General features: G+C 42.0%; 109 protein-coding genes, 1 pseudogene, 1 riboswitch and 2 other annotated features (1 of these 113 running past the window's edge). Of the genes and pseudogenes, 26 read left to right on the top strand and 84 right to left on the bottom strand.

The genetic code is table 11. The features are described 5' to 3' along the window. Nucleotides 1-56, bottom strand: the 5' end (the start) of a protein-coding gene (locus tag C6347_RS14810; RefSeq protein ID WP_047945318.1) for a succinate dehydrogenase cytochrome b558 subunit. The gene continues 553 nt to the left of window position 1, outside the view; only the first 56 of its 609 coding nucleotides appear in the window; its start codon is at nucleotides 54-56; the stop codon falls past the left edge of the window. 280 nt (nucleotides 57-336) lie between these two features. Between C6347_RS14810 and C6347_RS14805 the strand changes: the two genes are divergently transcribed. Then, a complete protein-coding gene (locus tag C6347_RS14805; protein WP_034661763.1) occupies nucleotides 337-780 on the top strand; it encodes a YslB family protein in 444 nt (147 codons plus the stop codon). A gap of 163 nt (nucleotides 781-943) precedes the next feature. Here C6347_RS14805 and C6347_RS14800 read toward each other — a convergent pair whose 3' ends face one another. The 15 genes from C6347_RS14800 to zapA all read right to left on the bottom strand — a co-directional run bounded on the left by C6347_RS14800 (nucleotide 944) and on the right by zapA (nucleotide 17,837). Further along, entirely contained in the window at nucleotides 944-2,179 is a 1,236-nt protein-coding gene (locus tag C6347_RS14800) for an aspartate kinase (protein ID WP_106071769.1), read from the bottom strand. 140 nt (nucleotides 2,180-2,319) lie between these two features. Beyond that, nucleotides 2,320-2,497, bottom strand: a riboswitch (Lysine riboswitch). 63 nt (nucleotides 2,498-2,560) lie between these two features. Further along, nucleotides 2,561-4,333 carry an excinuclease ABC subunit UvrC gene (uvrC, locus tag C6347_RS14795; RefSeq protein WP_106036942.1) on the bottom strand — a complete coding sequence of 591 codons (1,773 nt, stop codon included), beginning with the start codon at nucleotides 4,331-4,333 and terminating at the stop codon, nucleotides 2,561-2,563. Between the two features lie 139 nt (nucleotides 4,334-4,472). Then, complete coding sequence (gene trxA / locus C6347_RS14790; RefSeq protein ID WP_007501629.1) at nucleotides 4,473-4,787, bottom strand: thioredoxin; 315 nt, start codon at nucleotides 4,785-4,787, stop codon at nucleotides 4,473-4,475. 245 nt (nucleotides 4,788-5,032) lie between these two features. Continuing rightward, nucleotides 5,033-6,511, bottom strand: coding sequence for an alpha-N-arabinofuranosidase (locus tag C6347_RS14785; RefSeq protein WP_066030577.1), 1,479 nt, complete (start codon nucleotides 6,509-6,511; stop codon nucleotides 5,033-5,035). Nucleotides 6,512-6,586: 75 nt separating this feature from the next. Then, nucleotides 6,587-7,564, bottom strand: a complete 978-nt coding sequence (locus C6347_RS14780; protein ID WP_106036944.1) for an electron transfer flavoprotein subunit alpha/FixB family protein — start codon at nucleotides 7,562-7,564, stop codon at nucleotides 6,587-6,589. Nucleotides 7,565-7,608: 44 nt separating this feature from the next. Further along, nucleotides 7,609-8,382: an electron transfer flavoprotein subunit beta/FixA family protein gene (locus C6347_RS14775; protein ID WP_060596961.1), complete on the bottom strand. Its 774-nt coding sequence runs from the start codon at nucleotides 8,380-8,382 to the stop codon at nucleotides 7,609-7,611. A 31-nt stretch (nucleotides 8,383-8,413) separates the two neighbouring features. Beyond that, nucleotides 8,414-9,193: an enoyl-CoA hydratase gene (locus C6347_RS14770; protein ID WP_060596962.1), complete on the bottom strand. Its 780-nt coding sequence runs from the start codon at nucleotides 9,191-9,193 to the stop codon at nucleotides 8,414-8,416. A gap of 26 nt (nucleotides 9,194-9,219) precedes the next feature. After that, entirely contained in the window at nucleotides 9,220-9,804 is a 585-nt protein-coding gene (locus tag C6347_RS14765; RefSeq protein WP_003216590.1) for a fatty acid metabolism transcriptional regulator FadR, read from the bottom strand. 168 nt (nucleotides 9,805-9,972) lie between these two features. Beyond that, a complete protein-coding gene (locus C6347_RS14760; protein ID WP_060596963.1) occupies nucleotides 9,973-11,694 on the bottom strand; it encodes an AMP-binding protein in 1,722 nt (573 codons plus the stop codon). Between the two features lie 101 nt (nucleotides 11,695-11,795). Then, a complete protein-coding gene (locus C6347_RS14755) occupies nucleotides 11,796-12,251 on the bottom strand; it encodes an immunity 63 family protein (RefSeq protein ID WP_066030575.1) in 456 nt (151 codons plus the stop codon). Nucleotides 12,252-12,413: 162 nt separating this feature from the next. Further along, nucleotides 12,414-12,818: a DUF350 domain-containing protein gene (locus tag C6347_RS14750; protein ID WP_007501637.1), complete on the bottom strand. Its 405-nt coding sequence runs from the start codon at nucleotides 12,816-12,818 to the stop codon at nucleotides 12,414-12,416. 14 nt (nucleotides 12,819-12,832) lie between these two features. Continuing rightward, complete coding sequence (locus tag C6347_RS14745) at nucleotides 12,833-15,190, bottom strand: endonuclease MutS2 (RefSeq protein ID WP_034662047.1); 2,358 nt, start codon at nucleotides 15,188-15,190, stop codon at nucleotides 12,833-12,835. A gap of 21 nt (nucleotides 15,191-15,211) precedes the next feature. Then, nucleotides 15,212-16,924 carry a DNA polymerase/3'-5' exonuclease PolX gene (polX, locus tag C6347_RS14740; RefSeq protein ID WP_066030574.1) on the bottom strand — a complete coding sequence of 571 codons (1,713 nt, stop codon included), beginning with the start codon at nucleotides 16,922-16,924 and terminating at the stop codon, nucleotides 15,212-15,214. 114 nt (nucleotides 16,925-17,038) lie between these two features. Beyond that, a complete protein-coding gene (locus tag C6347_RS14735) occupies nucleotides 17,039-17,572 on the bottom strand; it encodes a CvpA family protein (protein ID WP_034661786.1) in 534 nt (177 codons plus the stop codon). Nucleotides 17,573-17,579: 7 nt separating this feature from the next. Next, nucleotides 17,580-17,837: a cell division protein ZapA gene (gene zapA / locus C6347_RS14730; RefSeq protein WP_012010831.1), complete on the bottom strand. Its 258-nt coding sequence runs from the start codon at nucleotides 17,835-17,837 to the stop codon at nucleotides 17,580-17,582. 179 nt (nucleotides 17,838-18,016) lie between these two features. Here zapA and rnhC point away from each other — a divergent pair, with 179 nt between their 5' ends. Then, on the top strand, nucleotides 18,017-18,895 hold the full coding sequence (rnhC, locus tag C6347_RS14725) for a ribonuclease HIII (RefSeq protein WP_045210067.1): 879 nt from the start codon (nucleotides 18,017-18,019) through the stop codon (nucleotides 18,893-18,895). 40 nt (nucleotides 18,896-18,935) lie between these two features. Here rnhC and pheT read toward each other — a convergent pair whose 3' ends face one another. From pheT to C6347_RS14710, 3 genes are all read right to left on the bottom strand, one after another. Beyond that, complete coding sequence (gene pheT / locus C6347_RS14720) at nucleotides 18,936-21,350, bottom strand: phenylalanine--tRNA ligase subunit beta (RefSeq protein WP_066030573.1); 2,415 nt, start codon at nucleotides 21,348-21,350, stop codon at nucleotides 18,936-18,938. A 15-nt stretch (nucleotides 21,351-21,365) separates the two neighbouring features. Then, on the bottom strand, nucleotides 21,366-22,400 hold the full coding sequence (gene pheS, locus C6347_RS14715; protein WP_034661794.1) for a phenylalanine--tRNA ligase subunit alpha: 1,035 nt from the start codon (nucleotides 22,398-22,400) through the stop codon (nucleotides 21,366-21,368). Between the two features lie 376 nt (nucleotides 22,401-22,776). Continuing rightward, on the bottom strand, nucleotides 22,777-23,520 hold the full coding sequence (locus tag C6347_RS14710) for a TrmH family RNA methyltransferase (RefSeq protein WP_066030572.1): 744 nt from the start codon (nucleotides 23,518-23,520) through the stop codon (nucleotides 22,777-22,779). 113 nt (nucleotides 23,521-23,633) lie between these two features. Between C6347_RS14710 and sspI the strand changes: the two genes are divergently transcribed. Next, nucleotides 23,634-23,855 (top strand): small acid-soluble spore protein SspI, encoded by a 222-nt coding sequence (gene sspI / locus C6347_RS14705; protein ID WP_003216243.1) that lies wholly within the window; start codon nucleotides 23,634-23,636, stop codon nucleotides 23,853-23,855. A gap of 41 nt (nucleotides 23,856-23,896) precedes the next feature. On the opposite strand, the gene cstA is transcribed toward sspI, so the two are convergent. Then, the gene (gene cstA, locus C6347_RS14700; RefSeq protein ID WP_060596967.1) at nucleotides 23,897-25,693 is read right to left on the bottom strand and encodes a carbon starvation protein CstA; all 1,797 of its coding nucleotides are present in this window, start codon (nucleotides 25,691-25,693) and stop codon (nucleotides 23,897-23,899) included. A gap of 350 nt (nucleotides 25,694-26,043) precedes the next feature. Beyond that, nucleotides 26,044-27,132, bottom strand: a complete 1,089-nt coding sequence (locus C6347_RS14695; protein ID WP_060596968.1) for a M42 family metallopeptidase — start codon at nucleotides 27,130-27,132, stop codon at nucleotides 26,044-26,046. Between the two features lie 181 nt (nucleotides 27,133-27,313). On the opposite strand from C6347_RS14695, the gene C6347_RS14690 reads away from it, so the two are divergent. After that, nucleotides 27,314-27,718 carry a hypothetical protein gene (locus tag C6347_RS14690; protein ID WP_003216690.1) on the top strand — a complete coding sequence of 135 codons (405 nt, stop codon included), beginning with the start codon at nucleotides 27,314-27,316 and terminating at the stop codon, nucleotides 27,716-27,718. 17 nt (nucleotides 27,719-27,735) lie between these two features. On the opposite strand, the gene C6347_RS14685 is transcribed toward C6347_RS14690, so the two are convergent. The 8 genes from C6347_RS14685 to C6347_RS14650 all read right to left on the bottom strand — a co-directional run bounded on the left by C6347_RS14685 (nucleotide 27,736) and on the right by C6347_RS14650 (nucleotide 33,312). After that, nucleotides 27,736-28,002 (bottom strand): DUF1294 domain-containing protein, encoded by a 267-nt coding sequence (locus tag C6347_RS14685; RefSeq protein WP_106036950.1) that lies wholly within the window; start codon nucleotides 28,000-28,002, stop codon nucleotides 27,736-27,738. A 63-nt stretch (nucleotides 28,003-28,065) separates the two neighbouring features. Next, a complete protein-coding gene (gene rplT / locus C6347_RS14680) occupies nucleotides 28,066-28,425 on the bottom strand; it encodes a 50S ribosomal protein L20 (RefSeq protein ID WP_003216409.1) in 360 nt (119 codons plus the stop codon). A 31-nt stretch (nucleotides 28,426-28,456) separates the two neighbouring features. Further along, entirely contained in the window at nucleotides 28,457-28,657 is a 201-nt protein-coding gene (gene rpmI, locus C6347_RS14675; protein WP_003216324.1) for a 50S ribosomal protein L35, read from the bottom strand. 24 nt (nucleotides 28,658-28,681) lie between these two features. Beyond that, nucleotides 28,682-29,197 (bottom strand): translation initiation factor IF-3, encoded by a 516-nt coding sequence (gene infC, locus C6347_RS14670; RefSeq protein WP_024718649.1) that lies wholly within the window; start codon nucleotides 29,195-29,197, stop codon nucleotides 28,682-28,684. Between the two features lie 71 nt (nucleotides 29,198-29,268). Next, nucleotides 29,269-29,400, bottom strand: a sequence feature (ribosomal protein L20 leader region). A 129-nt stretch (nucleotides 29,401-29,529) separates the two neighbouring features. Further along, nucleotides 29,530-30,225, bottom strand: a complete 696-nt coding sequence (gene lrgB, locus C6347_RS14665; RefSeq protein ID WP_170966027.1) for an antiholin-like protein LrgB — start codon at nucleotides 30,223-30,225, stop codon at nucleotides 29,530-29,532. A 14-nt stretch (nucleotides 30,226-30,239) separates the two neighbouring features. After that, nucleotides 30,240-30,683: an antiholin-like murein hydrolase modulator LrgA gene (gene lrgA, locus C6347_RS14660; RefSeq protein WP_060596969.1), complete on the bottom strand. Its 444-nt coding sequence runs from the start codon at nucleotides 30,681-30,683 to the stop codon at nucleotides 30,240-30,242. A 137-nt stretch (nucleotides 30,684-30,820) separates the two neighbouring features. Next, on the bottom strand, nucleotides 30,821-31,558 hold the full coding sequence (locus tag C6347_RS14655; RefSeq protein ID WP_106048504.1) for a LytR/AlgR family response regulator transcription factor: 738 nt from the start codon (nucleotides 31,556-31,558) through the stop codon (nucleotides 30,821-30,823). Continuing rightward, nucleotides 31,555-33,312: a sensor histidine kinase gene (locus C6347_RS14650; protein ID WP_060596970.1), complete on the bottom strand. Its 1,758-nt coding sequence runs from the start codon at nucleotides 33,310-33,312 to the stop codon at nucleotides 31,555-31,557. The genes C6347_RS14655 and C6347_RS14650 overlap by 4 nt, the downstream gene beginning before the upstream one ends. A gap of 175 nt (nucleotides 33,313-33,487) precedes the next feature. Here C6347_RS14650 and C6347_RS14645 point away from each other — a divergent pair, with 175 nt between their 5' ends. Next, nucleotides 33,488-34,267: an HAD family hydrolase gene (locus C6347_RS14645; RefSeq protein WP_060596971.1), complete on the top strand. Its 780-nt coding sequence runs from the start codon at nucleotides 33,488-33,490 to the stop codon at nucleotides 34,265-34,267. A 54-nt stretch (nucleotides 34,268-34,321) separates the two neighbouring features. Here the strand turns inward: C6347_RS14645 and C6347_RS14640 are convergent, their stop codons facing one another. The 20 genes from C6347_RS14640 to C6347_RS14535 all read right to left on the bottom strand — a co-directional run bounded on the left by C6347_RS14640 (nucleotide 34,322) and on the right by C6347_RS14535 (nucleotide 56,791). Next, nucleotides 34,322-35,242, bottom strand: a complete 921-nt coding sequence (locus tag C6347_RS14640) for a methyl-accepting chemotaxis protein (RefSeq protein WP_060596972.1) — start codon at nucleotides 35,240-35,242, stop codon at nucleotides 34,322-34,324. Between the two features lie 168 nt (nucleotides 35,243-35,410). Further along, on the bottom strand, nucleotides 35,411-37,351 hold the full coding sequence (thrS, locus tag C6347_RS14635; protein ID WP_034661816.1) for a threonine--tRNA ligase: 1,941 nt from the start codon (nucleotides 37,349-37,351) through the stop codon (nucleotides 35,411-35,413). 45 nt (nucleotides 37,352-37,396) lie between these two features. Then, nucleotides 37,397-37,644: a binding site (T-box leader), on the bottom strand. 43 nt (nucleotides 37,645-37,687) lie between these two features. Then, the gene (gene ytxC / locus C6347_RS14625; protein WP_066030568.1) at nucleotides 37,688-38,557 is read right to left on the bottom strand and encodes a putative sporulation protein YtxC; all 870 of its coding nucleotides are present in this window, start codon (nucleotides 38,555-38,557) and stop codon (nucleotides 37,688-37,690) included. Between the two features lie 60 nt (nucleotides 38,558-38,617). After that, nucleotides 38,618-39,256, bottom strand: coding sequence for a TVP38/TMEM64 family protein (locus tag C6347_RS14620; RefSeq protein WP_106071768.1), 639 nt, complete (start codon nucleotides 39,254-39,256; stop codon nucleotides 38,618-38,620). Nucleotides 39,257-39,289: 33 nt separating this feature from the next. Further along, a complete protein-coding gene (gene dnaI / locus C6347_RS14615) occupies nucleotides 39,290-40,219 on the bottom strand; it encodes a primosomal protein DnaI (RefSeq protein ID WP_034662053.1) in 930 nt (309 codons plus the stop codon). Between the two features lie 17 nt (nucleotides 40,220-40,236). Continuing rightward, the gene (gene dnaB / locus C6347_RS14610) at nucleotides 40,237-41,658 is read right to left on the bottom strand and encodes a replicative helicase loading/DNA remodeling protein DnaB (RefSeq protein WP_106031196.1); all 1,422 of its coding nucleotides are present in this window, start codon (nucleotides 41,656-41,658) and stop codon (nucleotides 40,237-40,239) included. Nucleotides 41,659-41,760: 102 nt separating this feature from the next. Then, complete coding sequence (gene nrdR / locus C6347_RS14605) at nucleotides 41,761-42,219, bottom strand: transcriptional regulator NrdR (protein ID WP_003216720.1); 459 nt, start codon at nucleotides 42,217-42,219, stop codon at nucleotides 41,761-41,763. A 4-nt stretch (nucleotides 42,220-42,223) separates the two neighbouring features. Further along, nucleotides 42,224-42,610 (bottom strand): cytosolic protein, encoded by a 387-nt coding sequence (locus tag C6347_RS14600; RefSeq protein ID WP_106071767.1) that lies wholly within the window; start codon nucleotides 42,608-42,610, stop codon nucleotides 42,224-42,226. Between the two features lie 185 nt (nucleotides 42,611-42,795). Next, nucleotides 42,796-43,176, bottom strand: coding sequence for an adenosylmethionine decarboxylase (speD, locus tag C6347_RS14595; RefSeq protein WP_003216492.1), 381 nt, complete (start codon nucleotides 43,174-43,176; stop codon nucleotides 42,796-42,798). A 234-nt stretch (nucleotides 43,177-43,410) separates the two neighbouring features. Beyond that, a complete protein-coding gene (locus tag C6347_RS14590; RefSeq protein WP_060596977.1) occupies nucleotides 43,411-44,433 on the bottom strand; it encodes a glyceraldehyde-3-phosphate dehydrogenase in 1,023 nt (340 codons plus the stop codon). Nucleotides 44,434-44,605: 172 nt separating this feature from the next. Then, on the bottom strand, nucleotides 44,606-45,211 hold the full coding sequence (gene coaE, locus C6347_RS14585; RefSeq protein ID WP_034661832.1) for a dephospho-CoA kinase: 606 nt from the start codon (nucleotides 45,209-45,211) through the stop codon (nucleotides 44,606-44,608). Between the two features lie 14 nt (nucleotides 45,212-45,225). Beyond that, a complete protein-coding gene (gene ytaF / locus C6347_RS14580) occupies nucleotides 45,226-45,858 on the bottom strand; it encodes a sporulation membrane protein YtaF (RefSeq protein ID WP_066030566.1) in 633 nt (210 codons plus the stop codon). A 174-nt stretch (nucleotides 45,859-46,032) separates the two neighbouring features. Further along, nucleotides 46,033-46,866 carry a DNA-formamidopyrimidine glycosylase gene (gene mutM, locus C6347_RS14575; RefSeq protein WP_060596978.1) on the bottom strand — a complete coding sequence of 278 codons (834 nt, stop codon included), beginning with the start codon at nucleotides 46,864-46,866 and terminating at the stop codon, nucleotides 46,033-46,035. Between the two features lie 28 nt (nucleotides 46,867-46,894). Next, nucleotides 46,895-49,534 (bottom strand): DNA polymerase I, encoded by a 2,640-nt coding sequence (gene polA / locus C6347_RS14570; protein WP_060596979.1) that lies wholly within the window; start codon nucleotides 49,532-49,534, stop codon nucleotides 46,895-46,897. A 255-nt stretch (nucleotides 49,535-49,789) separates the two neighbouring features. Further along, nucleotides 49,790-51,532, bottom strand: coding sequence for a two-component system histidine kinase PnpS (gene pnpS, locus C6347_RS14560; RefSeq protein WP_106031192.1), 1,743 nt, complete (start codon nucleotides 51,530-51,532; stop codon nucleotides 49,790-49,792). Continuing rightward, nucleotides 51,525-52,253, bottom strand: a complete 729-nt coding sequence (locus tag C6347_RS14555) for a response regulator transcription factor (RefSeq protein ID WP_012010858.1) — start codon at nucleotides 52,251-52,253, stop codon at nucleotides 51,525-51,527. Before C6347_RS14555 ends, pnpS begins: the two co-directional genes overlap by 8 nt. Before the next feature lie 186 nt (nucleotides 52,254-52,439). Beyond that, nucleotides 52,440-53,378 (bottom strand): malate dehydrogenase, encoded by a 939-nt coding sequence (mdh, locus tag C6347_RS14550; RefSeq protein WP_034661844.1) that lies wholly within the window; start codon nucleotides 53,376-53,378, stop codon nucleotides 52,440-52,442. A 34-nt stretch (nucleotides 53,379-53,412) separates the two neighbouring features. Next, the gene (gene icd, locus C6347_RS14545; protein WP_008346060.1) at nucleotides 53,413-54,684 is read right to left on the bottom strand and encodes an NADP-dependent isocitrate dehydrogenase; all 1,272 of its coding nucleotides are present in this window, start codon (nucleotides 54,682-54,684) and stop codon (nucleotides 53,413-53,415) included. A gap of 148 nt (nucleotides 54,685-54,832) precedes the next feature. Continuing rightward, entirely contained in the window at nucleotides 54,833-55,951 is a 1,119-nt protein-coding gene (gene citZ / locus C6347_RS14540) for a citrate synthase (RefSeq protein ID WP_034661848.1), read from the bottom strand. Nucleotides 55,952-56,326: 375 nt separating this feature from the next. Then, nucleotides 56,327-56,791: a DUF441 domain-containing protein gene (locus tag C6347_RS14535; protein WP_007501699.1), complete on the bottom strand. Its 465-nt coding sequence runs from the start codon at nucleotides 56,789-56,791 to the stop codon at nucleotides 56,327-56,329. Between the two features lie 100 nt (nucleotides 56,792-56,891). Between C6347_RS14535 and ytvI the strand changes: the two genes are divergently transcribed. Beyond that, nucleotides 56,892-58,010, top strand: coding sequence for a sporulation integral membrane protein YtvI (gene ytvI, locus C6347_RS14530; RefSeq protein ID WP_106071766.1), 1,119 nt, complete (start codon nucleotides 56,892-56,894; stop codon nucleotides 58,008-58,010). Between the two features lie 25 nt (nucleotides 58,011-58,035). On the opposite strand, the gene C6347_RS14525 is transcribed toward ytvI, so the two are convergent. The 7 genes from C6347_RS14525 to dnaE all read right to left on the bottom strand — a co-directional run bounded on the left by C6347_RS14525 (nucleotide 58,036) and on the right by dnaE (nucleotide 68,468). Beyond that, nucleotides 58,036-58,425 (bottom strand): FxsA family protein, encoded by a 390-nt coding sequence (locus C6347_RS14525; RefSeq protein WP_060596983.1) that lies wholly within the window; start codon nucleotides 58,423-58,425, stop codon nucleotides 58,036-58,038. Nucleotides 58,426-58,527: 102 nt separating this feature from the next. Then, nucleotides 58,528-60,288 (bottom strand): pyruvate kinase, encoded by a 1,761-nt coding sequence (pyk, locus tag C6347_RS14520; RefSeq protein WP_066030563.1) that lies wholly within the window; start codon nucleotides 60,286-60,288, stop codon nucleotides 58,528-58,530. 27 nt (nucleotides 60,289-60,315) lie between these two features. Then, a complete protein-coding gene (gene pfkA, locus C6347_RS14515) occupies nucleotides 60,316-61,275 on the bottom strand; it encodes a 6-phosphofructokinase (protein WP_012010865.1) in 960 nt (319 codons plus the stop codon). A gap of 341 nt (nucleotides 61,276-61,616) precedes the next feature. Next, on the bottom strand, nucleotides 61,617-62,594 hold the full coding sequence (gene accA / locus C6347_RS14510) for an acetyl-CoA carboxylase carboxyl transferase subunit alpha (RefSeq protein ID WP_106036955.1): 978 nt from the start codon (nucleotides 62,592-62,594) through the stop codon (nucleotides 61,617-61,619). Beyond that, entirely contained in the window at nucleotides 62,579-63,454 is an 876-nt protein-coding gene (gene accD / locus C6347_RS14505) for an acetyl-CoA carboxylase, carboxyltransferase subunit beta (protein WP_060596984.1), read from the bottom strand. The genes accA and accD overlap by 16 nt, the downstream gene beginning before the upstream one ends. A 304-nt stretch (nucleotides 63,455-63,758) precedes the next feature. Continuing rightward, a complete protein-coding gene (gene ystJ / locus C6347_RS14500) occupies nucleotides 63,759-64,991 on the bottom strand; it encodes an NADP-dependent malic enzyme (protein WP_034661854.1) in 1,233 nt (410 codons plus the stop codon). A gap of 141 nt (nucleotides 64,992-65,132) precedes the next feature. Next, complete coding sequence (dnaE, locus tag C6347_RS14495; RefSeq protein ID WP_106071765.1) at nucleotides 65,133-68,468, bottom strand: DNA polymerase III subunit alpha; 3,336 nt, start codon at nucleotides 68,466-68,468, stop codon at nucleotides 65,133-65,135. 137 nt (nucleotides 68,469-68,605) lie between these two features. On the opposite strand from dnaE, the gene ytrH reads away from it, so the two are divergent. From ytrH to C6347_RS14480, 3 genes are all read left to right on the top strand, one after another. Beyond that, nucleotides 68,606-68,947 carry a sporulation membrane protein YtrH gene (ytrH, locus tag C6347_RS14490; RefSeq protein ID WP_034661856.1) on the top strand — a complete coding sequence of 114 codons (342 nt, stop codon included), beginning with the start codon at nucleotides 68,606-68,608 and terminating at the stop codon, nucleotides 68,945-68,947. Beyond that, nucleotides 68,944-69,447, top strand: a complete 504-nt coding sequence (gene ytrI, locus C6347_RS14485; protein ID WP_060596986.1) for a sporulation membrane protein YtrI — start codon at nucleotides 68,944-68,946, stop codon at nucleotides 69,445-69,447. The genes ytrH and ytrI overlap by 4 nt, the downstream gene beginning before the upstream one ends. 109 nt (nucleotides 69,448-69,556) lie before the next feature. Continuing rightward, on the top strand, nucleotides 69,557-69,742 hold the full coding sequence (locus C6347_RS14480; RefSeq protein ID WP_003216400.1) for a YtzJ family protein: 186 nt from the start codon (nucleotides 69,557-69,559) through the stop codon (nucleotides 69,740-69,742). A gap of 51 nt (nucleotides 69,743-69,793) precedes the next feature. On the opposite strand, the gene C6347_RS14475 is transcribed toward C6347_RS14480, so the two are convergent. Next, nucleotides 69,794-70,735, bottom strand: coding sequence for a DHH family phosphoesterase (locus C6347_RS14475; RefSeq protein ID WP_003216520.1), 942 nt, complete (start codon nucleotides 70,733-70,735; stop codon nucleotides 69,794-69,796). Nucleotides 70,736-70,882: 147 nt separating this feature from the next. Here C6347_RS14475 and C6347_RS14470 point away from each other — a divergent pair, with 147 nt between their 5' ends. Beyond that, a complete protein-coding gene (locus C6347_RS14470) occupies nucleotides 70,883-71,185 on the top strand; it encodes a YtpI family protein (protein WP_003216665.1) in 303 nt (100 codons plus the stop codon). Between the two features lie 67 nt (nucleotides 71,186-71,252). Here the strand turns inward: C6347_RS14470 and C6347_RS14465 are convergent, their stop codons facing one another. The 13 genes from C6347_RS14465 to sppA form a co-directional block, all read right to left on the bottom strand. Then, nucleotides 71,253-72,575, bottom strand: coding sequence for a CBS domain-containing protein (locus C6347_RS14465; protein ID WP_106031188.1), 1,323 nt, complete (start codon nucleotides 72,573-72,575; stop codon nucleotides 71,253-71,255). Between the two features lie 145 nt (nucleotides 72,576-72,720). After that, on the bottom strand, nucleotides 72,721-73,404 hold the full coding sequence (locus tag C6347_RS14460; protein WP_060596988.1) for a metal-dependent hydrolase: 684 nt from the start codon (nucleotides 73,402-73,404) through the stop codon (nucleotides 72,721-72,723). Between the two features lie 66 nt (nucleotides 73,405-73,470). Beyond that, complete coding sequence (locus C6347_RS14455; protein WP_066030562.1) at nucleotides 73,471-74,226, bottom strand: SDR family oxidoreductase; 756 nt, start codon at nucleotides 74,224-74,226, stop codon at nucleotides 73,471-73,473. A gap of 177 nt (nucleotides 74,227-74,403) precedes the next feature. Then, the gene (gene argH / locus C6347_RS14450; protein WP_106071764.1) at nucleotides 74,404-75,777 is read right to left on the bottom strand and encodes an argininosuccinate lyase; all 1,374 of its coding nucleotides are present in this window, start codon (nucleotides 75,775-75,777) and stop codon (nucleotides 74,404-74,406) included. Then, nucleotides 75,774-76,985, bottom strand: a complete 1,212-nt coding sequence (locus C6347_RS14445) for an argininosuccinate synthase (RefSeq protein ID WP_106036958.1) — start codon at nucleotides 76,983-76,985, stop codon at nucleotides 75,774-75,776. The genes argH and C6347_RS14445 overlap by 4 nt, the downstream gene beginning before the upstream one ends. Before the next feature lie 173 nt (nucleotides 76,986-77,158). Further along, nucleotides 77,159-77,674 carry a MogA/MoaB family molybdenum cofactor biosynthesis protein gene (locus tag C6347_RS14440; protein WP_106071763.1) on the bottom strand — a complete coding sequence of 172 codons (516 nt, stop codon included), beginning with the start codon at nucleotides 77,672-77,674 and terminating at the stop codon, nucleotides 77,159-77,161. Nucleotides 77,675-77,780: 106 nt separating this feature from the next. Then, nucleotides 77,781-78,965 carry an acetate kinase gene (locus C6347_RS14435; RefSeq protein WP_034661872.1) on the bottom strand — a complete coding sequence of 395 codons (1,185 nt, stop codon included), beginning with the start codon at nucleotides 78,963-78,965 and terminating at the stop codon, nucleotides 77,781-77,783. A 229-nt stretch (nucleotides 78,966-79,194) separates the two neighbouring features. Further along, nucleotides 79,195-80,169, bottom strand: coding sequence for a class I SAM-dependent methyltransferase (locus tag C6347_RS14430; protein WP_060596992.1), 975 nt, complete (start codon nucleotides 80,167-80,169; stop codon nucleotides 79,195-79,197). 88 nt (nucleotides 80,170-80,257) lie between these two features. Further along, entirely contained in the window at nucleotides 80,258-80,758 is a 501-nt protein-coding gene (gene tpx, locus C6347_RS14425; protein ID WP_034321005.1) for a thiol peroxidase, read from the bottom strand. Between the two features lie 112 nt (nucleotides 80,759-80,870). Continuing rightward, a complete protein-coding gene (gene ytfJ / locus C6347_RS14420) occupies nucleotides 80,871-81,323 on the bottom strand; it encodes a GerW family sporulation protein (RefSeq protein WP_003216488.1) in 453 nt (150 codons plus the stop codon). Nucleotides 81,324-81,337: 14 nt separating this feature from the next. Beyond that, nucleotides 81,338-82,027, bottom strand: coding sequence for a DUF2953 domain-containing protein (locus C6347_RS14415; protein ID WP_223249898.1), 690 nt, complete (start codon nucleotides 82,025-82,027; stop codon nucleotides 81,338-81,340). Between the two features lie 115 nt (nucleotides 82,028-82,142). Then, nucleotides 82,143-82,664: an RDD family protein gene (locus tag C6347_RS14410; protein ID WP_034661878.1), complete on the bottom strand. Its 522-nt coding sequence runs from the start codon at nucleotides 82,662-82,664 to the stop codon at nucleotides 82,143-82,145. A gap of 14 nt (nucleotides 82,665-82,678) precedes the next feature. Next, a complete protein-coding gene (sppA, locus tag C6347_RS14405; RefSeq protein WP_060596993.1) occupies nucleotides 82,679-83,680 on the bottom strand; it encodes a signal peptide peptidase SppA in 1,002 nt (333 codons plus the stop codon). A gap of 445 nt (nucleotides 83,681-84,125) precedes the next feature. On the opposite strand from sppA, the gene C6347_RS14400 reads away from it, so the two are divergent. From C6347_RS14400 to C6347_RS14365, 8 genes are all read left to right on the top strand, one after another. Further along, a complete protein-coding gene (locus C6347_RS14400; protein ID WP_003216672.1) occupies nucleotides 84,126-84,929 on the top strand; it encodes an NAD kinase in 804 nt (267 codons plus the stop codon). A gap of 99 nt (nucleotides 84,930-85,028) precedes the next feature. After that, nucleotides 85,029-86,471 carry a DEAD/DEAH box helicase gene (locus C6347_RS14395; RefSeq protein ID WP_060596994.1) on the top strand — a complete coding sequence of 481 codons (1,443 nt, stop codon included), beginning with the start codon at nucleotides 85,029-85,031 and terminating at the stop codon, nucleotides 86,469-86,471. Nucleotides 86,472-86,660: 189 nt separating this feature from the next. Further along, entirely contained in the window at nucleotides 86,661-87,716 is a 1,056-nt protein-coding gene (gene desA / locus C6347_RS14390) for a Delta(5) desaturase DesA (RefSeq protein WP_066030558.1), read from the top strand. A 116-nt stretch (nucleotides 87,717-87,832) separates the two neighbouring features. After that, nucleotides 87,833-88,969 (top strand): sensor histidine kinase, encoded by a 1,137-nt coding sequence (locus C6347_RS14385; protein WP_060596996.1) that lies wholly within the window; start codon nucleotides 87,833-87,835, stop codon nucleotides 88,967-88,969. After that, on the top strand, nucleotides 88,966-89,565 hold the full coding sequence (locus C6347_RS14380; protein WP_060596997.1) for a response regulator transcription factor: 600 nt from the start codon (nucleotides 88,966-88,968) through the stop codon (nucleotides 89,563-89,565). The genes C6347_RS14385 and C6347_RS14380 overlap by 4 nt, the downstream gene beginning before the upstream one ends. Nucleotides 89,566-89,763: 198 nt before the next feature. Beyond that, entirely contained in the window at nucleotides 89,764-90,684 is a 921-nt protein-coding gene (locus tag C6347_RS14375) for an iron-hydroxamate ABC transporter substrate-binding protein (RefSeq protein WP_106039682.1), read from the top strand. A gap of 110 nt (nucleotides 90,685-90,794) precedes the next feature. Beyond that, on the top strand, nucleotides 90,795-91,484 hold the full coding sequence (locus C6347_RS14370; RefSeq protein ID WP_148660152.1) for a response regulator transcription factor: 690 nt from the start codon (nucleotides 90,795-90,797) through the stop codon (nucleotides 91,482-91,484). After that, nucleotides 91,484-92,488, top strand: a complete 1,005-nt coding sequence (locus C6347_RS14365; protein WP_060596999.1) for a sensor histidine kinase — start codon at nucleotides 91,484-91,486, stop codon at nucleotides 92,486-92,488. The genes C6347_RS14370 and C6347_RS14365 overlap by 1 nt, the downstream gene beginning before the upstream one ends. Before the next feature lie 70 nt (nucleotides 92,489-92,558). Here C6347_RS14365 and C6347_RS14360 read toward each other — a convergent pair whose 3' ends face one another. Beyond that, the gene (locus C6347_RS14360) at nucleotides 92,559-93,812 is read right to left on the bottom strand and encodes an FtsW/RodA/SpoVE family cell cycle protein (protein ID WP_060597000.1); all 1,254 of its coding nucleotides are present in this window, start codon (nucleotides 93,810-93,812) and stop codon (nucleotides 92,559-92,561) included. Beyond that, nucleotides 93,803-94,147 (bottom strand): PadR family transcriptional regulator, encoded by a 345-nt coding sequence (locus C6347_RS14355; protein WP_060597001.1) that lies wholly within the window; start codon nucleotides 94,145-94,147, stop codon nucleotides 93,803-93,805. Before C6347_RS14355 ends, C6347_RS14360 begins: the two co-directional genes overlap by 10 nt. A 323-nt stretch (nucleotides 94,148-94,470) precedes the next feature. On the opposite strand from C6347_RS14355, the gene C6347_RS14350 reads away from it, so the two are divergent. Continuing rightward, on the top strand, nucleotides 94,471-95,232 hold the full coding sequence (locus C6347_RS14350; protein WP_012010889.1) for an ABC transporter ATP-binding protein: 762 nt from the start codon (nucleotides 94,471-94,473) through the stop codon (nucleotides 95,230-95,232). Continuing rightward, nucleotides 95,222-97,159 carry an ABC transporter permease gene (locus C6347_RS14345; protein ID WP_060597002.1) on the top strand — a complete coding sequence of 646 codons (1,938 nt, stop codon included), beginning with the start codon at nucleotides 95,222-95,224 and terminating at the stop codon, nucleotides 97,157-97,159. The genes C6347_RS14350 and C6347_RS14345 overlap by 11 nt, the downstream gene beginning before the upstream one ends. 40 nt (nucleotides 97,160-97,199) lie before the next feature. Here C6347_RS14345 and C6347_RS14340 read toward each other — a convergent pair whose 3' ends face one another. Together C6347_RS14340 and C6347_RS14335 are read right to left on the bottom strand one after the other, a co-directional pair. Beyond that, nucleotides 97,200-98,552, bottom strand: a complete 1,353-nt coding sequence (locus tag C6347_RS14340; protein ID WP_060597003.1) for an amidohydrolase family protein — start codon at nucleotides 98,550-98,552, stop codon at nucleotides 97,200-97,202. A 104-nt stretch (nucleotides 98,553-98,656) separates the two neighbouring features. Next, a complete protein-coding gene (locus C6347_RS14335; protein ID WP_060597004.1) occupies nucleotides 98,657-99,244 on the bottom strand; it encodes an NAD(P)H-dependent oxidoreductase in 588 nt (195 codons plus the stop codon). A 117-nt stretch (nucleotides 99,245-99,361) separates the two neighbouring features. On the opposite strand from C6347_RS14335, the gene C6347_RS14330 reads away from it, so the two are divergent. Continuing rightward, nucleotides 99,362-99,808 carry a MarR family winged helix-turn-helix transcriptional regulator gene (locus C6347_RS14330; RefSeq protein ID WP_106036962.1) on the top strand — a complete coding sequence of 149 codons (447 nt, stop codon included), beginning with the start codon at nucleotides 99,362-99,364 and terminating at the stop codon, nucleotides 99,806-99,808. A 33-nt stretch (nucleotides 99,809-99,841) separates the two neighbouring features. On the opposite strand, the gene C6347_RS19265 is transcribed toward C6347_RS14330, so the two are convergent. From C6347_RS19265 to C6347_RS14300, 7 genes and pseudogenes are all read right to left on the bottom strand, one after another. Then, nucleotides 99,842-100,018 (bottom strand): hypothetical protein, encoded by a 177-nt coding sequence (locus C6347_RS19265; protein WP_162839365.1) that lies wholly within the window; start codon nucleotides 100,016-100,018, stop codon nucleotides 99,842-99,844. Nucleotides 100,019-100,033: 15 nt separating this feature from the next. Next, on the bottom strand, nucleotides 100,034-100,786 hold the full coding sequence (locus tag C6347_RS14325) for a hypothetical protein (RefSeq protein WP_095285575.1): 753 nt from the start codon (nucleotides 100,784-100,786) through the stop codon (nucleotides 100,034-100,036). Nucleotides 100,787-101,038: 252 nt separating this feature from the next. Further along, a pseudogene (locus tag C6347_RS14320) lies at nucleotides 101,039-101,654 on the bottom strand (LysE/ArgO family amino acid transporter). Between the two features lie 131 nt (nucleotides 101,655-101,785). Beyond that, nucleotides 101,786-103,366: an acyl-CoA synthetase MbcS gene (mbcS, locus tag C6347_RS14315; protein ID WP_060597007.1), complete on the bottom strand. Its 1,581-nt coding sequence runs from the start codon at nucleotides 103,364-103,366 to the stop codon at nucleotides 101,786-101,788. 225 nt (nucleotides 103,367-103,591) lie between these two features. Then, nucleotides 103,592-103,804, bottom strand: coding sequence for an alpha/beta-type small acid-soluble spore protein (locus C6347_RS14310; RefSeq protein ID WP_024424829.1), 213 nt, complete (start codon nucleotides 103,802-103,804; stop codon nucleotides 103,592-103,594). An 89-nt stretch (nucleotides 103,805-103,893) separates the two neighbouring features. Beyond that, nucleotides 103,894-105,099, bottom strand: a complete 1,206-nt coding sequence (gene thiI / locus C6347_RS14305; RefSeq protein ID WP_106071762.1) for a tRNA uracil 4-sulfurtransferase ThiI — start codon at nucleotides 105,097-105,099, stop codon at nucleotides 103,894-103,896. A gap of 4 nt (nucleotides 105,100-105,103) precedes the next feature. Then, entirely contained in the window at nucleotides 105,104-106,246 is a 1,143-nt protein-coding gene (locus tag C6347_RS14300) for a cysteine desulfurase family protein (RefSeq protein ID WP_106071761.1), read from the bottom strand. A gap of 200 nt (nucleotides 106,247-106,446) precedes the next feature. Between C6347_RS14300 and brnQ (C6347_RS14295) the strand changes: the two genes are divergently transcribed. Next, nucleotides 106,447-107,790 carry a branched-chain amino acid transport system II carrier protein gene (brnQ, locus tag C6347_RS14295; RefSeq protein ID WP_060597010.1) on the top strand — a complete coding sequence of 448 codons (1,344 nt, stop codon included), beginning with the start codon at nucleotides 106,447-106,449 and terminating at the stop codon, nucleotides 107,788-107,790. A gap of 210 nt (nucleotides 107,791-108,000) precedes the next feature. Then, entirely contained in the window at nucleotides 108,001-109,344 is a 1,344-nt protein-coding gene (brnQ, locus tag C6347_RS14290; RefSeq protein WP_060597011.1) for a branched-chain amino acid transport system II carrier protein, read from the top strand. 41 nt (nucleotides 109,345-109,385) lie between these two features. Here the strand turns inward: brnQ (C6347_RS14290) and ezrA are convergent, their stop codons facing one another. Beyond that, complete coding sequence (ezrA, locus tag C6347_RS14285) at nucleotides 109,386-111,089, bottom strand: septation ring formation regulator EzrA (protein ID WP_106071760.1); 1,704 nt, start codon at nucleotides 111,087-111,089, stop codon at nucleotides 109,386-109,388. A gap of 340 nt (nucleotides 111,090-111,429) precedes the next feature. On the opposite strand from ezrA, the gene hisJ reads away from it, so the two are divergent. Continuing rightward, complete coding sequence (hisJ, locus tag C6347_RS14280) at nucleotides 111,430-112,245, top strand: histidinol-phosphatase HisJ (protein WP_060597013.1); 816 nt, start codon at nucleotides 111,430-111,432, stop codon at nucleotides 112,243-112,245. Here the strand turns inward: hisJ and refZ are convergent. Next, a complete protein-coding gene (gene refZ, locus C6347_RS14275) occupies nucleotides 112,215-112,880 on the bottom strand; it encodes a forespore capture DNA-binding protein RefZ (RefSeq protein WP_060597014.1) in 666 nt (221 codons plus the stop codon). The genes hisJ and refZ overlap by 31 nt on opposite strands. Before the next feature lie 126 nt (nucleotides 112,881-113,006). On the opposite strand from refZ, the gene C6347_RS14270 reads away from it, so the two are divergent. Then, complete coding sequence (locus C6347_RS14270; protein ID WP_095285580.1) at nucleotides 113,007-113,504, top strand: GAF domain-containing protein; 498 nt, start codon at nucleotides 113,007-113,009, stop codon at nucleotides 113,502-113,504. Nucleotides 113,505-113,804: 300 nt separating this feature from the next. After that, nucleotides 113,805-114,407: a 30S ribosomal protein S4 gene (rpsD, locus tag C6347_RS14265; RefSeq protein ID WP_034661940.1), complete on the top strand. Its 603-nt coding sequence runs from the start codon at nucleotides 113,805-113,807 to the stop codon at nucleotides 114,405-114,407. 235 nt (nucleotides 114,408-114,642) lie between these two features. On the opposite strand, the gene C6347_RS14260 is transcribed toward rpsD, so the two are convergent. Further along, nucleotides 114,643-115,343 (bottom strand): collagen-like triple helix repeat-containing protein (locus C6347_RS14260; protein WP_106071759.1); only part of this gene is annotated, 701 nt, incomplete at its 5' end.

Raw genomic sequence — 115,343 nt, 5'->3', positions numbered from 1 at the left:
ATGACGCCAAGCAAAGAATGCAATCTCCGATAAAAAAATTCTTTGTTCCCCGACATTACTTTACCCCCTAGTAAAAAGTGCAATTGCTGAAAATTGTCTTACCCCCGCTTCTTTCAATTGTAAGCACTTTATTCAAATTTATTGACAATTTCATTTTACTCCTATGTCAAAAAAGCGTCAAGAAACCGCGTACATAAATTAAAATTTTCCGAAATTTAAAAGTTTTAAATCAAAATTCGTTTTACTACAATAAGAATTTCTTAGACTTCAGGGAAAACTCTGTCATCATATGCTTACATAAGCTATAATAAATTGTTGAAAGAGGGGAGCCGTACAATGAATAAATTCGAATCTAACTTAGAACAGCTAAAAGAAATTGAAGTCAATGGATTTGCCTACGAGCTGATACGCGAAGTTCTGCTGCCTGATATTTTGGGTCAGGATCATTCATCTATGATGTATTTTGCGGGTAAACTGCTTGCTCGTAAATTTCCTCAAGAGTCATGGGAGAAGATCCCCGAATTTTTCCATGATGCCGGATGGGGAACGCTCACGATGGTCCATTCGAAAAAACAGGAAATTGAGTTTGAGCTCGAAGGTCCACTTGTATCAAATCGAATCACCTATCAAAAGGAGCCATGCTTTCAGATGGAAGCGGGTTTTATTGCTGAACAAATTCAGCTTCTCAACGAGCACGTGGCTGAATCTTATGAACAAGTGAAAAAGCGTGCTGATAAAGTCATTTTAACCGTTAAATGGGATTTAAGAGACCCTAGCTAACACTCTTTATGAAAGGCGCGGACTTCAGGTCACGCCTTTTTGTAGTCTTCTTCTATCATAGCATACTTAGTGAATGGGTTTACGCACGTTTTCCTTTCTGGTATGCGGCGCTTTCCATTAAAAAAGAGGTGCACTCTTTCATGAGATACACCTCCCTGCCTTTTTAAGAGTGAGCAGTTGCACTCACCTTTGATAAATCAAACGCATCATGCAGCGCTTCAACTGCTTTGACCATATCATCTCGTCCAACCACTGTTGAGACTTTGATTTCAGACGTACTGACCATTTTCACTTGTATGTCTTTTTCCGCTAACACAGCGAACATTTCAGCGGCTACTCCTGGATTTGAGACCATACCAGATCCAACGATAGATACTTTGGCTAATTTACTTTCTGTCTCGATCTGCTCGTAGCCAAGCGCTCCTTTATACTCTTCTAATACTTCAACTGTTTTGGACAAATCATCCGTTTTCACAGAGAAAGAGATGGACGTCTGATTGGTGCTTGTGACGGACTGAATGATGATATCGACATTGATATTTTGCTTCGCAAGCGTCGTAAAGATGGTCGACAATGTGGTGAGACCGCTTGAAAGACCGCACACCGTCACGCGTGTAATCTGATCCTCAAATGCAATGCCTCTGACGACTAAATTTTGTTCCATGGATGATTCCTCCTCAATTAACGTACCCGATTCATTTTCAATACTAGAACGGACTTCTAGTGGGACTTGATAATTTTTTGCAAATTCAACAGCTCTCGGATGCAAGACGCCAGCTCCTAAATTAGCCAGTTCGAGCATCTCATCGTATGAAATACCTGCAAGTTTCCGCGCGGATGGTACATAACGCGGATCTGTCGTAAACACTCCTGGTACATCTGTGTAAATATCACATTTATCAGCCTTTAATGCGGCAGCAAGTGCCACAGCCGTTGTATCTGATCCACCGCGTCCAAGTGTTGTGATATGTAAGTCATCTGCAATTCCTTGGAAGCCAGCTACAACAACGACTTTTCCCGCACTTAATTCCTCTTTTATTCTTGATTCATCAATATCCACGATTCTTGCGTTACCATGTACTTGCTCTGTTTTCATACCAGCCTGCCAGCCTGTAAAGGAAATGGCATCATAGCCTTTTGCTTGCAGCGCCATCGTTAATAAGGAAATGGTCACTTGCTCTCCAGTTGCGAGCAGCATATCCATTTCTCTTTTGCTTGGATGATCTGTGAGTTCTTTCGCTAGGTCTACTAGAACATCCGTAGATTTGCCCATTGCCGACACAACCACAACCACATCATGTCCGGCCTCGCGTTCAGCGATGACTCTCTCTGCGGCATTGCGAATTTTTTCTGTTGATCCAACGGACGTTCCGCCAAATTTTTGTACAATTAGTCCCATGTCTACCACCCTTTTTCAAAAGATCACGTGTGAGAGAAGAGGCAAGAAGCGGCTTTGGAGACTGTCTGCTCACTGCAAATAAAAAAGCAATGAGAGAACAGATCTCCCATTGCTTTAAAATCATCATTAAACGATGCAAACAATGAGATAGCCCTCCAAGAAATACATTCTTGACAGCCCTACATTTCTTCAATGTACAGCCAGCGAATAAAATGAGTGGATTTTATTCACTTCGGCGACGCTCCCCTTTCAGCCCTCTTCCTAGATCCCATCGATCTCTGAAGGCTTACTCTTGAAGTTCGCACCTCTATCTTCAACAAACAACACGTTCATTTATTAAATTTAGTCACAAGCTTAACAGACTTTTGGAAAAAGTACAATCTATTTTTTTAATGCTTCCCTTAAAAGTTCGGCCGTCTGTTTCGGGATGCCAGCCTCCTGAAAGTCTTGGATAGAGGCTTCTTTCATCTTTTTCACAGAGCCAAAATGTTTAAGAAGCTGTTTTTTACGCTTTTCTCCGATACCTGGCACATCGTCTAAAATAGATTGAAATGCATTTTTTCCTCGCAGCTGCCTGTGAAAGCTAATAGCGAACCGGTGCACTTCATCTTGAATGCGCTGCAATAAATAGAAGGCCTGGCTATTCCGCTCCAGCGCAACAATTTCCAGTGTATCTCCTATCATCAGATTCGAAGTCCGGTGCTTTTCATCTTTCACTAGACCTGCCACTGGGACAGACAGATTCAATTCATTTTCAAGCACATCTATCGCTGCATTGATCTGTCCCTTTCCTCCGTCAATTAAAATTAAATCTGGCAGCGGCAGCTCATCCTTTAACACGCGGGTATATCGCCTTCTAATGACTTCACGCATCGATGCATAATCATCTGGCCCTGTGACGGTTTTAATTTTGTATTTTCGGTATTCCTTTTTATACGGCTTCCCGTCCTGAAAGACGACCATGGCAGAAACCGGGTCTGCACCTTGAATATTCGAGTTATCAAATGCTTCAATCCGGTACGGCATATAAATATTTAGTGCATCCCCAAGCTGCTTCACCGCACCAATGGACCGCTCTTCATCACGCTCAATGAGCGAAAATTTTTCTTTTAAGGCGATTTTGGCATTTTGATGGGCAAGTAAAAGCAAATCCTTTTTCTTTCCTTTTTTCGGCTGATGAACGTTCGTCTCGAGCAATTGTTCAATCATCTCTTGATCTACGCTGTCTGGCACCAAAATTTCCTTCGGCAGAAAGTGATTGTTCTTTGCATAAAATTGCCCCATAAACGTGAGGAACTCTTCCTCAGGGTCTTGATACATAGGAAATAGGCTGACATCGCGTTCAATCAATTTCCCCTGCCTGATGAAGAAGACCTGGACACACATCCAGCCCTTGTCATAGGCATATGCAAAGACATCTCGATCTGATAAATCGCTCATCGTCATTTTCTGCTTTTCCATCGTTGAGTCGATGTAAGCGATTTGGTCTCTCAGTTCTTTTGCCCGTTCAAACTCTAATTGTTCGGCGGCTTCCTGCATCTTTTCGTTTAGTTCTTTTTTGATTTGCTGATGCCCTCCGTTTAGAAACCTTGTGATTTCGTCCACGAGCTGCTTATTCGTTTCTTGAGAAATGTCATATACGCACGGCGCGAGACATTGTCCAAGATGATAATATAGACAGACGCGATCAGGAAGGGTTGCACATTTTCTCAGTGGATATAAACGGTCGAGCAGCTTCTTCGTTTCTCTGGCTGCTTGTACGTTCGGGTATGGTCCGAAATATTTCCCTTTGTCCTTTTTCACATTGCGGGTGACGATCAGCTTAGGATGCCGTTCATTCGTAATTTTAATAAAAGGATACGTTTTGTCATCCTTAAGCATGACGTTGTATTTTGGGTCGTATTTTTTGATTAAATTTAGCTCTAAAATGAGTGCCTCGATATTAGAAGAGGTGACAATGTATTCAAAGTCCTCAATTTCACTGACAAGCCGCTGCGTTTTGGCGTCATGAGATCCCGTGAAATAAGAGCGCACTCTATTTTTTAAGACCTTTGCCTTTCCCACATAAATGACTGTATTTTGTCGATCTTTCATTAAGTAGCAGCCTGGTTGATCTGGCAAGACCGATAGCTTTTCTTTGATCAGTTTGTTCATATTTTCATCCGTCCTTGTTTTCCTCTTTCACTCCTTCTAGTGTATCACGAACATTTGTTTTATACCATGTTGAAAGAAAAGCGGCTCTCGTCTTTACGAGAACCGCTTCATTGAGTATGCCGCTCGGGCATAGACAGGTTTATAGATGTTTGTTGACAAGTTCAGCAAGTGCTTCTTTTGGTTTGAAACCAACAGATGTTTCTACCACTTCACCGTCTTTTAAAACAAGAAGTGTTGGGATACTCATCACGCCGTATTTACCAGCAGTTTCTTGGTTATCGTCTACATCAATTTTTACAATTTTCATTTTGTCGCCCATTTCTTGATCAAGTTCTTCAAGAACTGGAGCAATCATTTTACATGGTCCGCACCATGGTGCCCAAAAGTCCGCAAGAACAACACCTTCTGCAGTTTCTTGTGAAAATGTTGCGTCAGTCGCTTTTACGATTGCCATTATTCATTCCTCCAATGTAAATTATGCTTTTTAGTATAGCATCTACCAATGTGACTTGCGAATGAAATGCTTACGAATCATTTTTTATGAAATGAATTAAAAAACAAACCGTACAATCGCACCAATGACAACAATTGCACCGATAATCATGAGAATCGTTCTAAGCATATAAATAACTCCCTTTCCGCTTCATTTACAATGTATGATGCCCCAACATCCTGCTCATCAAACATCTAAATATGCGATCAAGCCAGATCGACCGTGATCATCACCACCGACATTGGCGGCAGATCTATGGTCAATTCACCGGGTTTTACAGCAAATTGCTGAAACTCTGCTGGCTGGACAGCATGAGGATCGTCAAATGTGTTGTGCGCATTCATGCGGTCCGCTGTCAGCACGCGGCCCGTGACTTTCGTTTGAGCATCCAAACCTTCAATGGCAAGGGATACTTCGTTTTGTTCATGCGGATTCAGGTGACAGAAGCTAATATGCATCTTATCTGACGAACGCGAAGCTGACACACTAACCTGAGGTATTTTTTCTCCTCTGCGTTCATAAGGCGTTGACACAAACTCCACTTCAAGTGCTTCTTCCTCTTGATGCACTTGAAACATGTGAAACACATGATACGTAGGCGTTAGGAGCATCTTTTCGTCTTCCGTTAACACCATTGCTTGCAGAACATTGACCGTCTGGGCAATATTCGCCATATGAATCCGCTGGCAATGACGATGAAATATATGAAAATGCAGAGCACAAACAAGGGCGTCTCTTAGTGTGTTCTGCTGATACAAAAACCCAGGATTTGTCCCTGGCTCTGGGTCATACCATGTTCCCCATTCATCAATAATCATCCCGATTCGCTTGTCTGGATCATAACGATCCATGATCTCTCCATGATCCACGACAAGCCGTTCCATCTCATAGGCTTTTTTCAACGTGATAAACCATTCATCCTCATCAAATTCAGTCGCTGACCCTTTTTTCTCCCATGTACCGGGTACAGTGTAGTAATGCAAACTGAGTCCATCCATCCAAGGTGCGGCCCGCTCCATTAATACTTTTGTCCAATTCACGTCATTTGAATTTGCGCCGCACGCGATTTTGTATATCGTCTGACCCGCAAACTCTCTCACATACGTTTGATAACGTTTATATAAATCAGCATAGTATTCAGGCGTCATATTCCCGCCGCAGCCCCAGCTTTCATTGCCTACACCAACATAGGTCAGCTTCCAAGGTTCTTGTTTTCCATTTTGAATACGCCAATCAGACATAGGTGTTCCCTTTGGAAATGTAATATACTCGACCCATTCTGCTAATTCTTGAACAGACCCGCTTCCCACATTCCCGCAAATATAAGGCTCACATTCAAGCAGCTCACACAATTTCATAAATTCATGCGTACCAAATGCATTGGATTCAACCGTGCCGCCCCAATGAGTGTTCACCATCGGTTTTCGTTCACTGAGATCACCTACACCATTTGCCCAATGATACTCGTCTGCGAAGCAACCGCCTGGCCACCTAAGCACCGGAATATGTAATGCTTGAAGAGCCTTTAGCACATCCGTACGAATCCCCTCAATATGATCAATCGCTGAATCTTTTCCTACCCAAATCCCGTCATAAATCCCTCTTCCTAAATGCTCTTGAAAGTGTCCATAGATGTGTTTAGAAATACGTCCGATCACGTCATTGACTTTTACTGTCCCCTTCACTTGTCAACCGCTCCTTTGTTTATTGATTACATACAAAAAAACCCAGAATACCTAGGCATTCTGAGTGTATGAGCGTTACGAGTGGATATTCATCTTTTTTAACTCTTCATTCAAAAGCGGTACCACTTCAAACAAATCACCGACGATTCCATAATCGGCAATTTTGAAGATCTCGGCTTCTGGGTCTTTGTTAATCGCCACAATGACTTTACTGTTAGACATTCCGGCTAAATGCTGAATCGCCCCTGATATCCCGCACGCAATATAGAGATCAGGTGTGACGACCTTACCTGTTTGCCCAATTTGCAGGGCATAATCACAGTAGTCTGCATCACAGGCGCCACGCGAGGCACCGACTGCTGCGCCCAGCGTTTCGGCGAGTTCATTCAGTGGTTCAAACCCTTCCTTGCTCTTGACCCCGCGTCCCCCGGCGACGATGACCTTTGCTTCAGATAAATCTACACCTTCTGACGTTTTTTTAATGACTTCCTTCACAATCGTTCGCAGGTTCTGAATATCGACAGAAACCGGTGTAATTTCTCCGCTTCGTGAGGCATCCCGCTCAAGAGGTGCCACGTTGTTTGGCCGTATGGTCGCCAAAAGCAGACGATCTGTTGAAATCACTTTTTCGAAGGCTTTACCAGAGTAAATCGGTCTAGTGAAAACGAGGTGTTCTCCGGTAACGCTTACATCAATCGCATCTGAAATTAGGCCAGTCTGCAAGCGTGCAGCTATTTTCGGCGACAAGTCTTTTCCGATAGACGTATGGCCAAAGAGTACGGCATCTGGGTCAACCTGATCTAATATCGCTTGAAGCGCCTGCGCAAAACCATCTGATGTATAGTATGAAAGGTGCGGATGCTCCACAATCATGACATGATCCGCTCCATAGTAAAGCAGTTCATTCGCTAGGTCTTTGACGTCTTCCCCTATTAACACGCCAATGACTTCACCGCCATCTGCCACTTGATGAGCGGCAGCAATGGCTTCAAATGTCACATTTCTTAATTTACCGTCACGACTTTCTCCAAGTACAACAACTTTTTTACTCATCTTTCAAGTTCCCCCTTGTTCTCGTGATATCGTAAAGCGGATGTTTAGATGACCTTTGCTTCGTTTCTTAGTAGATCTGTCAGTTCTTTGACTTGATCCTGAAGCTCACCGCTGAGCACCTTGCCACCCTCTTTTTTCTCCGGTAAGAAACGTTCAATTGTTTTGATTTTATATGGCACATCGTCTTCATCAAGATCTAAATCATCAAGTTCCACTTCTTCTAAAGGCTTTTTCTTTGCCTTCATAATGCCTGGTAATGATGGATAGCGAGGCTCATTGAGTCCTTGCTGGGCAGTGACGACAAGCGGGAGCTCGGCAGAAATGACTTCCACGTCACCTTCCGCATCTCGTTCAATCGAAGCAGAGCCTCCGTCAATTTGAATACTTGTAATCGTTGTGACATATGAAAAGCCAAGTAATTCAGCAAGACGCGGGGCAACCTGTCCAGAGCCCCCGTCAATTGCCACATTCCCTGCTAAAATTAAGGAAGCCTCTTTGTCTTTTAAATAGTGGTAAAGAATCGTAGAAGCTGAATATTGATCCCACTCTTCTAAGTCGTCTTCCACATTTAATAAAACGGCTTGATCGCAGCCCATAGCGAGCGCTGTTCTCAGCTGCTTCTCCGCATCCTCACTGCCAACTGTCACAACGGTCACTTCTCCCCCGTGCTCGTCACGAAGCTGGATGGCTTCTTCTATGGCGTACTCGTCATAAGGATTAATAATGAACTCTGCTCCATCTTCTTGAATTGCACCAGACTGAATGGAAATCTTCTCTTCCGTGTCAAACGTACGCTTCATCAAAACAAATATATTCATCCATTTCTCCCCCTTGTGTCGTTCTAATCCCTTATTCCCCTTTAAAATTCGGTTTGCGCTTTTCGATAAAGGCTTGGATACCTTCTTTAGCATCATTCGATTGGAAAATCTCACCGAACTTTTTGGCTTCCAGTTTCATTCCGCCATCATATGAATACAATTTTGTTGCGTTCAATAAATCCAGCACATACTCGAGTGATTTTGGGCTTTTCGTTGCAAATTTTGCCGCAAGTGTTTTGGCTTCTTCAAGCGCCTCTTCCTCTGTTTCTGCCAGCTTTGAAACAAGTCCGCAGGCGAATGCTTCTTCACCTGTAATCGGTTCAGCTGTACCCATCATTTCCAGAGCTTTAGCCGAACCAACATAGCGCGGCAGGCGCTGCGTGCCGCCGAATCCTGGAATGATGCCGAGGTTTAGTTCCGGCAGTCCAAGCTTCGCATCTTTTGTTGCGATTCGGATATCACAAGACATTGCAAGCTCAAGGCCCCCGCCTAATGCAGCTCCGTGAATCGAGGCAATGACTGGTTTTGGACATTGCTCAATCCGTTCAAAGACCTGCTGCCCTCTGTCTGCAAGGCTTGAATAGTCAGACTCTTCCTGTAACGTCGTAAATTCCTTAATATCAGCACCTGCTGAGAAAAATCTACCTTCTCCGTGGATCACAATGGCTCTTACTTCTTCATTTTGTTCGAGCTGGTCAAACATGTCATTTAGCTCGGTGAGCAGCTGAGAAGATAAGGCGTTTGCTGGTGGATGCTGAATCGTAATAAGTGCTGTCTGTCCTTCATGATGTAAGGTGAGTATCTTTTCCATGTCAATCATCCTTTTTCAAAATGTCTTTAAGATTGATGTATTCCGTTTAAGAGTAGATCACGTACGTTTTCTGCGAGTGCAGGAAGATCATATTTTTGATCATTCATGACCCATGTTGTAGCGGTCTCATCAATCGTCCCAAATACCATTTGTCTCGCTAAGCGGACATCTAGATTTTGTCTAAATTCTCCTGTTTTCTTTCCTTCTGCTAAAATCGACTCGAGCATATTTAAATACCCTTTCAGCACCTCATTGATTTTTTGCCGCAGCTCAAGGTTTGACTGCCTGAGTTCGAGCTGTGTCACAAGAGCCAAATGATGATTTTGCGCAAGCATACGAAAATGCTCCTCAATGAGCAGTAAAAGCTTTTCTTTCGCCGACGGTTTCTTTTGAATATCTGTTTCCATCCGTTCGATGAATTGTCCCATTTTTTCTTTGAACAATGAGATCAAAATATCCTCTTTATTTTTGAAATAAAGATAAATGGTTCCGTCTGCTACCCCTGCTTGTTTCGCAATCTTTGAAACTTGTGATTGATGATAGCCGTTCTCTGCAATCACCACAACTGCTGCATCAATAATTTGCATGTACTTCGGTCTTTTCTGCTTCAATGTGCTTCGTCCCTTTCTAAATTGAATGAGTATTCATTCATAACTTCATGTTAAAAAGAAACGGGCGATTTGTCAAGTGATCTTCTTGTTTCTTTTCCACCTTTAGCATAACAGAGCAGGCGGTCAACATTCAAATCATCCGGCCGGTGGACCGGATGATGCAGATCGTTATGTTTTCGGTTGATCGGCAGGCGTTTCAGATGAAGAAGCGTGCTTTCTTTTTTCTTCTTCAATTAATACTCTGCGCAAAATCTTCCCGACGGCTGTTTTAGGCAGTGATTCTTTAAATTCATACACGCGTGGTACTTTAAATGAGGCAATTCTCGTCCTGACAAAGCGATCAAGTTCGTCCTCTGTTAAGTAGGCATCCTTTTTCGGCACAATAAATGCTTTCACTGTTTCTCCTCTGTACGGATCTGGAATACCAGCGACGACGACTTCTTGTACAAGCTCATGCTCATAAAGGGCTTCTTCGACCTCTCTTGGGTAAATATTATAGCCGCTCGCTATGATGACATCTTTTTTCCGGTCGACGATATAGAAAAAACCGTCCTCATCCATATACCCTATATCTCCGGTGAAAAACCAGCCATCTCGTAATACAGCCGCTGTCTCCTCTGGCTGATTCCAGTATCCCTTCATGATCTGCGGCCCTTTGACAATGATTTCTCCATGCTCATATGGTTCTTTTAGGCCTCCAGTTTCCTCGCAATAAATACCGGCATCTGTATTAGGCCACGGACAGCCAATGCTGCCTGTTTTGTTCGCTCCCCATAAAAAGTTAGCATGGGTGACGGGTGAGGTTTCTGAAAGTCCATACCCTTCCACTAAGCGTCCTCCTGTTAATTTTTCAAAGCTTTGTTTGACTTCTACAGGAAGTGCCGCTGAGCCGCTTAGACATGCAGTGATGGACGACAGGTCATACTTTTCAATGTTCGGATGATGCAGCAAGGCGATATACATTGTTGGTGCGCCTGGAAATAGCGTCGGTTTCTGTTTTTCAATGGTTTTGAGGGTATCTGCGACATCAAAGCGTGGAAGAAGAATCAATTGATGCCCTTCTTTGACAGCAAGGTTTAAGACGGTCGTCATTCCGTAGACATGAAAAAACGGAATGATGCCGAGGATGCGTTCTTTCCCCCTGGTCGTTTTGTACATCCAGGAAGCGCACATTTCAGTATTCGCTAAAATATTTTCATGTGTGAGCATGACCCCTTTTGGTAAACCGGTCGTTCCGCCGGTATATTGCAAAACAGCGACATCCTCTTTCGGCTCAAAGGCAAGTGCGGGAATTTGCTGTTCACCTGCCGATTCTTTCGTGATCTGCGAGAAGTGATGAATGGTGTCATTTTTCTCCACTTGGATGACCATTTTATTTTTTCTTCTTTGCACAATAGGAAACAGTATGTTTTTCGGGAATGGTAAATAATCTTGTAGTTTGGTAATGATTAAGTGTTCCATACTTGTCAGCGCTTTCATTTTATAAGCCTTTGGATACAACAGATCTAGCGTGATCAGCACTTTGGCGCCGCTGTCCTCCATTTGATATTCCAGTTCTTTCTCCGTATAAAGCGGGTTTGTTTGAACAACGATGCCGCCTGCTATTAAAACAGCATAATAAGAAATGACCGATTGAGGGCAGTTCGGCAGCATGATCGCTACTCTGTCGCCTTTTTTTACGCCAATTTTCATCAGATGACTGGCTAGTTTCAATACGTCTTTTTGCAGCTGTTCATAGGTGATGTTCTTTCCTAGAAAATGAATGGCTGTATGCTCAGGTGCAGCCTCTGCGGAGCTGAATAAGTAAGATTGTAATGTTTCATTTGGGATGGTGAGTTCGTGGGGAATTTGATTCGGGTAATGCAGAAGCCAACGTTTATCTGACTGCATAAAAACCCTCCTTCCTGAACTTTCGTACTATTTTATTATAGCAAACTTTTCCTTAGGACAGTTTGCTTTTTTCTAATAGAGCTTGGTTCAATTGCACACTTTTACTTTTTCGCCGGTGTTTCTATAGAGGCTCTTTTTCCTTCATGATGCCACTGTTCATATAAACCGCCGATTGCACGAAATGACTCGTTGACTCTTTCCACGATCTGTTGATGGATACTAGGGTCATTCGGTAAATGCGTCTGGATGTTGTCGACTTGATGCTTCCTCATCATGTCAATGTAAACCGTGAGAAAAATGGTGTCTTCTAAAATCCAGTAAATAACTTCATCCGCCACTTTTGTTCTTTTATGCAGCATTTTCATCCCTCGTTCATATTGAATGAGGATATAACCACTCGAATCGATCTGAATATAGGGACTCAAATCATCAAAAAATCCTGACGTTTGAAATGGACGTGCAATATACGGTTCGTATATGTCTCTTGGAAGGGATGTCATTTGAAGACAAGTATCAATGCGCTTGATCAGTTCGTCTTTTTGCAGAATGTGCTTCATGTCATTCGCCGCCTTTGATGAGATAAAAGCTGCCAAGGGGTTCCCTGACAGCTTTCTAACGTTGTTTTTTTCATTTCACAGGAACAGATAAACGGCACCAATGACCGCAAAAGTGCAGGCAACTACGATTAATACTTTTGCTAGCTTTTCCATGTCGTCTCCTTAAATGCCGGCTGCTACTACGTAAGACAGCCCAACTGAAATGATGAGTGAAATAAACCCGACCGCTCTATTATCATTTTCAATCTCTTTGTCTACTTTAAATCGCGGTGTTAAAAATTCAAAAATGAAATAGCTGACAAGCAGCATCACAAAGCCGTATACGCCCCATCCAACCATTTGAAGAAGGGAATTGTGCTGTGCGATGGAATGCTGAAACACATTCGCAATCCCAAAGATCTTCCCGCCTGTTGCCATAGCAACAGCTAAGTTCCCCCGCTGGATCTCTTCCCAGTTTTTATAGGAGGTGACGAGTTCAAAAATGGTTAGAAATAAGACGAGACATAGGACGGCCACGCTGTAATAGGCGGCAATTTCCACAAGTTCATTTTCCCAAAAGGCTTTCATGCGTTTTCTCCTTTTTACTTTAATTCGACGATGGTGACGCCTGATCCTCCCTCACCTTGTTCGCCAAAACGAGCATTTTTCACACTTCGGTGCTGTTTCAGTAATTCCTGAACCCCTTTTCTGAGGGCGCCAGTTCCTTTTCCGTGAATAATCGACACGCGCGGATAACCAGCTAATACAGCATCATCTAAATATTTTTCGACTCTGCTTAAGGCATTTTCATAACGCTCTCCTCTTAAATCGAGCTCAAGCGAGACATGATAGTCTTTCCCTTTGACTGCCGTGATGGCTTTTTCTTGCTTAAATTCAGGTGCTGATTTGATAAATTCCATGTCTTTTTCTTTTACTTTCATTTTCAGAATGCCCATTTGGACACTCCATTCTTTGTCACCTGTTTGTTCAAGCAGCGTTCCTTTTTGCCCGAAGGTGAGCACTTTGACTTCGTCGCCTGACTTCAGCTGTCTTACTGCTTTTTTCGCTGGCTCTGGCTTTTTCTTCCGGTCAAACTCAGGGACCGCTTCTTCAAGACGCTTTCTCGCATCGATGAGTTCATGCTCTTTGAATGAGCGGTGCTCACTTTTTATCGAACGCAGCTCTTGAATGATATCTTCTGCTTCTTTTGATGCTTGTTCAATTTTCTCTTTCGCTTTATGTTCAGCTTCTTCGAGCAGTTTGTCCTTTTGCTCATTCCATTCAAGAATTTGTCTTTGCAATTCTTTATGAAGCTTTTCTGCTTCTTTTCTATAGACTTCTGTCTCATGCAGTTCTTCTTCTGCTTGTTTCTTGCTATCTTCTAATGACGCAATCATTTGGTCTACTTCATTATGCTCTGCATGCATATCTGCTTTTGCCCGGTCTATGAGGTGGTCAGGCAAACCAAGACGTTTGGAAATTTCAAATGCGTTACTTCGTCCAGGCACACCGATGAGCAGGCGGTACGTTGGTGATAAAGTTTCAATGTCAAACTCCACGCTTGCATTCGTGACGCCTTCCCGGTTATACCCATATGCCTTCAGCTCGGGATAATGAGTCGTTGCGATGACGCGTGCATTCGTTTGATGCACTTCATCTAAAATGCTCATCGCAAGTGCCGCACCTTCAGCTGGGTCTGTTCCTGCCCCTAATTCATCAAATAACACGAGTGAGTTAGATGTCAAATGCTTTAAGATATCTACAATATTGACCATATGAGATGAGAACGTACTCAAGCTTTGTTCAATGGACTGTTCGTCTCCAATATCAGCAAAGACTTGGTCGAACACAGCCACTTCAGAGCCTTCTTCAACTGGAATATGGAGGCCCGCCTGTGTCATCAGCGTCAGAAGACCCAGCGTTTTTAAAGTAACTGTCTTCCCCCCTGTATTTGGTCCAGTGATCACGATCGTTGAAAAATCTTTGCCGAGCTCAATATCATTTGCGACAACTTGATCCCGAGGCAATAGAGGATGTCTTGCTCGTTTTAAATAGATCTCTCCTTGATCATTCACAGCAGGCTTTGTGGCTTTTTCTGCCTTTGCATATTTAGCTTTAGCAAAAATAAAATCTAGCGTCTGCAGCTCCTTTACATTGTGAAGCAGTTCCCCAATGTGCTCTGACACGCTCTCTGTCAGCATTTGGAGGATCTTTTCAACCTCTTGCTTCTCTTTTAAACGGGTTTGCTGCAAGGTGTTATTTACATCCACGACCACTTGCGGCTCAATAAAAAGTGTTGCCCCAGATGATGATTGGTCATGAACAATTCCGCCGTAATTCGAGCGGTACTCTTGTTTCACCGGAATAACAAACCGATCATTACGAATGGTGACAATTGTGTCTGACAGCATTTTCGAAGCCGATTGTGAACGAATCATCGATTCTAATTTATCACGAACCTTTGATTCTAGTGAGCGTAATTGAATGCGCAATGAACGAAGTGCAGGGGTTGCATGATCAAGCACTTCTCCATTATCACCAATACAGCTTTCGATTTCTTTTCTGATTTCAGGCAGTAATATCAGCGTCTCAGCATATGTATGAAGGCGCGGTATGTCTACTCCATCTTCATACATGGACGTGAGAAAGTGCTTCATATTTTTCACCGCATATAATAGTCCTGCGATTTCCATCAGCTCAGATGGGCTTAATGTACTGCCGATTTCTGCCCGTTTAACTGCGCGTCTAATATCCGTTAACCCGCCAAATGGCGCAGACCCCTTTAAGCGAATCACATCTTGTGCTTCTGCTACCTCTTCCAGCAAATGCTGAATGGTTTCTATATCCGTCAGAGGTGTTAAATCCTGCGCTCTTTCTTTTCCTAATGTGGATGCGGTATAGGACATCACTTTTTCTTTTACTTTATGAAATTCTAATGATGCTAACACTTTTTGTTGCAGCATGGTCCAGCCTCCTAACGACTACCTGTCACGCGTTAAAAACTTTTTGATCTCGTTTAGAGTAAAAGTATTCACGACATTTGCTTTTGGTGTCCAGCCTTTTCTTGCAGCTGTTACACCGACTTCCATATGTTCCAGCATGGCGATGTTGTGCGCATCTGTATTGATCATGATGTTCACACCCGCTTCATTTGCTTTCATTAAATGCTCTGTTTTCAAATCAAGTCTTGACGGATTACTGTTGAGCTCAAGTGCAGTGCCCGTTTTCTTCGCAAGCTCTATGAGCTGATCTATATTTAGGGCATAGCCATCCCGTCTGCCGATCAAACGGCCTGTTGGATGTGCAATTAAATCGACATGCTGATTTCGCAAGGCATTTTCAAGGCGTTCCATAATGACTTCCTCCGGCTGAGAGAAGCTAGAATGAATAGACGCAATGACAAAATCCATGTCTTTTAAAAAGTCATCATCATAATCTAACGATCCATCCGGCAGGATATCCATTTCGACCCCTTTGAAAATGTGAAAATGCTCGAATTCCTGATTAAGCTTGTCAATTTCTTTAGCTTGCAGACGCAAACGTTCTTTTGTTAAACCGTTGGCTACTTTTAAATATTGCGAGTGGTCTGTAATGGCCATGTATTCATAGCCTTTTGCGATACATGCTTCCGCCATTTCACGAATAGAGAATGCTCCGTCACTCCATGTCGAGTGCATATGAAGGTCGCCTTTGATATCTTTCAGTTCTACAAACTGCATACTTTCTTTATACGTATCAATCTCCGCTCCGGTTTCACGAATTTCTGGCGGAATGAGCGGAAGTTGAAAATGCGCATAAAAAGCGCTCTCGTCTTCAAAAGTTTTCACTTCTCCAGTTTCAATCGTTTCCACACCATATTCGCTAATGCGCTCTCCGCGTTCCTTCGCAAGCTGACGCATTCGAATATTGTGATCTTTTGATCCAGTGAAATGGTGCAGCGTAGTCGCGAATTGGTCTGATGTCACAAGCCGGAAGTCCACACTGATCTCAAAATCAAGGGCAAGAATGACAGATACCTTCGTATCACCGCTTGCGATGACATCTTTCACATCATCAAGTGCAACGAGCTGCTCTCTGACTTGCTCAGGATCATCTGTCGCAATGATATAATCTAAATCTTTCACGGTTTCACGTGCACGTCTTAAACTGCCAGCTCTTGAAAAACGGATGATACCTTTCGTCTCTTCAAGCGCATGATCAATCCGCTCTGCCACATCTAATGCAAAGCCAATTGGCAGTCGTTCCGGCTGCTTTCCCGCTTCCTCAAGAGCCGCGAGAATCTTTTCTTCTGTTTTTTTGCCAAAGCCAGCAAGTGCTTGTACCTTTTCCGCTTCGCATGCTTCTCTTAGCGACTGTGCATCGTGGACGCCAAGCTCTTGGTAAAGCTTAGCGATCTTCTTCCCGCCAAGTCCTGGTAATTTTAAGAGCGGGACAAGTCCTTCAGGCACTTCCTTTTTTAATTGTTCGAGTGTTTCTGATTGTCCTTTTTCAATATACTCAGTGATCACAGCAAAGGTTCCTTTTCCAATGCCGGGTAATGCTAATAGATCATCTATTTGAGAAAGGCTGCGGTCATCTTGTTCCAGTGCCGCTGCTGCTTTACGAAAGGCAGAAATCTTAAAAGGATTATCTCCTTTCAGCTCCATATATACTGCAATTGTTTCAAGAAGTTTGATAATATCTTTTTTATTCATCTCTCATCCTCCAGCCGCTTTGGCATCTTCCTTTATAAATATACAAACTTTTCCTTCATCCTACAACTTTCTGTCATGGAATGAGAAAAAACTTCTCCAAGAAAGGAGAAGTTTTTAAACTCCATACGTCGTCCATAAGTCTTTGACAAGACTGGACAGATAAGGGGTGTTGCCTACGATCACATCTGCTAATATGGATTTGCTCATCATTGTTTGCAGTGCATCGACTGGAAGTAATGCAGCGACAAACAAGAGAATAAACACAAATAGATAGGTTTCAAGAAATCCTAAAACACCGCCAAGCAGTTTGTTGACCTGCTTAATCACAGGTATACTTGCAATGGTTGTGAGCAATCCGCCAATGATGGCGAGCAGGATTTTGGTCAAGATAAACAGAATGATAAACGCAATGGTATTATAATAAGCTGTTTCTAGATTCCCACTAAAGAAAGCGAGCTGCGCTTGACCGCCGCTAAAATTAGGCGCTGGAATCCACGTAAGCTGTGGTGCAAGTGACTGATAAAACATGGAAGCCACTAAGATAGAAACAACAAAGCTGATCAATTTAATCAATTGAAGAATAAACCCACGTTTTAGACCGACAAGCGTTCCCATAAGAAGCAAAAACAAAATGATGATATCGATCACGGTAATTTCATTCCTTTTCTTTAAGCTGAATCTCTAGTTTTTCGTATTGCTCTTTTAATTTCAAGTAGTCGTGGACGACATTGACTGCTGTCAGTACAGCTAATTTGTTTATATCAAGGTATGGATTTTTTTCATTTATTTCTCTCATTTTATCATCAACAATTGAAGCAACGTGTCGCATATGCATCTTCGTTTCTTGACCGATGATCGTATAGGACTGTCCGTAAATCTCAACTGTTGTTTTCGTTTTACCGCCGTCAGACAACGTTTCTCCTCCATTCCACGAGAATCCTAGTCTCTATCATAACATGTTTAGACATTGAATGGAAAGACGAGCCCTTCCCTGTTATGGTACACTTTAGAAATCAATGATATCAAGGTAAAAAGGAGTTATCCACTGTGCCCCAATCCGTCTTAAAAGCAACATCAGAAGACCTTAAAAAGATGAAGAGCGCGTATGCGCACCACTTAACTGATACTTTACCACCAGGCGCCCTTTTTCAAGCAAAGGTTCCTGGCTGTACGATTACAGCCTATCGATCTGGAAAAGTGCTGTTTCAAGGACAAAAGGCAGAAGCTGAAGCCAGTCAATTCAGCCATTTAAAAGCAGCTGATACGAAAAGTCAAAAAGCACCTGCTGTCACAAAATACAGTCCGCCGTCAGGAATTGCTTCTATGTCCGTCATCGGTTCAGATGAAGTAGGAACAGGTGATTATTTTGGACCAATGACGGTCTGTGCCGCCTATGTTGATGCAAGCCAGCTTGCTCTCATGAAAGAGCTTGGCGTAAAAGACTCAAAAGGTCTAAAGGACCCGCAGATTATCAATATTGCCAAAGATCTCATCAAAACCATTCCGTTCAGCCTTCTCGTGCTCCGAAATGAAAAGTACAATGCGATGCAGGAAAAGGGCATGAGTCAAGGAAAAATGAAGGCGCTGCTTCATAACCAAGTCATTACCTCTGTGCTAGAAAAACTAGACGGGAAGCAGCCCGAAGCTATTTTGATTGACCAATTTGCAGAACCGGGCATTTATTTCAAGCATCTTGCAGGGAAAAAAATCATTCGGGAGCGGACGTACTTTAGCACAAAAGCAGAAGGCATTCATTTGTCAGTTGCTGCGGCTTCCATTATTGCAAGGTACGCCTTTTTAATTGAAATGGATAAGTTGTCAAAAGCAGCAGGCTTTGACATTCCAAAAGGAGCCGGTCCTCATGTGGACAAGGCGGCAGCGAAGCTCATCAAGCTGCACGGCGAAGATGCTTTACGTCAATTTACAAAGCTGCATTTTGCCAACACACAAAAAGCGAAGAAATGGTTATAAAAAAGAGCTAAGGCCCACAAGGCCATAGCTCTTTTTTTCTTTAACCGCGCAAGACGGCTTGATACGTATCTTCTAATGCTTTCAATACTTTTGTATGAACAGCCGTCACTTCTTCCTCTGTCAATGTTTGCTCCGGATTTAAATATTGGAGAGAGAATGCAACGGATTTTTTGCCTTCTTCCATATGTTCACCCTCATACACATCAAAGACGGATAGGTCTGTCAATAAATCCCCGCCTGCCTCATAGATGACCCGCTCCAGCTGTCCGCTTGAGATATGCTGATCTACAACAAGTGCAATATCTCTTGTCACAGCAGGGAATCTCGGAATCGCTGTATATTTCATATCCTTCGATTCAGACGTCATCACATCTGTTAAATCAAACTCGAAGACATATGTTTCTTTTAAATCTAATTCCTTTTCAATGACTGGATGGAGAGCAGCAACAAACCCAATCACTTTTCCATTTAAATGAACATCTGCTGTACGGCCTGGGTGAAGACCCTCACGTTCTGCTTGAACATATGTGATTTGGTCTGATACACCAAGCTTTTCGAACAGACCTTCAGCAATTCCTTTTGCTACATAAAAATCGACGGCTTTTTTCTCGCCCTGCCAAAGATTTTTGTGCCATAAGCCTGTCAGCGCACCAGCCACATGCTCTTTTTCCACTGGTTTTTCTCCTTCAGCTTCTGCTAAGAACACAGAACCCGTTTCATAAAAACCAAAGGAATCAGCTTGTCTTGCCAAGTTATATGCAACAGAATCCAGTAAGTTTGGCAGTAGACTTTGTCTGAGCACACTTCGTTCTTCACTCATTGGCAGGGAAAGTCTCGTTTTATAAGCTGGATTCAGTGCAAAAGCTGTAGACTTATGCTGATTTGTCAATGAATACGTGATCGCTTGAGAAAGACCTGCGCCTTCTAAGAAACGTCTGACCTTCCTGCGCTTCACTTGGTACGGCGTGAGACCGCCAACTGTACCAGCTGTCGCAGGCAGTGTAGACGGAATATTATCATAGCCGTATAATCTGGCAACTTCTTCAATGAGGTCTTCTTCAATCGTGATATCCATTCTACGAGAAGGAACCGTTACGACAAGAACGTCATTTGATTCGCCCACTGTAAAACCAAGTTTGTTGAAAATTTGCATCATATCTTTTTTTGAAATGCTCATGCCAAGCACCTTATTCACACGCTCAGTTGATACGTGGATGACATTCATACTTGCTTCAAGGTGGTTTTCCTCCACAGTCCCGCTTAGCACTTCACCACCTGCATAGAGACTGATCAATTGCGCTGCTCTTTCGGCTGCAGGTTTTGTACGCTGCGGGTCAAGTCCTTTTTCAAATCGTGTGCTTGATTCACTGCGAAGCCCTAAGTCTCTAGATGCTTGACGGACCGTTTGACCGTTGAAATATGCCGCTTCTAAAAGAATCGTTGTCGTCTCATCACGCACCTCAGATTCAAGACCGCCCATGACGCCTGCTACAGCGTGCGCTTTCGTCCCATTAGTGATCACTAGATGCTTTGATGACAATGTACGTTCTTGTTCATCCAGTGTTTGAATGATTTCGCTATCAGACGCTTTACGTACGACCACCTGCTTTGAACCAAAGCGGTCATAATCAAATGCATGAAGCGGCTGACCGTATTCAAGCAGTACAAAGTTTGTAATATCGACGACGTTGTTAATTGGTCGAATGCCTGCATTCATCAATCTTGTTTGAATCCAAAGCGGTGCTGGGCCAACCTTTACATTTTTAATGATCTTCGCTGCATAAAGTGGATTTGCTTCTTGATCCTCAATTTTCACAGAGATATAGTCTGCTGCTTTTTCTGAAGAGGTGTCATGTGCTGTATCAGGAAGTTTGATGTCTCTCCCTAAAATGGCTGCAACCTCATAAGCCACACCGAGCATATTCAGGGCATCCGCACGGTTTGGTGTTAAACCAAGCTCAAGTACCGCATCGTCTAATTGAAGTGCCTGAAGGGCATCATCTCCGGGTTTGACGTCATTTGGGAAAACAAAAATGCCTTCTGCATATTCCTTTGGTACGAGTTTGCTTTCTACGCCTAATTCTTGCAGAGAACAAATCATGCCATGAGACTCTTCGCCACGCAGCTTTGCTTTTTTAATTTTAAAGTTCCCTGGAAGGACTGCGCCAACCGTTGCGACGGCCACATATTGTCCTTTATCCACATTCGGAGCCCCGCAAATAATTTGCACTGGAGCGTCTTCGCCGATATCAACAAGACATTTGTTTAATTTATCCGCATTTGGGTGCTGTTCACGCTCAATGACATGTCCAACGACAACCCCTTTAATGCCTTCTCCTTTATATTCAACGGCTTCCACTTCAATTCCGCTTCTTGTGATCTTTTCTGCTAATTCATCCGGCTGAATGCCTTCTAAATCGACATAGTCTTCTAACCATTTATATGAAACAAACATGTTGATTTCCTCCTCTTAGTCCTGCTTGAATTGCTTTGTGAATCTAATATCATTTGTGTAGAAATGGCGAATATCATCAATGCCGTATTTTAGCATCGCAATACGTTCAACACCCATTCCAAAAGCAAAGCCTTGGTAAGTTTCTGGATCAAATCCGCTCATTTTCAGGACATTTGGATGAACCATCCCTGCTCCTAAAATCTCAATCCATCCTGTTCCTTTACATACAGAACAGCCCTTTCCGCCGCATTTAAAGCAAGACACATCCACTTCGACAGATGGTTCTGTGAATGGGAAAAAGCTTGGACGGAGTCTAATTTCACGATCTTCACCAAACATTTTTCTTGCGACTGTCTCAAGCGTTCCTTTTAGATCACTCATGCTAATATTGTGATCGACAACAAGGCCTTCAATCTGCATGAATTGATGTGAATGAGTCGCGTCATCACTGTCTCGTCTATATACTTTCCCAGGGCAGATGATCTTCACAGGACCTTGTCCTTTATATTTTTCGAGTGTACGTGCTTGAACTGGTGACGTTTGTGTTCTCATCAGTGTATCCTCGGTAATATAGAAGCTGTCCTGCATATCACGTGCTGGATGCTCCTTTGGAAGATTCAGCGCTTCAAAGTTATAATAATCCGTTTCTACCTCAGGACCTTCCTCAACGGTATAGCCCATACCAATAAATAAATCTTCAATATCTTCGACAACAATCGTTAATGGATGTCTTGCCCCCATTTTGATTGGACTTGCTGGCAATGTGACATCGATCGTTTGAGATGCAAGTTTTTTCTTCACTTCTTCTTTTTCCAGCTGCTCATTTTTTTCAGCAATGGCATTTGCAATCTGCTCTCTTACTTCGTTTGCGAGTGCGCCCATTTTCGGTCTTTCTTCTGCGGAGAGCTTGCCCATTCCACGAAGCACCTCTGTGATCGGGCCTTTTTTCCCTAAATATTGAACACGAATGTCATTAACTTCTTTGAGCGAGCTAGCTGCTTCAACCTTCGCTATCGCCTCTGTTTCAAGCTGTTTTAACGTTTCTTGCATGAGTGTAATCCTCCTTTTGATATACAAAACCGCCTGGATAAACGGCTGTTTGATCGTTTGAAGACAATAAAAAAACCCGTCCCTCTAAAAAAGAAGGGACGAGTTGTGGTCGCGGTACCACCCTTGTTGAGCACAAATGCATGTGCGAATAAGCTTCATTGACATAACGGAATCAAACGAATCCGGTTCACCTTTACGCAAAGCTTGCGGTCCCGGTGACAACTCCAGAGGTGAATTCCTGTTTCAGCATTCCTTAAATGCACTTTCAGTCTACGATGCATTCTCCCTATAAGGACGCTCCTTGAAACAATCTTCCTCTATCATGGTTTTTAAAATATTAGTTTCATTATAGTGAAAATAAGCGCATGTTGCAACACTATCCACGCAAATGATAGACGAGAACAGCTGCTGCAACAGCCACATTTAATGATTCTGCCTGACCATACATCGGCACATATAAATTCTGGTCTGTCATTTGCAGAATCTCTTGGTCAATCCCTGCTCCTTCATTGCCAACAATTAATGCAAAAGGACCTTCTGCCGTTACGCTTCTATACGCTTTCGCATTTTTCAAGGCGCTTCCGTATACAGGTATGCCTTGCTCCTTACATGCTTGTATTGCCTGCTGAAGGGTTTGCTTTAAAATTGGCAGGTGGAAATGCGATCCTTGTGCTGAACGGAGCGTTTTTCCGTTAAACGCATCGACTGTTCCATCACCTAAGATTACAGCATCAAGACCAGCGGCATCTGCTGTCCGAATGAGTGTGCCTAGATTTCCTGGGTCCTGCACTGCATCTAACAGAAGAAGTCGTTCATACTTCTTTTCTTCAAATACAGGAACTGTACAAACCGCCGCGATGTGCTGAGGCGTTTCCGTTTCGGTCATGGCAGAAAAGGCTTCTTCGCTCAGTTCATAAAGTTCAATGTCAGGATCGATATGAGAAGGAAGCTTATCAGGCGATGTGACCATTAATTCTTTCACAACTCCGCTCTTCAATGCTTCTTCAACTAAGTGTATTCCCTCAACGAGAAACAGCCCCGTTTTCGTACGTTCTTTTTTCGTATGGAGCTTTTTCCACTGTTTGATGTTTGTGTTTTTAGCTGATTCTATATATTTCAAGCGATTTTAACTCCTTTAAATATCATGAATTTATTATATCTCATGCACACTACATAATAAACCTGTCTTTGAGACAGAATAGGGCTATTACCATCAAAAAAGGAGTGTGGGCAATGGATTTTAATTTAAGAGGCGCAGTCATTCAAAATATCACTGGCCATAATCAAGAGCAGCTTGAACATACGATTTTAGATGCCATTCAAAGCGGCGAGGAAAAAATGCTGCCAGGCCTTGGCGTGTTGTTCGAAGTGCTATGGCAAGAAGCATCAGAAAACGAGAAGAACGAGATCCTCGAGACACTAGAGCAAGGCTTAAAGCCTCATCAGCAGCAATAAAAGAAGCCGGTTTGCTTATCACAGCAAACCGGCTTTTTCATTTAGCCAGTGATCGGTGTTTCCATCCGAAGTGCTGGATCACGCCAAATTTCGACCCATTTTTTAATTGCAAACACAATGATCACAAATCCTAAGATCAGCATGATAATTGACAGCACCGCATTCAGCACGCTGTAACCTGATGCCTCAGGATTAAGGTATACATTTGCTACCATCCAATAGCCCGCATAATTCACTGTCACATATAAGTAGGCAAGTGGAATTAAACAAGTCAGCATATATCGCCTTTTATCTGCAATTTTTAATACAACGGTTGCCCCGATGATTAATCCGACTGATGCCATTAACTGATTCGAAACCCCAAACAGCGCCCAAATGGACCCGATGTCTCCAGAGTAAAGCAAGTATCCCCACATAAAACACGCAAGCGCACTTGCAAATACCGACCCAGGTACCCAGTCATTTCGTTTAAGCGGTTTATATGCTTCGCCAAAGAAATCTTGAATCAAATAACGCGCCACACGCGTTCCAGCATCAATAGCGGTTAAAATAAAGACAGCTTCAAACATAATGACGAATTGGAAAAAATAAGACGCCAAATGACTAAAGAACGGAATTCCCGTAAAGATATACGCCATCCCTACAGCTAATGTCACAGCTCCACCCGTTCTTCCTTCTAAATCAAGGCCAATTTCCTTACTCAGCTGCGGAAGATTCTCAACACTCATCCCGAGCGTTCGGAACACTTCTGGCGTACTGTTAATCGCAAAATAATCTCCTGGATGAAGAGCCGTAGCGGCAATTAACGCCATAATGCCAACTAGGCATTCTACTAGCATTGCGCCAAACGCGACAGGCTTCATATCGCTCCAGCGGTCAAGCATCTTAGGCGTTGTCCCTGACCCAACAAATGCGTGGAAACCAGAAATGGCCCCGCAAGCAATGGTAATAGAAATAAAAGGCCAGACAGGACCAGCTAAAACCGGGCCTCCTCCATTCACAAACTCCGTAAAGGCTGGGAATTGAATCGTTGGATTGACGACAAAGATTCCGGCAATCAGTGCGATAAAAACACCTATTTTCATAAAGCTGCTTAAATAGTCCCTCGGTGCGAGCAGCAGCCAAACCGGCAATGCCGCAGCAAAAAAAGCATAGATCGGCAGGGCAAGAGCAAGCGTTTTTGTATCAAGTGTTAAAAGATCACCAAGTGCCGTTCCTTGAATATTCGGCCCAAGGAATACACCAACCATCAGCAAAATAAATCCCGCAGTTGTGGCCAGTTTTAAATTGCCTGTCTTTTTATAATAAAGACCAACCCCCATCGCAATTGGAATCGTGATTCCGACTGCAAATGTCCCCCAAGGGTTACGTTCTAATGCATGAAGCACAACCATAGACAGTCCTGCCATTGTGATCGTAATGATAAACAGCATCGCAAGCCCTGTACAAAATCCTGCTACAGGTCCTAGCTCTTCCTTTGCTACCTCTGATAATGATTTCCCCTTTTTTCGCATCGACGCAAATAAGACGACAAGATCATGTACAGCTCCGCCAATCACTGCGCCAATTAACAGCCAAAGGAGACCCGGTAAATACCCAAATTGTGCGGCTAAAATCGGGCCCACTAACGGACCGGCAGCTGCAATCGCAGCAAAGTGATGCCCAAATGTGACCCATTTATTGGTTGGCACATAATCTTTCCCGTCCTCTAATGTGTGAGCCGGTGTAGGATGATCGTCTGTCACCTTTAATACCTTGACCATCATAAATGTGCCATAAAGACGATAGGCAATCGCTAAAATACACATAGATCCTATGACAATTGTAACCGCATTCATTTAACCATCCCCTTCGCACAAACAATTTGTTACAAATATAACATAAATTGATTGATTTTTCTTTCTTTTAAAACCAAGTTGACTAATAAGAATAATATGTTTATTCTTAAGATAGCTTCACCTACTTCCATAAACTCTCTTTTGACAGGGCGTTCTTTAGGCTCTGTCCTTTTTATTGCTTTCATCTTACAAAAATAAAGGCCAGATCACATGTGCCTTATTCACTAGAATATTTTTTCTTCTTCTGTTAAAAACAGTTCTTTTGACGTAATCAAAAAACAACGTTCATTTCCTGGGAAATTCAATGGAATAAAAAAGCCTTTCCCCTATACTGAGGAAAGGCTTACCTATTAAGAACCGTACGTAATCTGCTCAACCGTTTTTTGATCAAGTCTTTTGATCACTTCTGTTAAAAGCTTCACTGCATTTTCATAATCATCCCGGTGAATCATCGCTGCATGGGTATGAATATATCTGCTTGGTATCCCGATAGATAGTGATGGCACGCCATGACCTGTTAAATGGATACCGCCAGCATCTGTCCCACCGCCAGGCATTGAGTCATATTGGTAAGGAATGTTCAATTCATCCGCTGTTTGGACAACAAAATCCCGAAGCCCTTTATGGGATACCATCGAAGCATCAAATACAACAATCGTTGGTCCTTTGCCAAGTTTGCTTGTTGCTTCTTTTTCAGTGATGCCTGGCGTGTCTCCTGCTACACCAACATCAATGGCAAATCCAATATCAGGCTGGATCGTAGCCGCTGCTGTTTTGGCACCACGCAGGCCAACCTCCTCTTGTACAGTTGCAACACTGTAAGCAATATTCTCATGCTGAGCATTGTGTAAGTTCTTCATGACATCAATCGCTACTGCACAGCCGATACGGTTGTCCCATGCCTTTGCAAGGAGCATTTTTTCATCATTCATCACTGTAAATTCAAAATAAGGAACGATTTGATCTCCAGGCAGAACGCCCCACTCCATTACCTGTTCTTTGCTTGATGCACCAATATCAATAAACATATCTGTAATCTCAATCGATTTTTTTCGAGCTTCAGGTGACAAGACGTGCGGCGGCTTTGAGCCAATCACACCTGTAATGTCTCCCTTTTTCGTCACAATGGTGACACGCTGCGCGAGCATGACCTGTGACCACCAGCCGCCGACTGTTTGGAAGCGAATGTAGCCTTTGTCATCAATTTTTGTCACCATGAATCCTACTTCATCTAAGTGACCAGCGAGCATAATTTTAGGTCCGTTTGCGTTTCCTTCCTTCTTAGCGATTAAGCTGCCAAGGCGGTCACTAGAGACTTCATCTGCATATGATTCTATGTATGTCTGCATGACTTTTTTGACATCACGTTCATTTCCTGGAATCCCTTTTGCATCCGTTAGGTCTTTCAGCATAGTTAATGTTTGATCTAGCTTTGTCATTCCATTTATCCTCCTTTATCTTCATGGTGCATTCTTATTATACAAAACCTCTTTCGTTCAATACGATCTTTTTATGAATATTTTTTCGTTTAACGAAATATTTTTTTAAAAAAAGTTGAAACCTTTTGGGCTTTTCATTCGTAGTACATCAGATAACGGTATATTGGAGGTGCATCCTGTCATGTTTGTAATCCTCATTAGACTTGCTCTTGTTGCACTGCTTGTCTACATCTTCTACATGGCGGTAAAATTCTTCTCAAATCCGAGAAGAAAGCTGAAACAAGCACAATTAAAAGAAGGCTTTTATTTTATGGACGAACAGCAAAATGCGCGCAAAAATTTTAATTTCGTCTATAAAGGAGTCTTGTTTGAAGGGGAGAAGCATGTTCCTTCTAAGGATCATCCTCTGTTTGTCCACTCCATTTACGTTTGGACGGAGTCACCCGAGAAGCTAAGTGAATTTACATTAGAAGACTTTGAAAAATTGGAGGAAAACATTATCGAACGTTATCCTCAAACAAAAATTGATTGGGATCAGCCCATTAAAAAAATCAAACAAAAAAAAGGAGCAGACACGCCGTCTTGATGGCGTCTGCTCCTTTTTCAGATGAACTGGATATATCCTAATATGATCAACTGCACCATGATTAACACAGGCATGCCCATTTGAAAGGCAGGATGCTTTGTTTTATGACGGAAATACTGCATCCCTAGATACGATCCAGCAGCCCCAAAAAGCACGGCAGCACTCCATAAGTGCGCCTCTGAAATTCTCCATTTATGCGCTTTTGCCCGGCGCTTGTCCTCTCCCATGAGAAAAAAACCATAGCCATTTACCAAGATCAGCAGTAGAATCATCGCGATATTCATTCATTTCACCTCACATGATGAGCAAAAAAGATCACCCCTCGACGGAATGATCTTTTATATGACTTACTTGTCTAGTTGTGCTTTTGCAGCATCAGCAAGCTGATTGAATGCACTTAGGTCATTCACAGCAAGGTCAGCAAGCATTTTGCGGTTTACTTCGATACCAGAAAGCTTTAGGCCATGCATTAAACGGCTGTAAGAAAGACCGTTCATACGAGCTGCAGCATTGATACGAGTGATCCATAGTTTACGGAAGTCACGTTTTTTCTGACGACGGTCACGGAAAGCGTAGTTTCCAGATTTCATCACCTGTTGGTTTGCTACTTTGTATAATCTATGTTTTGAACCGAAATAACCTTTTGCTAATTTAAGAACCTTTTTACGACGCTGACGCGACACAGTTCCGCCTTTTACTCTTGGCATTGTAATTCCCTCCTATGATTCCTATTCCAAATTACTTGATGTTTGCAAGTTGTTGTTTGATACGTTTGAAATCTCCAGCACTTACGATTGCGCTCTTACGCAATTTACGTTTTTGCTTTGTAGATTTGTTAGCGAACAAGTGACTTGTGTACGCATGAGAACGTTTAAGTTTACCAGAACCTGTTTTTTTGAAACGTTTAGCAGATCCGCGGTGAGTTTTCATTTTTGGCATTGGATGTTTCCTCCCTCTGTTACTTTACTTTTCGACTTTTGGTGCAAGCATGAGGAACATGCTGCGTCCGTCCATCTTAGGTTTTGTTTCTACTGTTGCTACTTCAGCGCAAGCTTCAGAGAAACGGTCTAACACGCGCTGTCCGATTTCTTTATGCGTAATCGCACGGCCTTTAAAGCGGATAGAAGCTTTTACTTTATCGCCCTTTTCAAGGAATTTGATTGCATTACGGAGCTTCGTGTTAAAATCATGTTCATCGATTGTCGGGCTCAACCGAACTTCTTTTAAGCTAATGATTTTTTGATTCTTACGTGCCTCTTTTTCCTTCTTCTGCTGTTCGAATCGGAACTTACCGTAGTCCATGATTCGGCAAACAGGTGGTTTTGCATTTGCAGCAACTAACACAAGGTCAAGATTGGCTTTCGTAGCAATTTCCAGAGCTTCCTGGCGGGTTTTAATCCCCAGCTGATCGCCATTTTGTCCGATCAAACGAACTTCACGCGCACGAATACCTTCATTAACTAATTGATCTTTGCTAATAGTGAGCCACCTCCATGAGATTTTGAATTGAGTTCACAATTCATTTTGACCATTTCGTTGTATGTTTTACAGGCAAACAAAAAGTGTGGGCATATAAAACACCCACACTGCGAACATTTGCATGAAAAAATAAATGTACGGTCAACCTGTCAACTACAAACACGTGTCAATCAGGTGAGAAGCGGGTGCTTCTGCTTGTGATATCTATTCAATTCGTTAATTATTCTACACAATTTTCATTTGTCCGTCAAGTAACCGAACTCTTGAAACAACTTTTTCATTTTAGCATGATTAAACGAATTGGGCAAGGCTTTTTCAAAACAATGACACCATCAAAGAATGAATTGCATAAAGATTGGGATGACAATGACGGTCACAACTCCTACGACCACAACGGCGATACTTGCCATGGCTGCTTCCACTTCACCCATCTCAATCCCAACAGAGACGCCAAGTGCATGTCCTGATGTACCGAGTGCAAGCCCTTTTGCCACTGGATTTTTAATTCGAAACCATTTTAAGAAGAAAGCACCTAGTGCATACACGATGACTGCATTAAATATGACCGCAAAGGCTGTGATATCTGCAATTCCGCCAATATCCTTTGCAATCGGAAGAGCAATTGCTGTCGTCGCTGCCTGTGGGAGCATACTTTTCATTACAGCCGCATCAAGATGAATTCCTTTTGCTACGACATACACAATTGTAATGGAACAAAGTGATCCTACAAAAATAGCGGATAAAATCTGCCACCAATATTTTTTAAGTAATGCACGCTGTTTATAAAGCGGAATAGCGAAAGCAATGGTCGCAGGCTCTAAGAAAAACTTGATAATCTTGCCGCCCTCATTATAATCTGCATAGGAAAAACCGCCAATTTTTAAAAATAAAATGCCTAACACCATGGCCACAAAAAGTGGTGTGAATAAGAAGAAGCCTTTTGATTTTTTAAATAAGAATGTACCGATTCCAAAGGCGACTAATGAGACGACTATACCAAAATAAGGACTCATCGTACTTGTACCCATCTTGCTTTCCTCCTTTAATGCGTACTTGAAGCTGGTTTATTAGAATGAGAAGGAGTCGATTTGCTCTCCTTTGTCTCTTTATGTTTCTGTGGTTTTTCTGATAATTGCATGAGAAGCTGCGAAAATAGCCCTGTCGCTGCTAGTAACATAATCGTTGCAATGATAATGACACCGACGACTTGCACACCTACTTCTTGCATGACACCTAGTGATTGAATAACCGAGATACCAGAGGGAACAAATAGAAAGCTAATGAGCCCTGTCAATGATGTACCTAATTGCTCCACCTGCTCCAGTTTGACGATTTTCGTTGTCAGCAAAACAAATAATAGAACCAGACCAATCACAGATGCAGGCATCGGAATTGGTAAATACATTGAAATGAGATTAGAAACGAACATTACGGTTGCAAAGATAAATGCTTGAGATAGAAATCCATATACTTTAGTGGCACTCATGCCCCTTCACCTCTTTCTTCGACTGCCCTCAGTATACGGCATGAAATAAATGAATGAAGCGTTTACAACCAAACTCGCCGGATTCAATGAATGAAATGCAGAAAACGAGTATTGAAATACAAACAAAAAAAGCCGTCCTACTCTAGCAGGAGCGACTTCTTTAGTTCTTTGGCGTAAGTGCGGCTGACAGGAATGATCGACCCGTCTGTCATATGCAGATTATACGTCGAATTAAACCACGGCTGTACTTCTTTCATATGAGAGGTGTTCACGATATAGCTTCGATGAACCCTCATAAAGTAAGCCTCAGGCAGTTTCTTTTCAATGACCACAAGCGGTTCTGTGACCTCATACATGTGATCCTTTGTTTTCACGACCTTTTTCCCCTCACTAAGCCCTACATACACAATTTCTTCTACTTGCAGAATCACAATTGAGTCATCGACTGAGATGGCTAATTTTTGCTGATGGGGGATTTTCTCATCTGACAGCTGGTGCTCTTGCGTCTCAACAGATTTCCACTTTTTAAACTTTTGGATCGTTTGCAAAAGCCGCTCTTCATCAAATGGTTTCGTTAAGTAATCAAGCGCACTGACCTCAAACGCCTTCAGCGCGTATTGATCAAAGGCTGTCGCAAATACAATCGCTGGCGGATCAGACATCCGGTTGAGCCTTTTGGCAATATCAAATCCATTCTCACCAGATAAATCAATGTCTAAAAAGAGCAGGTCCGGCTTATGATCCACCATCCGGTCAAAAGCTGATTCTATATTTTCTGCTTCCTCTATTTGAACATCCTCTTTCGTTCTGCGTAATAAGTATTTTAATTCGTCTCTTGCTAACACTTCATCATCTACGATTAATACGTTTATCAACGAAAATCATCCTTTTTTACATAGTCCATTGGAATGCGAAATGAGATGTCAGTGCCTTGGCCGCTATGAATGGATAAAGCGGCTTGTCTGCCAAAAATCCCTCTTAACCGCTGATCTAAATTAAAAAGAGCCGTACCTGTTCCTTCTTTGGATTCAACAGGCGCTTTTAATAACTGAGCCATCTTGTCATTCTCGATTCCCTGTCCATTATCAGTCACTTTCATATAAACATGCCCATCTTTCATCAAAGCAGAAACGACGACTTCACAACTCGTTTGATGTTTAGGAAAAGCGTGTCTCACTGCGTTTTCAACAAGCACCTGAAGCACAAATGGAGGAATCATCACCTGCTCCAGCTCCTTTTCAATTTGAAAGGCCACATGGTATTTATTTGGAAACCTCGCTTGTTCAAGCGACAAATATGCCTCTACATGCTGAATTTCTTTATGCAGCGGAATCAGCAGCTGGCGGGCGCCTTGCAAATTAGACCGGAAATAAATACTCAGCTGCAGCAGCAGCTTCCTTGCCATCTCTACATTCGTTCTGCACAAAACAGAGATGGTATTAATGGCGTTAAATAAAAAGTGCGGATTCACTTGCGCTTGAAGCGCTTTGATCTCTGCATCTTTCAGCAGGCGGCTTTGGGTTTCTGCCTCTCCAAGTTCAAGCTGTGTGGAGAACAGCATCGCCAAGCCTTCTGCAAGCTCCTCTTCCACCCTGCTTAATCCGACCGGAGAATTGAAATACATTTTTAATGTTCCGATCGTTTGACCATTGGAGGTGAGGGGCAGCACAATCGCTGCTTGAAGCGGGCAATGAGTGACTGAACAATTGATTTCGTCTTTCGAATGCGCCTTCATAATTTTGCCGCTCATCAATACTTGTTTCGACAGCCCTGTAATTAGGCTTTTCGATGGAATATGATGATCCGTCCCATCACCGACATGCGCTAAAATCTTTTCTGTATCGGTTAAGGAGACCGCATCTGTTTCTGTTAATCGATGAATGATCTCCGCCACACTTTTACATGACTGTTCATTTAACCCTTGGCGGAAAAAAGGCAGCGTTTGATCGGCGATCGAAAATACGCGGTGTGTCTGCATCGCCTTTGCCTGCTCTTCTTGCCGAATGACTGACTGTAAAATCGATAAAAAGATAAAGCTGCCAATTCCATTCACAAAAATCATCGGCAGGGCAATAATACTCACAAGCCCCCAAGCATCAGCAAATGGCTTTGCAAATAGAAGGATAATGATCATCTGCAAGGATTCCATTGCCACACCAAAAAGTGCGGCTTGGCGAGGTGTCACCATTCGATTCTTCCGTTTAAACCTGCTGCCGACATAGCCTGCAATCACACCGGCTAAAATCGAAGAAATCGCACAGCTGAGTGCCGTGCTCCCTCCTAATGAATAGCGATGAAGCCCAGCTAGAAGCCCTGCACCAATGCCAACAAACGGCCCTCCTATCAATCCGCCCATTTCGATCCCCATGATTCTCGTATTGGCGATCGAGCTTGATGAGCCAAGATGATAGGAAAACTCATGATTCATGACCATCTGCTGCTGGATTTCAATTCCTGTGTAATTGCTGATAATACTAAAAGAAGCAAAAATAAAGACAAGGACTGCCTTTTTTCGAAACCCTTCATTATGAAGCAATAGATTGCGAAAGCCCTTCACATGGGCAAGCACAAACCCTAAAATAACGATGATCCCCACACGCTCGATCATCATAATAATTAAATGAAGCAAACCGGCCACCTCAATTGATGTATGTTATATCTACTGTCTTTCTATTCTATCATGTGCGGTCAATGATCCAAGATCTCTCAAATCTTTTCTTTATTGCCCTCATCTTCTATTGTAAAATGAACATGAGCCGTCACTTGCAATTGAAGGTAACACATACATAACAAGGGAGAAGATCATGAAAGCCGTATTTTTCGATTTAGATGATACTTTGCTTTGGGATGAAAAAAGCATTCACACAACTTTTCAGGAAACATGCCGCGAAGCGGAAAAGAAATATGGACTGAATCCAGCAACATTTGAACAGATTGTACGTGAAGAAGCAAGAAAGCTGTACTCTTCCTATGAAACATATGATTATACTGTCATGATCGGAATTAATCCTTTCGAAGGACTGTGGTCAAATTTTAGTGAACCGATTAGCGAAGGCTTTCAAAAGCTGAATGCCCTTGCACCAGAGTATCGCAAGAACGCTTGGACAAATGGCTTAAAAGAAGCAGGAATTGACGATGAGGCATTTGGACAATATTTGGCTGATTTCTTTGCAGCAGAGCGGAGAAAACGTCCATTTGTCTATGAAGAAACGTATCCTGTTTTAGACCGCCTGAAAGGCAGCTATGAATTGCTCCTTTTAACAAACGGAGATCCTAGTCTTCAAAAGGAAAAACTGGCAGGTGTTCCTGAGCTTGCACCTTATTTTAATGAAATTGTGATTTCAGGAGATTACGGGAAAGGCAAACCTGACCCTGGCATCTTTGAGCACTGCCTTCAGCTGTTAAATCTAACAAAAGACGATGTGATCATGGTTGGAGACAATCCAAAAACAGATATTCTTGGGGCATCTCGCGCTGGGATTCAAACCGTTTGGATCAATCGACATGGCAAGAAAAATGAAACAGATGTAACGCCAGATTATGAAATCAAAGACTTACATGAATTGTTTGATATATTAAAATAGAACACAAAAACCACCCTTCTCCTGACGAGATTGGGTGTTTTTTGTGTTCTCAAACTACACAATTGCCGCTAGACTTTGTGCTTGCCGGTCTAAGCCGCGGGCTGCTTCTCCTACATTCACAAATTCCTCGCTTGCCTGCTTCACAAGATCATGGTTTGTAAACACGGTTGTCTTGGCCCGGCTCGTTCCGCTGCTGACCTTCTCTACTTCTGCATGAATCGCCTTTACATATTGATCTACTTTGACGATCGCTTCTTTTGAATCAGTTGCAAGCTTTCGAATTTCTGCCGCCACCACACTAAAGCCATTTCCATAGGAACCCGCATGGGCAGCTTCTATCGCCGCATTTAATGCAAGCAGCTGAGTTTGTGAGGAAATGCTGTTAATCGTTGCAGCAATGGAGCTGATGGACTCTACCTGCTCTGTTAATCCTTCTAGTAAGCTCATATTTTGATCTGTTTCGTTTGCTATATGATCAAAGGAGACTTTGACTCTTTGACTATGCTGGATGCCCACTTCTGCACGCTCCATTAATTTCGCAGACATCTCCTTTAAGTCGTCTACGACCTGTTTCATCGTGTTTTCTCTCTCTGTTATGTCTGTTGCGACTTTCACAACACCCACTACGTGCCCCTCTTCATTGCGGACAGGTGTATATGTCGCTTCAAGCCATAAGCTATCACCATTCTTCGTCGTCCGCTGCACCTTTTCCTGAAAGATTTGACCCTCTTTCAAACGCTTCCAGAACATGTGATAGCTTGCGTGTTCTGCAATATGCGGAGGACAGAACTGTCTATGTTTTAAACCGATCAACTCTTGCTTCGAATATCCCATGGCTTTTGCAAAAATATCATTGACCCATAGAACTTCACCTGTCACATCAAATTCAATCATCGCCAGTGAGTGTTCCAACGCACGAAGAACTGCTGACCGCTCCAATAGTTGTGATGATAAAGTGTTTGTTGTTTGCATCATCGCTTTCATTCCTCCAATTTGTCTCGAACCAACAGTACATATTTACCCATACTTTCGTACTATCTAAACGTATCATTCAAGGAACTGGATCACCAGTGGAGAATTTTTTTCAAAAAGAAAAAGCCAGTGATCTCAAGAGAAAGATCACTGACTGCTTCATTGGAAGTATTATTTTTTTGCTTCTGCTACTGCATGTTTCACAAAGGCTTCAAGATCCATTGTTTCTGAATCTTGCTCTCCGTATTTTCTTACATTGACAGCGCCATTTTCTGCTTCTTGATCTCCGACGACTAGCATGTACGGGATCTTTTGCATTTGCGCTTCTCTAATTTTGTATCCAATCTTTTCATCACGGCTGTCAAGCTCTACACGAAGGCCTTCAAGCTGCAAACGTTCTTGTACTTTTTTCGCATAGTCTAAATGGACAGACGGTGAAACCGGGATGACTTGGAATTGTACAGGTGCCAGCCATGTTGGAAGGGCTCCTTTGTATTCTTCAATTAAGAAGGCAACAAAGCGCTCCATTGTAGAGACAACACCTCTATGAATCACGACCGGACGATGATGCTTGCCATCTTCTCCGATATAGGTGAGATCGAAACGCTCTGGTAGTAAGAAGTCAAGCTGTACAGTAGACAATGTCTCTTCTTTTCCAAGAGCTGTCTTGACCTGTACATCAAGCTTCGGACCATAAAATGCCGCTTCTCCTTCTGCTTCATAATAATCATGACCAAGCTCGTCCATTGCATCCTTTAGCATCGATTGCGCTTTATTCCACATCGCATCGTCGTCGAAATACTTCTCAGTATCTTCTGGATCACGGTAAGATAAGCGGAATGTGTAGTCATTCAAGCCAAAGTCTTGATAGACTTCTTCAATTAAGCGAACTGTACGAATGAACTCTTCTTTGATTTGATCTGGACGAACAAAGATATGTGCATCGTTTAATGTCATCCCGCGAACACGCTGAAGGCCGGATAAAGCACCTGACATTTCATAGCGGTGCATTGTACCAAGCTCTGCAATACGAATTGGCAATTCACGATAGCTATGCGGCTCGTTTTTGTAAATCATCATATGGTGCGGACAGTTCATAGGACGAAGAACAAGATCTTCGTTATCCATTTCCATCACTGGGAACATGTCTTCTTGATAATGCGCCCAGTGCCCTGAAGTTTTATACAATTCGACATTCGCAAGAACTGGTGTATACACATGCTCATAACCAAGACGTACTTCTTTATCGACAATGTAACGCTCAATAACACGGCGGATCGTTGCGCCTTTTGGCAGCCAAAGCGGTAGACCTTGACCTACCTTTTGAGAGTTCGCAAACAGTTTCAGCTCTTTTCCTAGTTTACGGTGATCGCGTTCTTTCGCTTCTTCAAGCAGGCGTAAGTGCTCATTTAAATCTTCTTTGCTGAAGAAAGCTGTACCGTAAATACGCTGAAGCATTTGATTGTTGCTGTCACCTCTCCAGTATGCACCCGCAAGGCTTAACAGCTTAAACTCTTTGATTTTCCCTGTTGATGGCAAGTGAATGCCGCGGCAGAGGTCAAAGAATTCACCCTGCTCATAAATCGTCACGGCTTCACCTTCTGGAATCGCCTCTAACAGCTCAAGCTTCAATTGATCACCAATCGCTTCAAAGCGTTTTTTCGCTTCTTCTCTTGTTACTTCAATTCGCTCAATTGGCAAATTGCTGTTAATGATTTTTTTCATTTCTTTTTCAATCTTAGGTAAGTCTTCAGGTGTGATGGCAACATCGATGTCGACATCATAGTAGAAACCATTTTCGATCACAGGACCTACGCCAAACTGGACATGATGCTCTTTTCCATAAAGACGTTTGATCGCCTGTGCTAGCAAATGTGCTGTGCTGTGGCGCATAATGTCGAGTGCTTCTTCACTTTTATCTGTGATGATCTCGATTGTTCCACTTTCTAATAGCGGCGTACGCAGATCTATTTCTTTGCCGTTCAATTTACCGGCAAGCGCTTTTTTCTTTAGGCCCGGGCTAATTGATGCCGCGATGTCTTCTGTTGTAGCTGTTTTGTCAAACTCCTTGACTGCTCCATCTGGAAATGTAAGTTGAATTTGTTCTGACATCTCTGGTCACTCCTTTTTTTGGCAATATAAAAACCCCGCCCCCTGGAAAGGGACGAGGTTGAATAAACGGAATCGTGGTTCCACCCTTTTTCCCGTATTTGCAGCTTACGTTTTCATAAGCAAACACGGCTTGTGGTTCGATAACGGGAATTCCCGTCAGCCATTACTAAAAAGTTCACAGCTGATGTTCAAAGGTGGTAAAGCAAATGGTCCTCTGCTAGGAAGCTTTCAGCCGCGGCTTCCCTCTCTTTAAGCGGGTGTTCATTTGTTCATGTCCTTATCAATACGGTCTCTGTATGAAGTTACACCGTATTATAAAACGTTTTTTCGTGAAAATCAAGAAAGCTTTTCACTTTTCTGTTCCAAATGGTCATGTACAAATTGAACATTCTGTTCTTGAAATGATTGAGCCGGGAATACCTCGACCCTTTCTTGAAAAATATTTTGAATGGTCTGCACCATCGAGTGACCCGTATCATTTGTAAATAGGTCAATCTTTTGCGGCGCTATGGATACGAGTGGTGCAATCAGCTGCGAATCAATATACATTGGATGCTCTCTTACAAACTGTCTGTCTATGTATTGTTTTTGATCACGCTCAGAAGCGTACCGAAATTCCCAAATCATCAGGCGGTCCTGATGCACAACATGTACTTTTTCGAGCTTAGGTTCTCTTGCCATCACATAGTCTCGAAGGGATTGAATGAAGTTTTGATATTCTTGTTCCATTTTGTATTCTTCAATGGAGACTTCAACATAGTTCTTCAGCCTCCTGTCATACTCTGACAGTCTAAATGTCATAAATGAACCAATTGAAAAAATACCTTGCTGTAAAGAAATGGTCTCAAGCTCCTTTGTTAACAGGGCTTCTCTTGACGGTTCTTGATGAATGCCGGGAATATCATCTAAATCCCCGTTCATAATACTGTGGGCGATTGAAAGAATTTGGTGCTGCTCTTCAGGATCTTTAAATAAATAGGTGTTTTCAAGGATGCTGCGCATGCGCTCATTTTCTTTGCATTCCAAAAAAAAGTGAACCAGTAATGGCCGCACAATGGGCTCAAGTCCTTCTTCTGATTCCTTCGCCTCTATGAGAAGCCGGTCTTTCCCTTGTTGAATTGACATGTGATGCCGACTGTCCAAGTGTTCAGCAAGATGTAAAAAAGCGGCGGTATCATATTCATCTTCAAAGATTATTTCAAGCATGTTTGTCCCCCCTAACGACATCTGTTACATATATATGGGGGAAACATAAAAAATAGACGCCTAAAATAAATCAGGCATCTTTCTTTTTAAAATGAGCGGAACGGAGATAAAGATCAGATAAATCAAACAAACGATCACTAAGGCGGCATAATTGCCGCTGACAAAGCTTGAGCCAAGGACATTTAATGCAACTGTACCCGGTATTAAGCCTAAAAAAGTAGCTGCCGTGAATGCACGATAATTCGCACGTGAAACTGCTGCCGCATAGCTGACAAAGTCAAAATGGATCGGGGCAATACGCAATAACAAAATATAAAGAAACCCATGCTCCTGAATGCGGGATGTCACCGCTCTCAGCTTCCGGCTGCTTGATTCTCTGCTTTCCTTTTTTGCACGAAAGGTTGTGGCAAGCAGGAAGGAGCCTGTTGCTCCGGCGGTAGCACCAACGAGGGCATAAATCGTCCCAAGAACACTGCCGAATGCTAAACCTGCTGCCAGCGAAAAGACCGTAAGTGGGACGAGAACAAACGGGCGAAAAAGAGATAAGAACAGAAAAACAAAGGGAGCCAGCAGCCCAAATTGAAGCACCCAATTCTTCACATCTTTCGGCGCCAGCTGAAGGTGCTGTTTGTTCAGCCACCAAAGTAAAGCAGCGAGACCTGCAATCACGAGAAAAAGCAGCCATTTTCTTTTGTTCATTTCATTTGCTCCTCCTTCAGGTGATAGACGCTTTTATAAATGACGGCGGTTTTCTCCTTCGAGCAAGACTGCCTCTGCTAAATAAAGAATCCGTTCCATTAAACGAGCGGCTTTGACCTCTTCTTTTTCCCCGCGCTGTGAGTACGTAAAGTGATGTTTCAGTTCACTTGGTGAGAAATTAGAAGAGAAGAAAGTCGGCAGCTGCTCTGCCATACGGTATTGTAAGATCGTTCCGAGCAGTTCATCTCGAACCCAGCTTGTCATCGACTCTGCCCCAATATCATCAAGCATTAAAATAGGGGTGGATTTGACCATGTTCAGCTTTGCTTCCAGTGTATGATCGGCTAACGAATTTTTTAACTCTCTCACAAATTCAGGCACGTACACTAGGAGAGATGGGTATTCCTTCTCCGCTAGCTGCTGCGCAATGGCTGCCAGAATATACGTTTTTCCTACTCCAAACTTTCCGTGTAAATATAAGCCCTTCCCTTTGCCCGTCTCATCATAGCTTTGCAGGAATTGACCTACTTTTTGAATGACTTCCTGTCTTCCCACAACGTTCAGATCAGTGAACGTCGCTTGAAGAACATTTTGCGGAATGTACATGCTTTTCATAAGCTCTTGCTGTTTTTTCTGTCTATCGAGCCGCAGCTTGACTGGGCAGGGGGAATATTCAATATCAATACTCTGACCTTTGATCACAAGCTTCGGGTGATACCCGTCTAAAATCGCATTGACGTTCTCTTCATCTAAGCAATATGAACAACCCTTCGACTGCTGCACATATTCAAAAAGCCGGTTCAAGCTACGATTGATCATGTCTTCGTGTATTTCTTCTTGATGCTCCTGTAAAAAGGCCCTTACATCTTCATCAGATAACACACTCTCTTTAATCTGGTTGTATCTCACACGAAAATCTACTCGTCCTTTTAACTGTTCAAATGAACGACCGATCGGTTTCATCCTCATCTCACCTCACCTTAATGTGCATTGTACTTTTTCATATTTTTAAACTGATCTAACAGTTTTTCTTTTTCTCGTTCGAGGTCTTCTGTCGACAGACTGTCTGTTTGTTCTTTTGCCGGCTGTTCTTTCGTTTCAGTTTCTTTCATCCAGTCAGGAAGCTTCTCTTCTCGGACAACTTTCCCTGATCCATATGTGCTGCGCTGTTTTTTCTGCTGCGCCCACTCTGTCATTTGCTTGTTCTCTTCTTTGGCAATTTTCATGGCTGCCGCTACGGTTTTAATTTTCTTTCTCACCCAATGAGCGGCGATTTTTTGCATATATGTTTTCGACAGCTTCATATCTGTTTTCAGTAATGTATAGTAGATCAAAACGTTCATGACACCTGGCTCTAGCTGCTGCTCGAGCATAATATCTTCGACAATTCTTAAGTCGGCATACGTTGGCTCAATGCCGTCTGCCATATCTTTTAGCAGCTCCCGAGGCGAAATATGATCGAGCTTTTCAATCAATTTCGCATCTGGCGTATCTGCTAGCGCTTTTGAAGCATCTTGACGCAGGTGTCTAGGCTGTTTTTGATCAATGAGTTTTGGCTGCTCGCCTCTGTATTCGATTTGGTACCAGTCTCTTGCGGCTTTTCTCAGCTCTTCTGTTGAGATCATTTGATCCGAACCGCAGGCGCCTGCTACAATATTTTGCATTTGAAGCGGAGTGATGCCGTATACAACGGCTAACTTCTTAATGGTTTCTTTCACCTGCTTTGTCAAAGCCTTTCTTGGAATCATCATATCAGACATGCCCGCTAACAATAGATCGAAATCAAAGGATTCGTCTGAAAGCGGAGCCGGCTGACTCGATCCAACGGTCACATATTCATAGCCCTGATCAAGTGATGACGCCCGATTGATTTCTTCTGTCATCCTGCGTTCACCTGGCTGCAATACGTGAAAGACTTCTTCAAACGATCGCGAGATGTTCTTTGCCTCTGCAGGAACACCTGGATAAGAAAAATAATCACGAAGCTGCATATATTTTGCTTTCTCTACACGATGGTACAGCAGGACATTCAGCATACCATCCTGGAAAAACTCATCTGGTCTTAGCGGCGGCACAAGCTCATATGTAAACAGTCTGCCTTCTTCCGTTTCCTGTTCATATGTGCGAAGTAAACCGATCGCTTCAAGCTTTAAACGTTCCTCAAAAATATCATTTAAATTCGTTTGCAGCATGACCATGAGCTGCCGATGAGGTGCAGGTTTTCCCCACATACGATTTTGTTCCAGCTCTCCCCACAGCGTCATGTATAAGCTGAAAGCGGACATGCCAATAAGCGGCTGATATAAAAGAGTGATGAGCTGTCTATCGATGTCACCGAGCAATGAAGCGCTTTTGACGACATACGGATCGACGGCTAGCACTTCCTTCCAATGCTCTGTCATATGCTGATCCTCCCCATGAATTGCAACTGTTTCTATTGTACACCCTTTTTGCGTTTTACGCTTTACGCAGGAAAAAGAGCGTGAAGAATCTTCAGCTCTTTTTTAGCGTTCTTTCTTTAATAAATCTTTTAATTCATCAATAAAGACGTTGATATCTTTAAACTGCCGGTAAACTGAGGCAAACCTGACGTAAGACACTTCATCAATTTTTGCCAGCTCGTCCATCACCATTTCACCTACAAGCTCGCTTTTCACTTCTGACATGCCTTGATTACGCAGTTCTTTTTCGATGTTAAAGCAGACATCCTCCAGCTGCTTTAAAGCAACAGGACGCTTTTCACACGCTTTAATGAGTCCTCTCAGCATCTTTTCGCGGCTGAATTCTTCTCGAATCCCTTCTTTTTTCACCACAATCAGCGGTAATTCTTCTAATTTCTCAAACGTCGTAAAGCGATACTGGCAGCTTTCGCACTCTCTTCTACGACGGATGGATTTCCCTTCATCTACTGGTCTTGAATCAAGCACCCTTGTGCCAAGGTGCTGACATGTGGGACATTTCATTTCATCAGCTCCGATCTATTCTTGGAAGTTGTTTGTCTAGTTCATCATAAAGGGGCAAAACGGCCTTCTGACTATAACCAAAATCTGTTGGCAGGACCGTTTCTGTTGTCACATTAAAATCGACAGCTGTTTCAAAAGGACGAATTGAAATGACAGTCGCTACGAGAAAGGCTTTTTTCGGCATTCTGATGTTTGCGCTGATTTCACCTCGTTCTGCTGAAACAGATGTCACTTGATAGGAATCGTTTCGGGAAAGCATGGCTTCCACCGCTTGAAAAACTTGTGCATTCGTCATTTTGTAGTAATGGCTTTTCAGTTCTGACACTGGATGCTCGTCAGATGTTTCTGTATGGTTTGACATGAACCGTTTGAACTTTTGTCCTAAAGTCATATACGTATCCCCTTTGCCATAATGCCTCTTCTTTATTTTATAAAAAAAACCTTTGTTTTCCTAGAACAAAAGTATAGACAAGTTGGGGAATGTTGGATTTTGTATATCAAAGAAATATAAAAAGGAGCATAACACAAAGGCATTTCAATGCTTTTGGCCAGCTCCCATTGCAATCTTTTTTATGTTTACAGTGCTTTGGCTTGTGCCTGTTTCACTTGTACAGGTCCCATGCCTCGAGGAATTTCGATGTTTTCTCTTGTTTCGGCACCTAATTCATCTCCGATATGATCTGCTGCGATATTCGGATCTAGGTCGCCGCAAGTATAAACATCTATGCTCGCATAACCATGTTCAGGAAAGCTGTGAATTGTCAGATGAGATTCAGAAATAATGACAACTCCACTTACTCCTTGAGGTGCAAATTTGTGAAAAGCAACCTCTCTTACTTCAGCTCCTGATTTCAAAGCTGCATTTACAAACGTTTTTTCAATAAAATCCATGTCGTTCAGTTTATCACAGTCGCATCCCCATAGCTCGGAGATAACGTGACGTCCGATTGTTTCCATCATGGACCCCCCTTAAACAAGAATGAAAGAGTGAAGTTCTAAGCAGCCGGACCGGACATATACCACGGGGGAAAGTTAGTCCAAAGAGGTCCTAACCCTTTAAGTATACCCGAATGAGTCTGCGAACAAGAAGTTCACGAAAAATAGTATACTTTGTTTAGACCCATTTTGCAAGCTGTGTTTTCAATGGGATTTTCTCTCATTTCTTGAAAAGGGACGTTCGTCTTCTTCATTTCAAACAGCAGAAAGCTCTTTCATCTGCGAACCGACAAACTTCACAAGATCCACCACTCTGCATGAATAACCCCATTCATTGTCATACCATGCAAGAACTTTTACTTTTCTATCCTCCATCACCATCGTTGTCAGTCCATCCACGACAGCTGAATAAGGATTCGTGTTAAAGTCTGTAGAAACAAGCGGCTCATCCGTGTAGTCTAAAATACCGGATAGAGAAGTTTTTGATGCATTTGAGAAGGCTGCATTTACTTCTTCTGCTGTGACATCTTTTTTCAAGTCGACGACAAGATCAACCATCGATACATTGGAAACTGGCACGCGCAGTGCAAGTCCATGCAATTTCCCTTTCATGTGCGGCAGCACTAAAGAAAGCGCTTTAGCGGCACCCGTCGTAGTTGGAATGATGGACTGGGCACACGCTCTAGCCCGGCGCAAATCCTTATGCGGGTTGTCGATATTTTTTTGATCATTTGTATACGCATGAACCGTTGTCATTAAGCCGTTGTCGATGCCGAATTCATCATCTAACAATTTAACAACTGGTGCTAAACAGTTTGTTGTACAAGATGCGTTTGAAATAATGACGTGCTTTTCAGGATCAAGATCATCTTCATTGACACCCATCACAATTGTAATGTCTTCATTTTTACCTGGAGCTGTGAGTACGACCTTTTTCGCTCCTGCATCTATATGGCCCATCGCTTGTTCTTTTGAATTAAATTTCCCTGTTGCTTCTATGACGATATCAATCCCAAGCTCTCCCCATGGAAGCTGCTTTGGGTCTCTGTCATTGAGCAAAAGCACTCTTTTCCCATTTACAATCAGTGCGTCATCTTCTGCTGTCACATCGCATTCGTAACGTCCATGATTTGTGTCATATTTAATTAAATGTGCTAGCGTTTCGGCAGGATAGCTTGCGTTCACCGCTACAATTTGAATTTGATCATCAAGCATTGCTTTTCTGAAGACCATGCGTCCAATTCTGCCAAACCCATTGATCGCTGCTTTTACCTTCATGAACAGGTCACTCCTCTATTATGTGTTATACTCAATAAATTTATTTATGAAATTAGTATATCACATTAGAATGTAATTGCCAGTATATAAACGTATATTTTCTAAAAAGGGCTGTTCTTTTCAAAGGAAATAAGAATAAAGCATAAAAAAAGAAGAGTACGTGTATGTACTCTTACTTATCTGTATGTTCCCATTCATTTAATATGTTCTGCAATTGCTTTCTGATAAAAGCGAGATCTTGTGTGTTTTCTATCACGCGGTCTGCTTTTTTACATTTCTCTTCAAGGGGCTGCTGAGAGTGAATCCGATTTAGCGCTTCTTCCTCACTGAGGTCGTTTCGATTCATGAGTCGTGATAGCTGTAATTCTGGTGTTGTATACACCACAATGATCCGGTCGACAAGACTTTCCAGCTGACTTTCAAATAAAAGCGGGATATCAAGGACAACGAATGTTTCTTGGCTGTTGATCCCTTCATCTCGCTGCCTGAGCATTTCCTTTCGCACTTCTGGATGAACGATCGCATTCAGCTGCTTTCGTTTCTCTTCATTAGAAAAAATAATGGCTCCCAGCTCCTGCCGGTTCAGCTCTCCATTTGGCAGGAGGACACCCTCACCAAAGGTTTGAACGATATGATGAAGGGCGGATGTTCCTTTGGAGACCGCTTCTTTTGCAATCACATCTGCGTCCACAACCCGAATGCCCTGCTCTTTTATCATCTGCGAGACTGTGCTTTTTCCGCTAGCAATCCCGCCTGTTAATCCAATGACAAGCGTCAATTGATTTCCTCCTTTTACAGCTTCCAAACCCCAATTAATATGAGCAGAAGCCCTGGTAAGCATGCGAGTTTATTGATCCAGCGCCAATTTGCCAAGTAATGACCGGCACGCAGCCCGATACACACAAAAAGTGAGCTCATCACTGCCACCGTGATACTCATAACAATTGGAGAAAAGCCAAGAATCGCTGCACCAATCCCTGCGCCAAATGCATCAATGGATAAAGCAATTCCAAGAAGTACCGCTTCCATTCCATTAATCGTCCCAGATCGGTCAATATCTGCACTTGTCGGCTTTCTTAAAATGTGAATGACAAGCCCAAGCGATTGTACTTCCACATTGAGCAATGTCTTTTCATGAAGAAGCAAATCACGCTCTTTCGCTGGTTTGTAAAATTGATACAGGACCCAAAGGCCAATGGCAATTAAAATGCCTCCCCCCAGTTTATCGGTCACTGAGACAGGGAGAAATGCCGTCAGCAGGCTGCCAATCAGCATAGAAATGAGCAGCACAATCCCTGAGCAGCATGCAATAATGACGATGGCTTTAAATGGGATCCTCATTTTGCGAAGCCCATACGTAAATCCTACAGAAAAGCTGTCGATGCTGACTGCAATAGCTAAAAACAGGAGCGAAATCGAAATCATACCTGAACTCTTCCTTTCTGTTCATGCAACGATGATCAAGAGTCTCTAGGCGTCCTTAGACTCTTCTTCACTATATGAAGAGCAGGTGGGCTGTGTGTCAGTCTACACCTTGCTGAAAAATGAATGTTTTTTATCGTATGCATAGCAAAAAGGAAGCATGCTCATGGCTAAACTTTATTGAGGACGTTTTTGGCAGGTCACACAAAAGTGCGTGCCGCGCCCTCCGACCACTGTTTTCTCGATGATGCTTCCGCATGTTTGGCAAGGCTCTCCCCGCCGGTCATATACAAGAAGCTGCAGCTGAAATGTTCCAATATCTCCTTGTGAGTTGATATAAGAACGAATCGTGCTTCCTCCCGCATCTACCGCTACTTGAAGCGTATCGATGATCTGTTTGTGAAGCACTTTGCAGGATTCCAGGCTGAGCTGATTCGCTTTCGTTTCTGGATGAATACCTGATTTAAACAGGACCTCATCTACGTAAATGTTACCAAGTCCTACGACAATCTTTTGATCAAGCAGTGCTGTTTTAACCACGCGGGTTGTTTTTTTCAATTGCTCCCATAAATACTCAGGAGTGAACTGTTCATCAAATGGTTCATATCCCAGCTGAGAAAGCGGGAGTTCCTTTTCCTCTTCACCCGGCTGAAATAAATGCATCGTGCCAAATTTACGCACATCATGGTACCGAAGCTCAGTACCATCTGTAAACGTAAAGACGACGTGTACGTGTTTATCATAAGGCTCATGCGCTTCATGTACACGGTATTTCCCTTCCATCCTTAAATGGGAGACCATCACATAATGGTCTAAATGAAAGAGGAGGAACTTCCCTCTTCTTTCAATGGTTTGTATGGTTTCTCCTACCATTCTTCTTGCGAACTCTTCCGGCTCCCCAGGACGTTTGATGATGTTTGGCCATTTGATATCGACCGTTTCAATCGTCTTTCCTTCGACTAACCGCTTGAGAGTGCGCCGGACGGTTTCAACTTCTGGTAATTCCGGCATGCTCCTCGCTCCTTTTTCTCTCTATTATTTATTTCGCATCGTACCAAGATGGACCTGAAGCAAAATCAACTTTTAGCGGCACATCAAGCTGAAGTGCGTTTTCCATGACTTCAGGAACAATCTTTTCAAGGATGGCGATTTCTTCTTTCGGCGCTTCGAAGATCAATTCATCGTGCACCTGTAATAAAAGATTTGCCTGCAGGTTTTCTTCTTTGAGCCTTCGCGCCATATCAATCATCGCTTTTTTAATAATATCGGCTGCACTGCCTTGGATCGGTGTGTTCATGGCTGTTCGTTCTGCAAAGCTTTTGATATTAAAATTACGGCTTGTGATATCCGGGATATACCGTCTGCGTTTGAGAAGCGTCGTGACGTAGCCTTTTTGTTTCGCTTCCTGGACGATTTCTTCCATATAGGTTTTCACGCCTTTAAAGCTTGTTAAATAGCGCTCGATAAATGCGGCTGCTTCTTTTCTTGTGATCCCAAGGTTTTGAGAAAGTCCATAATCGCTGATTCCATATACAATACCGAAGTTTACCGCTTTGGCTTGTCTTCTCATAGCGGAAGTCACTTCTTCTTCTGAGACATGGAACACGTCCATCGCAGTTTTCGTGTGAATGTCCATGTCTTGCGTAAATGCTTCGATCAAATTCTCATCTTGTGAAATATGAGCGAGTACACGCAGCTCGATTTGTGAATAGTCAGCTGCAAACATGAGCCAGCCTTCTTTTGAAGGAACGAATGCTTGACGAATCTTCCGTCCTTCTTCTAAACGAATCGGGATGTTTTGAAGGTTTGGATCTGTTGAGCTTAATCTTCCTGTTTGCGTGAGTGCTTGATTAAATCTTGTATGCACTTTATGTGTATCTTTGCGCGTTACTTTCATTAAACCTTCCACATAGGTCGATTGCAGCTTTCCAATTTGCCTGTAGTGCAGAATAGACCGAATGATTTCATGCTTATCTTCAAGCTTCTCAAGCACATCTGCAGACGTCGAGTAGCCTGTTTTTGTCTTCTTGATAATCGGCAGACCTAATTTTTCAAATAGGATGACGCCAAGCTGTTTAGGAGAATTGATGTTAAACGTTTCTCCTGCTAAGCGGTGAATGGTTTCTTCATATTCTTTGAGTTTTTTCGTTAATTCTTCACCCATTTTCTCTAGGCGCTCTATATCTACCTTTACTCCAAGAGATTCCATTTCACCTAAGATGAGAGCAAGTGGCAGCTCTAAATCTTCATACAGTTCGTGCTGATCATTTTTTTCTAATGCTTCAAGTGTTAAATCATGCAAGGCTGAGATCGCCGCTGCTTTTCGTCCAAGATGTTCTTTCAGTTCATCTTCAGGTGGAATCGCCTGCTTTGCTCCTTTTCCGTATACTTTTTCATCAGAAAGAGCGATATTCAGACCATATTCCTTCGCTACACTCGCGACGTCTTCGTATGATTTCTGCGGGTTGACGACATAGGAAGCGAGCAGAACATCATTATCAACACCTTTTAGATCGACATCATGCCATCTCAGGGCGACAACTGCTCTTTTTGAATCAAAGACCCATTTTTTCTTCGTTTCATCCTGTACCCATTCTTTAAATGCTTCTGATTGAAGCGCATCTTCTTTCGTGATAAAAAACGCACCATTTTCATTATGGATCGCAAAACCGATCAAATCCGCTTCGTGATAATTATCTCCAAGCTGTTCTACCACAAGGGCTGCATGATCTGTCAGCATGTCGTCCGTTACAGCTGTCATTTTTTTCACTTCTAATGCATCTACTTCGACCTGTTCATCTGTTTCTGGTGCTTCTCCTAGACGCTCTAGCAGCGTTTGAAAGCCCAGTTCTTTATAAAGAGAGATCACTTGATCCATGTGAGGGCCTTCGTATGCGAGATCTTTGCTTGACACATCAATAGGTGCTTCTACAAGAATCGTCGCCAGCTCTTTACTCATGACTGCTTGTTCTTTATATTCTTCAAGTTTTTCTTTTAGCTTTTTCCCGCTCACTTCATCAATATGTTCAAGCAGGTTCTCAACTGTTTCAAACTGCTTTAACAATTTAATCGCTGTTTTTTCGCCTACACCTGGGACGCCTGGGATATTATCTGAGGAATCTCCCATCAGCCCTTTCATATCAATGATTTGATCTGGTCGCAGGCCATATTTTTCTTCAATATGAGCAGGTGTGTAATATTCTACTTCTGTGATGCCTTTTTTCGTAATAGCCACTGTCGTATGATCTGTTGAGAGCTGTGTTAAGTCCTTATCTCCTGAGAAGATTTTGACTTCAAAGCCGTCTTTTTCTGCCTCGACAGCCAATGTACCGATAATATCATCTGCTTCATATTGAGGAAGCTCGTACCTTTTCACCTGATAGGCATCTAATAGTTCACGGATGAACGGCATTTGTTCTGATAGCTCTGGCGGAGTTTTTTGTCTTCCACCTTTATATTCTTTAAATGTCTCGTGGCGGAATGTTGTTTTTCCCGCATCAAATGCGACGAGCATATGGGTAGGCTTCTCGTCCTCCAGCATCTTCATTAAGATCATCGCAAAGCCATAAATAGCATTTGTATGTACGCCTTTATCATTTGATAATAGCGGCAAAGCAAAGAAGGCTCGATATGCGAGGCTGTTTCCATCCACTAACACTAATTTCTTTTTGTCTGTCATGTTTTAATCCTCCATCGGCTGAGCCATCTCAGCCGTCTCTTTCACACATTGTATCTTCATTTTATCAAAGTTTATTTTGAAAAGAAAATAGTCGAGCCTGCACAAAAAAGGGACGAAAACAACAAGTGTTTTCGTCCTTCCAAAATTGGCTCCTTGGATGAAGGGGTTCCTATTCATCCTATCAATGAATGTTTAACAAAACATGAATTCATTGTAAAGATCATGTAAATTTTAACGTGACTTTCCTTTTTTTCTCTAAGTCGATTTCAGGCTCACTGTAAAAGTCGTTCCTTTGCCTTGTTTGCTGTGGACAGAAATCGTTCCTTCATGCGCTTCCACAAGGTGTTTGACAATGGCAAGACCAAGACCTGTACCGCCTGAATTCCTGCTTCTATCTTTATCAATTCGATAAAATCTCTCAAATATTCTTGGAATCTCGCTTTTCTTCATGCCGATTCCTGTATCTGCTACATCAAATTCATAGGCACCTTTCCGCGGTCTTGCTGAGATGGTAACACTTCCTCCCTCTGGTGTATAGGTCAGGGCATTATTGACGAGATTGAGGAAGATTTGCTTTAACCTTAGCGGGTCTGCCATAACATAGACCGGTTCTTTCGGGACACGCACTTGTAATTGAATACCTTTTTCTGCTGCCTTTTGTTTTAACAGCACTTCAATCTCTTGAATGATTTCTGTCGCATTGGCTTCTTGAATATTCAGCTTGAAGTGCTGCTGTTCAATTTTAGAAAGATCAAGTAAGTCTTGAATCAGCGTTTCTAGACGGACACTCTCTTTTAAAATGATAGAAAGGAATTCTGTCAGTGCTTCTTTGTCATCAATCGCACCATCAAGAAGGGTTTCAGAAAATCCTTTAATCGACGTAATCGGTGTTTTTAATTCGTGAGACACATTGGCGACAAAGTCTTTTCGCATCTGCTCCAGCTGCTTTGTTTCTGTCACGTCATGAAACACAAGGACAATACCTTTCCATTCATCGTCTGTACTTAAAATTGGTACACCATCCACTTGGAAGTAGCGGCGTTCAATGTCAACGGCTAAACGCAAAAACTTCCGCACCTTCGTTTCTGTCATGAAAATTTCGTCAATTAATTCGATAATCTCTTCATGTGTAAACGCTTCGTGATACAGCTTGTGCATGTAAATATGCTTTTGGACTTTAAACTGCTTGCGGAAGGTTCGATTGACTAGGTGGATATAACCCATCTTATCAATCAAAATAATCCCCGCTCCAATATTTTCAATGACCGTTTGCAGCCGGTCTCTCTGCATTTCACCGGCACTTGTCATTTCTTGAAGACTTCCTGCCAAACGCTTCATGGAAGTATTCAGTTCACTTGTTTCAATCATCAACTCTTCATAGTTATTCGTATCATAGTTCCCGCGTTCCAGCTGTTTGGCTACCTTTGTAGCATAATCAATTGGTTTCACATATTTCATCGACATGCGGTACCCAAAGAAAACGATGATGATAATCGCCGAGCCAAGACAAAAGGCTAATGCAAGCCAGAGCTGGCCGTCAATTTCATTTAAAGGCTCGTATGACGCATGGAGAAATAAATAACCCGCTGGTTCGTTTTGTTTCAGGATCGGGACAGCATAATGAAACAGCGCATCCTTCTCATCGTCAATGACGACCCCTTTTGTTTGGAAACGTTCATTGTTCAGCGTGTTTCGAATGATGGCCCTTTGTTCTGCTTGACCCGTTGTATGTATGATATTCCCCTTCAGGTCCACAATCGACGCATTCATATCAAAATGCTGCTTTGCCTGATGGAGGACCTCCTTGTTTTGCTTCGCCTTCAGATCGTCACCATTCATGGAAGACAGGAGGAAGCTCGATTCCTTTTCCATTCGTTCCGTTAATTTGGTTTCATAGAAAACATGGAACATGTGGTCCAAGAAAAGACCAAGTGCCACAAACACAATAAAAAGGAGAAAAATGAGTCCCGAAAACAGACGGGTTCTAATTTTACTCATTTGGCTTTGGCTCCTCCAATTTGTAGCCTAAGCCGCGAATCGTTTTAATGTATGTTGGTTTTTTCGTGTTCTTTTCAATTTTGTCCCGCAAGTGGCTAATATGGACATCCACAATACGAGTGTCACCTGCAAAGTCATAATTCCAAACGGCACTTAACAATAAATCACGCGTGAGGACACGTCCTTTATGCTTCGCCAAATAAAGTAGCAGTTCAAACTCTTTTGGTGTGAGCTCTAGACGTTCTTCCTGGAAATAGACTTCGTAGTGTTCTGGTAAAATGCGCAGTTCACCAATTTTGATTTGGTCTGCAATGATCTCTTCCTTCTCCTCTTGCGTGGGGGCAGGCTGAGATTGCTGTGCTCTTCTCAAGATGGCTTTTACCCGAGCACCCACTTCTCTAGGACTGAATGGCTTTGTCATGTAATCATCGGCTCCAAGCTCAAGGCCTAGCACCTTATCAAATTCATCGTCCTTTGCTGTCAGCATTAAAATAGGGAACATCATTTTTTGAATTCTCAGTTGTTTGCACACTTCAATGCCGTCCATCTTCGGAAGCATTAAATCTAATACAATGAGATCAGGCTGTTCACTTGCTGCTTTTTCAAGCGCTTCTTCCCCGTCTCTTGCTGTGACGACATCATAGCCCGCTCTTTCAAGGTTATAGCTTAGAAGTGTTACAATCGATTCTTCATCATCCACAACTAATATTTTTTTATTCATGTTGTGCCTCCAATTAGTGATTTCCCCTGCATCCGTTTTTTGTATCTTATGTGAAAAGCGAGAAGTCATGCTTTCTCTTTCATTTTAACGAAAGCTTAACAAGAGGACAATTTAAAATTTCGACAAGATTTGTTTTGTAAACAAAAAGAAGACTCCTCATGAGAGAAGCCTTCTTTTTTATTCATATTAAGACAATACTTTCATGACATTCTTAACAGATTCAACAGAACGGTCAAGCTGACTTCTTTCTTCTTCTGTCAGCTCAAGCTCGATGATCTTCTCAAGACCGTTGCCACCTACGATTGTTGGTACACCTAGGTAAATGCCTTCGTAGCCATATTCACCTTCAAGGTAAGCAATCGTCGGCATGACGCGGCGCTGATCTTTAAGGATCGCCTCAACCATTTCGACTAGTGAAGCAGCAGGAGCATAATATGCACTACCGTTACCTAATAGGTTCACGATTTCGCCGCCGCCTTTTCTTGTTCTTTCAACAATTGCATCAATTCGATCTTTTGGAATCAATGTTTCAAGCGGGATACCGCCTGCATAAGAGTAACGAACAAGAGGAACCATGTCATCGCCATGTCCACCAAGTACAAAGCCCGTCACATCTTTAACAGATAGGTTTAATTCTTGAGCAACAAACGTACGGAAACGTGCTGTATCAAGAATGCCCGATTGTCCAATGACTTTTTCTTTTGGTAATCCTGATTCTTTATAAACTGCATACGTCATTGCATCAACAGGGTTTGTTAACACAACAATGATGGCTTCTGGAGAATATTTAACGATTTCGCGTGTCACACTGCGCATGATTTTTTCATTTGTTGACACGAGATCGTCACGGCTCATTCCCGGCTTTCTTGCAATTCCCGCCGTAATGACCACGACATCAGAACCGGCTGTATCTTCGTAGTTAGAAGTTCCTGTAATGTTTGCATCGAAGCCTTGAACAGGACTTGCTTCCAGCATATCAAGTGCTTTCCCTTTTGTTGGGTTCTCAAGCTGCGGGATATCGACTAATACGACGTCCGCTAATTCTTTTTGAGCCGTTAGAAATGCTGTAGTTGCTCCAGTAAAGCCTGCTCCGATGACAGATACTTTTTTACGCTTGTTTGCCATTTCCTTTTTCCCCTTTAACTTTAAAGTTTAAGAATCAAGACAAGTTTTTGATGAGCTCGTCAGCAAACTCAGAACATTTCACTTCTGTTGCGCCATCCATTAATCTAGCAAAATCGTAAGTGACGACTTTTGATGCAATTGTTTTTTCAACAGATTGAATCACTAGATCAGCTGCTTCCTGCCAGCCAAGGTGCTCAAGTAAAAGCACGCCTGATAGAAGAACAGAAGATGGATTCACTTTATCAAGACCAGCATATTTAGGTGCTGTTCCGTGAGTCGCTTCAAAAATAGCGTGTCCTGTTTCGTAGTTGATGTTCGCACCTGGTGCGATACCAATTCCACCAACTTGTGCTGCAAGAGCATCAGAGATGTAATCTCCGTTTAAGTTCATTGTTGCCACAACATCGAACTCAGCTGGACGAGTTAGGATTTGTTGAAGGAAAATATCTGCAATGCTGTCTTTGACAATAATTTTGCCAGCAGCTTCTGCTTCACTTTGCGCTTTGTTTGCCGCATCTTTTCCATCTTGTTCTACAATACGATCATATTGTGCCCATGTAAAGACCTTGTCTCCAAACTCTTTTTCAGCCACTTCGTAGCCCCAGTTTTTGAAGGCACCTTCTGTAAATTTCATGATGTTTCCTTTGTGAACAAGCGTCACAGACTTACGGCCTTGGTCGATTGCATATTGGATAGCCGCTCTGACAAGGCGAGAAGTTCCTTCTTCAGAAACTGGCTTGATTCCGATACCTGACGTTTCTGGGAAACGGATTTTGTTTACACCTAATTCGTTTTTCAAGAAGTCAATTAACTTCTTCACTTCGTCTGATCCTTTTGCATACTCGATACCAGCATAGATATCTTCTGTGTTCTCACGGAAGATGACCATATCTGTGTCTTCTGGACGTTTCACAGGAGACGGTACGCCTTGGAACCAGCGAACTGGACGTAAGCATGTGAATAGATCAAGCTCTTGTCTAAGTGCCACGTTTAATGAACGGATTCCTCCGCCGATTGGTGTTGTCAGTGGTCCTTTGATCGCGATTAAGTATTCACGAATGTCTTCAAGTGTTTGCTCAGGAAGCCATTCTCCAGTTTTATTGTAAGCTTTCTCACCTGCATATACTTCTTTCCAAGTGATTTGCTTTTCACCTTTATATGCTTTTTCTACAGCTGCTTCAAGTACTCTTGATGCTGCTTTCCAAATGTCAGGACCGATTCCGTCCCCTTCGATAAACGGGATAATTGGATTATTTGGTACATTCAATACGCCGCCAGTAACTGTAATTTTTTCGCCTTGTGACAATGATATTACCTCCCAGGTTATGTAGTGAATATTTGAAACTTCTTGGCTTGATGTCTGCAAGCGAAGAAGTTTTTCACGTGATTCGTTTTTTGTTGATATAGAGGCTGATTGGCCTTCCTGAGGATCAGCCCCCGCTATTCTATAAACATTAGTCTCTTTCACTGATCGGAACAAAGGTTTGAAGATCAGGTCCAATGTAGTCAGCTCTTGGACGGATGAGACGGTTGTTGTCATACTGCTCTAGAATGTGAGCAATCCATCCAGAGAATCGGCTGATCACGAAAATTGGTGTAAACAAGTCATGATCAATCCCAAGACTGTGATATACAGATGCAGAATAAAAATCAACATTTGGTGGAAGATTTTTCTCTGATGTCACGATTTCCTCTGCGCGAACAGACATTTCATACCATTTCGGCTCGCCAGTGAGGTTTGTTAAACGCTGGCTCATTTCTTTTAGATGCTTTGCACGCGGGTCACCTTGACGGTATACGCGGTGGCCAAAGCCCATAATTTTTTCTTTCTTCTCTAGCTTACCATGAATATAGGAATCTACGTTTTCAACTTCGCCAATTTCTGAAAGCATCTTCATCACGCCTTCGTTGGCTCCGCCATGAAGTGGTCCTTTCAGCGCACCGATAGCCGCTGTTACACCAGAGTAGATATCTGATAGTGTAGCAACACATACACGTGCTGTAAATGTCGATGCGTTTAATTCATGATCTGCATGTAGAATGAGTGCCTTATCAATTGCCTCAATTTCTACTGGTGACGGCTCTTCGCCATTTAGCATATACAAGAAGTTCGCAGCATAGCTGTATTCTTCTTTTGGCTGTACAGGCTCAAGTCCCTTTCGAATGCGTGAAAACGTAGCGACTAGTCCAGAAATTTTCGCCTGTAAACGAATGGCTTTTCTGTAATTCGCTTCTTTGTCCATAATCTCTGATTCGTCATCGAGTAAACCTAGTAAGGATACCGCTGTACGAATCGCAGACATTGGATGAACCCCGTCCAGCGAATACGATTTAAAGTGCTCAATGATTTCTTGCGGAATGTGAGCATTTTCATTGAGCTGCTGTTTTAACTCACTCAGCTCTTGCTCATTCGGCAGCTTTAAGTGCCATAACAGGTAGACAATTTCTTCGAATGTAGCTTTTTCAGTTAAATCATCGATATTGTACCCTACATAAGTAAGAGTATCATCAATAATTGAGCTTACGGATGAAGTTGTTGCCACAATACCTTCAAGACCTCTTGTTGCTGTCATGTTCAATCTCCCCTTTTTAAAAAGATTCCCCTTCGTTGCAGAATTCTCGCTTTTTGAAAGCGCTATCCAATCCGAATAAGACGGCAGGTTCAGAAAAGAAAATGCTTACATTTACCTATGCGGTTAGAGCGCTTTTAGCCTCATATCTCTTGTGTGATCAATGAGTTCAAAATTAAGCCTATTCCCATTATAAACAATAATCAGACATTTGTTAAATGTTTAACTATAATTTTTTTTGATATTTTTTTTTCCAGTCTTCCATATAAGGCATGGAATAAAGGGATTTTGCTTCTTTTATTATATTTAATTATGTTTTTTTGCAAAAGCTCACGCAAGAAAAAAATAAAAAAGAAAGTGGCATGAACCACTCTCTTTTCAACCGCTGAAAAATTTCACAGCCTGCATCGCCAAATAAGCAATTCCTGCTCCGATCAGCGGACCGACAGCTACACCTTTAAATAAGCTGACTGCCAAAATTGTCCCGAACACAAGCGCTGCCGTGATATGCGGATCATTTTCGAGTAGCACAATACCGTTTTTTGCGATTAATGCTACTAATATACCCGCTCCAAGTGCAATCCAAGCATAAGAAGATTTCATGGCTTCTCCAAGCTGCTTAAATCCAATGTCACCTGTTGCAATAGGAACAAGCACAGCAATTGTAATGACGGTGACACCCCAATTGATGCCTTTTGATTGGAGAACCGGGAAAATTTTTTGATCCAAACCAATCAGCTTAATCGCAATCAGCACAGAAACCGCTAAAATTAATGAATTGTTCTTTGCAATAAGTGCAATAACGAGTAAAAGAACCAAAAATAAATTTGCTTGAGTAAACATACGCCGCCCCTTCCTTTCTTTTTATTGCGACCTTTTCATATTACTAATCTTTTTGAATAAAATGAAGTATCGGACATGCTTGTTTTTTGGAGGGGATTGTGTGAATCACGCCTATATGGCCATTTTTCTGCGAAGTTTGATGATGATCAGCATTGCTGTAATTGCGGTTGTCTTTTTATATCAGTCTTTTCCGTTTTTATATCCTTTTTGGATTGCACTTATTGTATCCTGCCTGATTCATCCTGCCGTATGCAAAATAGAAGAGATCACCGGAATGCCGAGAGGAATTGTAGTAGTCATTGTACTACTGCTCTTTTTAGTGGCAGCAGCCGGTTTCATCACACTCTTAGTAGCAGAAATTATTTCAGGAAGTGCTTATTTAGCAAAGGTTCTGCCTGGACACCTTGATCAAATGATTGGTATTGTCGAACGGTTTTTTACAGATAAGATTCTGCCTTTGTACCATGATGTCACCGCCCAATTTAATACGCTTCAAGCAGGTCAAAAGGAATCGATTTTAGGACAAATCCAAGCGCTAGGCGATGAAGCTGCCGCAAAAATAGGGACTTTTCTTTCAAAAACGCTCGAGCTTATCCCGGCTTTTTTAGGTCTTTTGCCTGATGCAGCCGCAACCCTTTTGTTTTCTGCACTGGCGACTTTTTTTATCACGAAAGATTGGTTTACGTTAAAAAAATATGGCTCTCGTATCTTTCCCACAAAATGGATGCAGCATACACGCGCCATTTTATCTGAAATCAAAAAAGCCATTACCGGTTTTATGAAGGCGCAGCTTCTGCTTGTTGCTATGACCATCGGCCTCGTCGTCATTGGTCTGATCATCTTAAAAGTCGAGCATGCCTTTGTCATTGCTTTATGTATTGGGTTTGTCGATTTACTTCCTTATATCGGGAGCGGTACTGTTTTTCTGCCTTGGATCATTTACTCCGTTATGACAGGAAATCTTTCACTCGCTATCGGGCTCGGCATTTTGTATATTGTCGTGCTCATTCAAAGACAAATTTCAGAGCCAAAAGTCTTAAGCAAGTCCATTGGGCTTAATCCTTTAGCAACGCTTGTGGCATTATTTGTCGGGTTAAAATGCTTTGGTTTTCTTGGACTTGTCATTGGTCCTGCTTCCCTTGTCGTGTGGCAGGCATTTCGTAATGCAGGTGTTTTTAGAGATATCTATCAATACATTCGGTACGGCATGCAAAAGTAAAAGAGACCTTGAGCTCAAGGTCTCTTTAGCGAATAATCGTATAGCGATTGCGATTAGACATGTTTCTAAGCCAGCGTTCAAAGAGCGGCTTGATTTGCTTTCTCGTCATCGGAATGAGTAGCAGCGCACCAATGATATCCGATAAGAAGCCGGGAATGAGCAGCAGCAGACCGCCAATCAGAATGCAAAAACCATCGACAATCGCTATGCCTGGCATTTTACCATACTGTAAATCTCTCTGCACTTTTTGAAAAGCTTCGATTCCTTGCTTTCTTGCAAAATAAGCACCTAGTGCACTCGTGAGCACGATCATCAGCATCGTGGGCAAAATGCCAATGATTTTACTTGATATTAAAAATAAACTGATTTCCACTGCAGGGAACAGAATCAATAATAGTAGCAAATATTTTTTCAACCATATCACCTCATGGGGTATCTTTCATCGAAAGCTGTTTTACTTTTTTTAGTGTAACATAAAAAAAGAGAGGAGTCAGATAACTCCCCTCGTGTGTATGATTTAAAGGACGCTTGCTCGGCCTTTGTAGATCGCTCCGCGTGCCGGATCTACTGTGATCTCTTCGCCTTCTTTTAGCAGTGTTGTTGCGCTGTCAAGACCCACAATCACTGGAATACCAAGGCTGAGTCCAACGACTGCTGCATGGCTTGTTAAGCCGCCTTCTTCAGTGATCAAGGCAGATGCTTTCTCTAAAGCACCCATCATATCACGGTCTGTACAGTTTGCGACAAGAATCGCACCATCGTACATTTTTTCGTCTGCTTCTTTTCCGCTTTGTGCAATGACAACCGGTCCAAATGCAGATTTACGGCCAATTCCTTGACCTTTCGCAATGATGTCACCAACAACATATACTTTCATTAAGTTCGTTGTACCTGTTTCACCAACTGGCACACCAGCTGTAATGACGATTAAATCGCCATGTCTCACATAGCCCGTTTCGATCGACTTCTCGACTGCATTCTCAAGCATTTCATCAGTAGACGTCGTTTTTGATCCGCTCTTTGCAAATACACCGAATACGAGAGACAGCTTTCTTGCTACTGATTCGTTTGCTGTGACCGCTACGATTGGTGCTTTTGGTCTATATTTTGAAATCATTCTCGCTGTATGACCGCTTTCCGTAGGTGTCACAATCGCTGCCACGTCAAGCTTCATCGCTGTATGTGCAACAGATTGACCGATGGCATCTGTAATGCTGACTTCTACTTCTTCGCTTCTGCGAGAAAGAATTGCTTTATAGTTGAGTGCATCTTCTGAACGTGATGCAATGTTATGCATCGTTTGTACAGCTTCCACTGGATATGTTCCTGCTGCTGTTTCACCAGAAAGCATAATCGCATCTGTGCCATCAAAAATGGCATTTGCCACGTCACTTGCTTCCGCACGAGTTGGACGAGGATTACGCTGCATGCTATCAAGCATTTGGGTAGCTGTGATGACAGGTTTGCCTAAACGATTGCATTTTTTGATCAGCATTTTTTGAACAAGCGGTACTTCTTCTGCCGGGATCTCTACACCAAGATCTCCACGCGCAACCATCAAACCATCTGATACCTCAAGGATTTCATCGATGTTATCAACACCCTCTTGGTTTTCAATCTTAGGAATGATTTGAATGTCAGCCGCATTATTCTTTTCAAGAAGCTCACGAATTTCAAGCACATCAGAAGCTCGTCTAACAAAAGAAGCAGCGATGAAATCGACGCCTTGTTCAATTCCGAACAGAATATCATTGGCATCCTTTTCTGTAATACCTGGCAAGTTCACACTTACACCTGGTACGTTTACACCTTTTTTGTTTTTGAGCGTGCCTGTATTCATGACTTTTGTGACGATTTCTTTGCGGTCCATGTTAATTTCTTTCACTTCTAAACCAATAAGACCATCATCTAATAGAATCGTTGAGCCCACTTCTACATCATGAATTAAATCTTCATACGTCACACTAATTTTTTCCGTATTTCCAACAATGTCTTCCATACTCACGATAAGATCTGCACCAGCGACTAGCTCAATTGAGCCGTTTTCAACTGTACGTGTACGGATCTCTGGACCTTTTGTATCAAGAAGGATCGCAATGTCCTTGCCTAATGTTTTACCTGCTTTACGAATGTTTTCAATGCGTGCACCATGCTCTTCAAAATCTCCATGAGAGAAGTTTAGTCTGGCTACATTCATTCCTGCTTCAATCAATTCAGTCAGCTTTTCAATGGTTTCACTTGCTGGACCGATTGTACAAACGATTTTTGTCTTTCTCATTACTGTTCCTCCTAAGGTCTTCTCGTTTTATATAGAGAGCTCTTGTGAAAGTCGGTACATATTTTGGTCGACTGTATGTTTTTTATCTAAGATATCTAAAATATCGTGGTGAACGAGTTCGTTGCTTTGAATGCCCACACAGCGTCCGCCTTTTCCTTCAAGAAGAAGTTCTACTGCGTATGCTCCTAAACGGCTTGCCAGTACTCGGTCAAATGCGCTTGGAGAACCTCCGCGCTGAATATGTCCTAAGACAGATACACGGGTTTCAAGGCTTGTCTCCTCTTCAATCCGCTTACCAAATTCAACACCGCTGCCTACGCCTTCTGCGACGATAATGATACTGTGCTTCTTGCCGCGCTCGTGCCCTCTTCTTAACCTCGCAATAATTTCATCCATGTCATAGTCTGCTTCAGGAATCAAAATAGATTCGGCTCCGCCTGCAAGACCTGACCAAAGAGCAATATCACCAGCATGTCTTCCCATTACTTCCACTACGTATGTACGTTCATGAGATGTGGCTGTATCACGAATTTTATCAATGGCGTCAATGACTGTATTCAGTGCTGTATCAAAGCCAATAGTGAAATCAGTACCTGGGATATCGTTGTCGATTGTACCCGGGACACCTACACATGGAAAACCAAGCTCAGTTAATTTCTTCGCTCCCATGAATGAACCGTCTCCGCCGATCACAACAAGTCCTTCAATACCGAATTTTTTTAAGTTCTCAATGCCTTTTTCACGACCTTCAACTGTCTTGAATTCAGGGCATCTTGCCGTGTAAAGTTTTGTTCCTCCACGATGAATGATATCGCCAACTGAACCTATTTCAAGTTTCTCAATTTTACCGTTAATTAGACCTGAATATCCATTATAAATACCGTAAACTTCAACATTATGGTAAATCGCTTTCCTTACAACTGCGCGCACAGCTGCATTCATTCCTGGGGAATCCCCACCGCTCGTTAAAACTCCTATACGCTTCATCTTTTTCACCTCAGAGACCATATATGAATTAAACATACCATTTCCACTGCTTGAAAACAATCATGAGCAAAACCGGATGTTTTCAATACGTATTTCTAAAACCGTACTTATTATACAATTAAATAAACCGTTTTTAAACAAAAGTTAAGAAAGTCATGAAAGCAATTCTTTCAAAAACGAGGAAGATCGATCCTTCTAAAGCTTATCATATCAAGGTTTTCAGACGTTTCAAATTTTATGAAAACAAAAGAAAATTATTTTCAAATAGCGCTTACATGAGGGCGGTTTTCATGAAAAAGGGTGAAAAAAATAAACGCCAGCCAAAAAGGCTGTACGTTTATTTAGTTTACCCCAATATATTGATTTTCAACCGATACTTTCCCGATTGCTTTGTATTTTTGATATCTTTGTTCGACTAGTTCTTCAGGTGTTAGTTTGAGCAAAGATGTAAGTGACTGTTTTAATGTTTTTTTAATGTAGGCTGCTTGTTGTTTCACGTCTCGATGTGCTCCACCTTGCACTTCTTTAATAACATCATCTATAATATCTAATTCTTTTAGGTCTGGAGCGGTAATTTTCATTGTCTCTGCAGCTTTTTTCGCAAGTGATGAGTCCTTCCAGAGCAGTGCTGCTGCACCTTCAGGTGAAATCACTGAATACGTTGAATTCTCTAGCATGTATAGGTGGTTTCCTACGCCTAAGCCTAGTGCGCCGCCACTTCCGCCTTCTCCGATGACAATACAGACAACCGGTACACGAAGTCCTGCCATTTCGAATAGGTTTTTCGCAATTGCTTCACTTTGTCCGCGTTCTTCAGCTGCTTTCCCAGGATAAGCTCCTTTTGTATCAATAAAGCAAATGATCGGGCGATTAAATTTATCTGCTTGTTTCATCAAGCGCAGCGCTTTACGGTAGCCTTCTGGATGAGGCATTCCGAAATTACGGCGCAAGTTTTCTTTTGTGTCTTTTCCGCGCTGATGGCCAATGACTGTGACAGGAAACCCTTTAAACGTGGCGATTCCTCCAACAATGGCTTCATCATCACCATAGAAACGGTCACCATGACATTCGAAAAAGTTGTCAAACAGCTCTTGAATGTAATCGAGAGTTGTTGGACGCATCGCATGACGAGCAATTTGCACTCTGTCCCACGGCTTTAAATTTGTATAAATGTCTGCTTCAAGCTTGCTCAGACGTGTTTCAAGGCGCTCAATTTCTGCACTTAAATCCATTTCTGAGTTTTGTGTGAACTTTTTCAGTTCATCAATTTTCGCTCGAAGTTCAATGACAGGTTTTTCAAATTCTAGTTCTCCAGCCACTCTCGTTCACCTCCTGTGCTGTGTAATGCTAAGATTCGGCCTAGTGTTTCTTTCATCTCTGCACGATGAATGACAGCATCCAGCTGTCCATGCTTCAACAAAAATTCAGCCGTTTGGAAGTCCTCTGGCAGGTCTTCACGGATTGTTTGTTCAATGATTCTACGGCCTGCAAACCCAATTAAAGCACCAGGTTCTGCAAAGTTGTAATCACCAAGAGAGGCGAAACTAGCTGATACACCGCCAGTTGTTGGGTTCGTCATCACAGAGATAATCAAACCTTGATCCTCGCTGAACAGTTTTAATGCTGAGCTTGTTTTTGCCATCTGCATGAGACTGAGGATCCCCTCTTGCATTCTCGCTCCGCCTGATGCAGTAAAGATGATAAATGGCACCTTGTCCGCTTTTGCTTTCTCGATCGCAAGTGTGATCTTTTCACCAACAACCGAGCCCATGCTGCCCATACGGAATGTGGCATCCATGACAGCGATCACAGCACGCTGGCCTTCAATTTCACCTTGACCTGTGACAATGGCTTCATTCAAAGACGTTTTTTCTCTGTCTTTCTCAAGCTTTTCTTCGTAGCCTGGGAATCCGAGCGGGTTTTCTGAGATCAGGTGCCCGTTAAATTCTTCAAATGTGCCTTCGTCTACAAGGCTATCAATACGCTGCTTTGCATTCATTTGCAAATGTCTGCCGCAATTCATGCAAACACGTAAATTTTTATCTAATTCTTTGGTGAGCATTATTTTTTTACATTGCGGACATTTGGTCATGATGCCTTCAGGCACATCTTGGCTTGCCTGTTCAGAGGGTACAGATGCATATTTTTTCTTTTTACTGAAAATATTTTTGATTGACAAATGACTACCTCCCTTTTTGAAGGGTTTTTTCTTTACACGCACATCCACTATTATAGGACATGTCATAACTGTACCGAAACTATTGTACTTTTTTTGTCAAACGCTGTCATCCTTCATTCAATTTTTTCAATGGGGAATTGATGAGAAATGAGTATGTGTTTGGGGCGCTGAGCAGTTGATATATGTGAATTGTGAACGTCTACAAAAAAATATCATTCCGGATGAAAAAATTTTCGCGTAAGAGAGGAAATGGTGCACGTCTTTCCTCCAATTTCAGAAAGAACGTGCACACTTTTCCAATTGATTATTCGCCGATAATCGTTAATTTTCTTGTTTTTTCAGCGACTGCTTCTGGATCGACTTTGATTCTTGCAACGCCAGTTTCCATTGCTGCTTTTGCTACCGCTTTTGCTACCGCTGGTGCTACACGTGCATCAAATGGTTCAGGGATGACGTATTCAGCTGACAATTTCTCATCTGAAACAAGAGAAGCAATCGCTTCAACGGCTGCAATTTTCATTTCTTCGTTAATGTGAGTTGCACGTACATCTAATGCTCCGCGGAAAATTCCTGGGAATGCCAGTACGTTGTTCACTTGGTTCGGGAAGTCAGAACGGCCAGTTCCTACAACACTTGCACCTGCTGCATGTGCATCTTCTGGCATGATCTCTGGATTTGGATTCGCCATAGCGAAGATGACAGGATCTTTTGCCATTTTTCCAACCATTTCTTTTGTTAAAGCGCCTGCTACTGAAACCCCGATGAAGACGTCTGCGCCTTCAATGACTTCTTCTAATGAACCTTCTTTACGGTCTTGGTTCGTGAATTTAGCGACTTCATTTTTCACTGTATTCATACCGTTCGGGCGGCCTTCGTAAATTGCGCCTTTTGTATCACACATGATGATATCACGTACACCGAAATGATATAGAAGCTTGATAATCGCAATTCCCGCTGCTCCAGCGCCGTTTGCCACCACTTTGATGGAGGACATTGATTTTCCAGACAGTTTCAAGGCATTTACAAGTCCTGCTACTGTGACAATCGCTGTTCCGTGCTGATCATCGTGGAACACTGGAATGTTTGTCTCTTTTTTCAAGCGCTCTTCGATAATGAAGCAGTTTGGAGCTGCAATATCTTCAAGGTTGACACCGCCAAACGTTGGCTCAAGAAGCTTTACTGTTTCAACGATTTTGTCTACATCGTTTGTCGCAAGCGCGATCGGGAAGGCATCAACGCCCGCGAAGCTTTTGAATAATACAGCTTTTCCTTCCATTACTGGAAGAGATGCTTCTGCACCAATATTACCAAGCCCTAAAACAGCGCTTCCGTCTGTGACAACAGCGACCATATTGCCTTTCATTGTATAATCATACACTTTGCTTGTGTCGTCATAAATATCTTTACATGGTTCTGCAACACCAGGTGAGTAAGCCAAGCTCAAGTCTTTTGCATTTTTCACTTGTACTTTTGATTTTGATTCGAGTTTGCCTTGATTCTCTTTGTGCATATGTAATGCTTCTTCTCTTAATGACATGTGTAGAACACTCCTTCAAGTGGAAAATGATTTAATGAATTGCTAAGTTGATAAGCACATACTGGCAGTTTTAAATACACAGAATCTTTAAAATGATAACACAATAGGTGAATTTGTAAAACATATTCAGGTGATTTGTCATCATTTAATCACAACGTTTTGTTCACCGAGCAGCTCTTTTAACTGGAAAATCACAGCATGATCTGCATGAACCTTGTATGCATCTGGAAGTCTCACTGTCTTTTTTTGCTTCTCATAATACAAATAGACATCTGCTTCTCCGCTGTGCATCGAGATCACCCGCTTTACTTGCTCTAGCAGTTCCTGCGTATGGTTTTCTTCTTTCACCCGAATGTAGACAGACTCTTTTCTTTGTGTGCCCATCTCTTCAAGCAGAACGGCTTCTTGCACGATGATTTGGCTGCTGTCATTTCTGACATCTATTCTGCCTTCAACATAAAGCATGGCGCCCTCCTCAAGTAAGGGGGACAGCTTTCTAAATTGCTCTGGAAAGACGACGCCTTCCATTTCTCCCGTTTCATCCCCAAATGTGACAAATGCCATCGATTGTCCATTTTTTGTCCGAATCGATTTCACTTTTGTCAAAAGACCACCCATTGAGATCTTTCGCTTTATATAGGAAGAAAGTCTGATGATTTCCACTGCACCATTCTCTCTTAAGCGATCTCGGTACGTTTGTACAGGATGATTTGATAAATATAACCCAAGTGCCTCTTTTTCAAATTGCAGGAGATCGACAAGCGGCAGTTCTTCTATCTCCGCATATTTTGGCTTAATGGAGAAGGTTGTATCCCCCAGAAAGTCCAGTTGATCATCTGGATTTAAAAATGACACGTGGTCTAATGCAATATCTATTGATGCCAATAACGAAGCACGATTTGGATAAAGCTCATCCATCGCCCCTGAAAAAATGAGCGCTTCAATCGTTTTTCGGTTGACACTCTTTGCTGATACTCTTGCGCAAAAATCAAATAAATCTTCAAACGGCTTTTCCTGTCTTGCCCTGTATATATCCTTTACAGCTGACACTCCGACATTTTTGATCGCTCTTAAGCTGTAGCGGATCTCCCCTTTTTCAACCGTAAATGGAAATTCACTCTTATTAATAGAAGGCTTCAACACAGATATCCCTTTTTCCTTTGCCTCATAGAAATATTGAGCGACTTTGTCTTCATTTCCAATCACACTCGTTAAAAGTCCGCACATAAAATATAACGGATAATGCGCTTTTAAGTAAGCAAGCTGAAAGCCAATCATGCTATATGCAACAGCATGGCTTCTATTAAAACCATAGTTTGCAAATTTGACGATTAAGTCATAAACGTCATTTGCAATGTTAACAGGATACTCCTTTTTTAGGCATCCTTCAACAAAATGGCTTCGCTCTTCATCAAGGACCTTTTTATCCTTCTTCGAAACTGCTCTTCTTAATAGATCTGCCTCGCCCAGCTGAAAGCCTGCCATCTTCGCCGCAATCAGCATGATTTGCTCCTGATAGACGATGACCCCATATGTGTCTTTTAAAATGTCATACAAATCAGGATGCGGGTAAGAGACCTTGACTCTGCCGTGCTTTCGGTCGATAAAAAGCGGGATATTCCCCATTGGACCTGGGCGATAGAGGGCATTGACTGCCACGATGTCTTCTAAGCTAGAGGGCTTCAAGCGTCTCAGCACCTGACGCATTCCTTGTGATTCAAGCTGGAAAATCCCAGTTGTATCTCCCGCTGATAACAATTCAAATGTTTTCTGATCTTCATATGAAATGTCACTAAAGTTAATGTGGACGTTTTCCTGTCTTTCAATCTGGTTTTTAATGGATTCAATTAAGGTTAAGTTTCTTAGTCCTAAGAAATCCATCTTTAAAAGTCCGAGATCTTCTAAATAATTCATCGCATACTGCGTTAAATACACACCGTCATGGCCGTCTTGAATTGGAACGACCTCTGTCAGCGGCTCCTCGCTTAGCACAACGCCGGCTGCATGTGTGGAGGTATGTCTTGGCAAGCCTTCAACCTTTAAAGCGGTTTGAAAGACCTTTCGAAGCTCCTCGGATTGCTGGAGCATCGTTTTTAATTCAGGGGATGCAGCCACCGCTTCTTTCAGCGTCGTTCCTGGCTTTGACGGAATCAGCTTTGCAAGACGGTCCGCTGCCTTTGAATCAATCCCCATCACACGTCCGACATCTCTTAAGGCTGCCTTTGCTGCAAGTGTTCCAAACGTGACAATTTGTGCCACATGCATGTCTCCGTATTTGTCTTTTACATAAGAAATGATTTCATCTCTTCTCGTATCGGGGAAATCAATATCAATATCTGGCATACTGATTCGCTCAGGATTTAAGAAACGCTCAAACAACAGACCGTGACGGAGCGGATCAACATCTGTAATAAACAATACATACGCAACAAGTGACCCTGCTGCCGATCCACGTCCTGGCCCTGTGACAATGCCTTGATCATGGGCATACTTCATAAAATCCCACACGATGAGAAAATAATCACTGAAATTCATTTTTTGGATAATGCTCAGTTCGTACTCAAGTCTTTTCACATACGTATCATTTGAAGCAATCTTTCTTTGCTTCATCCCTTCTGCGCACACTTTGCGTAAAAACTGATCTGCTGTTGATTGATCAGGAGTCGGATAGGAAGGGAGTTTTGTCTGCCCAAGATTTAAATCGACTTCACAGCGGTCTGCGATCTCCACCGTTCTTGTCAGCAGCTCCTCATCTTGCGCATACCATTCCTTCATTTCCTCAAGGGTTCTGAAATGCTTTTCTCCTCGGTCTTCCTCAATCTCTGACAGCTGCTGCCCTGCTTTAATGGCTTTTAAACACGTATAGGCGGTTTTGTCTTCTCGATTGATATAGTGGACATCTCCCGTCGCAACAAGAGGAATCTCCGCACTTTTTGAGACGTCCCTGAGTTTACCGGCAAGCGATTCGTTTTGCTGAAATGGCTGAAGTGCGATGTACACATGTCCCTCACCGAAAATATCTTTCAATTGTTTCGCCGCATCATGCGCTTCTTCTATCTGATCATGCTGAAGCAGCGTTTCAATGTAGCCAGAAGCGCCTGGCGTAATGGCAATGAGCCCGCGGTGATAGCTTTTCAGCCATTTTTCTTTCAGTCCAGCTTTTGATTTTGATTTCAGCACACTGCTGATTTTGATCAAGTTTTGATAGCCTTCATTGTTTTTGGCAAGGAGTACCAAGGGATAAGCCTCTGTCTCTTGTTCATCTATGAAGACAGAAGCTGTTAAACCGATGACCGGCTTGATGCCATGTTTTTTACATTCCTTATAAAATTCAACCGTTCCATACATCACATGGTCATCGGTAAGAGCGAGCGCCTTGCAGCCAAGTTCTTTCGCTTTCAGCACGAGCTCCTTTACTTTTGCCGCACTGCTTAATAAGCTGTATCCACTGTGGACCTGAAGATGAACATAAGACATGCTTAATCCACTCCTTTCGTCTAAAGTCATTCTTTCATTATAAAACGCGATGCGGTGAGAAACAAATGTTCTTTCTTTTCTGTCCGTTCATACTTGTCCTGCACACACCATATATTGAATAGAGTGAGGTGGACACAATGGATGTGAAGGAAGCTTTTATTCCGAATTTTATTAGCTGTTATTTTATTGCTCTTGGGGTCATTTTGGGCGGTGCCATCATAGGTGGTGTTGGTGCTTATTTATCTGGTCAGCCGCCTTTATCCATTATTACGAGTCTTGCCAACCGTTTAAAGATTTGGGCGCTTGTCGCAGCTATCGGTGGAACTTTTGATGCCGTTTATAGCTTTGAAAGAGGCATTTTCGAAGGGAACACGCGTGATATTTTCAAGCAGATTTTATTAATTGTCTCTGCCATGGGCGGTGCGCAAACAGGTTATCTCATTATTACGTGGCTCACACAGGAGCATGTGTCATCATGAGGGTGCCGGAGCTGTACAAACGTCCAGGCTGGCAGCGTTTTTTTGCAGGGATGATGTTTGGCGCGATTGTGAGCTGGCTCATTTTCCTCTTTACATACGGAACCTTTCAGGAAAAGCAGGTGACACAGCTTAGAAGCCAGCAGCACCATATGGACAGTCTGAAAGAACAAATCACACTCTATCGGGAAGATTTGCATAAGTTAAATGAGGATAATAAGAAACGGCTGCTGATCCAAAGCGTAGATGTCCATCTCGTCAATCGTGAGCAATATAAAATCCCAGAGCCAGATACGCTGAAATTTGAAGATCAGGTCAAAGAGGATATCTCAGAGGTCATTACAAAGGATATTGAAAGTGTCTATAAAACAAAGGAATTATTAAAACGGACGGTGGAAAACAAAGAATATACCATTCGGGAAAAGGCATATCGCGCCAAAGTGACAGAGCTGACGATTTATACGAAGCTTTCACTTGAAGTGCGCATTTCATTTGCTGAATAAATGATCATGTGGAATTTTTATGAATTTCTGCCCTCAATGATCGCTTTTCCCTCATTATTTTTATACACTAAAAGTAGAACGAGATCTAAAACAGAAAGAGGTGAGGACAATGGAGGTTTACAGCTATCGTCAAATGGCACGAGACAAAGCAAGCCGGATCAAAGACGGTATGTGCGCTTATGCTGAGACAGAAATGATGGCTCATTTAATTAAAAAAGAATTAAAGCATCAAAATCTCCAAGCCTATGAAGATTCAACTGACATCGGCTGCTGGTTTATCCCTGTATGCAAGTAACCCTTTTCTCCATGACAAAAAAAGAGAGAGGGGACTTGAAGCCCCCCTCTCTCATGATGATGATTTACATACTTCTTCTAAATCACGCAAAATCTCATCTGCCACGGCCCAATCATAAATAGACGCACCAGCTGCAAGCGGGTGGCCGCCGCCATGATATTTTTTCGCAATGGTATTAATGACGACGCCTTTCGAGCGGAATCTGACACGAATCTGATCGTTTTCTTCCACAAAAAAGACCCATGCCTTAATCCCTGCAATATTTCCAAGTGTCCCAACAAGCTGTGAGGCTTGCTGCGCTGTTGTTTGGAACGATTCCAAAATATCCTGCTTAATGAAAACAGAGGCGACCCCATTCTCTGACAAAGAAATATGTTGAAAAATATAGCCATTTAATTTCACGACATTCAGGTCCGTCTCATACAATTGATTGAAAAGGTCTGAAGATGAAAATGGATATTCAATAAGCTCTCCAGCATATTTGAGCGTCTTTTTCGTCGTGTTTGGGAAAAGGAAGCGGCCTGTGTCTCCTACAATGCCGGCATAAATGAGTTCAGCCGCCTTTGTATTCAGCTGATATCCTTCTTCTTTCCCCTCTAAATACAATTCATAAATCATTTCGCTCACAGAGCTTGCCTCTGTATCCACCCAAAGCAAATCACCATACGGATCTTCATTTGGATGATGGTCAATTTTCATCAGCTTATCGCCCATTGAATAGCGCTGATCGTCAATTCTTGCTTGATTGGCTGTATCACAGACAATGACAAGGGCATCTTTGTACACGTCATCCGGCACCTCATCAAGTTCATACAAAAATGAAAGGGATGGCTCCGGGGTTCCTGTCGCATAAATATTTTTTTCTGGATAGGTGGCACGCAAGATTTCCGTAAGGCCGCACTGCGATCCATACGCATCTGGATCTGGTCTTACATGTCTATGAATGATGATGGTGTCATATAATGATATGGTTCTAATCAGTTCTTTTTTCATAAAAACTCCTTCTTATCCGATACTCTTTTTATTATTAAATCATAATCTATCCTGACGGAAAAGTGAGAAATAGACAATTTATTCTAGTAAGCAAGCCTATTTACGTTTAAAATAGGGTTGTAACCACTTACAATGGAGGCTTGGCACATGCTTGTTTTGATTGTGTTTATTATTTGTTCTGCCATGTTTTATTTATACTACAAAGCAAAGAATGTCCGTACGAACCGTCCAGTCGAAAAGAAATTCTGGTCGGCGAAATCCAGTATGGCACTTGGCTGCTTTGTCCTGCTCTTCGGTGTGAATCAATTATTTTTAAACCGCTCGTCACTCGCATTTGTCATTGGATTTATTTTTGTTGCTGTCGGTATCGGCAGTACGTGGGCTGGATATAAAGCCTACAAGCATTACCTTCCGCTCTTTTTAAAGGAAGGCGAAAAAGATCACGCATAATAAGAGAGAAGGGCTAAAATGATGTTTATTTTAGCCCTTTGTCATTTTTGTCATCGCCCTTTTACGATTATCCTCTCTCCATCAGCTGCACCATCAGCATCGCTTTCCCGACGATATTCGATTGATGATAAACCTCCACTTCCAGCTTTCCAAACTTGCGTCCTACTTCTAAAATATTTGGCTTGATCTGTATCGTGGATTCCATTTGAACCGGTTTTAAGAAGTAGACAGAGAGACTTTCGACAATCAGCTCCCCTTTTTTATGAGACTTTAAGAAGCGGTTGGCGGATTCAATTAAAATTTGCGTGAACACTCCATATGAAATGTTTCCAAGCTGGTTTGTCATTTGGGGTGTGACCTCATATTGATACACAGCATCTGCCTTTGGCTTATCTGTATCGGTATCTTTAAAGCCTCTTGAGACAACATCATCCAGTTTTTCGCCGACCTGCGGCTGCTTTTGAATCATTTGAAGCGCCTTCAGCACATCCTGACGACTGATCATCCCAATTAGTTTCGCATAATCATCTACGACTGGCAGCACCTCAATGCCTTCCCATACCATCATTTGAGCAGCAGAGGCGACAGAGGTTTTTCCAATGACTGTCAGCGGATTTTTCGTCATCACCTTTTCAATCGGTGTAGAGCGGTCATGCCCCGCGATATCCTTTGAGGTGAGGATTCCGTGAATTTTCATTTGGTCGTCTGCGACCGGAAAACGGCCATGGCCAGTTTCATAATTCTTTTCATACCATTTTTCAAGCTTATCCTCTGGTGATAAATACACCGTTCGTTCGATCGGCGTTAAAATATCTTCCACAAGCACAATCTCTTTTTTTATTAGTTGGTCATAAATGGCTCGGTTTATGAGAGCTGCTACGGTAAATGTATCGTAGCTTGTCGATAAGATCGGCAGCTCAAGCTCATCTGCGAGCTGAATGATTTCATCATCTGTTGAGAAGCCGCCCGTGACCAGCACAGCTGCTCCTGCCTCTAATGCTTGTCTGTGTGCATTGATCCGGTTTCCGACAATCAGCAGGTTTCCAGCTGCCGTGTAGCGCATCATCGCATCAAGCTCCATCGCACCGATGACAAATTTGTTTAATGTTTTATGTAAGCCCGTTCGTCCTCCAAGCACCTGTCCATCAATAACATTGACCACTTCTGCATATGTCAGCTTTTCAATATTTTCTTTTTTCTTCTGTTCAATCCGAATGGTACCAACTCGTTCAATGGTACTGACGAATCCTTTATTTTCAGCATCCTTGATGGCCCGGTAAGCGGTCCCTTCACTCACTTTCATTTCTTTCGCAATACGCCGGACAGAAATTTTCTCTCCAACATCTAATGAATCAATATACGATAAAATTTGTTCATGCTTTGTCGCCAATCCCGTTCACCCTTTTTGTTTTCAGCGTTTTCATCTATGTTTCATTATAAGGGCAGGAGGCTTTTAATAGCAATTTGTCTTTTTCAGCACGATACACGTAAACAAAAAAAGCCGGCATTGGAATGCCGGCTTTTTGCTATGTTGATTAAATCTCAATCGATTCTCCGCTGTTTAACACATGACCAACGCCGCCATGCAGGCTGTCTGCAAATGCATGCGGGTCCTGTTCAATCGGCGGGAATGTGCTGTAGTGAATCGGCACGACCTGCTTCGCCCGAAGCCATTCGGCTGCGATTCTTGCATCGTCCGGCCCCATCGTGAAATTATCACCGATCGGAAGGAATGCAAGCTCAATATGATTCAGCTCACCGATCAGCTTCATATCTGAAAAGAGCGCAGTGTCTCCAGCATGATAAATCGTTTTGCCCTCTGCAGTAAATAAAATACCTGATGGCATGCCTGTATACGTAATCGTTTTTGCATCTTCATCAATGACAGCTGAACCATGGAACGCTTGCGTGAGCTTGACTTTACCAAATTCAAACTCACGTCCGCCGCCGATATGAAGCGGGTGCGTTTTCACCCCTTGCCAGCTTAAATAAACGGCAAGTTCGTTTGGCGCGACAACGAGCGCGTCATTGTTTTTAGCGATTTCAATGGTGTCACCGAGGTGATCTCCATGCCCATGTGTCAGTAAAATGACATCCGCTTTGACATCTTGCGGCTTGATATCTGTGTGTTTATTTCCTTTTAAAAATGGATCAATCCAAATATGGTATCCGTTTGTTTCAATGTGTACGACTGAATGTCCGTGATATGTAGCTTTCATGTGAGTATATCCACCTTTCGAATTTGATCTCATTTCATCTATTCCCTGTATAAAAAACTGAAAAACTTAATGTCTGTGAATGACGTTAAGACCACCTGTTGCTTCAATAACGGTCCCTGTAATCAGGTCAGAGCGGTCATCGCATAAAAATGAAATGATGCGCCCGATATCTTCTCCAGTACCAGACCTGCCAATCGGCGTTTCATCGTCTTTGATCTGGCGTGCTTCTTCTATTGTGGATTCTTTCATGTCTCCAACGATTTTGCCTGGGCAAACCATATTGGCTGTGATGCCGTTTTCGGCTTCTTCAATCGCAATGGTTTTCGTCAATGACGCCAGCCCCACTTTTGCCGCTCCGAAGGCTGATCTGTGCATCCAGCCTGGTGCATGGTCTGCTCCTTGGAAGCCATACGTGATAATGCGGCCAAAGCCTTGTTTTCTCATCATGGGGATGACCATTCGGAACAAATGAAACACAGCGGATAAGTTGCCTTCCATCATTTGATACCATTCATCTTCAGAGTAATCCGCTAGTTTCTTACGTTCAAAAATATAAGGTCCGGCATTGTTAATCAAGGCATCGATCCGCCCAAATCGCTCTGCTGCCAGCTCTACCATGTTTTTTAAATCTTCTTTGTTTGTCACATCACCTTGGACAAATTGAAGCTTTTCTTCATATTCATGCAATTCTTCTTTCATCTGCCGCACAGCTTCATCATCACTTCGATAATTCACTGTCACAGAATACCCCATATTCAGTAAAGACTCGGTGACTTTCCTGCCAAGTCCCTTAGAACCCGCTGTTATTAATGCGTGTCGCACACAATCTCCTCCTAAAGCAAAGGTTGCAAGTTCACATGTTTCTTATCTTTACTTTACTATAAACCAGCATCTGGCGCACTTATGAACCCTTTCTGCTATCATGTTCTCCAAGGAAGAGGATTCTCCTTTCTGACAGCAAAAAAACCATCCGCATCATACGAATGGTTTTTTGACGTGTTACGCTAGGCAGGCTTTTGCTTTTTCTAAAGCGAGCTGAATTTGTTTAAATCCAGTTCCACCTGCACTTGTTCTTTTTTCAACAGCAACATACGGATCAAGAACGGTGTAAATGTCTTCTTCAAAAAGATCGCTCGCTTCTGTGAATGTTTCAAACGGTAGATCACTTAAGTAGATGCTTTTTTGAATGCATGTATACACGAGCTTGCCAACGATTTCGTGTGCTTCACGGAATGGCATGCCTTTTTTCGCAAGGTAGTCTGCCACTTCGGTCGCATTTGAGAAATCTTCTTTTGTTGCTTTTTTCATGACATCTTCGTTCACTGTCATTGTTTGAATCATGCCTGTGAAGATTTGCAGGCTGCCAGCGATGGTTTTCACTGTATCAAACATGCCTTCCTTATCTTCTTGTAAGTCTTTGTTATACGTAAGCGGCAAGCCTTTCATAATGGTGAGAAGCCCCATCAGGTTGCCATATACACGGCCTGTTTTCCCGCGGATCAATTCAGCCATATCCGGGTTTTTCTTTTGCGGCATCATGCTGCTCCCTGTTGCATATGTGTCATCAAGCTCAATGAATTTGAATTCTTGAGAGCACCATAAAATGATTTCCTCACAAAGACGTGAGAGATGCATCATCACAAGGCTGCTATTAGACAAAAACTCTAAAATGAAATCCCGATCACTTACGCCATCAAGGCTGTTTTCGTAAATATGATCAAAGCCAAGCAGCTCTGCTGTATATTCACGATCAATCGGAAATGTCGTTCCTGCTAACGCTCCGCATCCAAGTGGAGACACGTTAATTCGCTTCAAAGAATCTTGAAAACGCGCTTTGTCACGTTCAAGCATCCAGAAATAAGCGAGCATATGATGAGCAAAGGAAATAGGCTGTGCACGCTGCAAGTGCGTATATCCTGGAAAAATCGTTTCAACATGCTGTTCTGCTTTTTCCACAAGCACTGTTTGAAAGGACGAGATCAGTTCAATGATATGCTCTACTTGGTTATTCAAATATAAATGCATATCGGTTGCAACCTGATCATTCCGACTTCTCGCTGTGTGCAATTTGCCGCCAAGCGGACCAATCTCATCAATGAGCATTTTTTCAAGGTTTAAATGGATGTCCTCATAATCGACTGAGAATTCCAATTCATCTGCCTCTGCCTTTTTCATGAGCGTATTCAGTCCATCTTTGATGGCAGCGGCCTCGTTATCGCCCAGGATACCGCATGTATTCAGCATACTTGCATGAGCAAGGGAGCCGGTCAGATCTTCTTTGACTAATTGTTTGTCGAAATGAATGGACGCGCCAAACTCATCGACCCATTTTTCTGGTGTTTTTTGAAATCGGCCTCCCCAAAGCTTTTTCATGCTTTAACCTGCTCCTTTTTATTCACGATGCTGTTTACTTTTGTTGGTAAGCCCCAAAGATTAATAAATCCTACCGCAGCATCATGATCGAATTCATCTGCTTTTGTGTATGTTGCTAGATTTTCATCATAAAGTGAATATGGTGATTTACGTCCTTCTACAATGGCATGGCCTTTAAATAGTTTCACACGTACAACACCTGTTACGTTCTGTTGTGTTTCTTGTAAGAAAGCATCTAATGCTTCTTTAAGCGGTGAGAACCATAATCCGTTGTATATTAATTCAGCCATTTTTTGTTCAATGATTGGCTTAAAGTGTGCGACTTCTTTCACTAGTGTTAAATCTTCAAGCTCTTTATGCGCTTTTAGAAGTGTGACAGCACCTGGGCACTCGTACACTTCACGAGATTTGATGCCCACAAGACGGTTTTCAACGTGATCGATTCTGCCAACCCCATGCTGACCAGCGACTTCATTTAAATGAAGGATGAGATCAGATAATGAATACTGGATACCGTCAATGGCTGTTGGTTTTCCTTTTTCAAACGTGATTTCGATGATCTCAGGTGTGTCAGGTGTTTTTTCAAGTGGAGTCGTTAGATCATATGCTCCTTCTGGCGGTGCAGCCCAAGGATCTTCTAAAATGCCGCACTCGTTACTTCTGCCCCAAAGGTTTTGGTCGATTGAATATGGGCTGTCTAAGTTAATCGGAATTGGAATACCGTGCTTTTGAGCATAATCGATTTCTTCATCACGAGACCATTTCCACTCACGCACTGGTGCAAGAACTTCTAGGTCTGGATTCAATGCTTTAATAGATACTTCAAAACGGACTTGGTCGTTTCCTTTACCAGTACATCCGTGTGCAACCGCTACTGCATTTTCTTTTTCTGCGACTTCCACTAGTTTTTTTGCAATAAGTGGACGAGATAATGCAGATACAAGCGGATATTTCCCTTCATACATCGTGTGTGCTTGTAATGCAGTCAGTGCAAATTCTTCAGCAAACTCTTCTTTAGCGTCAATCATGTAAGACTGAACCGCTCCGACTTGAAGTGCTTTTTGTTGAACGAATGCTAAGTCTTTTCCTTCACCGACGTCCAGGCAGCAAGCAACGACTTCGTATCCTTGCTCTTGTAACCATTTAACTGCAACAGAGGTATCAAGACCTCCGGAATATGCTAATACGACTTTTTTATTTTGTGACATGATTGAAAAGCTCCTCTCGCTTGTTTTGATTCTGTGAATGTTTTTTGCATAAAAATAAGTTTTAATTTATAAACATGCATTTAGTATGTATACACTGTAACAAGGAAAAATTGTTTTTTCAACCCCTTTATGAAAAAAACTCCGCCAAATTTTCTTGGCCGAGTCATTTTGGGCTATTTTTGATCCTTTTCAAGCTCTCGTAAGACGTGAGGAAGCTCTGGAATGATGAGTTTTGTCATGGCTAAACGAACAGCTCCAGTAGAGCCTGGTGTGGCAAAAACCGCTTTTTGATTGACGACCCCAGCCGCTGCCCGGGACAAGATAGCGGCTGAACCAATGTCTTCTGTATAGCTCAGCATGCGGAAGATTTCGCCAAAGCCTGGCAGCTCCTTGGAGAAAAGCGGGGTGATCGCTTCAATGGTGACATCCCTTGCTGCAATTCCTGTGCCCCCGTTTAACAAGACGGCATCTATTTTCGGTTCGCTTGTTCCCTCTAACACAGCGTCTTGGATCGCTCCAATGTCATCTTTTACAATATCGTATGCAAGAATGAGATGTCCCTGTTCTTTAAGCAAATCAATCATCAGGCGGCCGCTTTTATCTGTTTCTTTCGTTCTTGTATCACTGACCGTAATAACTTTTATATAAAGCCTCTCTTTCGCCTCACGTTTATGCTCTGCAACGCTCATTTTTCACACCGCTCCTTTTTGCTTCGTATTGGACAACATTATAGCATGCTGCTTTTAACAGAAAAAAGCTCTTTTCCTTATTGGAAAAGAGCTTCTTCATTTTTGATTATGCTAAGCGCATAACGTCTCTTGCAATCATTACTTCTTCGTTCGTTGGGATGACGATCACTTTTACAGGAGAGTGCGGGTAGCTGATGAATGCTTCTTCGCCTCTCATGTTGTTAAGAGAAGGATCCCAGTAAACGCCCATGAATTCTAGACCACGAAGTACACGAGCTCTTACTTCTGAACTGTTTTCACCGATTCCAGCTGTGAAGATGATCGCATCTACACCATTCATTCTCGCTGCATAAGAACCGATATATTTATGAATACGGCTTGCAAAAATATCAAGAGCTACTTCTGCACGGTCGTTTCCTTCTTCTGTTGCTTCTTCGATATCACGAAGGTCACTTGATAGACCAGACACACCTAATAGACCACTCTTCTTATTCAAAGTAGAAAGTACTTCTTCAGCTGTATGTCCTGTTTTCTCCATAATAAATGGAATAAGGGCAGGGTCAATGTTACCTGAACGTGTACCCATTGCAACACCCGCAAGCGGCGTGAAGCCCATTGAAGTATCGATTGATTTTCCGCCTTCAACTGCTGCGATACTTGCACCATTTCCAAGGTGGCAAGAGATCAAACGAAGCTCTTCAAGAGGACGGCCTAATAGCTCTGCTGCACGCTCTGTTACGAACTTATGGCTTGTCCCGTGGAATCCGTATTTACGAATACCAAAGTTTTTGTAGTAGTCGTACGGAAGGCTGTATAGGTAAGACTGCTCTGGCATTGTTTGGTGGAAGGCTGTATCGAACACAGCAATCGCTGGTACGTCAGGCAGAATTTGTTTGAATGCTTTGATTCCTACAACGTTTGCAGGGTTGTGCAGTGGTGCTAGCTCTGAAAGCTGATCAATGTCATTGATGACTTCATCTGTTAAAAGAACAGAGTCGCTGAATTTCTCTCCGCCGTGAACGACGCGGTGTCCTACGCCATCAATTTCATTAAAGTCTTTGATGATGTTAAATTCAATTAGTTTTTCAAGCAGCATTTTGACCGCTACTGCATGATCTGGAATATCTGTGATTTCTGTTTTCTTTTCTCCATCTACAGAAATCGTGAAGATACTGTTGTCCATTCCGATTCTTTCAACAAGGCCTTTGGTTAAAACGGTTTCTTCTGGCATGTCGAACAATTGGAATTTAAGAGATGAGCTTCCTGCGTTGATTGCAATAATTTTAGACATTCCTGTCGCTCCTTTTACTCAGTTGTTATATAAGGTTTCACGTTTTTTCCGGTGCTATATTCAACCTGTTTGACGGGTCTTTTATAGTTTAACGATAAGTCCGAAAAATATCTGACTTTTTCATTTAAACATTGAAAACTTTGCATTTCAAGTGCACCTTCAAACTGTTACCGCTTACATCGATAAGTCGTTATTTTCTGAATAATAAAATAGCCAGACATCACTCTGGCTATTCTTTCGTTTCTTTTTCTTCTATAAACCACTGGTCTAATTTTCTCATCACATCCACCATGGCTTCCTTTTGTGAGAAAGACGGCAGATTGGCAAAGAGCATCCGCTTTGGTGCTTCCAAGCCTTCCTTTTTCTTTTGCATCACAAACAAGCTTTTGGCGTGCTTTTTGTCCTTGAACATAGAGACCGGCAGCTGAATTAACGCATTCATATATGCATGATCTTTGATAAAATCCTTTAATTGCACGCTTTCTTTTCCTTCAAACAAATCGTTTGGAATGATGAAGAATAAGAAGCCGCCTTCTTTCGTATAACGAAGGCTTTGTTCAATGAATAAATAATGGGCAAAGGCATGTCCTTCTTTTGCCTTCAAATCATAGTCTGCTGCACGCTCATCATTTGGGTAATAACCGACTGGCAGACTGCATACAGTGACATCTACTGGTGAGATCAAAAGCGGCTCAAGGCTGTCTTGATGGAAAAGCTCGACTTCCTTCTCTTCCAAGTTTGCCTGTGCCCATGCAATTTTAATGAGTACATCATCAATTTCAGACGCAAAGCCGCGCTTTGTTTCTGCAGTGAGATTGTTTAAGACAGCAAGCAGTAAGTTCCCTGTTCCCGCTGCTGGATCAAAGACAACAAGCTCTTTTTGTCCTTCTAAAAATTTATTCACCAAATAGCTGACAAACAGCCCGATCGTATCTGGGGTCATCTGACGATTTGGATGGGAAATATCCTTTTGTCCTTTCAATACGGCGAGCTGAAACGCTTTACGAATCTGCTCATGATCATAAGAGGCAAAATCTGCTTTCTCTATTAAATCCTTTAGTAAACCGTCTCGATCATTTGCTTGGAAAAAGGCTTCTCCTGCTTCAGCCAATGCTTCAATATAGGAAATGCTTTGGTCCTTTTTTAATCGAATAGAAGCTGTATCGAGCAGCTCAAAAATCGTACTTACTTGATCTTTCTGCAATGCTTTTCTCTCCTCGCTTTGTTAAAAGCTATATCTCCTCATTGAAAAGAGCCCCAGGATGAAGCCGGAGCTCTTGTCGATGCTGCTTTTATAACAGTGATTTTGCAGCTTCAATGGCTTTTTCATAATTTGGGTGATTCGTTGCTTCGCTTACGTATTCAGTGTAAACCACTTTTCCGCTCGGGTCTAATACGAAGACTGCGCGCGCCAATAAACGCAATTCTTTCATATATACTCCGAATGCTTCACCAAATGACATATCTCTGTGATCAGATAATGTTTCGACATTTTCAATTCCGTTTGCTCCGCACCAGCGTGCTTGTGCAAATGGAAGGTCTGCACTAATTGTATAGATATTGACCGGACCTAAACCGGCTGCCTCTTCATTGAAACGTCTTGTTTGTGCGTCACACACACCTGTATCAATAGAAGGAATCACTGAGATGATCGTCACTTTTCCTGTTAAATCTGAAAGTGAAACTTCCCCTAGTGAGTTCGTTAATACCGTGAAATCTGGAGCCTGCTCGCCTACTTTCACTTCATTTCCTACAAGCGTGACAGAACTCCCTTTAAATGTGATCGATGCCAAAACAATTCCTCCCTTATCAAATGTATGGTTCTATCATAGTAGAGAAAGCAAAAAACTGCAAAGCCTAATCGTCACTTTTGAAAAAAAAGTTAACTGCAGCGCAGCTAACTTTTTAAAGGTCTATGTCATCTAGTTTTCGTTCTTTATGACGGTTCTCCCGTTCATCCTTCTTAAACATGTGCTGAAGACGTTCAATTGCTTGAGGAGCAGAATCCAATATTTTATCAAGCAGATGTGTATGTTCATCCAAATGAAGCATTCGAACGCCATTTGTTCCGACAATTAAGAAGGCGATTGGTGTAATAGACACACCTCCGCCGCTTCCTCCGCCAAATGGGAGTCTCGGTTCTTTTCGTTCTTGATCATCAGAACGTTTTTCTTTCTTTTGGTTCCCGTTAAATTCACTGCCGCCAGCTGCAAATCCAAAACCAACCTTCGACACAGTAAGAATGACACTGCCGTCAGGGGTTTCGACTGGATCGCCAATGATCGTATTCACGTCTATCATTTCTTTTAAGTTTTCCATCGCTGTCTTCATAAGACCTTGGATTGGATGATCTGCCATTTTCGGGTTCCTCCTTAAACAGATGATTCATTCTTCGTTGCTTGAAGAGAGGCATTTTTTCTCGCCTTTCTTCCTTTTAACCAATGGACAAGTAAACGAATGGCTGCAAGCATAGCATGTCCAATACGAAAATAAGCTATACATGTAAACTGGGTTTGAGACACATTATGCTGAAAGGCAGGAATGACTTCATATACCGGTTTATGCTTAAAGGTGAGATGCTCCTGCATAAAGGCAAGCAGTGCTCCTTTGACTGACCACACACCGCCGGCTGCTACACCTGTTAAAGCGGCGTCATGAAAGCCGATCCATGTTGACCAGTGAAACGATACAATTCTGATGTGAATGAAGAATTTACGCATGATCCGGTTTAAATCGACGATCTCTTTTGTGATGCGCTCCATTTGATGAAGGATTTGCTTCATATCACGTTTTCCCACTTTTTGATGTATGGATTCTTTTTCGTGACTAGGGGTTTTGGCGCTCGCCATTTTCTTTTCACGTATATCAATCGTTTGATCTTCTGGATTGACCCTCACCATCGGAATGTCTTTTTTGAGTCTGATGATTCCATATAAGGTGATGATCTTCAGTGCAAGGTGGTCATTGTCATTTGCATGTGAATAATCCAGTGAAATGGTTACTTTCATGAAGATCAATAAGATCCCAAGGAACAAAAAAGCTGCGATCCAAACGTAAAGCACTGTGCTCACTTCCTCCATAACAAATGATGCTTCTCTACGATTATGGCTCTCATTCTGGATTTTATACCCAATCATGAAAAAAGAGTTTGACCGGTACCCGGCCAAACTCCTCTGATTATACGTTTGCTTCTGTTTTTTCATATAAATGTTCATGGACGACCACCGTATCGGCAAAGTAATCATGAACCCCTTGCTTTTTCGGTGAGAACCCAACGACAGCATAGAGAACAAAGAGCGTATTAATGTAGCGACCTACAATCTCTCTAAAGAAAATGACATCCCATGCCAGCTTCTTCTCAGGCTGAAGCGAGACCACTTTGATCCCAAACACCATTTTGCCGAGTGTTTGTTGAAAGATTTTCGTCATGATGGCGAAATAAAGCAGGAATACAATCGTCGTTGTGACGGAGAATGGAGAAAACCATCCTCCTCCTTTGGACCAGCCAAACAGACTAAAGATTGGAGAAACCGTCAAATGGTTGACACCCCAGACGACGAGCCAATCAAGAATAAACGCCCAAAACCTAATCCAAAAGCCTGCAAACGCCTGTGCTTCAATCACTGCACGTTTCGCAAGAGCCGGATTCGATTCTTCTTGGCTGCGGCTTTCGGTTACTTCATCGAATGTAGAATCCATCTATGATCCCTCCTTTATTTTGAATAGAGATACATCGGTTTAGACCCGTTTGAGCCAGCCAGTGTTTCTTTTAGATTGAGAAAATCAATTTCACTTTTAAAGAGTTTGCTTGCGCTCATATTGAAGAGAGAGTTCCAGCCAAAGCTTTGAGAATAGCTGATCACTGTCGCTCCTTTTAACCCTTTTTCATTTTTCTTCATTGCTTTGATTGCATCTTCATAATATCCTAGCTCATCGACTAATCCGTTCGATTTCGCCTGTGTTCCGTCATAGACTCGGCCGTCAGCAATTTTCTTGACGTCCTGTTTTGACATGCCGCGTCCTTCAGAGATGACTTTGACAAACCCTTCATACGAGTTATCAACCATGCTTTGCATGATGTCGCGCTCATCTTTTGTCATATCACGATTTGGTGACATGATGTCTTTAAATTTTCCGCTCTTAATTGTTTCGTATTTAATACCTAAATTATCCGCCAGCTTTGAATAGTTCAAGCTTTGCATGATCACACCTAACGATCCTGTTAATGTTTCAGGTGAAGCAAAGATTTTCTTGGCTGGAGTTGATACGTAGTAACCGCCAGAAGCTGCCATTGAGCCCATGGAGACGTAAATCGGCTTCTTCGCTTTTTTCACTTCTTCTAATTTTTTATGTATTTCCGCACTTTCATAGACACCGCCGCCAGGAGAGTTGACACGCAGCAGTACACCTTTTACTGAAGCATCATCTTTCGCTTTTTCTAGTTCCTTGAGGAATGCACGATGATCATATCCTTCTCCGCCTAACAGACTTGATGCGCCGCCATTATCTTGAATGGTTCCATTAATCTCAAGAACCGCAATTTTCCCAGCACCGCTTCCATCCTCTAGTACCTTTTCTTCTATTTCATCCCCAAATTGATAGCTCATTTTATTGTCATTGAAGTTTTCGAACAAGGCCATCGTGACACTTATCACAATTGAAAATCCGAAAACACCTAGTGCAATGATTAACGCTACCCATCTTTTCGCATTCATCTTTTTCTCCTCCTTTTTGTCTCTCTTCATTGATACGAATATTCACATGAAATGTTTCACAGGAATTGTGGTTTTTTTACATTTCATTTCATCATATGATAGCACCTCTTTTCATTCACGATCAACTTTACATCGTCTCCTTTGAGATGCGCATGACGAAAAATTGGCTTTTTTATCCTCCCTCTGCACCTAATAGGCTAGTTCTACACCACAACGAAACACCTAAACCACTCTTTCATGAGAAAGAAGCTATTCAATTATGCTCAAATCCTGCCCTTTTCGAATCCCTTACATTGACTCATTTCTAAAAACGAATGCCTTCATCATGCAGGTTTTTCTAATGTTTTTACTTTCATATGAAAAAAGTGTAAAATGTGAGCAAGGGTTCACATGTAAGCCCTTTATTATTGGAAAACTATTTTTGACAACAAAGGGGAGAACGTCAATGACAGACAATCGTCGCAATGTATTTTTCTTTTACAAAAAAGATCATGAATTGGATGGACACATTTCTTCTCTGGAGAAGCTCGCTACCGATCAAGGCTTTCAAGTCGTCAAGCGTGCAGAGGATGCCCATATTATTGCTTCAATTGGCGGGGATGGCACATTTCTTCAAGCAGTCCGCAAAACGAATTTCCGGGATGACTGCTTGTATGTAGGGGTATCAAAAACAGAGAATTCGCATCTATACTGCGATTTTTCATTAGAGCATTTTGATAAAATGATTGATGCCATGAACACTGAACAGATTGAAGTGAGAAAATATCCGATCATCGATGTAAGCGTTGACAGTACCAATCAGTTCCATTGCTTAAATGAACTGTCGATCCGCTCAAGCATTATTAAAACATTTGTGATCGATGTGTATATAGATGATTTCCACTTTGAAACATTTAGAGGAGACGGAATGATTATTTCTACTCCGACCGGCTCAACAGCCTACAATAAATCGGTAAACGGCGCCGTGGTTGATCCGATGCTCCCTTGTATGCAAGTCACAGAGCTTGCATCGCTAAACAACAACTCGTACCGTACACTGGGTGCTCCTTTCATCTTAAGCAGTGACCGCAAGCTAACGCTGAAGGTTGTGCAGGACGGAAACGACCATCCAATTATCGGGCTTGATAACGAAGCGCTTGGCACGAAACACGTCAAACAAATTGACATCGGCCTTTCAGGAAAAGTCATTAAAACAGTGAAATTAAAAGACAACTCCTACTGGGAAAAAGTAAAACGCAGATTCCTTTAATCAAAAGCTCCTTTATGGGGCTTTTTTTCATGTCTTTTCATTCACGGTCATGGTTATGGTATGATGTCACAAGTATGAATGTACGAAAAGGAGAACACGATGACATTACAACAATTTGATCAATATCCATTAAGCAATGAATTAAAACAAGCGCTAAAAGCACTTCACTTCCATACACCTACACCTGTTCAGCACGAGACATTATCCGTTGCTTTTTCAAAGCAGGATCTGATCGTCAAATCTCAAACTGGCAGCGGCAAGACCGCAGCCTATGGTTTGCCGATTTGTGAAATGGTCGATTGGGCTGAAAATAAACCTCAAGCCCTCATCCTCGTTCCAACACGAGAACTCGCCATGCAGGTCAAACAGGATCTCACAAGCCTTGGACGATTGAAACGAATCAAAGCCGCAGCCATTTATGGAAAAGCCCCTTTTCAAGCCCAAAAAGTAGAGCTTGCACAGAAAAACCACATTGTGTGCGGAACACCAGGCAGAATTTTGGATCACCTTGAGAAAGGTACTCTTTCATTAGAAAACCTCAAATTTTTCGTGTTAGATGAAGCGGATGAAATGCTGAACATGGGATTTATTGATCAAGTCTCTTCTATTATTCAGTATCTGCCGCCAAAGCGCATGTCAATGCTGTTTTCAGCGACCATGTCTGATGAGATGAAGAAATTGAGCGAACAGTTTTTACAATCACCAAAAGTGATTGAAATCGCACGCGCGGAAACGTCTGTACAACAAATCACCCACACCGTGATTGAAACGGAAGAAGAAGCAAAATTCTCCCTTCTTCAGCGTACGATCGTCATTGAAAATCCAGATAGCTGCATTATTTTCTGTAATACACAGGACAGAGTGAATGAACTCACAATGAAGCTGGACGAATGGGATGTGCCTTGTGACAAAATTCATGGAGGCATGAGACAGGAAGACCGCTTCGCTGTCATGGATGAATTCAAAAACGGTGAGTTCCGTTATTTGATCGCAACCGATATAGCAGCCCGGGGCATTGATGTCAGTGATATGACACATGTGATTCATTACGATCTGCCCTATGAAAAAGAGCGCTATATTCACCGAACAGGAAGAACTGGCAGAGCGGGGAAAAGCGGGAAAACCATTGCGTTTATGACCAAAAACGCAATGCCTCTGATTGATGAATTAAAGCAGGAAGCAGGTATTGATTTCCAGACGCAGCCTTATCCAACAAAGGAAGAAGCAGAGCAGTATGTAGAAAGCTTTGAAGAAAAGATTGAAACACCGATTCAAAAGGAAAATAAACAGGCAGGCGTTGAGAAGGATATTATGAAGCTTTATTTTAACGGCGGAAAGAAAAAAAAACTGCGGGCCGTTGATTTCGTTGGGACCATTGCCAAAATAGAAGGCGTTGCCTTCGATGACATTGGGATTATTACCATTCAAGATACGAAAACATATGTCGATATTTTAAATGGCAAAGGCCCTCTTGTGCTGAATGCCATGCGCCATACAACCATTAAAGGCAAGCAGTTAAAAGTTCATGAAGCACGTTCATAAAAAGTGAAGGCTAAGCGCCTTTACTTTTTTATTTAAAATAAAATAAGCTTACAAACCTTGATACCGTCAGCCTTTCCGGCGTCCAACATGACAAATGTCATATCGAATACATGATGGGTGCTACTATGAGCATGACACCTTTCCTTCTATACTTTGAAGTAGAAAGAAACGGAAAGGACTTGAACGTTCATGACGACTTCAACAAACACACAGCAGCAAGCCACTTTAAGAAAACAAGTTGGCCAATTCTCTGGTGCTAATTCGAAAAAAAGTATCATTCAACTCTTTAATACATTCATTCCATTTTTGGGGCTTTGGTTTCTCGCCTATTATAGCCTGAACATCTCCTACCTTTTAACCCTCTTCTTTGCGGTTATAGCAGCTGGTTTTTTAGTACGTGTCTTTATTATTTTTCATGACTGCTGCCATCAATCCTTTTTTAAACAGAAACCGCTGAATCACCTGTTCGGTTTCTTAACAGGTGTACTCACCCTTTTCCCTTATCTTCAATGGCAAAGAGATCATTCGATTCACCATGCCACAAGCAGTAATCTAGACAAACGAGGTACTGGTGACATTTGGCTCCTGACAGTCAAAGAATATCAAGAAGCATCAATATGGACGAAATTTCGCTACAGATTTTATCGTAATCCTTTTGTGATGTTTATTTTGGGACCGATCTTTGTTTTCCTGTTTAAAAACCGTTTCAACGTCAAAAATGCTCGTAAAAAAGAGCGCTGGAACACCTATTTCACAAATGTATCGATTGTTTTGTTGGCAGGAGCGACCTATCTCCTTTTTGGCTGGGAAGGTTTGTTACTTGTCCAAGGTCCAATCTTTCTGATTTCTGGATCAATCGGTGTATGGCTGTTTTATGTGCAGCATACGTTTGAGGATTCTTACTTTGAAGCAGATGAACATTGGAATTATGTGCAGGCAGCTGTAGAAGGCAGTTCTTTTTACAAATTGCCAAAACTTCTTCAGTGGTTAACAGGCAATATCGGTTATCACCATGTCCATCATTTAAGTCCGAGGGTACCGAATTATCATTTGGAGCATGCTCATGAGCATAGTGAGCCGCTTCAAAATGTTCCAACCATCACTTTAAAAACAAGTATTGAGTCAATGAAATTTAGACTTTGGGATGAAGAAACGAAAGCATTCGTTACCTTTAAAGAAGCACGGCAATCTAAGAAGATGACCGTCCCTGTCATTAAAGGAGACATTCTGAAGAAAAATGCATAATTGGTGCAAGCTCTTTCTTACACTAGAAGGAGCTTGTTGTCATTTACAGGATGCAACCATAAGTTGAATTTGATAAAGTAAGGAAAAAGAACGAAAACGGAAAAGGTGGCACACGGATGAAAAAACAGTTTAAAATTCAAAAATTGCATGGGATTTCTCCCTATATATGGGCCATTTTTTTCATCCTGCCCTTCTATTTTATCTTTAAGACCCCATCGACTTTAAGCATTGTGATCGGTATCATTTTAAACGTCGTCTTTTTTGCCGTCTATCGTTTTGCCTTTGTCTCAAAAGGCTGGGCTTTATATGTATTCGGTCTTCTATTGATTGCGATTTCTACTGGCTATGTGATGCTCTACAGCTACATTTATTTCGCTTTTTGCATCGCCTATTTCAATGGGCATATTAAAAGAAAAGTACCCTTTTATATCTTATACTATATTCATCTAGGGAGCGCTGCCATTGCGGTGAACTTTAGCTTGATTTTAAAAAAGGGATGGTTTCTCACACAAATTCCTTTTGTTGTGATCACACTCATTAGTGCCATTCTCCTCCCTCTCAGCATTCGAAGCAGGAAAGAACGTGAACGGCTTGAAGAGAAATTAGAAAATGCCAATGAACGGATCGCTGACCTTGTAAAAATTGAAGAAAGGCAGCGCATTGCACGTGACTTGCATGATACCCTTGGACAAAAGCTTTCTCTTATCGGTTTAAAAAGTGATCTTGCCCGAAAACTCATCTATAAAGATCCTGAACAGGCTCGTGCCGAGCTCAAAAGCGTCCAGCAGACAGCCAGAACGTCTCTGAATGAAGTGCGGAAGATTGTTTCCTCCATGAAGGGCATACGAATCAAAGATGAACTGTCGAACATACAGCAAATTCTCGAAGCAGCCGGAATTGAATTGATCTATGATGAAAAGGAAGCGCCAAAACACATCTCTCTTCTTAACGAAAACATTGTGAGCATGTGCATCAAAGAGGCAGTGACAAATGTCGTCAAACATAGTAATGCGACCATCTGTAAAATCACCATTCATCAAAAATCAAAGGAAGCCATCATCACCGTCGAGGATGATGGGACATTTAAAGGCGATTATCCTCCCTCTCAAACGAAGGGTCATGGCCTTTTAGGAATTAGAGAAAGATTGGAATTTGCAAATGGGCGCCTGCGTATTGAGACAAAGGACGGAACAAAGCTGATCATGAGTATTCCAAATGATTCAGCAGCAAAAGAAAAGGAGGGGATGAAATGATCAACATCTTTATCGCAGAGGATCAGCAAATGCTGCTTGGTGCGCTCGGTTCACTTCTTGATTTAGAAGACGATATGAAGGTAGTTGGGAAAGGATCGAATGGCCAGGATGCCATCGATTTTGCCAAAAAACACCCTGTTGATATTTGCTTAATGGATATTGAAATGCCAGGAAAATCTGGACTTGATGCAGCGGAAGAGCTCAAAGGAACAGATGTGAAAATCATCATTTTAACGACCTTTGCCCGCTCTGGTTATTTCCAAAGGGCGCTCAAAGCTGGCGTCAGCGGCTATATGCTGAAAGACAGTCCAAGTGAAGATCTGGCAAGTGCCATTCGCAGTGTGATGAAAGGGAAAAAGGTGTACGCCCCTGAATTAATGGAAGACTTATATAGTGACGAAAATCCTTTAACAGAACGAGAGAAATCGGTCCTAGAACTCGTCGCAGACGGCAAAAACACAAAAGAAATTGCTAAGGAACTCAGCATTAAAAGCGGCACTGTCCGGAACTACATTTCCATTATTTTAGATAAGCTAGAAGTGAAAAACCGCATTGAAGCCATTACACGCTCAAAAGAAAAAGGCTGGTTTAAATAAGAAAAAAGATCAGGACACATGTGCCTTGATCTTTTTTTCTACCAAAAATCCCCCTCTATTTTTTATCACCAACTATCAAAATGCAATTGACAACAGACCGCACTCCTATGATATGATATCCAAGTGATAATAATTATCATTATCACTCGTGCAATCAAATACCCGGCTTATGTGCCGATTTCAAAGGAGTCTACATTCATGAAGAAAATATTGTTCCCTCTGATGCTCATCCTTGTACTTGCGTTGAGCGCATGTGGCAATAGCAGCAGCTCTTCCTCAAATAAAGGAAATCAATCAACATCATCAGACAAGATTACATATCAATCTGAAAATGGCCCTGTGAAGCTGCCAGCGCATCCAAAACGTGTCGTTGTACTCGGTTCTTACACGGGTAATGTCATGTCACTAGGTGTGAACCTAGTCGGCGTCGACTCTTGGTCAAAAAAGAACCCTCGCTTCCAAAAGGAATTGAAAGATGTGGAAGAAGTGTCGGATGCCAATGTGGAAAAAATCATGAAACTAAAGCCTGATGTCATCATTGGCTTAAGCAATACAAAAAATGTAGAAAAACTAAAAAAAATCGCGCCAACAGTTTTGTTTACGTATAACAAAGTCGATTACCTTCAGCAGCATATTGAAATTGGAAAAGTATTAAACAAAGAAAAAGAAGCCAAAGCATGGGTAAAAGATTTTAAAGAACGCGCAGCTGAAGCTGGAAAAGAAATCAAAGCGAAAATCGGTGAGGATGCGACGGTTTCTGTGTTTGAAAGCGGCACAAAAGATCTTTACGTGTTTGGAGATGCATGGGGCCGCGGCACAGAAATCCTCTACCAAGAAATGAAACTAAAAATGCCTGAAAAAGTGAAAGAAAAAGCATTAAAGGCTGGCTACTATGCGGTTTCACAAGAGGTCATTCCTGAGTTTGCTGGAGACTATATGATCATAAGTAAAAACAGCGAAATGGACAATTCCTATCAAAACAGTGAAATCTACAAGTCCATCCCAGCTGTGAAAAAACATCGTGTGTATGAGGCAAATGCAGAAGAATTCTATTTTAATGATCCGCTCACACTCGACTATCAACTATCATTCTTTAAAAAGCACTTTTTAGGTAAATAAATTGAAGCAAGGGAGCCCTTCCCTTGCTTTTTTCTTGTCTGCTTCTAGCGGCAGCGCTTTTTTTCCGCTACAATTACATACAAGCGAATACAAAAAGTGTGGTGCTGGTTTTGTTTAAAATTTTACTGATTGAGGACGATACAACCCTCTTCCAAGAAATCAAAGAACGTCTAGTAAACTGGTCCTATGATGTTTATGGGATTCATGATTTTCAACAGGTGATGCAGGAATTCACTTCTGTTCAGCCTGATCTCGTCATTATTGATATACAGCTGCCAAAATACGATGGTTTTCACTGGTGCCGAATGATTCGGCATCATTCAAATGTACCGATCATCTTCCTCTCCTCTCGTGACCATCCTGCTGATATGGTCATGTCAATGCAGCTCGGTGCCGATGATTTTGTACAAAAGCCCTTTCACTTTGACGTGCTCATTGCCAAAGTCAGTGCCGTTCTTCGCAGGGTACATGATTACAATGCAGAACCTGCAAGCTTAAAGGTATGGTGCGGCGCTACGATCGACCTAGAAAAAAACACCGTCACAAATGATCACGGTGAAGTGGAATTAACGAAAAATGAACTGTTTATTCTCAAGGAATTGATTCAGCATAAAAATCATATTGTCAGCAGGGAATCACTCATTCAAGCACTGTGGGAGGATGAACGGTTTGTCAGTGACAATACACTCACTGTGAACGTCAATCGCCTTAGAAAAAAACTAGATGAGATCTCCCTTGGCACCTACATTGAGACAAAAGTGGGCCAAGGCTATCTTGCAAAAGAAAAGGATGATCAATGATGCTGCAAGCATTTTTAAAAGAACGAAGAAGCTGGATCCTGTTCTTTCTTAGTTTGCAGCTCCTCATTCTGTTTGTTGCTTATTTGGATACGACCATTCCACTGGCGTCTCTTTTTTATATTGTGTTATTATCTACGTTTTTCATGATCGTCTTTCTCTTTTTCCGATATCGTAAAGAAACGGCGTATTATGAGCGGCTGAAAGAATGGGATGATCATATTGATCATCAAATGCGGCTCACTCCATCTTCCCCATTTGAACAGCTTGTACATGATGCGACATCAGAGCAAATTGCCCGCTACCGGAAAATGGCAGCAGAACAGCAAATCGCCCTTGAAGAAGAGAAGGATGAATTGCTCTCATGGATACATGAAGTGAAAACACCTCTCACAGCGATGCACTTAATGATTGACCGCTTAACAGAGCAGCCGCTGAAATCGAATATGACGTATGAATGGCTCAGAATTCATTTATTACTCGATGCCCAGCTGCACCAAAGCAGAATACGTCATATCGAAAATGATTTATTTATTGAACAGCTTGACCTGCAAAGCATCTTAGCCAAAGAAATCAAAGCGCTCCAATCATGGTGCATGCAAAAAGGAATCGGCTTTGAACTCACGCTAGAAGAACGTCACGTATTAAGTGATACAAAATGGTTATCCTTTATGATCAGACAGGTGCTCACAAATGCAGTTAAGTACAGTCATTCGTCCGATATTGCCATTGAAAGCAAGCGAATGAATGACCAAGTGATGCTGACGATCTCAGATCAAGGCAGAGGGATAGATCCAAGAGACCTTTCTCGTATTTTTGAAAAAGGCTTTACCTCAACGAGACATCACAATGACACCGCCTCAACAGGAATGGGGCTTTATTTAACGAAAAAAGGAGCAGACGCTCTTCATATCAAGATCGAGGTCAACTCCACGATAGACCAAGGCACAACCTTCACCTTTATCTTTCCGAAAAAGAATGATTTTGTGCATATTGCGAGCATGTGACAAAACAGACGAATCAAAATCTCTTCGCATCTGGCTCACAAGCTAGTGCGAAGAGATTTAAGTATTTTATTTAAGAAATACTCCCCGCTTCTTGAGGAAAAATATCTCCCATCTGTCTACGTCTATAAATACCTAAAATCAGTCCAACAGCCATTAATTCTAGCAGAATATGAGAACCACCATAGCTCATGAAAGGCATGGCCAATCCCGGAAAAGGCAACAAGCCAAAATTTGTGAAAATACTTAAGGTAAATTTGGTTGCAAACACAGCTGCTAAACATGTCATTACCATTTTTCCATAAGTCAATTTCACTCCTTTTGCTGTATGAAATACTCTGTAAATAAATATAACAAACAACATGAGAGCCACCACTCCTGCCAACCACCCAAACGAATAAATGATATATGTAAACATCCAATCAGTATGAACCTCGGACATTGCAGAAGGAATGATTTGAAGCCCGTTTGAGCTGAATTCATGAACTGTATAAAAGTAAAGGCGGCTATCTCCTTGAAAAAGAGAAAATAATTCAACCACCAGATATAAACCACCTGCTGCTGCGAGCGGAATGATTTGCCTTAAACGTGCACTAGACACACACATCATCGTTAAGCACATGACAAAACAGATGATGGTCGCAGGAAGAAAACCAATTGCACTGATTAAAATAACTGGTAAAGCCATAATCCCCACTCCAAGCCAAGCTTTGAAATCATTCTCCCAATTCCAAGAGTGAAAAATACCTGCTAAAGAAACAGTCACAAGAAATGGTACAATCTCCGTCAGATTGATTGAGATATCGCTTAATCTTAAAAAAAGAATACCGTTTACTCTTATGCCAAAAACCATCGTCAGAAGCACCATTCCGAGCGTCCCGATGTACAAATGCCAAGAGTATTTCAATAAGCGCCGATAATCGAAAGAAAACAAAGCAAACATAAGCACTAGTCCAACTAAATAAAAGGCGAGACTTTTATAAAAAATATTCATGTCTTGTAGATTTGTAAACTCCGAATGAAACTGTAAAAAGTACATGACAAGCAGTCCGAAAGAACAAGCGGCTAACACAAGAAGAATCATTTTAAGATCCATTTGGGTTTTATGTGTTTCATGAAGCTGCGCTCCGAGAATGGCCGCATCCCCAATTTGTTCTATCGCTTGATCCACCGCCTCTTCTTCAGACATCCCAGCATTCATCGCTTCCTCTTTTAGCGTGTATAGATGATCCATAAGCTCAAGCTTTATATCCGTATGGACATCTTTATTTTTGATTCGTTTACAAACATTTTTGATATACTTCTCGAACTTTTTTTCTAATCCCATGCGATTTTCCCTCCGTTCAACACGCCATCGACTGCATTTTTGAAAACATCCCATTCTTCTTTCTTTTCCTTCATAAATGCTTTTCCTTGTTCATTTATTTTGTAATATTTTCTTTTCCGATTGCCATTCCCTTCGCCCCAGTAAGAGATAATGAATTCTTTCCCCTCCAAGTTGTGCAAAATAGGATAGATTGTTCCTTCTTTAAAGCTGAAAATCCCTTCAGACTTCTCCTCCAATGCTTTGATCATTTCATATCCATACATTGGCTTTTCATTTAACAAGCTTAAAATCAAGGTAGCTGTACTTCCCTTTAAAAGCTCTTTACTTACTTTCATTCCTGGTCACCCCTAATACATAGATTTACTATGCATACATTTGATATGCATAGCATACATGAATAAAATGACCATGTAAAGCTCCAAAACGTCATAATGCCAAGAAAAATCCAAGAAGATTGATACATAAGAATGAAAAACAGATAAAATGAATGTGTGATTAGCAGAAACGGAATTAAACAAAACTTGAGTACCGTTTAAAACAACAAGCATGTGACAACAATGTCACATGCTCGTCTGTTTTGTTCGCCAAATCGAAGGAAGTGCGGCGGGCTTCTTTTTATACTAGAGGTATCAATTAAATAGAAAAAGGGGATCGACAAATGAACATTTTAGAAGCTCGCAAAATATATAAAAGCTATGGAAATAAATTCAACAAACAAGAGGTGCTGAGCGGCATTGATTTGACCATTGAAGCCGGAGAATTTGTCAGCATTATGGGGCCATCAGGCTCGGGGAAAACTACCCTTCTAAACGTATTGTCCTCTATCGATCATGTATCCAGTGGATCGATTCGTATCGCAGATGCTGAGATGACACAAATGAAGGATCAGCAGCTCGCAGAATTCAGAAAAAAGCAGCTTGGCTTTGTCTTTCAGGATTATAACTTACTTGATACACTCACGGTCAAAGAGAACATCCTCTTGCCATTATCCATCTCCAAAACGCCGAAAAAAGAAGCTTTTGAACGTTTTCAACAGCTCGCGGAGGACATGGGCATCTATGAACTAAGAGACAAATATCCGAATGAACTCTCTGGTGGGCAAAAGCAGCGGACATCAGCGGTTCGTGCCTTCATTCATGAGCCGAGTCTGATTTTCGCGGATGAACCTACCGGAGCGCTTGATTCCAAATCTGCATCTGATTTACTCAATAAGCTGCAAGATTTCAATCGCAAACGAAAAGCGACTATTGTCATGGTGACACATGATCCTGTCGCAGCCAGCTATTCAAGACGCGTCATTTTTATCAAGGACGGACAAATCTATACTCAGTTGAATAAAGGTGCTTTAGAGAGAAAGATGTTTTTCGAGGATATTATGAAAACGCAAGGTGTCTTAGGCGGTGTGAAGCATGAACATTAATCAGCTCATCTTCCGTAACCTGAAGAAAAATTTAAAGAATTACTATTTATATGTGTTTGCTCTCGTGTTTAGTGTGGCGCTCTACTTTTCTTTTGTCACCTTGCAGTACTCACCAGCACTTGATGATGTAAAAGGGTCCATTAAAGGCGGTGCGTCGATTAAAGCCGCTTCGGTACTGCTCATTGCCATTGTTGGGATCTTCCTGTTATATGCGAACAGCATTTTTATTAAACGACGAGGGAAAGAAATAGGTCTCCTGCAGCTCATTGGCATGACGAAACAAAAAATTGCCAAACTGCTCAATGCAGAAAATTTCATCCTATATGTGTTCTCAATGGCTGTTGGCATCATAGCTGGATTTATCGGTTCAAAGCTCATGCTGATGGTGCTATTTAAAGTAACCGGCGTTAATGCCATCGCGCATCTGCATTTTTCAGGCATGGCCCTTCTGCAAACGCTCATTGTCTTTTTCATCATCTATGGATTAATTATGCTAAGAAATAGACGGTTTATTAGTAAACAGACAATTTTATCTTTGTTTAGAACCACGTCTTCTACAGAGCAGCGTGTGAAAAAGATCTCTGTGTTTGAAATCATCATTGGGGTTTTCGGTATTGTCTTGATCAGCTCAGGCTATTATATTTCTTCTCAGCTTTTTAGCGGCTCATATACGTCCATGCTTGAGTTATTTTCAGCAATGATTTATATTCTAGCCTCTGTCATTATCGGTACCTTTCTTTTTTATAAAGGCTCTGTTTCTTTCATTGCCAATATTGTACGGAAAAGAAAAAATGGCTATCTCGCCATTCATGAAGTCCTGTCTTTGTCATCTATTATGTTCCGATTAAAATCAAATGCACTGCTTTTAACGATTATTACAACCGTATCTGCACTTGCCATCGGGTTGTTATCTTTAAGCTACATTTCCTATTACTCAGCAGAAAAAGCGGCTGAACAACAGATTCCATCACATTTTGTCATGGGCTCAGAGAAAGAAGCCGATACCTTCACTCGTGCACTTTCTGACAAACATATTGCGTATGAAAAAAAGCAGTTCAAGGTCATTCAAGCGGATTTTGATGCACATAAGATCATGGATTCGGAATTACAAAGTTTGAATAAGAATCCAAGAGTCTTGACACTGCCTGTGATCAGTGAGAAAAATGCACCTAATATTCATGTAGAAAACAACGAAGTCATCTTAAGCGGCTACAGTGATTTATTGAAGAAATTCATGCCGATTCAAAGTTCAGGTGATGTGAAACTTCTCATCAAGAAGCCGCTTGATTTAAAAGTCATTGATATGAAGAAAGATTACATCATCTCTTACAAATTCACTTTTGGCGGTCTGCCTGTTGCCGTCGTCAGTCAAAATGTCTTTGAGAAGCTTGACCAGCAGAAAGATCCTAAACTGCAGCTTGAGAATAGTCAATATCATGCGGTCAATATAAAAGATGATAAAAATCTTGAACAAGCCAATGATGTGTTTACATCTTTAAAACTAGGTGACGACAGCATGTCTCAATTAGCTTCAGCTCAGCAGCAAAAGCAAACAATGGGACTGATGATGTTTGTGGTTGGATTTTTAGGTCTAAGCTTCCTTGTGACATCAGGCTGTATTTTATACTTCAAACAGATGAATGAAAGTGAAGAAGAACAAAGCTCGTACACGATCTTACGTAAGCTTGGCTTTACAGAGAAAGATCTATTAAAAGGCATTCGGCTCAAACAGCTATTTAACTTTGGGATTCCGCTCATCATCGGATTGCTGCACAGCTACTTTGCAGTACAGTCTGGCTGGTTTTTATTCGGCGGTGAACTGTGGACACCAATGCTCATCGTCATGTCGATTTATACGGTTTTATATTCTGTCTTCGGATTCCTATCTGTCCAGTATTACAAAAAGGTCATTAAAGAATCCTTGTAATCTATTCCCCATAGGCCGCTGTCTATGGGGATATGTTTGTTTATGATGGAGTTGATTCAAACTTGTGCGATAGAATATGATCTCTTGCCGCATAAGCTTTGCGTTTGACCTCTTCTAGGTTCACACCAACAAGCTTTCCGCTTCGTTTCACTGCTTTTCCAGCCACATAGACAGAATCAACATTTGAAGGATGTGCCGTTTGGACAACCGCTCCAGCCGGATCTGTCATCGGCAGAAGATTCATGCTTGTCCGGTCGATCAGGATGAAATCAGCTTCTTTTCCAGGTGTGAGCGAGCCAATTTTATGATCAAGCTGTAATGCACGAGCCCCATTGATCGTTGCAGCTTCAAGCATTTGATGAGCAGAAATCCCAAGTTCAGGTCCTGGCATGATTCCCTCCATCAGCAATGATTGATTTTGAAGCGCGCGCTCTGCCTGAAGTCCGAATTTCATTTGAGCAAACAAATCTCCGCCTGTCGCTGTTACCACATCTACACCGAGCGTTGGAAGAACACCTTGTTCAATCGCAAGTCCTGTTACAGGATAACCGTGACCCATCATCATCTCAATTTCAGGTGTAATAGATATGGAGCTTCCGCTGTCTGCCAGCATCTTCATTTGATCCGCATCGATTGCATTGATATGCACCATGTTGAGGTCAGGTCCGAGTAACCCTGCTTTGTGAAGCCGCTCAATCGAACGATCCTCCGCTCCCCAGTTCCCAAAGCCAATGTGCATACTGCATAGAGCATCTAGAGACCGGGCTGTTTCGATTTCAAATACTGAAGTCTCCCAAGAGGAAAACTCTGGTCCACGAATCGCAAGCCCCATCGTCAAGAGCTGATCTGATGATTGAAAATGCGCTTTTTTCACGCGTGCTGCGTCCTCCATATTGGTGAGCGTGCTCTCCCTATCCCAATACTCAGCATCTCCAGAAGAGCCAAAAGCAAAAACAGCTCGAATGCCCGCATCTTTTAATCCTCCGATCAGCTCTTCTGTATGATCCATTGAATTGATCATCGTCCAGTCTAAACATGTGGTCACTCCTGCATCTAACGCCTCTAATGCCCCTAAATAATTTGCGATTCGATCCTCGGATGGGCGTCTCATCGCACCATAGTTACCATAATAGATTTTGCTCAAATATGTCTGCAAAGACCAATCTGTGCCTATGCCTCTGATGACAGACTGCCACACATGACGATGTGTATCCACAAGCCCTGGCATGATCACCATATCGGACGCATCGACAATGTCAGCATCATTTGCTTCAATGAAAGGTCCGACCTCTAAAATGTGTGTCCCTTCAATTAATAAATCTCCTTTTTCTAAAAAACCTAAAGTTGGATCAAGTGTTAAAATCGCTGCATCTTTAAACAATGTTTTCTTCATCCATATCCCCCTTTTCAAATGACGAGGAAGAGTTCCCCCACCCTCACTGTCATTTTAAAACATAAAAGGATCAAATTAGAAGAAAAGTGACTTCACCAACTGTTTTATGAGCTGATTTTTTTGAAATAGTTGTAGATACGTTTTAATTTGGCCTCATGTTTCCCTTTTGGGCTTTCCATCATGCCGAACTCAAAAAACTTCACAGGTTTGATTCCGACATATTGTAAGAGGGCTCTTTTCATTAACATCTTGTGTGCATTTTGCAAAAAGAATAAAGGGTAGTTGGTTGGCCCTTGCATTGTCGATACACAAACAGCACTTTTTCCTTTTAACAGTCCTTCTGGAAGCAGCCCGCCTGTTTGACGATAAGCAAAATTCGCAGCAAACATGCGGTCAATAAAGCCAATCAGCATGGCTGGCGGCCGCCCCCACCAAATGGGATAAACGAACACGATTTTATCTGCCCATTTGATCTTTTCCTGATACACCCGAATGTCAGGGTCCTTATGCATATCACGCCTTTTTTTCTCTTCATTAAAAATCAGCACAGGATCAAATTCTTCTTTGTATAAATCGATGATTTTCACTTCATGAACAAGTGGATTTTCTTCACTGCCTTTCATAATTTCTTTTAAAAAAGCACCATTTAAACTATTGTGATGAGGGTGAGTATAAATAATGAGTAGATTCATGTGTTGTCTCCTTTTGTTATCATTTGATAACTAAATGATATACCCCTCTTAATTAGTTGTCAAATGATAATTGTTTTTTGATAATAATTTTGGTATGTTACATAGGAGGTGATAAACATGAAGCATCCCCATTTCTTCAAGGAATTCGTAGCATTTGCTTCTACTTTTTCAGAGCTAAAACATGCCCTGATGAGCAAAGTCAAACCGGCTGACCTAACGACCTTACAATACTTAATTCTAGAGCAGCTAGCTGTCAGCGAACCGCTTACGCCTAGTGAAATTGCCGACTGTCAGCACATGTCTCTTCCAAATGTCAGCAGAGAACTAAAAAAACTGCACGAGAAACAATTCATTGCTAGAGAAGAAGACCGTGATGACAAACGAAAACATGTCATTAAGCTGTCTGACAAAGGCCGTGCTTGTATGAACGAAGTCTTCCAGCATATCGAAGGGATGCTATTAGACAGCCTATCTTCCTCGGATATAGAACAAATGGATGATATCGTACAAGCTCTCCGCCTATTAAATCAAACGATTTTCAAAAAAGGACCTAAAAAAGCATGAGCGTATCGCTCATGCAAAGGATTTTTTATTTTATTAATCAAGAGATGCTAAAAAATATGTAATGAGACCGACAATGGGAATGATCGGGATCATGAATTTCAATGTGGTACTGGTATTCTTATATAAATTCCATAGCAACACTGGTATACCAAATGTCAACGTATCAAAAACAGCAAGAACTATTCCCTTGCGCTGTTCTTTATGAGCCATTCTAAAAACCCCCATTTACCAAACTTTTTTCACACAATAACCGGCTAATCCTGCAGATATTCCTCCATTAATCACTGCGCATGCTATACAGCTAGCAGGTCCCGTTAAACAAATATAATAACACGCTCCTAAAACCATTGAACGTAGCGGAAGAGATTCATTCGGGCCGCTTTGCTTTTTTAAGCAGTTCCAAAACTTGTTCCAACTAAAACTCGTTTGAATTTCTGAATCATCTGCCTGGAAAATTTTTTTATTTAATTCCATCATATCTTGCTTTGCACCATTTTCACCATAGGTAAAAGATCCTTTTAAAAACTCCCCTTTTTGGTTGATATGGAACTTATTTTTCAATTTTCCATTTTGGAAGAAATATGAGTGCAAATTTCCTTTCTCATCGTATTCTGCAAGTTGAATATAGTAAGCTTTTATTTGGCTCAATGAAACTGAAATGAAGGAAACATTGTCTAACAGCTGATTATCTGACTTCTTCTTTTTAAGATAAAAGTAAACAACATCCGTTTCAGCAGCGTTCAGATGAACCGCTGCACTTTCTCCATTTAATAGATAACCTTTCTTTTGGGCTAATTCTTTTGCCTTTAAAAATTGAGAGCTTTTTTTTGCCTTTTTTATGAGTTTTTCTTCTGTTTTAACATTTTGTATCTTTTTAAAAGGCTCCTCCTCCTTTATGGTAATAGCTTTTCCTACAGGAAATTGTCCGAATAAAAGTGCTATAAACAATAGCACACAAAACATTTTTCTTAACTTCATCATATATCCTCCTTTAGCAAATTTCATAAAATTATAACCTCTAAAGGAAAATAATGTAATAGACCTTTTTGCCAATAAAACCCACTAGTGGTAATGTATCATATATCCTATTTCTTATCATTTCCTATAGGCAATTGAATGTGATCTTCCTCTTGCGATGATAGTGACACTGGCTGAGGAGCCTTTCCAATACACAAAAAAAGCGCCGGACCTTACCTTCCAAGCGCTTCTTTGCTTTATCCTCTATGTATTTTATAAAATCAATTGATACGCAATGTATAACGCGACAAGCCAGATCATGACCGCTGAAGCTTTATTGATACGGTTCATCCACTTGCCGTTTGTATCTAACTTCCCTAGCATCTTCCCTAAAAAAGCGAGCCCAATAAACCATAACCAGGACACGATGATACAGGCGAGTGTAAATGCCAGTTTTTCTGCCCCGCTATATTGAAGCGAATTTGTTCCAATCACACCAATTGTATCAAGAATGGCGTGGGGATTTAAAAGTGAAACTGAACAGGCAAAGACAATTTGCTTTCTCGCAGGCATAAATTCCTGCTTCTCTTTAGGCATCTGTTGATGAGCTTGTGTTCCACACGGACCATCCCATATAAACTAAAAAACAAAATCCAATGATATAAAGACCGATTTGCAGTACAGGAATGGTGAACACCACAACAGAAACCCCAATGACAGCTAATGCAATTAATAGTGTGTCACAAAGAGCAGCAGTGATAACGACAGGTAAGGCCTGATATAATCGCGGCTGAAGCGCTCCTTGCTGAAACACAAATACATTTTGTGCGCCCAATGGTAAAATGAGACCAAAGGCAAGCACAATTCCATGAATGATGGCAATGAACATCTTCTAACATTCTCCTTTTCCAGCAATTCTTACACATTTTATCATAGAACATCATGACCGCTTCCAGCGGATTTGATTTTCCGTAAAAAAAAGCGCTGGATGCTTCCATCCAAACGCTTTTCGTTTATTCATCATGATCCTTTTCGTGCAAGCTCTCTTTCTCTCAGCTCGACACGGCGGATTTTCGCTGACGGTGTTTTTGGCAGTTCGTCAATGAATTCAATTTCTCTTGGGTATTTGTAAGGTGCTGTTGTGTTTTTCACATGTGTCTGCAGCTCTTTGATCAGCTCATCACTTTGTGCTGATCCATCACGCAGGACGACATATGCCTTCACAATTGATCCTCTGATTTCATCTGGACTAGCCACAACCGCACATTCTTTGACTGCTGGGTGTTTGATCAGTGCATCTTCTACTTCAAACGGCCCAATGGTATAGCCTGAGCTGACGATGATATCATCTCTGCGGCTTTCAAACCAGAAGTACCCATCTTCGTCTTTTTTCGCGCGGTCACCGGTAATAAAGTAATTTCCGCGGCGCTGCGCTTTTGTACGCTCTTCATCTTTGTAGTATTCCTTAAATAACGCCGGCGTTTCGAGATGGACCGCAATGTCACCAACTTCTCCAGGAGCGCATACGCTACCGTCCTCATCAATGATCTCGACTTCGTTGCCAGGTGTTGGTTTTCCCATACTGCCTGGCTTGATGTCCATTCCTTTTAGCACCCCTACGAGCAGTGTGCTTTCTGTTTGGCCATAGCCATCTCGTACTTCTATATCAAAATGCTTTTTGAATGTATCAATGACTTCACGGTTCAACGGCTCTCCCGCAGAAACGGCACTATGCAGCTTTGGCAGCTCGTACTGACTCAAGTCATCTACTTTCGCCATAAAACGATATTCTGTCGGCGTACAGCATAGGACATTGATTTCATTTTTTTGAAGCAGCTCTAAGTACGTATTTGGATTGAATTTCCCTCCGTATACAAAGCCTTCTGCGCCACTTCCTAACACAGATAAGAGAGGGCTCCACACCCATTTTTGCCAGCCTGGCCCTGCTGTCGCCCATACTTTATCTCCCTCATTAATAGAGAGCCATGCTTTGGCAGCTGTGCGTAAATGTGCATACGCCCATCCGTGTGTATGAACAACCCCTTTTGGATGACCTGTCGTACCAGATGTATAGGATAAGAACGCCATGTCTGTACGTGTTGTTGGAGCCATTTGCAGCTCACTTGATTGTTGATCCTTTTGCGCTAGAATATTTGTCCAGCCATGATCGTTTTCACCGATTGAGAATGTTTTAAAATCGTTTGGCTGATTGGTTCCGTCGAACGATTGAATGAATGAAGAGTAAACAATCGCTCCCTTTGCTTCTGCATGTTCAATTCGGTAATCTAAATCTTTTGCACGCAGCATTTCTGAACAAGGAATGACGACCATTCCTGTTTTCAAAATTGCTAAATAAATGCTGTATGCCTCTAGCATGCGCGGCACCATCACAATGATTTTATCGCCTTTTTTAAAGCCTGCATTTAATAATACATGACCAATTTTATTTGCTTCTTCCACTAAAGCTGCATACGTCACATGCGCTTCGTGGCCATTTCCATCCTGCCAGTGCAGGGCCATTTTCTCCTTGTCATGACTGAACGCTTCAATCTCACTGACTAAGTTATATTGTTCTGGTGCAATTAAGTCTTCTCTTTTCATGGTACAGCTCCTTTTAGCCTCTTTCTATGAAACGAAACATGTTTCAATTTACCTATTCTAACACTCATAACTGAAAAATGCTTGAATTAGGACCTACTCCTAGTATTATGCCATAATTTTTTTCATTCGTCTTCTTTTTTAGAAATATTCAAACTATTTTTATGTACAAAAAGAAAAGAGCGGGAATGATCCCGCTCCTAAGCCATAACTTTTTAATTGTGTGTCTTAGAAAGATCCGCCACCCATATGTTGTTGAGCGTAAGATACAAGACGCTTAGTGATTTCTCCACCAACTGATCCGTTAGCGCGAGATGTTGTTTCTGCACCAAGGTTTACACCGAATTCAGAAGCGATTTCGTACTTCATTTGGTCGATTGCTTGTGCAGCGCCTGGTACTAGTAATTGGTTAGAACTGCTTTGTCTGTTTTGTTGAGCCATGTGTTCTCACCTCCTTGTGAATATAGAATGTGTAGAAACACATGACTTCATGCGATTGATTTTATGGTAATTATTATGAAATTTTTGTTTTAGAATAAATCAGCGAATTCGTCTGCCGCTTTCTTCTCATTTGTGACGATGATCGTTTCCATTTGATCCACTGCCTCGTCGAGCATCGGATCGAAATCAGCAAAGCTTTCGTAGCGTTCTACTTTCTCAAGCTTTGGTTTTGTTTTAGGAGATGGCGGCGTAAAGATCGTGCAGCAATCCTCGAAAGGCTGAATACTTGTCTCGTAAGTGCCAATTCGTCTCGCTTCATCAATAATGTCATTTTTATCAACAGCAATGAGCGGTCGAATGATTGGTGTATTGGTCACATGGTTAATCGCATACATGCTTTCCAGTGTCTGACTTGCGACTTGTCCAAGGCTTTCACCCGTAATAATCGCAAGAGCATCACGCTTCGCTCTTATTTTATCAGCTATTTTCAGCATCATTCTTCTTGTAGATGTCATCGTATAGTTTTCAGGTACTTGTTTGTGAATCAGCTCTTGAATTTTTGTAAAAGGAACGATGTGAAGCTTCACTTCGCCTCCATATGCTGCTAAGCATTCTGTAAGATCAATGACCTTTTGCTTGGCACGTTCACTTGTATATGGGGGACTAAAAAAATGTACAGCCTCAATTTGAATCCCGCGTTTCATCGCTTGATAGCCGGCAACTGGGCTGTCAAAGCCGCCTGAAAGCATGAGCATCGCTCTTCCGCTTGAACCAACCGGCAGGCCGCCAGCACCCTTGACATCTTTAAATGTAATATACGTCGCATGTTCTCTTATTTCAATGCGCAAATGTACATCCGGCTGTTTGACATTGACCGTTAAGTTTTCCGTATTCTTCAGCACATGTCCGCCAATTTCGCGGTTCATTTCATTTGAATCAAGTTCAAATTGTTTATAAGAGCGTTTCGTTGAGACCTTAAATGTATTTCCTTGTTCATATACTTCCTGTACCGCTGTGAGTGACGCTTCTTTGATGGCATCGAGATTTGTCTCACATTTCACCGCAAGACTAAAGCTTTGAATGCCAAATACACTTTTGAGCTGTTCTGAAATCGGTTCAGGGTCTTCTCCGTTCAGCATGATCGTGATGCGGTCTCTGTCAGATGCGTACTTTAATGCATCAAAATCTTTTAATACAAATCGGATATGTTGTCTTAGTTTTTCAATAAATTTCTTTCTATTCTTCCCTTTTGTTGAGATCTCACCAAAACGGACTAAAATATGATCATATTTCATGCTGTTATCTCATTCCTTTTAGTTTTTTTACACTATGTGCGATCGATGTGATGATTTGCGGCGCTAGCTCTGGTCCTTGTCCAAATGTCAAACTGATTCTCATACTGCTTTTGGCCACTTCTTCTGCTTTCCCCATCGCTAGCAGCACACGACTTGGCTCTTTTTTCTTGGCTGAGCAGGCAGAGGTTGTCGAGACATACATGCCTTCTTTTTCAAGCATATGGAGAAGAACCTCGATTTGAATACCTGGCACTGAAAAATTCACAATGTGCGGCGCACTTTGCGTCAGCGGTGTGTTGATGACAATACCTTCTATTTCTCCAAGCTGTTTTTGCAGCTGCGTTTTTAAGTTAAGCATTTCATCATGATAATTTTTCAGCCGTTCGAATGATTGTTTCATGGCTTTTGCTAAGCTGACAGCACCAGCAGGGTTTTCAGTACCTGACCGTAGTCCTAATTCCTGCTCCCCTCCTGTGATGAAAGGGGCAAGCACAACATCTTTTTTTAAAAAGAGCGCTCCTGTCCCTTTTAAGCCATGAATTTTGTGGCCAGATATCGTCAAAAGATCCACATCCAGCTGTTTATTAAGTGCTACTCTGCACATTCCCTGGACCCCGTCGACATGAAAAAGGGCATTTTCGGCATGCTCACGAATGATGCCAGCAGCTTCTTCAATCGGCTGGATGGCACCCGTTTCGTTATTGACATGCATCATGCTGACCAGTACTGTATCAGGGCGTAGCACTTCTTTTAAATGATTCATATCAGCATGGCCATGCTCATTTACTTGAATATAGGAGATATCAAAACCAAATAAAGCCTTCAGCTGTTCAAACGATTCGATGACAGAGGGGTGTTCAATTGCTGTTGTCACAATATGTTTCCCCCGGTTCATTTTGGCTAGAGCTGCTCCTTTAATGGCAATGTTATTTGCTTCTGTTGCGCCAGAAGTGAAAATAATCTCATATTGTTTCAATCCTGTATAGTGAAGCATTTGTTTTCTCGTTTCACTTAGCAGCCGGCTGGCATCAATTCCGAGCTGATGAAGCGAAGACGGATTACCAAAAAAACGCTCACTCACTTGCTGATATACTTGTAAAACCTCTGGATAAGGCTTGGTTGTTGCACTATTATCAAGATAGATCATATTGTAACTCCTTACAAAAAGCTTAAAAAATAAATGCATTTATATGTTACCATAATGAAGTCAGACAGAGAATTTTCTGAAAATGGCAGTTGACAACTTTTCATTTTCACTATATCATCCATAGTGCAATTGTCACACGATCATCTAAATTGTCAGAATATTTTAATTTGACACACTACACTGATTAAGGAGGAACTATTTTGAAAAATAGTTTAAGTATAAAAGAGACGCTAGCCATTGGTCTAATGCTTTTTGCATTATTCTTTGGCGCAGGAAATATGATTTTCCCACCTGTTCTTGGACAATATGCGGGTGAGAATGTATGGCTTGCCATCGGTGGATTTTTACTCACAGGAGTAGGTCTTCCGCTTCTAGGGGTGATTGCAGTCGCCCTTACAGGTACCGGTGCAAAAGGCCTTGCGGATAAAGCGCACCCAAAATTCGGGACCATCTTCACCGTTATTCTGTATTTATCCATCGGACCATTTTTCGCTATTCCGCGAACTGGTACGGTTTCATACGAGATAGGATTAGCTCCATTTCTGTCAGGGGCACAGTCCACTTCATGGGTACCACTATTCATCTTTACCGTTGTGTTTTTCACTATTTCATACCTGCTTGCTTTAAATCCTTCAAAGCTGGTTGATCGAATTGGTAAAATTTTGACACCGATCTTATTAACTGTTATTGCCATTATTGTCATTAAAGCCATTGCTACGCCAATGGGAATGATCGGTGCTCCTGATGCAACATATGAAGCAAACCCGCTCTTCACTGGATTTTTAGAAGGCTATAAAACAATGGATGCTCTTGCTTCTATCGTATTTGGGATCGTCGTGGTGACGGCTGTTAAGGAAAGAGGCATCACGGAGCGTAAATCTCTTGCAGCGGCTTGTATTAAAGCAGGACTCGTGGCAGCTGTTGGGCTGGCATTGGTGTACATTTCACTTGCTTATGTGGGTGCTTCAAGTCCTGATGCGACGGGAATGGTTGGAGCAAATGACGGCGGCAAACTGCTTTCACTTTCTGCCAACTTTTTATTCGGTTCTGCTGGAAACATTGTACTTGGCGCAGCCATTTTATTCGCTTGTTTAACGACTAGTGTTGGACTTATTTCATCCTGTGGGGAATATTTTTCAAAGCTCATCCCTAGCCTTTCTTATCGCACAGTCGTTCTAATTGTTTCTTTATTTAGTACACTGGTTGCAAACCTTGGTTTGGCACAAATTATCTCTCTATCTGTTCCAGTTCTTGTGACAATCTATCCACTGGCAATTGTCATTATTTTATTGTCATTCCTTGATCGCTGGATTAACGGAAGAAGACTCATTTATATCGTATCTCTTATCTTTACTGGTTTCTTTGCCATCATTGATGGATTATTAGCTGCCAAAGTGAACCTCGGTGACTTGCCTGACATCTTAGATTCAATCGTACCGTTTTACGATTTAGGCATTGGCTGGATCTTACCAGCTATTATCGGTGCTGTGGTTGGTTTACTTATTTCGATGTTTACCAGCCCGCCCAAACAGCTCGCCTCATAGTCATAAACCGAAACATCCCCTTCTTCATTGGAAGGGGATGTTTTTTATTGTTCTCCATATACTAAAATAGAAAAATTCATGACTTTTGTACGAAAACACATGTTGACATCAGGCGTACATCCTTTATAATTAGTGAATGTTAATGATGAACGGTTACTTAGCAACTAATTAACAGAATATTTCAACATAATAATGGAGGCTTTAAATGCAATGAAGGCAACTTTGTCGACGAAAGATACAGTTATTATCGGTTTTATGTTATTTGCTCTATTCTTCGGCGCCGGAAATATGATTTATCCACCAGAGCTTGGGCAATATGCTGGGCAAAATGTGTGGAAAGCAATGGGCGGATTTTTATTAACAGGTGTCGGTTTACCTCTTCTAGGGATTATTGCGATCGCTTTAACAGGTCGAGATGCGAAAGGATTAGCTGATAAAGCTCACCCAGCTTTTGGAACAGCGTTTACCGTCATTTTATATTTATCTATTGGGCCGCTTTTCGCTATTCCTCGTACAGGAACGGTTTCATATGAAATTGGTGCATTACCCTTTTTAGCAGGTGTACCAGCTTGGCTCTCACTTCTTTTATTCACACTTGTCTTTTTTGGTATTACATATTATCTTGCTCTAAATCCAACGAAGATTGTGGATCGTGTAGGGAAAGTGTTAACACCAATTAAATTTACGATTATTTTTATTATTATTGTCAAAGCCATTTTAACGCCGATGGGCGCCGTTGGCACACCTGATGTATCCTATAGCAGCGGATCATTTTTCAAAGGATTTCTAGAGGGCTATAAAACAATGGATGCTCTTGCTTCTATTGTGTTTGGGGTTGTTGTCATCAACGCCATTAAAGGACGCGGTGTGACAAGTAAAAAGGCACTGACTTCTGCTTGTATCAAAGCGGGTCTGATTGCAGCTTGCGGATTAACATTTGTTTATCTATCTCTTGCTTATTTAGGCGCTTCAAGTACACACGCCATTGGTTTTGTTGGAGATGGCAGTAAAATCTTGGCTCAGTCTTCTCAATTCCTATTTGGCAGTTTAGGAAATATTGTGTTGGGTGCCGCGATTACGGTTGCTTGTTTAACAACAAGTATCGGTCTCGTTACATCATGCGGAGAGTATTTCTCAAATTTATTACCTAAACTTTCTTATAAAATGGTCGTAACACTAGTGACATTATTTAGTTTTATCATTTCAAATTTTGGACTTGCTCACATTATCGCTTTCTCTGTACCGGTTTTAACTGCGATTTATCCGCTAGCGATTGTCATCATTGTGTTATCGCTGGCAGATAAATGGCTTGGTCAAAGAAGACCTGTTTATGTCCTTACTTTGATTTTAACTGGCTGCGTCAGTTTGTTTGACGGCTTAGTAGCAGCGAAACTCCCGATTGGACCAGTGGAGGATCTCTTTCAAACGATATTACCTTTATATGACCTTGGTATTGGCTGGGTTGTTCCTGCTATTTTCGGAGTGGTCATTGGGTTCGTTCTTTCTCTTTTCACTTCTTCTGCTTCCCAAAAGCGGGAGAAACAAGCATCTTAACAGAAAAAAGCTGAAGTCCTGTAAATGGACTTCAGCTTTTTTTATTGGTGCTGATACTCTTTTTCTTGCTGAGCTAACAGCTTCTGAACGGCTCCGGGTGATGCTTTTTCAACAGCCGCTGCTGCTACATCAAATGATCCGTTGTAATCGTAGGCATAGAATCTTCGTTCTGCCTCTTTTAGTTGTTCTGAAAGAATATGGTTTTGGCTTCTAAAACGATTGCCGTATTGAATGATTCGTTCAATTTGGTCCACTTTACTGAGCATTTCTTCTGTCTCATCCGCAACATTTCTGACTGTGTCAGAGGCTTCTTTTAATTGTTGATTCACTGCCGGCATGTTGAGCGGCAGGTTTTCCAGCTGCTCATGCACTTGCTGGATCATCTCCTGCGCTTTTTCAGCCCGCTCTTTCATCTCAGCAGGTACACCTGGGATATTGCTTTTATGCAGCTGGCGGACTGTATCTGTCAGCATGGTTTTGAGCTCAGCCAGTGTTTCTCTCGCTTGTAATTCTTCTTTTCTTAATGATTGTAGATGACCTTTAAATGTGTCATGCAATGCTTTTGCATCATCGATAAAGGTCTCCAGCTGATTGATTTCATCCATTAATAATGAATATGCCACGTGGTCACGATCAAGCTTCTCGCGGATTTGTTTCATCAGCTTTTCAATTTCTTCTAAACGTTTTTCGAATGCTTTCTGTTGATCGAGCTCTCCTGCTGTCAGCTTGTAGCTTTCTTTCACAAGAGCCGTTTCTGCCTTTGTTTGTGTGTGATCTTGTTCAAGCTTCTCGAATGCTTCTGTGAGCTCAGGCATTTTGCTTTTGATTTCCTGACCTGCTTCTACTTCCGCCTCCAGCTGATCATACAGCGTCTCAATCGCATCATTGATCATTTGCAGAATGCTTGATGCCTCTTCTAAATTGAGTTCATCAATGAGTAATTTTTCCGCTCTCGCAAGCTGTTTGTTTAAAGTCTCCAGCTCTTTCGTGATCTGGATGTGCTCCAGCTTGTAGCCTTTTTCTGTCATTTCTTGATATCCGTCTTTCAGCTTCGTCAGCTGACCTGGTACGGTTTGTTTGCAGTCTGCAATAAGCTTTGGTACATCATTGATATATAGTTGAAGCTGGTCGAGTCTGCGGTCTTGCTCAAGCAAAATCTTTCTTGCCTTCATGTAGTTTCCGTTTTCTGTTTCTTCCTCGTACTGCTTGATCCCTTCCCAGGCCTCATCTAAGTCCTGCTCCATTTTGTCATAAAGGGTGCCATATAAATGGCTGTACGCAAGCAGATTTTTTCGAACTGTTTGATATTGCTCTTTGACCTTTTCAATGTCCTTGCGATTTTGCTCCTCGCTTGTGACAAGGTCTGCAATTTCTTTTAAAATGTCTTCAATGTTCGAATCAGCAGCACTCAGCAAGTCCTCAATGTGCGTAAGAACCTGCTTGGCTTTGGAGAATCGATATTTATCAGAATACTCTTCTGCATCATATAATAGCTCCTCTACCTTTGGAAGATGGGCTGTGACGATATCGTCCCATTCTGCACGCCATCTTTCAAAAAATTGCTCTGTTTCTCCGGTCATTTTTAAATGTTTGATTTTTGAAATTTCTTCTACAATTGATCTGTTTAAAATTTCAATTTTCCATGCTTCCAATCGGTCAATCTCTTTATATATTTTTTTTCGCAGGAAATAACCGACTGAAAACAAAGCAAGCAAAATGACAATTAAACCGATGATAAACTCCATAATGAGCCCCCTTGTTGTGATCTAAGTGATGTCAGGGTAAAAGTGTCCCGAGTAGACCTGAGAACCCTTTCGTGTCCGCTTTGCATTTGTCTTTTTATAAACAGGATCGTATGTTTTCCAATACCATCCATTCACGGTTTTATGTATGTTTTTCAAGAAAGTATTTGAGCGCTTTCTATCATTTGATCACACGTATCCATGTGACCTGCTTTTATGTATGCGGAAGCTGTCGTTTTCATTGTTATTATGATACCATGTAACCAGCATTTTTGGTCATGATTTTTCATTATTTTCGCTGATAAACATCACGTTTTTCAAAATATCGACAAGAGGTGACGACATGCTGAAGCAGGATGCACATCTACATACACCGTTTTGCCCGCACGGCTCGCTTGATTCATTTCATTCTTATATTGAAAAAGCCATCAAAAAGGGATTTGATTCCATAACCTTTACCGAGCATGCCCCTCTGCCTCCATCGTTTCGAGATCCAACACCAGAGCAGGATAGTGCCATGAAGCTCCAAGAACTTGACTCGTATATAACGAAATTGGATCAGCTGAAACAGGAATACAAAGGCCAATTAATAGTAAAAACTGGGCTTGAGGTTGACTATATCAAAGAGTATGAAGAGGAAACAAGTGCCTTTTTAGACTGCTATGGTCCAGAACTAGACGATAGCATTTTATCTGTTCACTTTCTTCCTGCTGGCGATGATTATATTTGCCTTGATTTTGACGAGCATGCCTTCAAGCAGCTAATAAGCGCCTATGGCAGCATCGAACAGGTCTATCAAAGCTACTATGACCAAATTCATTCTTCTATTCTATCATCTTTAGGTCGCTATAAGCCAAAGAGAATCGGTCATATCACCCTTGTGCAGAAATTCAAACAGCTTTTCCCATTTGAGATGCCGCCTGAACTTTGTCAAAAGGTCACCCTTTGTCTTGAAGAAACGGCAAAAAAAGGCATGTCCTTAGATTTTAATACATCAGGTCTTCGTAAAACATATGCCAGAAGTATCTATTTAGATCAATGGATGATTGATCTTGCAAAACAGAAAAAAATTCCGCTCATATTCGGGTCTGATGCCCATCAAGCGGAAGATCTCGGATATGCTTATGATCAATTCGAAGACATCATGAGTTTTAAGTGAGAATCTAATGCCGGCTTTTTTGGTTCTAGTAAATGATGAAGCGAGCGGCTTAGTTCTTTAAAATACATTTGATAGAAATAAGGCTCATTTGGATTCAAATAAAGCACCTCCGTTAAATATTGCGGCTGTAAATAGGGCATCATGAGTAGTGATTTCAGTTGAATCATAAACGATGAGAGTGAGAGCTGCTCACAAATCACATGGGTGCTTTTTCCTTTTTCAATAATGAGCTGAAACAAATATTTTTCTTTTGTTAAATAGGTCGACATAATTTCTCTAATGAGCGTCGAATCAATCGTCACCTCTCGATAAACGAAACGGGTTAATTGACGGTGCTTGTGCTGATAAGATAAAATATCAAAAACCACATGAAGTAAACATTCTTTTGCGTGACGAGTTTCCATGTGATGGATATGTGATTCAATCATGTGAATATAGCCTTCATAAAAATCGGATACAAGCTGCTCAAGCAGCCCTCCTTTTCCTTGAAAGTAATAAGATATGTGGGCAACGTTGACGTTTGCTTCCTTCGCAATCTCACGGACAGAGGTTCCAGAAAATCCTTTTTGGTTAAAAAGTCTGATGGAAGCTTCAATAATACGGTCTTTTGTTTGCACGGTTGTTGATGTTTTCATCCGCTCACCCCTCTTCATGTGTACATACTTCAAGATGAAGGCGGAAGTTCCTTTTACAATTGCTCGACAAATCCCACATGCGAGACGCAAGTTATGTATTTTTGAGATAGAAAGTAGGAGATTTTCATGTTTCATGTCGAAAAACAGTCTGGCGATCCATCAAAAGACTATCAATTGCTTGTTAAACAGGTAGAAGCCATTACAGATGGTGAGCCTGATCTGATTGCCAATTTGGCAAATGCTGCGGCGCTATTGTATCATTCACTCCCAGAGGTCAATTGGGCTGGATTTTATTTGGCTAAAGGGGGCGAGCTTGTGCTCGGACCGTTTAACGGACTGCCTGCATGTGTGCGCATCCCGTCTGGAAAAGGCGTTTGCGGTACTGCGTTTGCAACAGGTGAAGTCCAGCGTATCGCTGATGTGCATGCATTCCCTGGACATATCGCATGTGATGCAGCATCGCAATCTGAAATTGTCGTTCCGCTCAAGGTAAATGGACAGATCATTGGGGTACTCGACATTGACAGCCCCGTGAAAGACCGTTTCAGTGAAATAGATGAAACCTACTTAATTCAATTTACCGAGGTGCTCCAAAAGGCGTTATCCATCTCTACAGATGCGTAATCTTGCAAAAAAGCAGGCACATTGTCTGCTTTTTTATTTTTCTTCGCATAACGTGAAGCGTCACGTCTGCCTCTAAATAGGTTGACTTCTCCTATCCAGCGTCATATAATAGAATTTGTGTGAAATATGGCAGCCTTTTTGTTCGGCTTTTTTGTATCATTTTGTTCCTTCTATTTGAAGGTGCATCTTGTAACTCCCTGCTGCTGGAGCGAGGATGCATGAAAACATAATGACGGAAAAGACAAAGAACAGACGGTTTTTATTTTTCACAAATAAAAACAAATAAGGAGGAGTCACATTATGGCTCGCTATACAGGTCCAAGTTGGAAGATTTCCCGCCGTTTAGGCATTTCATTAAGCGGAACAGGTAAGGAACTTGAAAAACGCCCTTACGCTCCAGGCCCACATGGTCCAGGACAACGCAAAAAACTATCTGAATACGGTTTACAATTACAAGAGAAGCAAAAGCTTCGTCACATGTACGGTGTCAACGAACGTCAATTCCGTACACTATTTGACAAAGCTGCTAAACTTCCTGGTAAACAAGGTGAAAACTTCATGATTCTTCTTGAAACTCGCCTTGACAACCTAGTATACCGTCTTGGCCTTGCTCGTACTCGCCGCCAAGCTCGTCAGCTAGTCAACCATGGTCACATCCTTGTTGATGGAAGCCGTGTAGACATCCCATCTTTCTCTGTGAAACCAGGTCAAACGATTGCTCTTCGTGAGAAATCTCAAAACCTTGCAGTTGTGAAAGAATCAGTTGAAGTAAACAACTTCGTTCCTGAATATCTTTCTTTCGATGCTGAAAAGCTTGAAGGAACTTTCACTCGTCTTCCAGAGCGTTCTGAATTAGCGCCTGAAATCAGCGAACAACTAATCGTTGAGTTCTACTCTCGTTAATTTCATTACTCTCTTAAAGAGAGATCAAACAAACCCTAGAGACCTTGATTGTTCAAGGTGGTCTAGGGTTTTTTGTTTGTATTCTCGTATGAACAAATGAATTTAAAACATATAATGGGAAACAGACTATGCACAAGACGAGCACCGGGCAAGACTTCCAAGAAACGGCTGAAAAAAGATATTCAAATGAAAAGGTCCTTTTGAGTGCTTCTATAAGCATCTCTAAACATTTAAGTTAGTCTAATTTTTTAATAACAATAGAAGCGTTCACGTTTGTTTGAGTCCCTCCTGCTAGGGTTTGAAGAGTAACTGCTGCTGCGGAAGTATGGTTTACAAGAGTAAGCGTGTCACCCGCTGCTAGAGCGAGGATGGCCTGACCGTTATTCTGTTGAGTACCAGCTCCTGAACCATAAACTGTGTTCGTCACAGGAGCTCCATTTACAAATAGAGTGAATTGATTTGGCTCTACGCCAGAAACTGAAAAAGTAACCTCATAGTTTCCTGGATTGGTCACTATAATTTGAGAAGTTCCAGGGGCATGTGTAATACCAGGAGTAGTAATTCCAGTTGAGTCAAAAATCACCGGGGCTTCTAAAGCTACTGTTTGAGCACTTAGATTGTATACATATGCAAATTCAGCTAGCCCTGCACCTGTGACTCCCGTGGCTCCTGTTGGACCGGTCGCTCCGGTATCTCCTGCGGCACCGGTTACTCCCGTCGGACCGGTCGCTCCGGTATCTCCTGCGGCACCGGTTACTCCCGTCGGACCGGTCGCTCCGGTATCTCCTGCGGCACCGGTTACTCCCGTCGGACCGGTCGCTCCGGTATCTCCTGCGGCACCTGTGACCCCCGTTGGACCGGTTGCTCCGGTATCTCCCGTGGCTCCTGTTACTCCCGTTGGACCGGTCGCTCCGGTATCTCCTGCGGCACCTGTGA

The organism is Bacillus sp. NMTD17 (genome assembly GCF_002998735.1).
Taxonomy (GTDB): Bacteria; Bacillota; Bacilli; order Bacillales; family Bacillaceae; genus Bacillus.
Note: the sequence above shows the minus strand (reverse complement) of the source record. Positions and strands in the feature narration are given on the sequence as shown.

Excerpts from the sequence above, each read along its gene's own strand:
- C6347_RS14805 (WP_034661763.1), top strand. The coding sequence starts at position 337 with ATGAATAAATTCGAATCTAACTTAGAACAGCTAAAAGAAATTGAAGTC.
- C6347_RS14800 (WP_106071769.1), bottom strand. The coding sequence starts at position 2,179 with ATGGGACTAATTGTACAAAAATTTGGCGGAACGTCCGTTGGATCAACA.
- uvrC (WP_106036942.1), bottom strand. The coding sequence starts at position 4,333 with ATGAACAAACTGATCAAAGAAAAGCTATCGGTCTTGCCAGATCAACCA.
- trxA (WP_007501629.1), bottom strand. The coding sequence starts at position 4,787 with ATGGCAATCGTAAAAGCGACTGACGCAACATTTTCACAAGAAACTGCA.
- C6347_RS14780 (WP_106036944.1), bottom strand. The coding sequence starts at position 7,564 with ATGAGTAAAAAAGTTGTTGTACTTGGAGAAAGTCGTGACGGTAAATTA.
- C6347_RS14775 (WP_060596961.1), bottom strand. The coding sequence starts at position 8,382 with ATGAATATATTTGTTTTGATGAAGCGTACGTTTGACACGGAAGAGAAG.
- C6347_RS14770 (WP_060596962.1), bottom strand. The coding sequence starts at position 9,193 with ATGGAAAAGATACTCACCTTACATCATGAAGGACAGACAGCACTTATT.
- C6347_RS14760 (WP_060596963.1), bottom strand. The coding sequence starts at position 11,694 with ATGCAGTCAGATAAACGTTGGCTTCTGCATTACCCGAATCAAATTCCC.
- C6347_RS14755 (WP_066030575.1), bottom strand. The coding sequence starts at position 12,251 with ATGAAGCACATTCTGCAAAAAGACGAACTGATCAAGCGCATTGATACT.
- C6347_RS14750 (WP_007501637.1), bottom strand. The coding sequence starts at position 12,818 with ATGAAAGCCTTTTGGGAAAATGAACTTGTGGAAATTGCCGCCTATTAC.
- polX (WP_066030574.1), bottom strand. The coding sequence starts at position 16,924 with ATGAATAAAAAAGATATTATCAAACTTCTTGAAACAATTGCAGTATAT.
- rnhC (WP_045210067.1), top strand. The coding sequence starts at position 18,017 with ATGAAGAGCGCGTATGCGCACCACTTAACTGATACTTTACCACCAGGC.
- pheT (WP_066030573.1), bottom strand. The coding sequence starts at position 21,350 with ATGTTTGTTTCATATAAATGGTTAGAAGACTATGTCGATTTAGAAGGC.
- pheS (WP_034661794.1), bottom strand. The coding sequence starts at position 22,400 with ATGCAAGAAACGTTAAAACAGCTTGAAACAGAGGCGATAGCGAAGGTT.
- sspI (WP_003216243.1), top strand. The coding sequence starts at position 23,634 with ATGGATTTTAATTTAAGAGGCGCAGTCATTCAAAATATCACTGGCCAT.
- cstA (WP_060596967.1), bottom strand. The coding sequence starts at position 25,693 with ATGAATGCGGTTACAATTGTCATAGGATCTATGTGTATTTTAGCGATT.
- C6347_RS14695 (WP_060596968.1), bottom strand. The coding sequence starts at position 27,132 with ATGACAAAGCTAGATCAAACATTAACTATGCTGAAAGACCTAACGGAT.
- C6347_RS14690 (WP_003216690.1), top strand. The coding sequence starts at position 27,314 with ATGTTTGTAATCCTCATTAGACTTGCTCTTGTTGCACTGCTTGTCTAC.
- C6347_RS14685 (WP_106036950.1), bottom strand. The coding sequence starts at position 28,002 with ATGAATATCGCGATGATTCTACTGCTGATCTTGGTAAATGGCTATGGT.
- rplT (WP_003216409.1), bottom strand. The coding sequence starts at position 28,425 with ATGCCAAGAGTAAAAGGCGGAACTGTGTCGCGTCAGCGTCGTAAAAAG.
- rpmI (WP_003216324.1), bottom strand. The coding sequence starts at position 28,657 with ATGCCAAAAATGAAAACTCACCGCGGATCTGCTAAACGTTTCAAAAAA.
- lrgB (WP_170966027.1), bottom strand. The coding sequence starts at position 30,225 with ATGGGTACAAGTACGATGAGTCCTTATTTTGGTATAGTCGTCTCATTA.
- lrgA (WP_060596969.1), bottom strand. The coding sequence starts at position 30,683 with ATGAGTGCCACTAAAGTATATGGATTTCTATCTCAAGCATTTATCTTT.
- C6347_RS14645 (WP_060596971.1), top strand. The coding sequence starts at position 33,488 with ATGAAAGCCGTATTTTTCGATTTAGATGATACTTTGCTTTGGGATGAA.
- C6347_RS14640 (WP_060596972.1), bottom strand. The coding sequence starts at position 35,242 with ATGATGCAAACAACAAACACTTTATCATCACAACTATTGGAGCGGTCA.
- thrS (WP_034661816.1), bottom strand. The coding sequence starts at position 37,351 with ATGTCAGAACAAATTCAACTTACATTTCCAGATGGAGCAGTCAAGGAG.
- ytxC (WP_066030568.1), bottom strand. The coding sequence starts at position 38,557 with ATGCTTGAAATAATCTTTGAAGATGAATATGATACCGCCGCTTTTTTA.
- C6347_RS14620 (WP_106071768.1), bottom strand. The coding sequence starts at position 39,256 with ATGAACAAAAGAAAATGGCTGCTTTTTCTCGTGATTGCAGGTCTCGCT.
- dnaI (WP_034662053.1), bottom strand. The coding sequence starts at position 40,219 with ATGAAACCGATCGGTCGTTCATTTGAACAGTTAAAAGGACGAGTAGAT.
- dnaB (WP_106031196.1), bottom strand. The coding sequence starts at position 41,658 with ATGACAGAGCATTGGAAGGAAGTGCTAGCCGTCGATCCGTATGTCGTC.
- nrdR (WP_003216720.1), bottom strand. The coding sequence starts at position 42,219 with ATGAAATGTCCCACATGTCAGCACCTTGGCACAAGGGTGCTTGATTCA.
- C6347_RS14600 (WP_106071767.1), bottom strand. The coding sequence starts at position 42,610 with ATGACTTTAGGACAAAAGTTCAAACGGTTCATGTCAAACCATACAGAA.
- speD (WP_003216492.1), bottom strand. The coding sequence starts at position 43,176 with ATGGAAACAATCGGACGTCACGTTATCTCCGAGCTATGGGGATGCGAC.
- C6347_RS14590 (WP_060596977.1), bottom strand. The coding sequence starts at position 44,433 with ATGAAGGTAAAAGCAGCGATCAATGGGTTTGGCAGAATTGGACGCATG.
- ytaF (WP_066030566.1), bottom strand. The coding sequence starts at position 45,858 with ATGATTTCGATTTCGCTCCTGTTTTTAGCTATTGCAGTCAGCATCGAC.
- mutM (WP_060596978.1), bottom strand. The coding sequence starts at position 46,866 with ATGCCGGAATTACCAGAAGTTGAAACCGTCCGGCGCACTCTCAAGCGG.
- polA (WP_060596979.1), bottom strand. The coding sequence starts at position 49,534 with ATGACAGACAAAAAGAAATTAGTGTTAGTGGATGGAAACAGCCTCGCA.
- pnpS (WP_106031192.1), bottom strand. The coding sequence starts at position 51,532 with ATGAGTAAAATTAGAACCCGTCTGTTTTCGGGACTCATTTTTCTCCTT.
- C6347_RS14555 (WP_012010858.1), bottom strand. The coding sequence starts at position 52,253 with ATGAATAAAAAAATATTAGTTGTGGATGATGAAGAATCGATTGTAACA.
- mdh (WP_034661844.1), bottom strand. The coding sequence starts at position 53,378 with ATGGCAAACAAGCGTAAAAAAGTATCTGTCATCGGAGCAGGCTTTACT.
- citZ (WP_034661848.1), bottom strand. The coding sequence starts at position 55,951 with ATGACAGCAACAAGAGGTCTTGAAGGTATTGTGGCAACAACTTCATCC.
- C6347_RS14535 (WP_007501699.1), bottom strand. The coding sequence starts at position 56,791 with ATGTTTACTCAAGCAAATTTATTTTTGGTTCTTTTACTCGTTATTGCA.
- pyk (WP_066030563.1), bottom strand. The coding sequence starts at position 60,288 with ATGAGAAAGACAAAAATCGTTTGTACAATCGGTCCAGCAAGTGAAACC.
- pfkA (WP_012010865.1), bottom strand. The coding sequence starts at position 61,275 with ATGAAGCGTATAGGAGTTTTAACGAGCGGTGGGGATTCCCCAGGAATG.
- ystJ (WP_034661854.1), bottom strand. The coding sequence starts at position 64,991 with ATGTCATTAAGAGAAGAAGCATTACATATGCACAAAGAGAATCAAGGC.
- dnaE (WP_106071765.1), bottom strand. The coding sequence starts at position 68,468 with ATGTCTTATGTTCATCTTCAGGTCCACAGTGGATACAGCTTATTAAGC.
- ytrH (WP_034661856.1), top strand. The coding sequence starts at position 68,606 with ATGGATGTGAAGGAAGCTTTTATTCCGAATTTTATTAGCTGTTATTTT.
- ytrI (WP_060596986.1), top strand. The coding sequence starts at position 68,944 with ATGAGGGTGCCGGAGCTGTACAAACGTCCAGGCTGGCAGCGTTTTTTT.
- C6347_RS14480 (WP_003216400.1), top strand. The coding sequence starts at position 69,557 with ATGGAGGTTTACAGCTATCGTCAAATGGCACGAGACAAAGCAAGCCGG.
- C6347_RS14475 (WP_003216520.1), bottom strand. The coding sequence starts at position 70,735 with ATGAAAAAAGAACTGATTAGAACCATATCATTATATGACACCATCATC.
- C6347_RS14470 (WP_003216665.1), top strand. The coding sequence starts at position 70,883 with ATGCTTGTTTTGATTGTGTTTATTATTTGTTCTGCCATGTTTTATTTA.
- C6347_RS14460 (WP_060596988.1), bottom strand. The coding sequence starts at position 73,404 with ATGAAAGCTACATATCACGGACATTCAGTCGTACACATTGAAACAAAC.
- argH (WP_106071764.1), bottom strand. The coding sequence starts at position 75,777 with ATGAAAAAGCTTTGGGGAGGCCGATTTCAAAAAACACCAGAAAAATGG.
- C6347_RS14445 (WP_106036958.1), bottom strand. The coding sequence starts at position 76,985 with ATGTCACAAAATAAAAAAGTCGTATTAGCATATTCCGGAGGTCTTGAT.
- C6347_RS14440 (WP_106071763.1), bottom strand. The coding sequence starts at position 77,674 with ATGAGCGTTGCAGAGCATAAACGTGAGGCGAAAGAGAGGCTTTATATA.
- C6347_RS14435 (WP_034661872.1), bottom strand. The coding sequence starts at position 78,965 with ATGTCTAAAATTATTGCAATCAACGCAGGAAGCTCATCTCTTAAATTC.
- ytfJ (WP_003216488.1), bottom strand. The coding sequence starts at position 81,323 with ATGGCAGATCATCCAATCCAAGGTCTTATGAAGACAGCGATGGAAAAC.
- C6347_RS14410 (WP_034661878.1), bottom strand. The coding sequence starts at position 82,664 with ATGGATTCTACATTCGATGAAGTAACCGAAAGCCGCAGCCAAGAAGAA.
- sppA (WP_060596993.1), bottom strand. The coding sequence starts at position 83,680 with ATGAATGCGAAAAGATGGGTAGCGTTAATCATTGCACTAGGTGTTTTC.
- C6347_RS14400 (WP_003216672.1), top strand. The coding sequence starts at position 84,126 with ATGACAGACAATCGTCGCAATGTATTTTTCTTTTACAAAAAAGATCAT.
- C6347_RS14395 (WP_060596994.1), top strand. The coding sequence starts at position 85,029 with ATGACATTACAACAATTTGATCAATATCCATTAAGCAATGAATTAAAA.
- desA (WP_066030558.1), top strand. The coding sequence starts at position 86,661 with ATGACGACTTCAACAAACACACAGCAGCAAGCCACTTTAAGAAAACAA.
- C6347_RS14385 (WP_060596996.1), top strand. The coding sequence starts at position 87,833 with ATGAAAAAACAGTTTAAAATTCAAAAATTGCATGGGATTTCTCCCTAT.
- C6347_RS14380 (WP_060596997.1), top strand. The coding sequence starts at position 88,966 with ATGATCAACATCTTTATCGCAGAGGATCAGCAAATGCTGCTTGGTGCG.
- C6347_RS14375 (WP_106039682.1), top strand. The coding sequence starts at position 89,764 with ATGAAGAAAATATTGTTCCCTCTGATGCTCATCCTTGTACTTGCGTTG.
- C6347_RS14365 (WP_060596999.1), top strand. The coding sequence starts at position 91,484 with ATGCTGCAAGCATTTTTAAAAGAACGAAGAAGCTGGATCCTGTTCTTT.
- C6347_RS14360 (WP_060597000.1), bottom strand. The coding sequence starts at position 93,812 with ATGGGATTAGAAAAAAAGTTCGAGAAGTATATCAAAAATGTTTGTAAA.
- C6347_RS14355 (WP_060597001.1), bottom strand. The coding sequence starts at position 94,147 with ATGAAAGTAAGTAAAGAGCTTTTAAAGGGAAGTACAGCTACCTTGATT.
- C6347_RS14350 (WP_012010889.1), top strand. The coding sequence starts at position 94,471 with ATGAACATTTTAGAAGCTCGCAAAATATATAAAAGCTATGGAAATAAA.
- C6347_RS14345 (WP_060597002.1), top strand. The coding sequence starts at position 95,222 with ATGAACATTAATCAGCTCATCTTCCGTAACCTGAAGAAAAATTTAAAG.
- C6347_RS14340 (WP_060597003.1), bottom strand. The coding sequence starts at position 98,552 with ATGAAGAAAACATTGTTTAAAGATGCAGCGATTTTAACACTTGATCCA.
- C6347_RS14335 (WP_060597004.1), bottom strand. The coding sequence starts at position 99,244 with ATGAATCTACTCATTATTTATACTCACCCTCATCACAATAGTTTAAAT.
- C6347_RS14330 (WP_106036962.1), top strand. The coding sequence starts at position 99,362 with ATGAAGCATCCCCATTTCTTCAAGGAATTCGTAGCATTTGCTTCTACT.
- C6347_RS19265 (WP_162839365.1), bottom strand. The coding sequence starts at position 100,018 with ATGGCTCATAAAGAACAGCGCAAGGGAATAGTTCTTGCTGTTTTTGAT.
- C6347_RS14325 (WP_095285575.1), bottom strand. The coding sequence starts at position 100,786 with ATGAAGTTAAGAAAAATGTTTTGTGTGCTATTGTTTATAGCACTTTTA.
- mbcS (WP_060597007.1), bottom strand. The coding sequence starts at position 103,366 with ATGAAAAGAGAAGACTTAATTGCACCAGAACAATATAACTTAGTCAGT.
- C6347_RS14310 (WP_024424829.1), bottom strand. The coding sequence starts at position 103,804 with ATGGCTCAACAAAACAGACAAAGCAGTTCTAACCAATTACTAGTACCA.
- thiI (WP_106071762.1), bottom strand. The coding sequence starts at position 105,099 with ATGAAATATGATCATATTTTAGTCCGTTTTGGTGAGATCTCAACAAAA.
- C6347_RS14300 (WP_106071761.1), bottom strand. The coding sequence starts at position 106,246 with ATGATCTATCTTGATAATAGTGCAACAACCAAGCCTTATCCAGAGGTT.
- brnQ (WP_060597011.1), top strand. The coding sequence starts at position 108,001 with ATGAAGGCAACTTTGTCGACGAAAGATACAGTTATTATCGGTTTTATG.
- ezrA (WP_106071760.1), bottom strand. The coding sequence starts at position 111,089 with ATGGAGTTTATCATCGGTTTAATTGTCATTTTGCTTGCTTTGTTTTCA.
- hisJ (WP_060597013.1), top strand. The coding sequence starts at position 111,430 with ATGCTGAAGCAGGATGCACATCTACATACACCGTTTTGCCCGCACGGC.
- refZ (WP_060597014.1), bottom strand. The coding sequence starts at position 112,880 with ATGAAAACATCAACAACCGTGCAAACAAAAGACCGTATTATTGAAGCT.
- C6347_RS14270 (WP_095285580.1), top strand. The coding sequence starts at position 113,007 with ATGTTTCATGTCGAAAAACAGTCTGGCGATCCATCAAAAGACTATCAA.
- rpsD (WP_034661940.1), top strand. The coding sequence starts at position 113,805 with ATGGCTCGCTATACAGGTCCAAGTTGGAAGATTTCCCGCCGTTTAGGC.